103 protein-coding genes and 2 pseudogenes (2 of these 105 running past the window's edge) are annotated in these 111875 nt (G+C 71.8%); 60 read left to right on the top strand and 45 right to left on the bottom strand.

Annotated elements, in window-relative coordinates; all coding sequences use genetic code 11:
- The 8 genes from BJ965_RS02910 to BJ965_RS02875 all read left to right on the top strand — a co-directional run.
- Positions 1–61, top strand: partial view of a DUF190 domain-containing protein gene (locus BJ965_RS02910; RefSeq protein ID WP_184907212.1) — the end only. 320 nt of this gene lie to the left of the window's left edge; only the last 61 of its 381 coding nucleotides appear in the window; its start codon lies off the left edge, out of view; it ends in the stop codon at positions 59–61.
- The gene (crcB, locus tag BJ965_RS02905; RefSeq protein ID WP_184907211.1) at positions 58–405 is read left to right on the top strand and encodes a fluoride efflux transporter CrcB; all 348 of its coding nucleotides are present in this window, start codon (positions 58–60) and stop codon (positions 403–405) included. The genes BJ965_RS02910 and crcB overlap by 4 nt, the downstream gene beginning before the upstream one ends.
- 80 nt (positions 406–485) lie before the next feature.
- On the top strand, positions 486–1322 hold the full coding sequence (locus tag BJ965_RS02900) for an undecaprenyl-diphosphate phosphatase (protein ID WP_184907210.1): 837 nt from the start codon (positions 486–488) through the stop codon (positions 1320–1322).
- A 176-nt stretch (positions 1323–1498) separates the two neighbouring features.
- Positions 1499–2176, top strand: a complete 678-nt coding sequence (locus tag BJ965_RS02895) for a FadR/GntR family transcriptional regulator (RefSeq protein ID WP_184916690.1) — start codon at positions 1499–1501, stop codon at positions 2174–2176.
- The gene (locus BJ965_RS02890; RefSeq protein WP_184907209.1) at positions 2173–3615 is read left to right on the top strand and encodes an amino acid permease; all 1443 of its coding nucleotides are present in this window, start codon (positions 2173–2175) and stop codon (positions 3613–3615) included. The genes BJ965_RS02895 and BJ965_RS02890 overlap by 4 nt, the downstream gene beginning before the upstream one ends.
- Positions 3616–3647: 32 nt before the next feature.
- Complete coding sequence (locus BJ965_RS02885) at positions 3648–4664, top strand: asparaginase (protein ID WP_184907208.1); 1017 nt, start codon at positions 3648–3650, stop codon at positions 4662–4664.
- Between the two features lie 126 nt (positions 4665–4790).
- Positions 4791–6200 (top strand): aspartate ammonia-lyase, encoded by a 1410-nt coding sequence (gene aspA / locus BJ965_RS02880; RefSeq protein WP_184907207.1) that lies wholly within the window; start codon positions 4791–4793, stop codon positions 6198–6200.
- A 34-nt stretch (positions 6201–6234) separates the two neighbouring features.
- Positions 6235–7167 carry a glutaminase gene (locus tag BJ965_RS02875; protein ID WP_184907206.1) on the top strand — a complete coding sequence of 311 codons (933 nt, stop codon included), beginning with the start codon at positions 6235–6237 and terminating at the stop codon, positions 7165–7167.
- A 28-nt stretch (positions 7168–7195) separates the two neighbouring features.
- Here BJ965_RS02875 and BJ965_RS02870 read toward each other — a convergent pair whose 3' ends face one another.
- A complete protein-coding gene (locus BJ965_RS02870) occupies positions 7196–7957 on the bottom strand; it encodes an alpha/beta fold hydrolase (protein ID WP_184907205.1) in 762 nt (253 codons plus the stop codon).
- A gap of 163 nt (positions 7958–8120) precedes the next feature.
- On the opposite strand from BJ965_RS02870, the gene mptB reads away from it, so the two are divergent.
- Positions 8121–9515, top strand: coding sequence for a polyprenol phosphomannose-dependent alpha 1,6 mannosyltransferase MptB (mptB, locus tag BJ965_RS02865; RefSeq protein WP_184907204.1), 1395 nt, complete (start codon positions 8121–8123; stop codon positions 9513–9515).
- Entirely contained in the window at positions 9512–10897 is a 1386-nt protein-coding gene (locus BJ965_RS40055) for a glycosyltransferase 87 family protein (RefSeq protein ID WP_313666688.1), read from the top strand. Before mptB ends, BJ965_RS40055 begins: the two co-directional genes overlap by 4 nt.
- Before the next feature lie 59 nt (positions 10898–10956).
- Here BJ965_RS40055 and BJ965_RS02860 read toward each other — a convergent pair.
- From BJ965_RS02860 to BJ965_RS02845, 4 genes and pseudogenes are all read right to left on the bottom strand, one after another.
- Positions 10957–11721, bottom strand: a pseudogene (locus tag BJ965_RS02860) (D-alanyl-D-alanine carboxypeptidase family protein); the annotation flags it as partial.
- A gap of 161 nt (positions 11722–11882) precedes the next feature.
- A complete protein-coding gene (gene rho, locus BJ965_RS02855) occupies positions 11883–13025 on the bottom strand; it encodes a transcription termination factor Rho (RefSeq protein ID WP_184907202.1) in 1143 nt (380 codons plus the stop codon).
- A 258-nt stretch (positions 13026–13283) separates the two neighbouring features.
- Complete coding sequence (locus BJ965_RS02850; protein WP_184907201.1) at positions 13284–14111, bottom strand: class I SAM-dependent methyltransferase; 828 nt, start codon at positions 14109–14111, stop codon at positions 13284–13286.
- Between the two features lie 70 nt (positions 14112–14181).
- Positions 14182–14580: a nuclear transport factor 2 family protein gene (locus tag BJ965_RS02845; RefSeq protein ID WP_184907200.1), complete on the bottom strand. Its 399-nt coding sequence runs from the start codon at positions 14578–14580 to the stop codon at positions 14182–14184.
- 69 nt (positions 14581–14649) lie between these two features.
- Between BJ965_RS02845 and BJ965_RS02840 the strand changes: the two genes are divergently transcribed.
- Both BJ965_RS02840 and BJ965_RS02835 read left to right on the top strand, forming a co-directional pair.
- Entirely contained in the window at positions 14650–15213 is a 564-nt protein-coding gene (locus tag BJ965_RS02840; protein WP_184907199.1) for a PadR family transcriptional regulator, read from the top strand.
- A gap of 4 nt (positions 15214–15217) precedes the next feature.
- Positions 15218–15943 (top strand): class I SAM-dependent methyltransferase, encoded by a 726-nt coding sequence (locus tag BJ965_RS02835; RefSeq protein WP_184907198.1) that lies wholly within the window; start codon positions 15218–15220, stop codon positions 15941–15943.
- A 22-nt stretch (positions 15944–15965) separates the two neighbouring features.
- On the opposite strand, the gene BJ965_RS02830 is transcribed toward BJ965_RS02835, so the two are convergent.
- The 8 genes from BJ965_RS02830 to BJ965_RS02795 all read right to left on the bottom strand — a co-directional run bounded on the left by BJ965_RS02830 (position 15966) and on the right by BJ965_RS02795 (position 22946).
- Positions 15966–16787, bottom strand: coding sequence for an alpha/beta fold hydrolase (locus tag BJ965_RS02830; protein ID WP_184907197.1), 822 nt, complete (start codon positions 16785–16787; stop codon positions 15966–15968).
- 55 nt (positions 16788–16842) lie between these two features.
- A complete protein-coding gene (locus BJ965_RS02825; protein ID WP_184907196.1) occupies positions 16843–17652 on the bottom strand; it encodes a GntR family transcriptional regulator in 810 nt (269 codons plus the stop codon).
- 130 nt (positions 17653–17782) lie between these two features.
- On the bottom strand, positions 17783–18949 hold the full coding sequence (locus BJ965_RS02820) for a serine hydrolase domain-containing protein (protein WP_184907195.1): 1167 nt from the start codon (positions 18947–18949) through the stop codon (positions 17783–17785).
- Positions 18950–19061: 112 nt separating this feature from the next.
- Positions 19062–20030, bottom strand: coding sequence for an acetylxylan esterase (locus BJ965_RS02815; protein WP_184907194.1), 969 nt, complete (start codon positions 20028–20030; stop codon positions 19062–19064).
- A gap of 239 nt (positions 20031–20269) precedes the next feature.
- Positions 20270–20851: an Rv1733c family protein gene (locus BJ965_RS02810; protein ID WP_184907193.1), complete on the bottom strand. Its 582-nt coding sequence runs from the start codon at positions 20849–20851 to the stop codon at positions 20270–20272.
- Between the two features lie 203 nt (positions 20852–21054).
- Positions 21055–21810, bottom strand: a complete 756-nt coding sequence (locus tag BJ965_RS02805; RefSeq protein WP_184916687.1) for a ferredoxin reductase — start codon at positions 21808–21810, stop codon at positions 21055–21057.
- A 7-nt stretch (positions 21811–21817) separates the two neighbouring features.
- Positions 21818–22423: a sulfite oxidase-like oxidoreductase gene (locus BJ965_RS02800; RefSeq protein WP_184907192.1), complete on the bottom strand. Its 606-nt coding sequence runs from the start codon at positions 22421–22423 to the stop codon at positions 21818–21820.
- 85 nt (positions 22424–22508) lie between these two features.
- Positions 22509–22946, bottom strand: a complete 438-nt coding sequence (locus BJ965_RS02795; RefSeq protein WP_184907191.1) for a MarR family winged helix-turn-helix transcriptional regulator — start codon at positions 22944–22946, stop codon at positions 22509–22511.
- A gap of 272 nt (positions 22947–23218) precedes the next feature.
- Here BJ965_RS02795 and BJ965_RS02790 point away from each other — a divergent pair, with 272 nt between their 5' ends.
- Entirely contained in the window at positions 23219–24022 is an 804-nt protein-coding gene (locus tag BJ965_RS02790; protein WP_184907190.1) for a putative protein N(5)-glutamine methyltransferase, read from the top strand.
- A 12-nt stretch (positions 24023–24034) separates the two neighbouring features.
- Here BJ965_RS02790 and BJ965_RS02785 read toward each other — a convergent pair whose 3' ends face one another.
- Positions 24035–26113, bottom strand: coding sequence for a SpoIIE family protein phosphatase (locus BJ965_RS02785; protein WP_184907189.1), 2079 nt, complete (start codon positions 26111–26113; stop codon positions 24035–24037).
- A 249-nt stretch (positions 26114–26362) separates the two neighbouring features.
- On the opposite strand from BJ965_RS02785, the gene BJ965_RS02780 reads away from it, so the two are divergent.
- The 3 genes from BJ965_RS02780 (at position 26363) to BJ965_RS02770 (ending at position 29915) form a co-directional block, all read left to right on the top strand.
- Complete coding sequence (locus BJ965_RS02780; RefSeq protein WP_184916684.1) at positions 26363–26731, top strand: hypothetical protein; 369 nt, start codon at positions 26363–26365, stop codon at positions 26729–26731.
- Positions 26732–27274: 543 nt separating this feature from the next.
- Positions 27275–29290: an FAD-dependent oxidoreductase gene (locus tag BJ965_RS02775; RefSeq protein WP_184907188.1), complete on the top strand. Its 2016-nt coding sequence runs from the start codon at positions 27275–27277 to the stop codon at positions 29288–29290.
- A gap of 28 nt (positions 29291–29318) precedes the next feature.
- Complete coding sequence (locus BJ965_RS02770) at positions 29319–29915, top strand: PadR family transcriptional regulator (protein WP_184907187.1); 597 nt, start codon at positions 29319–29321, stop codon at positions 29913–29915.
- A gap of 82 nt (positions 29916–29997) precedes the next feature.
- Here BJ965_RS02770 and BJ965_RS02765 read toward each other — a convergent pair whose 3' ends face one another.
- Entirely contained in the window at positions 29998–30543 is a 546-nt protein-coding gene (locus BJ965_RS02765) for a hypothetical protein (RefSeq protein WP_184907186.1), read from the bottom strand.
- Between the two features lie 170 nt (positions 30544–30713).
- On the bottom strand, positions 30714–31700 hold the full coding sequence (locus BJ965_RS02760; protein ID WP_184907185.1) for a fibronectin type III domain-containing protein: 987 nt from the start codon (positions 31698–31700) through the stop codon (positions 30714–30716).
- A gap of 416 nt (positions 31701–32116) precedes the next feature.
- On the opposite strand from BJ965_RS02760, the gene BJ965_RS02755 reads away from it, so the two are divergent.
- Positions 32117–32815 carry a glycoside hydrolase family 75 protein gene (locus BJ965_RS02755; RefSeq protein ID WP_184907184.1) on the top strand — a complete coding sequence of 233 codons (699 nt, stop codon included), beginning with the start codon at positions 32117–32119 and terminating at the stop codon, positions 32813–32815.
- A 73-nt stretch (positions 32816–32888) separates the two neighbouring features.
- Here BJ965_RS02755 and BJ965_RS02750 read toward each other — a convergent pair whose 3' ends face one another.
- From BJ965_RS02750 to dhaK, 3 genes are read right to left on the bottom strand one after another with little or no spacing between them, the layout of a single operon-like run.
- Positions 32889–33299, bottom strand: coding sequence for a PTS-dependent dihydroxyacetone kinase phosphotransferase subunit DhaM (locus BJ965_RS02750; protein ID WP_184907183.1), 411 nt, complete (start codon positions 33297–33299; stop codon positions 32889–32891).
- Positions 33292–33891 (bottom strand): dihydroxyacetone kinase subunit DhaL, encoded by a 600-nt coding sequence (gene dhaL / locus BJ965_RS02745; protein WP_184907182.1) that lies wholly within the window; start codon positions 33889–33891, stop codon positions 33292–33294. Before dhaL ends, BJ965_RS02750 begins: the two co-directional genes overlap by 8 nt.
- A gap of 49 nt (positions 33892–33940) precedes the next feature.
- Complete coding sequence (gene dhaK / locus BJ965_RS02740; RefSeq protein ID WP_184916681.1) at positions 33941–34933, bottom strand: dihydroxyacetone kinase subunit DhaK; 993 nt, start codon at positions 34931–34933, stop codon at positions 33941–33943.
- A 217-nt stretch (positions 34934–35150) separates the two neighbouring features.
- Between dhaK and BJ965_RS02735 the strand changes: the two genes are divergently transcribed.
- The 4 genes from BJ965_RS02735 (at position 35151) to BJ965_RS02720 (ending at position 41871) form a co-directional block, all read left to right on the top strand.
- Positions 35151–38360, top strand: a complete 3210-nt coding sequence (locus BJ965_RS02735) for a glycosyl hydrolase family 95 catalytic domain-containing protein (protein WP_184907181.1) — start codon at positions 35151–35153, stop codon at positions 38358–38360.
- A 232-nt stretch (positions 38361–38592) separates the two neighbouring features.
- Complete coding sequence (locus BJ965_RS02730) at positions 38593–39759, top strand: hypothetical protein (RefSeq protein ID WP_184907180.1); 1167 nt, start codon at positions 38593–38595, stop codon at positions 39757–39759.
- A 114-nt stretch (positions 39760–39873) separates the two neighbouring features.
- Positions 39874–40473 carry a hypothetical protein gene (locus BJ965_RS02725; protein WP_184907179.1) on the top strand — a complete coding sequence of 200 codons (600 nt, stop codon included), beginning with the start codon at positions 39874–39876 and terminating at the stop codon, positions 40471–40473.
- Positions 40474–40776: 303 nt separating this feature from the next.
- A complete protein-coding gene (locus BJ965_RS02720) occupies positions 40777–41871 on the top strand; it encodes a carboxylate-amine ligase (RefSeq protein ID WP_184907178.1) in 1095 nt (364 codons plus the stop codon).
- Between the two features lie 17 nt (positions 41872–41888).
- Here BJ965_RS02720 and BJ965_RS02715 read toward each other — a convergent pair whose 3' ends face one another.
- Complete coding sequence (locus BJ965_RS02715; RefSeq protein ID WP_184916678.1) at positions 41889–42239, bottom strand: hypothetical protein; 351 nt, start codon at positions 42237–42239, stop codon at positions 41889–41891.
- Between the two features lie 187 nt (positions 42240–42426).
- Between BJ965_RS02715 and BJ965_RS02710 the strand changes: the two genes are divergently transcribed.
- A complete protein-coding gene (locus tag BJ965_RS02710) occupies positions 42427–43713 on the top strand; it encodes a PP2C family protein-serine/threonine phosphatase (RefSeq protein WP_184907177.1) in 1287 nt (428 codons plus the stop codon).
- A gap of 25 nt (positions 43714–43738) precedes the next feature.
- On the opposite strand, the gene BJ965_RS02705 is transcribed toward BJ965_RS02710, so the two are convergent.
- The 4 genes from BJ965_RS02705 to BJ965_RS39020 all read right to left on the bottom strand — a co-directional run bounded on the left by BJ965_RS02705 (position 43739) and on the right by BJ965_RS39020 (position 47302).
- Positions 43739–44380 carry a DNA alkylation repair protein gene (locus BJ965_RS02705; RefSeq protein WP_221513399.1) on the bottom strand — a complete coding sequence of 214 codons (642 nt, stop codon included), beginning with the start codon at positions 44378–44380 and terminating at the stop codon, positions 43739–43741.
- A gap of 109 nt (positions 44381–44489) precedes the next feature.
- A complete protein-coding gene (locus BJ965_RS02700) occupies positions 44490–45719 on the bottom strand; it encodes an acyl-CoA dehydrogenase family protein (protein ID WP_184907175.1) in 1230 nt (409 codons plus the stop codon).
- A 259-nt stretch (positions 45720–45978) separates the two neighbouring features.
- Complete coding sequence (locus tag BJ965_RS02695) at positions 45979–46584, bottom strand: dihydrofolate reductase family protein (RefSeq protein ID WP_184907174.1); 606 nt, start codon at positions 46582–46584, stop codon at positions 45979–45981.
- A gap of 76 nt (positions 46585–46660) precedes the next feature.
- Positions 46661–47302: a hypothetical protein gene (locus BJ965_RS39020; RefSeq protein WP_246545823.1), complete on the bottom strand. Its 642-nt coding sequence runs from the start codon at positions 47300–47302 to the stop codon at positions 46661–46663.
- A 273-nt stretch (positions 47303–47575) separates the two neighbouring features.
- On the opposite strand from BJ965_RS39020, the gene BJ965_RS02685 reads away from it, so the two are divergent.
- Complete coding sequence (locus BJ965_RS02685; RefSeq protein WP_184907173.1) at positions 47576–48676, top strand: winged helix DNA-binding domain-containing protein; 1101 nt, start codon at positions 47576–47578, stop codon at positions 48674–48676.
- A 112-nt stretch (positions 48677–48788) separates the two neighbouring features.
- The gene (locus BJ965_RS02680) at positions 48789–49370 is read left to right on the top strand and encodes an Rv1733c family protein (RefSeq protein ID WP_184907172.1); all 582 of its coding nucleotides are present in this window, start codon (positions 48789–48791) and stop codon (positions 49368–49370) included.
- Positions 49371–49465: 95 nt separating this feature from the next.
- Here the strand turns inward: BJ965_RS02680 and BJ965_RS02675 are convergent, their stop codons facing one another.
- The 7 genes from BJ965_RS02675 to BJ965_RS02645 all read right to left on the bottom strand — a co-directional run bounded on the left by BJ965_RS02675 (position 49466) and on the right by BJ965_RS02645 (position 56165).
- Positions 49466–49921 (bottom strand): hypothetical protein, encoded by a 456-nt coding sequence (locus BJ965_RS02675; protein ID WP_184907171.1) that lies wholly within the window; start codon positions 49919–49921, stop codon positions 49466–49468.
- A 169-nt stretch (positions 49922–50090) separates the two neighbouring features.
- Positions 50091–51755 carry a purine-cytosine permease family protein gene (locus tag BJ965_RS02670; protein WP_184907170.1) on the bottom strand — a complete coding sequence of 555 codons (1665 nt, stop codon included), beginning with the start codon at positions 51753–51755 and terminating at the stop codon, positions 50091–50093.
- Between the two features lie 126 nt (positions 51756–51881).
- Positions 51882–53144, bottom strand: a complete 1263-nt coding sequence (locus BJ965_RS02665) for a glycosyltransferase family 39 protein (RefSeq protein ID WP_184907169.1) — start codon at positions 53142–53144, stop codon at positions 51882–51884.
- On the bottom strand, positions 53141–54415 hold the full coding sequence (locus tag BJ965_RS02660; protein WP_184907168.1) for a bifunctional glycosyltransferase family 2/GtrA family protein: 1275 nt from the start codon (positions 54413–54415) through the stop codon (positions 53141–53143). Before BJ965_RS02660 ends, BJ965_RS02665 begins: the two co-directional genes overlap by 4 nt.
- A 153-nt stretch (positions 54416–54568) precedes the next feature.
- Positions 54569–55090, bottom strand: coding sequence for a cellulase (locus tag BJ965_RS02655; protein WP_184907167.1), 522 nt, complete (start codon positions 55088–55090; stop codon positions 54569–54571).
- 11 nt (positions 55091–55101) lie between these two features.
- On the bottom strand, positions 55102–55608 hold the full coding sequence (locus BJ965_RS02650) for a SigE family RNA polymerase sigma factor (protein ID WP_184907166.1): 507 nt from the start codon (positions 55606–55608) through the stop codon (positions 55102–55104).
- A 191-nt stretch (positions 55609–55799) separates the two neighbouring features.
- Positions 55800–56165, bottom strand: a complete 366-nt coding sequence (locus tag BJ965_RS02645; RefSeq protein WP_184907165.1) for a DUF6479 family protein — start codon at positions 56163–56165, stop codon at positions 55800–55802.
- Between the two features lie 189 nt (positions 56166–56354).
- Here BJ965_RS02645 and BJ965_RS02640 point away from each other — a divergent pair, with 189 nt between their 5' ends.
- Both BJ965_RS02640 and BJ965_RS02635 read left to right on the top strand, forming a co-directional pair.
- Positions 56355–56729, top strand: a complete 375-nt coding sequence (locus BJ965_RS02640; protein WP_184907164.1) for a ferredoxin — start codon at positions 56355–56357, stop codon at positions 56727–56729.
- A 76-nt stretch (positions 56730–56805) separates the two neighbouring features.
- A complete protein-coding gene (locus tag BJ965_RS02635) occupies positions 56806–57984 on the top strand; it encodes an acyl-CoA dehydrogenase family protein (RefSeq protein WP_184907163.1) in 1179 nt (392 codons plus the stop codon).
- A 516-nt stretch (positions 57985–58500) separates the two neighbouring features.
- On the opposite strand, the gene BJ965_RS02630 is transcribed toward BJ965_RS02635, so the two are convergent.
- Positions 58501–60273 carry a PucR family transcriptional regulator gene (locus BJ965_RS02630; RefSeq protein WP_184907162.1) on the bottom strand — a complete coding sequence of 591 codons (1773 nt, stop codon included), beginning with the start codon at positions 60271–60273 and terminating at the stop codon, positions 58501–58503.
- A gap of 223 nt (positions 60274–60496) precedes the next feature.
- On the opposite strand from BJ965_RS02630, the gene BJ965_RS02625 reads away from it, so the two are divergent.
- The 13 genes from BJ965_RS02625 to BJ965_RS02565 all read left to right on the top strand — a co-directional run bounded on the left by BJ965_RS02625 (position 60497) and on the right by BJ965_RS02565 (position 72036).
- On the top strand, positions 60497–60985 hold the full coding sequence (locus tag BJ965_RS02625; RefSeq protein WP_184907161.1) for a general stress protein: 489 nt from the start codon (positions 60497–60499) through the stop codon (positions 60983–60985).
- 52 nt (positions 60986–61037) lie between these two features.
- The gene (dnaK, locus tag BJ965_RS02620; protein WP_184907160.1) at positions 61038–62948 is read left to right on the top strand and encodes a molecular chaperone DnaK; all 1911 of its coding nucleotides are present in this window, start codon (positions 61038–61040) and stop codon (positions 62946–62948) included.
- 9 nt (positions 62949–62957) lie between these two features.
- Positions 62958–63575, top strand: a complete 618-nt coding sequence (locus BJ965_RS02615; RefSeq protein WP_184907159.1) for a nucleotide exchange factor GrpE — start codon at positions 62958–62960, stop codon at positions 63573–63575.
- A gap of 6 nt (positions 63576–63581) precedes the next feature.
- Entirely contained in the window at positions 63582–64535 is a 954-nt protein-coding gene (locus BJ965_RS02610) for a DnaJ C-terminal domain-containing protein (protein WP_184907158.1), read from the top strand.
- The gene (locus BJ965_RS02605; protein ID WP_184907157.1) at positions 64535–64942 is read left to right on the top strand and encodes a chaperone modulator CbpM; all 408 of its coding nucleotides are present in this window, start codon (positions 64535–64537) and stop codon (positions 64940–64942) included. Before BJ965_RS02610 ends, BJ965_RS02605 begins: the two co-directional genes overlap by 1 nt.
- The gene (clpB, locus tag BJ965_RS02600; RefSeq protein WP_184907156.1) at positions 64933–67572 is read left to right on the top strand and encodes an ATP-dependent chaperone ClpB; all 2640 of its coding nucleotides are present in this window, start codon (positions 64933–64935) and stop codon (positions 67570–67572) included. The genes BJ965_RS02605 and clpB overlap by 10 nt, the downstream gene beginning before the upstream one ends.
- Positions 67569–68027 (top strand): thioredoxin, encoded by a 459-nt coding sequence (trxA, locus tag BJ965_RS02595; protein WP_184907155.1) that lies wholly within the window; start codon positions 67569–67571, stop codon positions 68025–68027. The genes clpB and trxA overlap by 4 nt, the downstream gene beginning before the upstream one ends.
- A gap of 6 nt (positions 68028–68033) precedes the next feature.
- A complete protein-coding gene (locus tag BJ965_RS02590) occupies positions 68034–68297 on the top strand; it encodes a UBP-type zinc finger domain-containing protein (RefSeq protein ID WP_184907154.1) in 264 nt (87 codons plus the stop codon).
- The gene (locus BJ965_RS02585; protein ID WP_184907153.1) at positions 68297–70078 is read left to right on the top strand and encodes an FAD-dependent oxidoreductase; all 1782 of its coding nucleotides are present in this window, start codon (positions 68297–68299) and stop codon (positions 70076–70078) included. The genes BJ965_RS02590 and BJ965_RS02585 overlap by 1 nt, the downstream gene beginning before the upstream one ends.
- Positions 70079–70161: 83 nt before the next feature.
- On the top strand, positions 70162–70623 hold the full coding sequence (locus BJ965_RS02580) for an Hsp20/alpha crystallin family protein (protein ID WP_246545822.1): 462 nt from the start codon (positions 70162–70164) through the stop codon (positions 70621–70623).
- 244 nt (positions 70624–70867) lie between these two features.
- Entirely contained in the window at positions 70868–71062 is a 195-nt protein-coding gene (locus tag BJ965_RS02575) for a hypothetical protein (protein WP_376777894.1), read from the top strand.
- A 117-nt stretch (positions 71063–71179) separates the two neighbouring features.
- Positions 71180–71572 (top strand): DUF2267 domain-containing protein, encoded by a 393-nt coding sequence (locus BJ965_RS02570; RefSeq protein ID WP_184907151.1) that lies wholly within the window; start codon positions 71180–71182, stop codon positions 71570–71572.
- 35 nt (positions 71573–71607) lie between these two features.
- Positions 71608–72036, top strand: coding sequence for a DUF2267 domain-containing protein (locus BJ965_RS02565; protein ID WP_184907150.1), 429 nt, complete (start codon positions 71608–71610; stop codon positions 72034–72036).
- Here the strand turns inward: BJ965_RS02565 and BJ965_RS39015 are convergent.
- The 3 genes from BJ965_RS39015 to BJ965_RS02555 form a co-directional block, all read right to left on the bottom strand.
- Positions 71993–72280, bottom strand: a complete 288-nt coding sequence (locus BJ965_RS39015) for a PP2C family protein-serine/threonine phosphatase (protein WP_246545821.1) — start codon at positions 72278–72280, stop codon at positions 71993–71995. The genes BJ965_RS02565 and BJ965_RS39015 overlap by 44 nt on opposite strands.
- Positions 72180–72587, bottom strand: a complete 408-nt coding sequence (locus BJ965_RS02560) for a hypothetical protein (protein WP_246548637.1) — start codon at positions 72585–72587, stop codon at positions 72180–72182. Before BJ965_RS02560 ends, BJ965_RS39015 begins: the two co-directional genes overlap by 101 nt.
- A gap of 224 nt (positions 72588–72811) precedes the next feature.
- Entirely contained in the window at positions 72812–73261 is a 450-nt protein-coding gene (locus BJ965_RS02555) for a DUF1931 family protein (RefSeq protein ID WP_184916673.1), read from the bottom strand.
- A 616-nt stretch (positions 73262–73877) separates the two neighbouring features.
- On the opposite strand from BJ965_RS02555, the gene BJ965_RS02550 reads away from it, so the two are divergent.
- The 4 genes from BJ965_RS02550 (at position 73878) to BJ965_RS02535 (ending at position 80178) form a co-directional block, all read left to right on the top strand.
- On the top strand, positions 73878–74969 hold the full coding sequence (locus BJ965_RS02550; protein WP_313666687.1) for a hypothetical protein: 1092 nt from the start codon (positions 73878–73880) through the stop codon (positions 74967–74969).
- Positions 74970–75291: 322 nt separating this feature from the next.
- Positions 75292–76467: a glutathione-independent formaldehyde dehydrogenase gene (locus BJ965_RS02545; RefSeq protein ID WP_184907148.1), complete on the top strand. Its 1176-nt coding sequence runs from the start codon at positions 75292–75294 to the stop codon at positions 76465–76467.
- 324 nt (positions 76468–76791) lie between these two features.
- A complete protein-coding gene (locus BJ965_RS02540; RefSeq protein WP_184907147.1) occupies positions 76792–78969 on the top strand; it encodes an FUSC family protein in 2178 nt (725 codons plus the stop codon).
- A gap of 51 nt (positions 78970–79020) precedes the next feature.
- Entirely contained in the window at positions 79021–80178 is a 1158-nt protein-coding gene (locus tag BJ965_RS02535) for an acetate/propionate family kinase (RefSeq protein WP_184907146.1), read from the top strand.
- A gap of 295 nt (positions 80179–80473) precedes the next feature.
- Here the strand turns inward: BJ965_RS02535 and BJ965_RS02530 are convergent, their stop codons facing one another.
- On the bottom strand, positions 80474–80623 hold the full coding sequence (locus BJ965_RS02530) for a hypothetical protein (protein WP_184907145.1): 150 nt from the start codon (positions 80621–80623) through the stop codon (positions 80474–80476).
- Between the two features lie 501 nt (positions 80624–81124).
- Between BJ965_RS02530 and BJ965_RS02525 the strand changes: the two genes are divergently transcribed.
- From BJ965_RS02525 to BJ965_RS02510, 4 genes are all read left to right on the top strand, one after another.
- Entirely contained in the window at positions 81125–81574 is a 450-nt protein-coding gene (locus tag BJ965_RS02525; RefSeq protein ID WP_246545819.1) for a winged helix-turn-helix transcriptional regulator, read from the top strand.
- A 115-nt stretch (positions 81575–81689) separates the two neighbouring features.
- The gene (locus tag BJ965_RS02520; protein ID WP_184907143.1) at positions 81690–82214 is read left to right on the top strand and encodes an SRPBCC family protein; all 525 of its coding nucleotides are present in this window, start codon (positions 81690–81692) and stop codon (positions 82212–82214) included.
- A complete protein-coding gene (locus BJ965_RS02515) occupies positions 82214–83272 on the top strand; it encodes an LLM class flavin-dependent oxidoreductase (RefSeq protein WP_184907142.1) in 1059 nt (352 codons plus the stop codon). Before BJ965_RS02520 ends, BJ965_RS02515 begins: the two co-directional genes overlap by 1 nt.
- A gap of 424 nt (positions 83273–83696) precedes the next feature.
- A complete protein-coding gene (locus BJ965_RS02510) occupies positions 83697–85427 on the top strand; it encodes a GAF domain-containing sensor histidine kinase (protein WP_184907141.1) in 1731 nt (576 codons plus the stop codon).
- A 23-nt stretch (positions 85428–85450) separates the two neighbouring features.
- Here BJ965_RS02510 and BJ965_RS02505 read toward each other — a convergent pair.
- Positions 85451–86151, bottom strand: a pseudogene (locus BJ965_RS02505) (response regulator).
- 285 nt (positions 86152–86436) lie between these two features.
- Between BJ965_RS02505 and BJ965_RS40325 the strand changes: the two are divergent.
- From BJ965_RS40325 to BJ965_RS02490, 3 genes are read left to right on the top strand one after another with little or no spacing between them, the layout of a single operon-like run.
- On the top strand, positions 86437–87000 hold the full coding sequence (locus BJ965_RS40325; protein ID WP_184907140.1) for a universal stress protein: 564 nt from the start codon (positions 86437–86439) through the stop codon (positions 86998–87000).
- A complete protein-coding gene (locus BJ965_RS02495) occupies positions 86997–87731 on the top strand; it encodes a CBS domain-containing protein (protein ID WP_184907139.1) in 735 nt (244 codons plus the stop codon). Before BJ965_RS40325 ends, BJ965_RS02495 begins: the two co-directional genes overlap by 4 nt.
- Before the next feature lie 16 nt (positions 87732–87747).
- Positions 87748–88245: a flavodoxin domain-containing protein gene (locus tag BJ965_RS02490; RefSeq protein WP_184907138.1), complete on the top strand. Its 498-nt coding sequence runs from the start codon at positions 87748–87750 to the stop codon at positions 88243–88245.
- 91 nt (positions 88246–88336) lie between these two features.
- Here the strand turns inward: BJ965_RS02490 and BJ965_RS02485 are convergent, their stop codons facing one another.
- On the bottom strand, positions 88337–88720 hold the full coding sequence (locus BJ965_RS02485; RefSeq protein ID WP_184907137.1) for an STAS domain-containing protein: 384 nt from the start codon (positions 88718–88720) through the stop codon (positions 88337–88339).
- A 176-nt stretch (positions 88721–88896) separates the two neighbouring features.
- Between BJ965_RS02485 and BJ965_RS02480 the strand changes: the two genes are divergently transcribed.
- Positions 88897–89574 carry a helix-turn-helix domain-containing protein gene (locus tag BJ965_RS02480; protein ID WP_184907136.1) on the top strand — a complete coding sequence of 226 codons (678 nt, stop codon included), beginning with the start codon at positions 88897–88899 and terminating at the stop codon, positions 89572–89574.
- 54 nt (positions 89575–89628) lie between these two features.
- Here BJ965_RS02480 and BJ965_RS02475 read toward each other — a convergent pair whose 3' ends face one another.
- Positions 89629–90087, bottom strand: coding sequence for a cyclic nucleotide-binding domain-containing protein (locus BJ965_RS02475; protein ID WP_184907135.1), 459 nt, complete (start codon positions 90085–90087; stop codon positions 89629–89631).
- Between the two features lie 504 nt (positions 90088–90591).
- Here BJ965_RS02475 and BJ965_RS02470 point away from each other — a divergent pair.
- Positions 90592–90759 (top strand): hypothetical protein, encoded by a 168-nt coding sequence (locus tag BJ965_RS02470; protein ID WP_246545818.1) that lies wholly within the window; start codon positions 90592–90594, stop codon positions 90757–90759.
- A 51-nt stretch (positions 90760–90810) separates the two neighbouring features.
- On the opposite strand, the gene BJ965_RS02465 is transcribed toward BJ965_RS02470, so the two are convergent.
- Together BJ965_RS02465 and BJ965_RS02460 are read right to left on the bottom strand one after the other, a co-directional pair.
- Positions 90811–92565, bottom strand: a complete 1755-nt coding sequence (locus BJ965_RS02465) for an ABC transporter permease subunit (RefSeq protein WP_184907134.1) — start codon at positions 92563–92565, stop codon at positions 90811–90813.
- A gap of 3 nt (positions 92566–92568) precedes the next feature.
- Entirely contained in the window at positions 92569–94083 is a 1515-nt protein-coding gene (locus BJ965_RS02460; protein WP_184907133.1) for an ABC transporter substrate-binding protein, read from the bottom strand.
- A gap of 204 nt (positions 94084–94287) precedes the next feature.
- Between BJ965_RS02460 and BJ965_RS02455 the strand changes: the two genes are divergently transcribed.
- From BJ965_RS02455 to BJ965_RS02445, 3 genes are all read left to right on the top strand, one after another.
- The gene (locus BJ965_RS02455; RefSeq protein WP_184907132.1) at positions 94288–95136 is read left to right on the top strand and encodes an oxygenase MpaB family protein; all 849 of its coding nucleotides are present in this window, start codon (positions 94288–94290) and stop codon (positions 95134–95136) included.
- A 60-nt stretch (positions 95137–95196) separates the two neighbouring features.
- The gene (locus BJ965_RS02450; protein WP_184907131.1) at positions 95197–97419 is read left to right on the top strand and encodes a serine/threonine-protein kinase; all 2223 of its coding nucleotides are present in this window, start codon (positions 95197–95199) and stop codon (positions 97417–97419) included.
- Between the two features lie 62 nt (positions 97420–97481).
- On the top strand, positions 97482–99059 hold the full coding sequence (locus BJ965_RS02445; protein WP_184907130.1) for a phytoene desaturase family protein: 1578 nt from the start codon (positions 97482–97484) through the stop codon (positions 99057–99059).
- A gap of 47 nt (positions 99060–99106) precedes the next feature.
- On the opposite strand, the gene BJ965_RS02440 is transcribed toward BJ965_RS02445, so the two are convergent.
- The gene (locus BJ965_RS02440; protein WP_184907129.1) at positions 99107–100888 is read right to left on the bottom strand and encodes a serine hydrolase; all 1782 of its coding nucleotides are present in this window, start codon (positions 100886–100888) and stop codon (positions 99107–99109) included.
- Positions 100889–101047: 159 nt separating this feature from the next.
- Between BJ965_RS02440 and BJ965_RS02435 the strand changes: the two genes are divergently transcribed.
- Entirely contained in the window at positions 101048–102160 is a 1113-nt protein-coding gene (locus BJ965_RS02435; RefSeq protein ID WP_184907128.1) for an NAD(P)H-dependent flavin oxidoreductase, read from the top strand.
- Positions 102157–103707 carry an acyl-CoA synthetase gene (locus BJ965_RS02430; protein WP_184907127.1) on the top strand — a complete coding sequence of 517 codons (1551 nt, stop codon included), beginning with the start codon at positions 102157–102159 and terminating at the stop codon, positions 103705–103707. Before BJ965_RS02435 ends, BJ965_RS02430 begins: the two co-directional genes overlap by 4 nt.
- Positions 103708–103842: 135 nt before the next feature.
- Here the strand turns inward: BJ965_RS02430 and BJ965_RS02425 are convergent, their stop codons facing one another.
- Positions 103843–106269 (bottom strand): penicillin acylase family protein, encoded by a 2427-nt coding sequence (locus BJ965_RS02425; RefSeq protein WP_184907126.1) that lies wholly within the window; start codon positions 106267–106269, stop codon positions 103843–103845.
- 189 nt (positions 106270–106458) lie between these two features.
- Here BJ965_RS02425 and BJ965_RS02420 point away from each other — a divergent pair, with 189 nt between their 5' ends.
- The 3 genes from BJ965_RS02420 to BJ965_RS02410 are packed head-to-tail and all read left to right on the top strand — an operon-like array spanning position 106459 to position 109649.
- Positions 106459–107961 carry an acyl-CoA synthetase gene (locus tag BJ965_RS02420; RefSeq protein ID WP_184907125.1) on the top strand — a complete coding sequence of 501 codons (1503 nt, stop codon included), beginning with the start codon at positions 106459–106461 and terminating at the stop codon, positions 107959–107961.
- A 60-nt stretch (positions 107962–108021) separates the two neighbouring features.
- The gene (locus BJ965_RS02415) at positions 108022–108855 is read left to right on the top strand and encodes an alpha/beta fold hydrolase (protein ID WP_184907124.1); all 834 of its coding nucleotides are present in this window, start codon (positions 108022–108024) and stop codon (positions 108853–108855) included.
- The gene (locus BJ965_RS02410) at positions 108801–109649 is read left to right on the top strand and encodes an alpha/beta fold hydrolase (RefSeq protein WP_376777893.1); all 849 of its coding nucleotides are present in this window, start codon (positions 108801–108803) and stop codon (positions 109647–109649) included. Before BJ965_RS02415 ends, BJ965_RS02410 begins: the two co-directional genes overlap by 55 nt.
- Here the strand turns inward: BJ965_RS02410 and BJ965_RS02405 are convergent.
- Entirely contained in the window at positions 109621–111519 is a 1899-nt protein-coding gene (locus BJ965_RS02405) for a sulfatase (protein WP_184907123.1), read from the bottom strand. The two genes, BJ965_RS02410 and BJ965_RS02405, sit on opposite strands and share 29 nt — an antisense overlap.
- 115 nt (positions 111520–111634) lie before the next feature.
- Positions 111635–111875 carry the 3' end of an acyl-CoA synthetase gene (locus BJ965_RS02400; RefSeq protein WP_184907122.1) on the bottom strand. Its footprint extends 1379 nt past the window's final position, so 241 of the gene's 1620 nt are visible here — the last part of the coding sequence; its start codon lies off the right edge, out of view; its stop codon occupies positions 111635–111637.

The raw sequence follows: 111875 nt of genomic DNA, 5'->3' as shown, positions 1-111875 counted from the left end.
GTACACCGGCCGGGACGACTTGCCCGGCACCACGGACACGAAGGGTAAGAAGTCGTTGTGAACTGGCTGCTGGTCGTCGGCGGCGCCATGGTCGGCGCCCCGCTGCGCTACCTGACCGACCGGGCGGTCCAGGCGCGGCACGACTCGGTCTTCCCCTGGGGCACCTTCACGGTGAACGTCACCGGCTCCCTGATCCTCGGCCTGCTCACCGGAGCCGCCACCCACCTCCAGATCCTGCTCGGCACCGGTCTGTGCGGGGCCCTGACGACCTACTCGACGTTCTCCTACGAGACGCTGCGGCTGGCGGAGACCGGGGCGCGTCTGCAGGCCGTCCTCAATGTCGCGGTCAGCGTGACGGCCGGTGTCGCCGCGGCCTTCGCCGGGGCGGCACTGGCGCGTCTGTAGGCGCGTCCATGAGATCCGTTCTCGTCCGGGTGTAGTAAGACGGTCCCCTCCGCTCCCGCCCCCGAGCAGAACTGGATCCCATGAGCGTCATCAGCGTCGGTCAGGCCGTCGTCCTCGGAGCCGTCGAGGGGGTGACCGAGTTCCTGCCCGTCTCCTCCACCGGACATCTGAAGATCGTCGAGGGACTGATGGGCATCCCCGTCGACGACGACGCGGTGGTCGGGTTCTCGGCCGTCATCCAGGTCGGTGCGATCGCCGCGGTGCTCGTGTACTTCTTCAAGGACATCGTGCGGATCGTCTCCGCCTGGGGGAGGGGCCTGCGCGACCGCGAGGAGCGGTACCACCACGACTACAAGTTCGCCTGGTGGGTCATCTGCGCGACCCTCCCGATCGTCGCCGTGGGACTCGCCGCCAAGCCGCTCATCGAGGGCCCGCTCGCCTCGCTGTGGGTGGTCGCCGGCTCGCTGATCGTCGGCAGCGGCGTGATGTGGGCGGCGGACCAGATGGGCCGGCACAAGCGCGGCGAGGACGACACCTCCTTCAAGGACGCGATGCTGGTCGGCAGCTCCCAGATCCTCGCACTGCTCTTCCCCGGCTTCTCCCGCTCCGGCGCCACCATGTCCACCGCGCTCATCCTCGACCTGGACCGCGTCGCCGCCACCCGCCTCTCCTTCTTCCTCGGCATCCCCGCCCTCACCGGTGCTGGCCTCTACGAGCTCAAGGACGCGCTGGGCACCGGGGTGGGCGCCGCCCCGCTCGCCATGGGCACGGTCGTCTCGTTCGTCGTGGCGTACGCCTCCATCGCCTGGCTGCTGAAGTTCGTCGCCAAACACTCCTTCAACGCGTTCGTGATCTACCGGATCGTGGTGGGCGTGCTGTTGTTCGGGCTGCTCGGAGCGGGTGTGCTGCACAGTTGAGTGGTCTGCCGGGGGGCGCCGTCGGCTGTCTGCGGCGCCATCGTGGCTCGTCGCGCAGTTCCCCGCGCCCCTTCGGGAGACACCCCTTGACAGCACAAGCGGTCGCGCGGAGTATCTCTCCCGTGAACCTGTCAGACAGCCGGACAGCCGGACAGCCCGTGCGACGCGTCAGTGCCATGGAAGCGGTGCTGGCGTACCTGCGCGGCGCCATCGAGCGGGGCGAGTACGCCATCGGCGACAAGCTCCCCTCCGAGGCGGAACTGTGCCGGACCCTCGAGGTCTCCCGGCCGGTGCTGCGCGAGGCGCTGCGGGCGCTGCAGACCATGGGTCTGACCGTGTCCCGGACCGGCAAGGGCACCTTCGTCGTCGCCAGCACCGTCGAGGACCCGACCTTCGGCGACTACGCGGCCAGCGACCTGCTGGAGGTGCGCCGCCACGTCGAGATCCCGGTCGCCGGGTACGCGGCCCGGCGCCGCACTCCGGAGAACCTCGACCACCTGGCCCATCTGCTGGACCGGATGGAGCGGGAGACGGACACCACCGCGTGGGTCGCCATGGACACGCTGTTCCATCTCGCCGTCGCCGAGGCCGCGCAGAACCCGGTCTTCCGCCGGGTCATCGAGGAGATCCGGGACGCGCTGGCCCGCCAGTCGGCCTTCCTCAACGAGCTGGGCGGACGCCGCGAGCAGTCCAACCGAGAGCACCGGGCGATCATCGAGGCGCTGATCGACGGTTCCGAGAACGACGCGGTGGAGGCCATGGCCCACCACCTCGACCGCGTCGAGACGACCCTCACCGACATCGTGCGTTCATCGCGCACGGACACCCCCACGGAAGGCGGACCCGAGGCGTGAGCGAGCAGTCCCTGCACAACGAGGTGCAGAAACGTTCCGTCCATGTCGATGCCGGAGACGAGGGCTACAGCAAGTCCCTGAAGTCCCGGCACGTCAACATGATCGCCATCGGCGGAGCGATCGGCACCGGCCTCTTCCTCGGCGCGGGCGGACGCCTCGCCGACGCCGGCCCCTCCCTCTTCATCGCCTACGCGGTCTGCGGCCTCTTCGCCTTCCTCGTCGTGCGCGCCCTGGGCGAACTCGTGCTGTACCGGCCCTCCTCCGGTGCCTTCGTCTCCTACGCACGCGAGTTCATGGGGGAGAAGGGCGCCTACACCGCCGGCTGGATGTACTTCCTCAACTGGGCGACCACCGGCATCGCCGACATCACCGCAGTCGCCACCTACACCCACTACTGGGGCATGTTCTCCGACGTCCCGCAGTGGGTCATCGCGTTGATCGCGCTGGCCGTGGTGCTCACCGTGAACCTCATATCGGTGAAGATCTTCGGCGAGCTGGAGTTCTGGTTCGCGATCGTCAAGGTCGGCGCGCTGGTCGTCTTCATGTGCATCGGCATCTTCCTGCTGGTCACCCAGCACCCCGTCGACGGCCACACCCCCGGCCCGTCCCTGATCGGCGACAGCGGCGGCATCTTCCCGCACGGCCTGCTGCCCATGCTGCTGATCATCCAGGGCGTCGTCTTCGCCTACGCCTCCGTCGAGCTGGTCGGTGTCGCCGCCGGTGAGACCGAGAGCCCCGAGAAGATCATGCCCAAGGCGATCAACTCGATCATGTGGCGGGTCGGCGTCTTCTACGTCGGTTCGGTCGTCCTGCTGTCGATGCTGCTGCCGTGGAACAAGTACACCGCCGGCGAGAGCCCCTTCGTGACGGTGCTGTCCAACATCGGCGTCCCGGCGGCGGGCGGCGTGATGAACCTCGTCGTCCTCACGGCCGCGATGTCCTCCCTCAACTCCGGCCTGTACTCCACCGGCCGCATCCTGCGCTCCATGGCCATGGCCGGATCCGCGCCCAAGTTCACATCGGTGATGAGCCGCAGCCAGGTCCCCTACGGCGGCATCCTGCTCACCAGCGGCATCTGCGTCCTGGGCGTCGGCCTCAACTTCGTCGTGCCCGCCGAGGCGTTCGAGATCGTGCTGAACTTCGCCGCGATCGGCATCCTCGCCACCTGGGGCATGATCATGGTCTGTCACCTCCTCTTCTGGCAGAAGACCCAGAAGGGCGAGCTGACCCGCCCGGGCTACCGGCTCCCGGGCTCCCCCTGGACCGAGATCGTGACGCTGGCGTTCCTCGCCTCCGTCCTGGTCCTCATGTACGCCGACGGCGGCGCGGGACGCACCACCGTGCTCTGCCTGCCGCTGATCGTCGGAGCCCTGGTCGTCGGATGGTTCGGCATCCGCGGCCGTGTCGCGCGCAAGTCCACCACCGGAGCCGACGCGTGACAAACGCGCCGCTCCACGAAAAGCAGGCAGTGATGTTCAGCAGTTCTCTCGCGGACGCACCCCTTGTCCGTGAACCCGTCCACGCCCCCGTCGCCCACCTCATCCGCGGCGGAATCGTCGAAGGCATCCACTACGGCTCCGTCGTCGTCCTCGACGCCGACGGAGAGGTCCGGCTCCAGATCGGAGACATCGAGGCCGCCTTCTACCCGCGCTCGGCGATCAAGCCCGTCCAGGCCGTGGCCATGGCCCGGGCCGGGCTGCCGCTCGACGGCGAGCTGCTGTCACTGACGGCGGCCAGCCACTCCGGCGAGGAACGCCACCTCGCCGGGGCCCGGCGCATCCTCGAACTCGCCGGACTGACCGAGGACCACCTGCGCAACGTCCCGGACCTGCCGTTCGACCCGGTCGTCCGGGACGCCTGGGTGCGCGAGGGCCGGCTGCCCTCGCGGCTCGCCCAGAACTGCTCCGGCAAGCACGCGGCGATGCTCTACACCTGCACCCTCAACGGCTGGCCCCTGGAGAACTACCTCGACCCCGGCCACCCCCTCCAGCAGGCCGTCGCCGAGATCATCGAGGATCTCACCGGGCAGCGCATCGCCGGGGTCACCGTCGACGGCTGCGGCGCACCCCTGTTCTCCCTCTCCCTGCACGGCCTCGCCCGGGCCACCGCCCGGATCGTCAACGCCGCGCCGGGCACCCCCGAGGCCCGCGTCGCCGACGCCATGCGCGAACACGCGGAGATGGCCTCCGGCTCCGGGCGGGACGTCGCCGCGCTGATGCGGGCCGTGCCGGGGCTGCTCTCCAAGGACGGTTTCGAAGGCGTTCAGGTCGCCGCGCTGCCCGACGGGCGGGCCGTCGCCGTGAAGATCGCCGACGGGGCGAACCGGGCGCGGGTGCCGGTGGCAGCCGCCGCGTTGGCCTGGGCCGGTGTCGACCCGGGGCTGCTCACTGAGTTCCAGGGAGAGCCGTTGCTCGGAGGCGGGCGGGAGGTCGGGCGGGTGCGGCCCGTTCGCTCGCTGGAGCCGGTCGCCGCTTCGGCCCGCCCCTGACGCCGTGCCCGCTCTCCCCACCGGCGGCCGCGGGCCGCATGGGGCCGGTCGCGCCGTACCCCGCGCCCCTGAGGGGCGCGCACCCACCCACCCTCACGTTCCCTCAGAAAGAGGACCCTCACCGTCATGACCGCCGCCACCCGCTCCGAGCACGATCTGCTCGGCGACCGTGACGTTCCCGCCGAGGCGTACTGGGGTGTGCACACCCTGCGGGCCACGGAGAACTTCCCCATCACGGGTATGACCATCTCCGCCTACCCGCACCTGATCGACGCCCTCGCCGCCGTCAAGGAGGCCGCCGCCCTCGCCAACGAGGAACTCGGGCTGCTGGACCCGAAGAAGGCCGCCGCCATCGTCGAGGCCTGCCGGGAGATCCGCGACGGCAAGCTGCACGACCAGTTCGTCGTGGACGTCGTCCAGGGCGGCGCCGGCACCTCCACCAACATGAACGCCAACGAGGTCGTGGCGAACCGGGCGCTGGAACTGCTGGGCCACGCCAAGGGCGCATACGGGTTCCTGCACCCCAACGAGGACGTCAACCTCGGCCAGTCCACCAACGACGTCTACCCGACCGCCGTCAAGATCGCGACGGTGTTCGCGGTGCGCGGGCTGCTCGACGCGATGTCCGTCCTCCAGGACACGTTCGCCCACAAGGCCGTCGAGTTCCGCGACGTGCTCAAGATGGGCCGCACCCAGCTGCAGGACGCGGTGCCCATGACACTGGGCCAGGAGTTCTCCGCGTACGCCGTCATGCTGGACGAGGACCGGGCCCGGCTCGCCGAGGCCGTCCAGCTGATCCATGAGATCAACCTCGGCGCGACCGCGATCGGCACCGGCCTCAACGCCCCCGCCGGATACGCCGAGGCGGCCCGCCGCCACCTCGCGGACATCACCGGACTGCCCCTGGTGACCGCGGCCAACCTCGTCGAGGCGACCCAGGACTGCGGCGCCTTCGTGCAGATGTCCGGCGTGCTCAAGCGCATCGCGGTCAAGCTCTCCAAGAGCTGCAACGACCTGCGGCTGCTGTCCTCCGGCCCGCGGGCCGGCCTGGGCGAGATCAACCTGCCGCCCGTGCAGGCCGGTTCGTCCATCATGCCCGGCAAGGTCAACCCGGTGATACCCGAGGTCGTCAACCAGGTCGCCTTCGAGGTCATCGGCAACGACGTCACCATCACCATGGCCGCCGAGGCCGGACAGCTCCAGCTCAACGCCTTCGAACCGATCATCCTGCACTCCCTGTCGGAATCCATCACGCATCTGCGGAGCGCGTGCCTGACCCTGGCCGAACGCTGCGTCTCCGGCATCACCGCCAACACCGAGGCGCTGCGCGCGAGCGTCGAGAACTCCATCGGCCTGGTCACCGCCCTCAACCCGCACATCGGCTACACGGCCGCCACCGACATCGCCAAGGAGGCCCTCGCCAGTGGCCGGGGCGTGGCCGAACTGGTCCTGGAGAAGGGTCTGCTCCCCGCCGATACCCTCGCCGGCCTGCTGCGTCCCGAGGTCCTGGCAGGCAGCGGCCAGGCCCCGGCCTGACCCGCGGGAGCGCACCGGGACCGGCGGAGGGAGAATGGCGATCATGACGTCGACGACGACCTTCCAGCCGGTCCTGGAGCGCATCGCCGAGGAGATCGAGCGGACCCCCGGCAGCGGCAGGCCCGCCGACTACATCCCGGCGCTCGCCGCCTGCGACCCGCGCCGCTTCGGCATGGCCGTCGCCGACCTCGACGGCACGGTGTACGGGGTGGGGGACTGGCGGCAGCCGTTCTCCGCACAGTCCCTCACCAAGGTCTTCACCCTCGCCCTCGACCTGTCCCGAGAGGGCGACGCCCTGTGGGAGCACGTGGGCCGCGAGCCCTCCGGCAACCCCTTCAACTCCCTCGTCCAGCTGGAGTACGAGAACGGCATCCCCCGCAACCCTTTCATCAACGCGGGCGCCCTCGTCGTCACCGACCGGCTGCACACCCGTACCGGCGACGCCTCGGGCGAACTGCTGGCGTTCCTGCGGGCGGAGAGCGGCAACCCCGACCTGACCTTCGACCAGGAGGTCGCCGCGTCCGAGTCCGCGCACGGCGACCGCAACGCCGCACTCGGCCACTTCATGGCGGCGTACGGCAACATCGACAACCCGGTCCCGACGCTCCTGGAGCAGTACTTCCGGCAGTGCTCGGTCGCCGCGTCCTGCGCCGATCTCGCCCTCGCCACGAGTTTCCTGGCCCGGCACGGCATCCGCGCCGACGGCACCCGCCTGCTCACCCGCAGCCAGGCCAAGCAGATCAACGCGATCATGCTGACCTGCGGCACCTACGACGCGGCGGGCGACTTCGCCTACCGCGTGGGCCTGCCCGGCAAGAGCGGCGTCGGCGGCGGCATCATCGCGGTCGTACCCGGCCGCTGCACCCTGTGCGTGTGGAGCCCGGGACTGGACGAGCGGGGCAACTCGGTGGCGGGCGTGGCGGCGCTCGACCGCTTCACGACCCTGACGGGTCTGTCGGTGTTCTGACCACCGGTGTCATTTCGCCCCGGAACGCTCAGCCGAGGAACTCCTCCAGCATCGGCAGCAGCAGATCCGTGCGCCGCATGAGCGCCATGTGCGTGGTGTCCGGCAGCACCGCCAGCCGGGCGTCGGGGATCAGGTCCCGCATCTCGGCCGCGTGCTCGACGCGCAGGAAGTCCGTGTCGCCGAGCACCAGGAGCGTGGGCGCCGCGAGGCCGCGCAGGTCGTCCGCGGTCCAGGGCAGCGGGGCGTGCGCCGCGGCCCCGCACTTGGCCATGAAGGCCTCGAAGTGGCCGGGGTCCGGCGCGACGGCCGCGTAGGCCTCGGTCATCTCCCGGAAGTCCGCCCGGCTCGGCAGCCGCGGTGAGGAGTACTGCGGGTCCCGGACCTCCTCGTGGTAGCCGTCCTGCCGGTAGTGCGTGGCGGCGAGGACCAGCCGCCCCACGCGCTCGGGGTGGCGCACCCCCACTTCCAGGGCGGTCAGGCCGCCGAGGCTGAAGCCGAGGAAGTCCGCCCGGCCGATGCCCAGCTCGTCCAGAAGGCCGACCACGTCCGAGGCGAGGTCCGGCACGCTCATGTCCCGCTCGATGTCGGCGGTGTGCCCGTGGCCCTGCAACTCGGGAGCCACGACCCGGCGCGTGGCCGCGAGGGCCGGCAGGACGGCCCCGAAGGACAGGCCGATCGTGAGCACACCGCCGTGCAGCAGCACCAGAGGTCGCCGCCCGCTGTCGGAGCCGTGCAGCTCGTAGTACATCTCCAGGCCGTTGACCTTGGCGTATGCGGAGCCGGTGGTCATGGGATCACGTCCGTTCGTCGGTGCGCTGATGCCGGTTGGACTCCCGCCATGGCGGGAACTCATCGGCCGGTGATCACCGGCCGGTCACGAGCAGGCCGCCCTCCGGAGAGGAACGCGTCCCGTTTCGGCCATCCGCCGTTGCCAAGCTGCCCGAGTGTTGGCCATGGCTTTCCCCGTCGATCTCCGCCGCTGCCAGGTACTCGGCCTGGCCGGTACCGGCTGCCTCGCCCTGGGCGGTGAGACGGCCGGCGCCCTGCCCGTGGCGGACCTTCTCCACCCGGACTCCGCCCGCGCCGCCCTCGGACTGGTCGGCGTGTACTTCGGCGTCGTCCTGCTGATCGCGGCCTGGCTGCTGCTGGGCCGGCTGGTCCGCGGGCCGAGACCACCGGAGCCCCGCTCCCTGCTGCTCGTCCTCGCCGCTTGGGCGGCCCCGCTGCTCCTCGCCCCACCGCTGTTCAGCCGGGACGTCTACAGCTACCTCGCCCAGGGGGCGATGGTCGAGGCGCACCTGGACGTCTACGCGCACGGCACGGCCCGGCTCGGCGGTCCGCTCGCCGACGAGGTCGCCCCGCTCTGGCGGCACACCGGGGCCCCGTACGGCCCGGTGTTCCTCGTCGTCGCGGCGGCGCTGTCGGGTCTGACCCGGGGTGAACTGCCCGCCGGGCTGTTCGGGATGCGGCTCGTCGCTCTCGCCGGCGTGGCCCTGATGGCGACGGCGCTGCCCCGCCTCGCCCGGCACAGCGGCGCCGACCCGTCCGCCGCGTTGTGGCTGGGCGCCCTCAACCCGCTCGTCCTGCTGCACCTGGTGGCGGGCGCCCACAACGACGCCGTCATGCTCGGCCTGCTCGGCGCCGGCCTGGTGGCCGCGCTCGGCCGGTGGCCGGTCCTCGGCGCGGTACTCGTCACTCTTGCCGCTTTGGTGAAGGCGCCCGCGGTGCTGGGTCTCGCGGCTGTGGTCGCCCTCCAGGTGCGCGCGGGCCGCGGCCTGGCGAAGGCCCTCGTGACGACCACCGTCGCGGCGGCGGGGACCACCGTCGCCGCGACGGCCGTGGCCGGTACCGGATACGGCTGGGTCGGCGCCCTGAACACCCCCGCCTCCCCCCAGAATTGGGCCCTGACCACCCTCCTCGGCCGCGTCACCCGGGCCCTGCTGAAGCACCTCGGCAGCGATCTCGCACCCCTGGCGATCCCCGCCTGGCACGCGCTGGGCATCGTGGCCGCCGTGACCGCGATCGCGCTGATCTGGCTGCGGCTGCGCCGCCGGCCGGTGTACGCGCTCGGCCTGTCCCTGGCGGCGGTGGCCGCGCTCGGGCCGGCGATCCGCCCCTGGTACGCCTTGTGGGGCCTGTTCCTCATCGCCGCCGCCGCGCCCAGTACCTCCGTACGCCACCGCACGGCGGCCGTCACCGGCGTGCTCGCGCTGAGCGTGCTGCCCAGCGGCGGCCCGGCGGACACGGGCCAACTCGTGCTGGCCGTCTCCGGCGGCGCACTCGCGGTCGTCGTGCTGTGGCAGGCCCACCAGGCCGAACTCGCCCCGGCACTGGGACGCGCGGCATGACCCCGGCCCTGCCCCGCACCGACCGGGGCCGACTGCTGCTGGTGCTCGCTCTCGCCACGCTGGTGACGGTCTTCACCGCGACCGTGCCGCTGCTGCGCGACTGGTTCGACCTGCGCGTCTACTACGGCAGCATCGAGACCTGGATCCACCACGGCGGCCGCATCTACGACTACCGGGTGCCCGGCACGGCGTACGGCTTCACCTACCCGCCGTTCGCCGCGGTCGCCATGCTTCCGATGGCCCTGGTGGGGCTGCACACCGCCATCGCCGCGGCCCTGCTGCTCAACCTGGCCGCCCTGGCCGTGATCTTGCGGCTGCTCGACGGACCGGAGCGGCGGCGTCACGGCTGGTTCGGCTGGGCGCTGACCGCCTGTCTGCTCGCCCTGTTCGAACCGCTCCGCGACACCGTCAGCTTCGGCCAGGTCAACCTGTTGCTGCTGGCGCTCGTCCTCACCGACGCGACGCTGCTGGCCACCGGGCGCGGACGCCTGGCGGGCGTCGGCATCGGTCTCGCGGCGGCGGTCAAACTCACGCCCGCGCTGTTCATCGGTCTGCTGCTGGTGGCCGGACGCCGACGGGCGGCTGCGGTCGCCACGGCCGTGGCCCTCGGCGCCACGGCTCTCGCGGCCTGGGTGGACCCGGACGCCTCGCGCTTCTACTGGACGGAGGCGCTGTGGGACACCGACCGCGTGGGACGCCTCGGTTACGTCTCGAACCAGTCGGTGCAGGGCATCCTGGCCCGGCTCGGCGAACCGGACCGCGCGGTGTGGGCCATGGCGGTGCTGCTGATCCTCGGCGTGTGGGCGGTGCGGGCCCGCCGGGCGGTCGCGGCGGGGGACTGGACGGCGGCGTTCGCCCTGACCGGCCTCGCCGCCTGTCTCGTCAGCCCGGTCACCTGGGTGCACCATCTCGTGTGGCTGCTGCCCTCCTTCGCCGTGCTGGTCCGCGCCGGGCGCCTCCGGGTGGCGGGCGCCCTGTACGCCGTGCTGTGCACGAGCGTGGTGTGGCTGTGGTTCGACGACGCGTCCGGCGTCGACGGGTTCCTGGGCGGCAACACCTACGCCTGGATCACCCTGGGGCTGCTGCTCCGGCTGCCGGTGGGTCAGCCGCGCCGGGGTCTGCGGACCGGAAGCCGCAGCACCAGCACCACGACCGCCGCGCCCGTACCGGCGGCGCCCGCGATCATCCCCGCCTCCGTCCAGACGGACCCGTGCTCTTCGGGCACTGCCGCCGCGACCGCGGGCGGCGTCGTCGCGGCCGGCTGCGCGGACGTGCCCGGCGCGCCGAGCGAGCCCACCGCCTCGACCCTCCCGGCCGACCCGAAGCCCCAGTCGAGCAGCGAACGGGCCTCCTCGTACACGGCGGACCCGCCGCCCTCCTGAGGGTTCATCACCGTCACGACCAGGGTGCGCCCGTCCCGGCGCGCCGCGGCGACGAGCGTGCTGCCCGCCTTGCTGGTGTAGCCGTTCTTGATGCCGATCAGCCCCCGGTACGGCTTCACCCCCTTGGCGCCGCTCAGCAGCCGGTTGGTGTTGAGGATCGGGTACGACCAGGTGCCGCCGCCGGGGAACCTGGCCTCGACGGTGGCGCAGTACCGGGCGAAGTCGGGGTTGCGCAGCCCCACCCGGCCGAACACCGCCAGGTCGTACGCCGACGAGACCTGGCCCGGTGCGTCGTAGCCGTCGGGCGACACCACGTGGGTGTCGCGGGCGCCGAGGGACCGGGCCTTGGCCTGCATCCGCTCGGCCGTGACCCGCCAGCCGCCGTTGAGCTCGGCCAGGACGTGCACGGCGTCGTTGCCCGAGTTGAGGAAAACACCGCGCCACAGATCGGCGATCCGGTATGTGCGGCCCTGGGCGACCCCGACCAGGCTGCTGCCGGCACCGATGTCCCGGAGCTCCCGCTCGCGGACGGTGTGGCGGACGCCCGCAGGCAGGCCGGGCAGCACGGTGAGGGCGAACAGGGTCTTCAGGGTGCTGGCCGGAGGCAGCTTGCGGTGCGCGTTGTGGGCGGCGAGCACCTCTCCGCTGCGGGCGTCGGCCACCAGCCAGGACAGCGCGGAGACCTTGGGGAGGCGACTGACTCCGGTACGCGGGCGGACCTGGGTGCCGGGCCGGTACAGCAGCGAGGGGTGCGGGGCCGCGGCCTTCGGCCCGCCCGGCGGAGTGGGCTCCGCCCCGCCGGGGTCGGCCGCAGCCGTGGGCATCAGCGCCAGCAGCCCCGCCGCGCAGAGCGCACCGGCCGACACGGCCACCCGGGAAGAGAATCCGATGATCATACGATCAACGTAGAAAACGGACACGGTCCTCAGGGCGACGACGGGGCCGCGCGCCGCGTGCCGGCACCCGGATGGCTGAGCTCCTCGCGTCAGTCCGCGGGCAGCGTCGGCCGGATGCGCCGCAGGAACGTCGCGTTGTCCGGCGTTTCGCGCATCCGCTCCAGCAGAGTTTCCAGGCCGCCCTGCCCGTCCCGGCCCTGCAGCACCCGCCGCAGGCCGTGGACGGCCGCCAACTCGGCCGGCTGCAACAGGAGTTCCTCGCGGCGGGTGCCGGAGGGGGTGATGTCGACGGCCGGGAACACGCGGCGCGACGCCGGGTCCCGGCTCAGGCGGAGTTCCATGTTGCCGGTGCTCTTCAGCTCCTCGAAGTAGAAGTCGTCGGCACGGGAGCCGGTCTCCACCAGCGCGGTCGCGAGGATCGTGAGGGAGCCGCCCTCCTCGGCCGTCCGGGCGGCGCCGAAGAACCGCTTGGGGCCGGTCAGCGCGGACGCGTCGACACCCCCGGTGAGGACGCGGCCACCGGAGGCGGCCGCGTTGTTGTGCGCCCGGCACAGCCGGGTCAGCGAGTCGAGGAGGACGACGACGTCCTCACCGGCCTCGACGAGTCGCTTGGCGCGCTCGATCACCAGGTCGGCGAGCGCGATGTGCTGCTTGGCGCTGCGGTCGAAGGTCGATGCGTACACCTCGCCCCGCACAGAGCGCCGCATGTCCGTGACCTCCTCGGGCCGCTCGTCGAGCAGCAGCGTCATCAGCCGGCACTCGGGATGGTTGCCGGTGACGGCGGCGGCGATCTGCTGGAGGAGGACGGTCTTGCCCGTCTTGGGCGGGGCCACGAGGAGGCCGCGCTGCCCCTTGCCGACCGGGGCGATCAGGTCGACGACGCGTCCGGCCAGTCCGGCGGCGGGGTGTTCGAGCCGCAGCCGCTCGTGCGGGTGCAGCGGCGTCAGGTCCCGGAAGTGGCGCCGGCCGCGCGGGTCCCCGGGCGCACGGCCGTCGACCCGTGCGACACCGGTCAGGCCGCGCCGGTCGCCGGTCACGCCCTCGACGAGGTCGCCCTTGCGCAGGCCGTACCGGCGGATCAGCGCGGGGGGCACCACGGCGTCAGTGGGCGTGGGCAGGCAGTTCTCGCCGCGCAGGTGCCCCTTCCCGCTCGCGTCGATGTCGAGGACGCCGGACACCGTCCGGGCCGGGGACTGCTGCTGTACGGGTGGGTTTTCGAGTGTGGTGGTCATGGTGATGGGAGTCCTTTCACGGACGGCAGGCAGGGGACGTGCGAAGGGGAGGGGGAATGCCGCGAAGGGAGGGCCTGTGGCGCGCGTCCGGGCGGCGGGATAACAGCACCTCGGATACGACGAGCACGTCGTGGTGCTGGAAATGAAGGAGAGAGGAAGAAACGGCACCGGCGCCCGTAAAGAGGGGCGTGCACGAATGCTCTTGGCAATGTACCACCGAAAGCGGCGGATGTGGGCCGGATACCTCGAAGGGCTAGGTCAGCGCATGGCCAGCAGCCCGTACAGCAACGGGATCCGCGGCTCGGGCAGACGCCACCAGCCGGACTCCGTACGGACCATCTGAGGCCAGCGCGGCCAGGGAAGTTCGTCGCCTTCCCGCAACCGCCGTACGGAGAGTCCCGCATCCGTCAACGCGTTGACGACCTCACCCATTCCGTGCATCCACTCGTAACTGTCCGTGGCGCCGACGACGGCCGGGCCGTCCGTGTAGGTGTGGGTCCCGTCGCGGTGCACCGGTCCGGCGCCACCCAGGTAGTCGTGGCGCAGGAGCAGCTCGGGTCCCTCGCCCGGTGCGGGCTTCGGACCGAGCGCGTTGAGCAGGGGATGGAACTCGACGACGTACAACCGGCCGCCGGGACGCAGGAGCCGGCCGACGGTCTCCGCCCACCGGTCCAGGTCGGGGAGGTAACACAGGGCGCCCTTGCCGGTGTAGACGACGTCGAACCGCCGTCCGTCCAGGGCCTCGGCGGCGTCGTACACGTTCGCCCGGACGTAGGTCACGTCCGCGCCGGCCTTCGCCGCGATGTCCCGGGCGCCCGCCACGGACGCCGCGGAGAAGTCGAGGCCGACGGCCCGGGCGCCGCGCCGTGCGAAGGCGACCGTCTCCGTGCCGAGATGGCACTGCAGGTGCAGCACGTCACGCCCGGCCAGCTCGCCGAGGTCCTCCCACTCGAACGGGGCGAACCAGCGCTCGGGGTCGAGGTCCTGGTCGAGGCCGTAGAAGCGGCTGGCGAGATGGACGGGCGTGCGGGCGTCCCAGTTCGCCTGGTTGGCCCGCATCAGCCGGTCGTGCTCGGCGGACGTCATGGGGACATCCAACCCCGAACCGGCCGCGGGCACCGGGAGAACGCCGGAAACGGATCTCCGGAGGTGTCGCTCAGTTCGAGTGGGTGCGCGCCTCCTCGGCGATCCGCTCGAACTGCGCGCCCATGGCCGCCGCGAGGGCCTGGGCCCCCGACAACGGGCGCACCATCACCGTGAATTCGTCGATGAGACCGTGCTCGTCGAGATGGATGAAGTCGCAGCCGTTGATCTCCCGGTCGCCCATGCGCGCGGTGAAGACCAGGGCGTGGTCGCGGCCGTTCACGTCGTTGATCTCGCGCACGTAGCGGAAGTCCTGGAAGACCTCGGAGACGGCGCGCAGGATCGCCGCGGTGATCGCCTTCCCGGCGTACGGCTTGAACACGACCGGGCTGGTGAAGACGACGTCCGGCGCCAGCAGCGCCACGGCGGCGTCGAGGTCGAGCTTCTCGACCGCCTCACGGAATGCACGCATCGAAACCGCCTTGGTCAATTTGTTGAATAGGTGTGGAGTAGATTAGTCAACCGTTGATACGGTGTCCACATGTCTCTCAAGTACGCCGTTCTCGCGGCGCTCCTGGAGGGCGAGGCCTCGGGCTACGAGCTGTCGAAGGTCTTCGACGTGTCGCTGGCCAACTTCTGGGCCTCGACCCCGCAGCAGCTCTACCGCGAACTGGAGCGCCTCGCGCAGGACGGCCTGATCGAGGCCAGGGTGGTGCGCCAGGAGCGGCGTCCCGACAAGCGCATGTTCACGCTGACCGAGGCGGGCCGCGAGGACCTGCGCTCGTTCGCCGACACGCCGCCCCGGCGGCCCACCGCCATCCGCGACGAACTCCTCATCAAGATCCAGGCCATGGACGGCGTGGACCCGGACGCGACCCGTGCGCTGGTCGAGGAACGCGAGGCGTGGGCCCGCGGCAAGCTCGCCCGCTACCGGCGGCTGCGCGAGCGCCTCCTGGCCGGCCGCAGCGAGGAGGAGTACCTCCGGGAGACCGACCGCGTCGGCCCGTACCTCACCCTGATGGGAGGCATCGGCTTCGAGGAGGAGAACCTCCGCTGGTGCGAGCGCGTACTCACCGTCCTGAAGCAGCGGACTCCCCTAGGCTGAGCCGATGTTCAGCCCCGAAGGTCCCAGCCTGCGTGAACTCGCCGTCCAGGCGCTGTCGTCCGTCGAACGCGGCTACGACCTCCTCGCGCCGAAGTTCGACCACACGCCCTTCAGGACACCCGACGCGGTCCTCGACGCCGTCGGGTCGGCGCTGCGGCGGACGGGGCCCTTCGACGCCGGGCTCGACCTGTGCTGCGGCACCGGCGCGGGCGTCGGGGTACTGGAGCGGGTCTGCCGGGAGCGGGTCACCGGCGTCGACTTCAGCGCGGGCATGCTCGACGTCGCCCGGGAGCGCGTGCGGACGCGGGGCCCGCGGATCTCCTGGGTCCGGGCCGACGCCCGGGCCCTGCCCTTCGCCCCCGCCTTCGACCTGGTGGTGAGCTTCGGGGCCTTCGGTCACTTCCTGCCCCGCGAACTGCCCGGGCTGTTCGCACAGGTCCGGTCCGTCCTGCGGCCAGGCGGCTGTTTCGCGTTCCCGCTGGTCGCACCGCCCCGCCCGGGCTCCCTCGGCTACTGGACGCTGCTCGGCTTCGACACCGTGATGCGGGTGCGCAACACGCTCTGGCGGCCTGAGTTCGTCATGTACTACCGCGCGTTCCGTCTCGGGGACGTACAGCGCGAACTCGCGGAAGCCGGTTTCGGGGTGGAGCTCCAGCCGCTCCCGGAGTTCGGGCGGCGGCCGGACGGCGGCCCCCGGGTGCGGCTCGTCATGGCCCGGCTGCCGGGTTAGGCCCTGGTGCCGAGGGTGCTCGTCAGCCGCGCAGGAAGTTCAGCAGATCGTCGTTGAACGCCTTCTCGAAGTCGCCGACCAGGCCGTGCGGGGCGCCCGGATACACCTTCAGCGTCGCGTCCTTGACGAGCTGGGAGGTGCGGTGGGCCGAGGCGGCGATCGGCACGATCTGGTCGTCGTCCCCGTGTGCGACGAGCGTCGGCACGTCGATGCGCCGCAGGTCCTCCGTGAAGTCGGTCTCCGAGAACTGCGCGACACAGTCGTAGGCGCCCTTCAGGCCGGCCTGCATGCTCCACATCCAGAACGCCCGCCGCACGCCCTCCGACACGGCGGCGCCGGGCCGGTTGAAGCCGTAGAAGGCCTCGCTCAGCTCCCAGTAGAACTGCGAGCGGTCCGCCGCGACCCCGGCGCGGATCCCGTCGAAGGCGTCCTTCGGTGTGCCCTCCGGGTTGGCCTCCGTCCGCAGCATCAGCGGCGGCACCGCACCGAGCAGCACGACCTTGGCCACCCGCGCGGTCCCGTGCCGCCCGATGTAGCGGGCCACCTCGCCGCCGCCGGTCGAATGGCCCACCAGGACCGCGTCGGTGAGGTCCAGTGCCTCGATCAGCTCGGCCAGGTCGTCGGCGTACCGGTCCATGTGGTTGCCTTGCCACGGCTGGTCCGAGCGGCCGTGTCCGCGGCGGTCGTGCGCGATCGCCCGGAAGCCGTGCTCGGCGACCAGCCGGGCCTGCCCGTCCCACGCGTCCGCGTTGAGGGGCCAGCCGTGGCTGAAGACCACGGGCTGCCCCGTGCCCCAGTCCTTGTAGTAGAGCTCGGTTCCGTCGGAGGTCGTGAAGGTGGTCATGGGGATCCTCTCGGGGGTCGCCTGGGGGAGCCGTGCCGTGTCTCGATGATCTCCGTCATCTCCGGGAACCCGCGTCGGCAGCCCGCCGAACGGGTGATGGGCCACGGTCGGCCGCGGTTGCCGCGGCGCGGCCCGGCAGAGTGAACTCGTAGACCAGCGCGTCCTGTTGGGTGTCCACCACGAGATCGGTGATCTCCAGCGGGCGGGCGTACTGGTCGTGCACCTGCCGGGTGACCCGTACCGACGGGGCGCTCGCGGGTCGCGTGATGGTGTCACGGTGGTGCAGGGTCAGCCCGGCCCGGCGCATCCAGTCGTAGGCCCGGCGCAGCTGCGCGGCGGCGGTGCCGTCGGCGCGGTCGCGGTAGCGTGCCAGCTCCTCCACCTCCGCCAGTGCCACGGCGGAGAACGATGTCACCGCGGTCCGCCGGCCCTGTCCGTCGGCGGTCGCGTAGCGGTAGCGGTGGATCAGGGTCGGGCGGCCGGGGGCCAGCCCCAGGGCGTCGGCGTGGTGCGGCGGGGGAGCCTCCCAGGTGACGGTGGCGCGGGCGACACTGCCCGGGGCCGCGGACCCGGCGCCGACCGGGAAGGCGAGCGACGCCGGGGTCTCGACCGGAAGGCCGGGCAGGGTGGCGTGGCTGCCGCGCCGGTCGGTGGTGACCAGGCCGTCGCGGCGAAGCAGCTCCAGCGACTGCCGTACGGTCTCCCGGCTGACCCCCAGGTGACCGGCCAGTCGCCTTTCGCTCGGCAGGCGTTCACCGGGCGGGATGGTGCCGTCGCGCAGCTCGCCGAGCAACTCCGTCGCGATCCGGCGGTACAGGGGCTCTCCGTCGGCCGGCGGGGGGTCGTGCGGGGTGGTGCGGGCCATGCCGCCCCTCCAGTGGGTGACGTTCGGTAGCCGTTCGGGCTCGGTGCGCCACCAGATCTAGCATTGGTCTAAACCAGCTGGGAAGGGCGGCCGGGCGGTTCGGCCGAAACCGGCCCGCCCGCGCCCGCCCTCACAGTGCGCCGTACAGGGCGTCGACCAGGGTCGTGTTCCGCGGGTCGTTGGCGATGTGAGGCCCCATCCGGTTCATCACATAGCCCAGGGACACCCCCGCCTCCGGGTCGGCGAGCCCGCAGGAGCCGCCGAAGCCGTCGTGTCCGAAAGCGCGCGGGTTGGGCCCGTACGAGCCGTCGGGGCCGCTGAGCCACAGCCCGAGCCCCACCTCGGTCTCGTGCTCGAACCCTGCGCCGAGCACCAGATCCCGGCAGCCGCCCTGCCCCTCGCGCACCCGCTCGGCCGCCTCGGGGGACAGCACGCGATGCCCCCCGTACGCCCCGCGCCCCGCGAAGACGCCGTACAGGGCGGCGACCGCACGCGCGGTGCCGTGCCCGTTCGCCGCGGGAATCTCGGCGGCCCGCCACCCGGGAGTGCAGGCCCCGGCGGCGGACACCGCCGGGTTCGTCAGCGCGGCGATGGCCGCGGGCGCCAACCGGGCGAAGACAGCAGCCTGTTCGCTGCTCGCCGTGACCGCCGGCTGGACCAGCTCGGCCGCCCTGCCGTAGTCCCGCTCCGGCAGGCCGATGTGGAAGTCGATGCCGAGCGGCCCGGTCACCTCCCGCGCCAGGAAGGCCCCCGGCCGCAGCCCCGAGACCCGCCGTACGACCTCGCCGACCAGATGGCCGTAGGTCAGCGCGTGGTAGCCGGACCGGGTGCCCGGTTCCCACCAGGGCTCGGTCGCGGCGAGCCGCTGCGTGGTCAGCTCCCAGTCGAAGAGCTGCTCCAGCGAGTGCGGCTCCCGCAGGCCGGCCAGACCGGCGCGGTGGGACAGCAGATGCCGTACGAGGACCTTCTCCTTGCCCGCCGCGGCGAACTCTGGCCAGTACGCGGCCACCGGCGCGTCCAGGTCCAGCAGCCCCCGGTCGGCGAGGATGTGCGCGCACAGCGCCACCGGCCCCTTGGTCGTGGACCACACGTTGACCAGCGTGTCCCGCTCCCAGGGCCGCGAGCGCGCCGCGTCCGCCCAGCCGCCCCACAGATCCACCACGGTCTCGCCGCCGACGGTGACGGCCACCGCGGCGCCCAGCTCGCCCCGCTCCCTGAAGTTCTCCTCGAACGCCTTGCGTACCGCGGTGAACCGCGGATCGCAGTGACCGTGCACCTGTGTCTCGTTTCCGGACATGAGCCCCCTCCGCCGACGGTCTTCGGCCCGGGCCGCTGTGCCGCGGTCCGGGCGCGATGAACGTACCGACTGGTCGGACCGGGAGGAAGCCCGCCGGGTGTGAACGGCCGGATCAGATGTACGAGCGCATCCAGCGCAGCTTGGCCGCCTGCTGGAAGGGGCCGCCGCCCTCGTGGTCGTTGAAGTCGTAGACCTCGATCGACTTGTCCTCGTGGTCCCAGGCGTTGAAGGCCGCGAAGACGGTCGACGGCGGGCAGGTCTGGTCCTCCAGGGCGGCCGAGAAGAGCGCGGGGGCGCGCCCACGGGCGGCGAAGTGGACGCCGTCGAAGTAGGACACCGTGCGCAGGGCGTCCTCGGTGCGGCCGCGGTGCGTCTTGAGGTAGAGGCCGATCTCGCGGTACGGGTGCCGGTCGGTGATCGTCGCCGCGCGCGGGAAGTCGCACAGGAACGGCACGTCCGGCGCGATGCCCGCCAGGTCCGGAACCAGTCCGCCCACCGCGATGGTGATGCCGCCGCCCTGGCTGGAACCGACGGCCACCGTGCGCGCCGGGTCGGTGAGGGGGTGCGAGCGGGCCGCCTCGACGGCACGCACCGCGTCCGTGTAGACCCGGCGGTAGTAGTAGTTCTCCGGGGCGTCGATGCCGCGGGTCATGAAACCGGGGTACGCGGGCGCCCCGCCCACCGGGTCCGCGGTGCCGCCGCCTCCGCCCCAGGCGCAGCCCTGTCCGCGGGTGTCCATCACGAAGTGCGCCCGGCCCGAGGACGCCCACAGCAGGTGTTCGTGGGGCAGTCCGCGCCCGCCGCCGTAGCCGATGAACTCCACGACCAGCGGCAGCGGGCCCTCGGCCCCGGCCGGGAGGGTCAGCCAGCCCTTGACCGGATGCCCGCCGAAGCCGGCGTACGTCACGTCGAACACCTGGACGGTGGTCAGGCCCGTGTCGACCGGTTCGAAGCGGGCGTCCAGATCGTGCCGACGGGCCTCCTGCAGAGTCTCGGACCAGAAGGCGTCGAAGTCGTCGGGCTCTGTGGCCGCGCTGCGGTATTCGCGGAGTTCGTCGAGAGGAAGGTCGAACAGGGCCATGCAGGACCGCCTTGGGTCAGGAGCAGCTACGGGGGAAAGCGGATGATCACACTACGTGGGTGGTCGGAGGACTGGCCAGGTCCTGTTCGGCTCTGCCTCCGGTCCGCTGCCCCTCGGGGCGGGCGAAGTGCTGGTCACAGCCGTGGAAGGGTGATCACGGAGGAGGGCGGAGGGCGCAGGTGGTCGGGTCACCTGGCGTTCACCGGTCTGCGCCGTCCCCGGGGCACCGGCCCCGGACCTCATGCGCGGCGGTGCGTCCACTCCGGCTCGGTACGGGCCCACGCCCGGTCCCACTCCGCCATCCGGCGCCGCAGTGCCACCCGGCGTACCAAGGAGTGGCCGAAGAGCACCACGAGCACCGCACCGCCCGTGGCGCAGGTCCCGATGGCGAGGGTGTGCTGCCAGACCGCCGACCCGTCCACGGGCGGCAGCACACTCCGTCCCTGGTCGTCCAACCAGACGTCCACGACCTCACCCCGGCGGGTGTCCGCGGGGACCCGCGTCGTCGTGGTGCGCGTGGCGCCGCCCGGCTCGGTCCAGTGCACCGTCGCCCGGTACGCGCGCTGCCCGCCGGCCTGCACCGACGGCAACGAGTCGGTGGTGGCGACCACCTCCGCCCGGACGCGATGCCGCTCGGCCCGCTGCTCCGCGGAGACCGACCGTGCCTCGTCATGGGCCCACCAGGCGGCGGCCGCCCCGGCCAGCGGCGCCCCCACGAGGACGAGGACGGCGACCACCAGCACCGTCCACGCTTCGACGACATCCGACCGGCGTCGCAGCGGACTGCGCCGCCAACGCCAGCCACGCACCCGGGTACGCATGTCCACCTCCTCGCCGTCACCGCGGCCGGAGGGCCGGACCGGCCGTGCGGTGCGCCACCGCTCCCTCCGCATCACGCCACGCGTGCGAGTGCCTCCCTGGAGGGGGTACCCCCTCCGGCGCACATCGATCGCTCCAGGGTCGTATGCACGGCAGGAGCCCGCCCCGCGGCTGGGTGCCCGGGGCGACCGCGACGAAACCGGGGTCAGCCGAAACGTTCGATGCGGATCCGGTGCACCGGCTGACCGGCCGTCACGAGCAGCCTGGAGGCGTGCTCGGCGAAGGAGTTGGAACCGCACACATAGGCCTCCCACCCACCCGAGGGCTGCTCGGCCAGGAGCGGCGCCACATGTGCGGCCGCCATACGTCCGACCGTCGCCCCCGCAGGCGCGCTCCGTGTGAAGACAGGCGTCGTCTCCGCGCCCAACTCCCGCGCGTAGATGAGCTCCTGGGGGCTGCGCGCGGACACCACCAGCCGCAGCGGCACGGCCAGGTTCCGAGCCCGGTGGTGCCGGATCATCGACATCAGCGGTACGACTCCGGAACCGGCGCCGACGAGCAGCGCGGGCCGGTCGCCCGGCCAGGCGAAGAAGCCGCTCACCGGGCCCCGCACCTCGACCCGGTCGCCGGGCCGGGCGACGGTGTGGAACCAGCCCGAGACCTCGCCGCCCTCGACGTGGTCCAGGGTCAGCTCGACATGGCCGGAGTCGTCGGGCGCGGACGCGATCGAGTAGTGCCGCTGGGCCGCGTAGCCGTCCTCGGCGGTCAGCCGCACCATCAGGTGCTGGCCGGGCAGGTGGCCCGGCCAGCCGGGCACTGCGAGCCGGAAGGTGGCGGCGCGGGGAGTCTCGCGGCGGATCTCGGTGACCGTGGCGGTCTGCCACTCGGAGGCGGCCTGCTCGTTCACGGCGATGCGCCCGGGCACGGCGAACCGTGTCGGAGGCACGAAGGCCTGTGTCAGTGCGGTCTCAGTCACCGGAGTACCTCTGCTCCTCCCACGGGTTGCCCCGCTCGTGATAGCCGTTCTGCTCCCAGAAGCCCGGCTCGTCGTGGTCGAGGATCCGCAGGCCGGCGATCCACTTGGCGCTCTTCCAGAAGTACAGGTGCGGCACCACCAGCCGCGCCGGGCCGCCGTGCTCGGGGGCGAGGGGCCTGCCGTCGTACTCCCATGCGATCCAGGCGCGCCCGCCGGTCAGGTCGGACAAGGGGAGGCTCGTGGTGTAGCCGGTGTGGGAGTAGGCGACGGCATGGGTGGCCGACCCATGGGGCCGGACCACGTCCAGGAACGCGTCCAGGGACACGCCGGTGAACCGCACCCCGAACTTCGACCAGCTCGTCACACAGTGGATGGCGCCCTCGTACGCCGACGGGGGCAGCCGGTGTGCCTCGTCCCAGTCCCAGGTGCGGGGCTCGGCCACCAGCCCGTCGACGCGGAAGGTCCAGTCGGCGGGTGCCAGCTCGGGGGTGACCTCGGCGGACAGGACGGGCCAGTCGTCGCCCGCGTCGTACTGGCCGGGTGGCAGACCGGGGCCGGCGACGCGCGGGCGGCCGGTGAAGCCTCGGGTGATGTGCATGCGGTGGTGCCTCCGGGCCGGTCCGACGGTGCCCGCCGGGCCGGGTGATCAGTGATTGCCTATTCAACCGTACGGGGAGTGCGGCCTACTCCTCCCGGCCGGGGCCGCGCCAGGCGTTGTAGCGCACGAGGTACTCGGCGAACCGGCTCAGGTCCTCCGCCGGCCAGTCGGCGAGGCGCTCCCGGAAGGCCGCCCGCCGGCTCTCGGTGACCTGGGCCAGGATGTGCCGCCCGGCCCGCGTCAGGTGCAGCACCTGGACGCGCTGGTCCGTGGTGTCGGGGCGTCGCTCGATGAGGCCGGCGCGCTCCAGGGCGGCCACCTGGCGGCTGACGGTGGACTTGTCCAGGGCGTAGTGGGTGGCCAGGTCGGTGGCGCGGCAGCCGCCGACCTCCTCCAGATGCCCGAGCAGCGTGTACGACACCAGCGACAGCTCGGGGTGCATCCGGCCCGCGGCGGCCCGGGCGCGACGGGCGAAGACCGTCATCTCCCGCTGGATGGTCTCGACGGCGTCGGCGGTGTGCACGGGACCTCCCTCACCACGGTGCTGCTCTCTCCCTCCATGGTTGCATGCCCCAACCACCCGCCCGGACGGTGTCACCGTCGCCGTGCCCGTCGGCCGACCCGTCGGGGTAGGGTTGTCGTCCGGCCGGGCAGGGGCCCGGTCACCGGAAGCCGAGGAGGTGAGACCCATTACCGCTGTGTCAGTTCGGGTGCTCTCCTCTCGACGTCGCGCGGATCGCCGGTCGTAGGCGATCGCCGGAGCGCCCTTCGGTTCCCGAAAGGCTCTGGGCTTCCATGCCGTCTGTGTCCGCCGTCCCCCCTTCCACACCGTCCTCCCGTGACTCCGTCGTCGCCGCCCTGCGCACCGCGGGATGCGTCTTCGCCGAGGACGAGGCCGAGTTGATCCTCGCCACCGCGCGCACCCCGGCCGAGACCGCCGCCATGGTCGAGCGCCGCGTCGCCGGCCTGCCTCTCGAACACGTCGTCGGCTGGGCCGAGTTCCGGGGCCTGCGCATCGCCGTCGCGCCGGGCGTCTTCGTGCCCCGCCGGCGCACCGAGTTCCTGGTGGAACAGGCCCTCGAGCGGGCGCCCGGGACCGGGGCCGTCGTGGACCTGTGCTGCGGTTCGGGCGCCGTGGGAGCGGCGCTGGCCGCCGCGCTCGGCCCCGTCGAACTGCACGCCGCCGACATCGATCCCGTCGCCGTGCGGTGCGCCCGCGGCAACATCGCCGCCGTCGGCGGTCAGGCACACCAGGGCGATCTGTTCGAGGCGCTGCCCCCCGCGCTGCGCGGCCGCGTCGGCATCCTCGCGGCCAACGTGCCCTACGTGCCGAGCGACGAGATCGGCCTGCTGCCGCAGGAGGCCAGGGACCACGAGCCGCTCGTCGCGCTCGACGGCGGCACGGACGGCCTCGACGTCCTGCGCCGGGTCGCGGCCGAGGCGCCCCGCTGGCTCGCCCCCGGCGGCAGCGTCCTGATGGAGACGAGCCGGCACCAGGCCCCGACCGCGGTGGCCGCCCTCGAACGCCATGGCCTGGAGACACGGCTGGCCGTGTCGGAGGAGCTGTACGCCCACGTGGTGACCGGCGTGAGGCCATAGGCCCTCGGGCCCTCACTCCGGTGTGGTCACCCGTGCGATGAGCAGGGCCACGTCGTCGAAGTTGTCCGGCTCGTGCAGCGTGCGCAGCAGCAGGTCGCAGACGTCCTCCAGCGGCCGGTCGGGCCCTTCGAGCAGCGACAGCAGCGTGTCGAGCCGTTCGTCGAGGGGGTCGCGCCGGGTCTCGACGAGGCCGTCGGTGTAGAACACCAGCCGGTCGCCTGGCTCCAGGTCGACGGTGGTCGTCGAGAAGGCGACACCGCCCACGCCGAGCGGCACCCCGGTCGGCAGATCGAGCAGCTCCGGCGCCCGGCCGGGCCGGACTCGCACCGGCGGCAGGTGGCCGGCGTTGGCGATCCGGCACTGCCGCAGATGCGGGTCGTGAACGGCGTAGACGCAGGTGGCGATGGCCTGCTCCAGCCCTGCGGTGATCCTGTCGAGGTGCTCCAGGAGCACATGCGGATCGAGGTCGAGGGAGGCGAGGGTGTTGGTCGCCGTCCGCAGCCGCCCCATGGCCGCCGCCGCGGGAATGCCGCTGCCCATCACATCGCCCACGACGAGCGCCGTCTTGCCGCCGTCCAGCGGGATCACGTCGAACCAGTCGCCCCCGACCTCGCTCGTGGCCCCGGCCGGCTGGTAGCGGGAGGCGACCTCCAGACCGCCCGTCACCGGCGGATGGCTGGGCAGCAGACTGCGCTGGAGCGTGAGCGCGGTCTCGCGGGCGCTCTGGTACCAGCGGGCGTTGTCGATCTGTACGGCGGCCCGGGCGGCCAGCTCGCGCGCCAGCAGCAGGTCGTCGTCGCTGAACGGCAGCGGATTGCGGGTGCGCTTGAGGTCCAGGGCCCCCAGCACCTCGCCCCGCGCGATCAGCGGCACCGCCAGATACGAGTGCACCCCGGCCCGCCCCAGCAGCTCGGCCGCCTCGGAGGAACGGGCGATGCGGTCCAGGTCCTCGTCCTTGACCTCCGGCAGCATCACGGGGCTCGCGGTGCGCACGCACTGGGTGACGAGCCGGTCGGAGGCGTACCGGGCGACCTGCCCGGGAGGGTCGGCCGCCTCCAGGGCTTCTGCGGAGTCGTACCCCTGCACCGCCAGTGCGCGGATCACGGCTGACTCGGCGGGGCCCAGGCTGGTGCGGCGGCCCTGCACCACCGCGTCCAGCAGGTCGACGGCAGCGATGTCGGCCAGCTCCGGCACGGCCACCTCGGCCAGCTCACGGGCCGTGCGGTCCAGGTCCAGCGTGGTGCCGATCCGGCCCGAGGCATCGGCGATCAGGGCCAGCCGCCGGCGCGCGGCCTCGGCCTCGATGCCGGCCCGGTACTGCTCGGTGACGTCGACGATCGAGACGGCCACGCCCAGTACGGTCCCGAAGGCGTTCTCCAGCCGGTACAGCGAGACCGACCAGGCATGGTCCTGGTGCGGGTCGGCCGGGGTGCGGCCGATCGTGGACTGGTCGACGACCGGTGTGCCCGTCTGCAGCACCCGGCGCGTGGCGGTCTCCAGGGCGTCGACGTCCATCCGCGGCACCACCTCGCGGACTGTGCGGCCCAGGTGCTCATCGGCCGGGACGCCGTTGATCTCCTCCAGCGCCTTGTTGACGGAGACGTACCGCAGCTCGGTGTCCAGCACGGCCAGCCCGATGGGGGACTGCGCGATCATCCGCGTCGACAGCGCCACCTCGCGCTCCAGCCGGTGCACGGTGCCCTGGTCGGCGCACAGCCCCAGCGCGTAGACGTCGCCCTGGTCGTCCAGCAGCCGCATGTTGCGGAACTCCACCAGCCGGGTGCTGCCGTCCTTGCGGCGGATCGGGAACGCCCCGGCCCAGCTCTGCCCGGTGCCCATGACGTCGGCGAACAGCTTGACCACGAGGTCGACGTGCTGCTCGTGGACCATGATGCGGGCGGCGTACTGCCCGAGCGCCTCCCGTGCCTCGTACCCGAACAGCTCCTCCGCCTGCGGGCTCCACAGCACGATGCGGCCCTCGGCGTCCAGGACCACCGAGGCCACGCGCAGCACGTCGAGCAGACCGCTCGGGCGCGCCGACCCGCGCACCGGACCGTCGCCCGCGGACTCGGGAGACCCGGCTGCACTCATCCCACGCCCCGCCTTCGCCGTCCTCGCGGCACGCCGTCGTGTGCCGACACCCCATGTTCTACCGCGCGGAGCCGTTCCCGAAGGCCCCTTCCGTCACCTTCCACCATCTCCCAACACGGCGTGGGCCGCCCCGCAAAACCGCCGCCGGGAGAAGGGCGCCGCCGGTAGTGCTCGCCGGAAGGTGGTGCTTTGCTGGGGTAGGGGCGGATACGGCATCCGGTGGTCTCGAGAGGAGCGATCACGATGGCGATGAACCACGAGCGACCGCACCCCCACTCCGTCTCGGTGGAGATCAGCGGGTGCAGCAAGCAGGACGCCCGGATCGTGTTCGACGCGCTGTGCTCCTGCTTCGAGTCCGACCGGTGTGCCGACGACGTGCCCGAGGAACTGCACGAGACCCGCCCGACCGTATGGCTCGGCACCTTCGACGTCGCCGACGAGCACGAGGGCTCGCGACCGGTGCATCTGGCGTCCTCCGTCGACGCCGACCTGCACGGCGGCTACTGGGCGATCGAACGGTTCCGCACGACCCTGGACTCCCTGTTCGACGTGCACGACCTGAGTACCGTCTCCGGAGACCAGGAGAAGGAGCTGCACGTCCGGCTGCAGAGCCGGTGAGCGCTCGTCACCTCGTCAGCGGGTCGAGGACGGCCGGTACGGCGCCCGGCTCGCTCATCGCGCGCGGACAGGGCCCGGGCGGCGGTGAGCGAGCCGCCGAAGCACGGCGTGGGGCGGATGTCCCCGCCGGTCTCGCACCCGCCCGGGAGGGCGGAGAACCCCGCACGACCGTGGCGATAGGCCGTCGTGAGTTCGGCGACAGTGGGAATCCCCGGCTCGCCCCGGACAGTGGGCCCGCTCCCGGCAGTCCTACGAGGTGCGCGGCCCGCTGACACCGGGCCGACCAGAGCACGGCGCGCGACCCGGAGTGCCCCGACGTCCCGTGCACGGCGATCCCGGCCCGCCTCAGCCCGTGCCCACCGACCACGACCTCGTCGAGCCCCGGTGGCCGATCAGCCGGCCCGCGAGGTCCACCCCGAGGTCGGCGGCCCAAGGCCGCTGGTCCTGGCCCTCCTGTGCCCTCCATCACCTTGTGCAACTAGTTGCATAAACGGTCGGTCGTCCTCTACAACTACAGGCACGACACCGCGCACGGAGGGCCCGATGAGCCGATACCCGCACCTGCTGACCCCCCTCGACCTGGGCTTCACGACCCTGCCCAACCGGGTCCTCATGGGCTCCATGCACGTCGGCCTGGAGGAGGCCGAGGGCGGCTTCGCGCGCATGGCCGCCTTCTACGCCGCCCGCGCCCGCGGGGGAGTGGGCCTGATCGTCACCGGCGGCATCGCCCCCAACGACGAGGGGCGGCCCTACGAGGGCGGCGCCAAGCTCACCACCGAGGAAGAGGCCGAGCAGCACCGGGTCATCACCGACGCCGTGCACCGCGAAGGCGGGCGGATCGCGATGCAGATCCTGCACTTCGGCCGGTACGCCTACCACAAGGACCTCGTCGCGCCGAGCCCGGTCCAGGCGCCGATCAGCCCCTTCCCGCCCCGCGAACTCACCGACGCCGACATCGAGCGGACGATCGACGACTACGCCCGTGCCGCCCGCCTCGCCCGGCAGGCCGGCTACGACGGCGTCGAGATCATGGGCTCCGAGGGCTACCTCATCAACGAGTTCATCGCCTTGCAGACCAACCACCGCACGGACGGATGGGGCGGCTCCTACGAGAACCGCACGCGCTTCCCGCTGGAGATCGTGCGCCGGGTGCGCGAGGCGGTCGGCGAGGACTTCATCGTCATCTACCGGCTGTCCATGCTCGACCTCGTCCCGGGCGGCTCGACCCTCGACGAGGTCGTCACCCTCGCCAAGGCCGTCGAGGCCGCCGGAGCGACGATCATCAACACCGGCATCGGCTGGCACGAGGCCCGCATCCCCACCATCGCGACCTCCGTGCCGCGCGGCGCGTACACCTGGGTGACCAAGCGGCTCATGGGCGAGGTGTCCGTGCCCCTCGTCACCACCAACCGCATCAACACCCCCGAACTCGCCGAGGAACTGCTCGCCGAGGGCGTCGCCGACATGGTGTCGATGGCCCGCCCGATGCTCGCCGACCCGGACTTCGTCACCAAGGCCGCAGCCGGCCGCCCCGAGGCGATCAACACCTGCATCGGCTGCAACCAGGCCTGCCTCGACCACACCTTCAGCGGCCTGATCACCTCCTGCCTGGTCAACCCGCGCGCCTGCCACGAGACCGAGCTCGTGCTCTCCCCGACCCGGCTGCGCAAGCGCGTCGCGGTCGTCGGCGCCGGCCCGGCCGGCCTCGCCTGCGCGGTCTCCGCCGCCGAGCGCGGGCACGAGGTGACCCTGTTCGACGCGGCGAGCGAGATCGGCGGCCAGCTCAACGTCGCCCGCAAGGTCCCGGGCAAGCAGGAATTCGACGAGACGCTGCGCTACTTCCGCACCCAGCTCGACTGGCACGGCGTCGACATCCGCTTGAACACCCTGGTCACGGCGGCGGACGTCGACGGTTTCGACGAGGTCGTCGTCGCCACCGGCGTCACCCCGCGCATTCCCGAGATCCCCGGCGTCGACCACCCGAGCGTCGTCGGCTACCTCGACGTCCTGCGCGACGGCGCCCCCGTCGGCGACCGGGTCGCGATCCTCGGCGCGGGTGGCATCGGCTTCGACGTCGCCGAGTTCCTCACCGACGGCGGAGACAAGGCCCACGAGGACCCGGCGACGTACTTCCGCCAGTGGGGCGTCGACATGGACTACACCGGCCCCGGAGGCCTCGCCGCGCCCGAGCGGCCCGCCCCGCCGCGCACCGTCCACCTGCTCCAGCGCAAGACGTCCAAGGTCGGCGCCGGCCTCGGCAAGACCACCGGCTGGATCCACCGCACCGAGCTCAAGCACCGCGGCGTCACCATGGTCCCGGGCGCGAGCTACGACCGGATCGACGACGCCGGACTCCACATCACCGTCGGCGAGGAGAGCACGGTCCTCGAGGTCGACACGATCGTGCTGTGCACGGGCCAGGAGCCGCGCCGCGGCCTGTACGAGGAGCTGCTCGCCGCCGGGCGCAGCACACACCTCATCGGCGGTGCCGACGTGGCCGCCGAGCTGGACGCCAAGCGCGCCATCAAGCAGGGCACGGAGCTGGCGGCCGCGCTGTAGTGCGGTGACGCGTCCCTAGGATGAGGCCATGTCACTCCCGCACGCGATCCTCACCGCCCTGCTCGAGAAGAAGTCCTCGGGCCTGGAGCTGACCCGCCGGTTCGACCGGTCGATCGGCTACTTCTGGTCGGCGACGCACCAGCAGATCTACCGCGAGCTGGGGAAACTGGAGGCCGACGGCCTCATCCGGGCACTGCCGTCCGAACAGCCGGCCCGGGGGCAGAAGAAGAGCTACGAGGTCCTGCCGGCGGGCCGCGCCGAACTGGCCCGCTGGACCTCCGCCTCCCAGGACCCCAAGCCGCACCGCGACGCGCTGCTGCTGCGGCTCAGGGCGGCGGCCGTGGTCGGCACGGCGGGCCTGGAGGCGGATCTGCGGCGCCATCTGGAGCTGCACGAACGGCAGCTGGCGGAGTACGAGGAGATCGAGAAGCGCGACTTCCCGCCCGGCCGGGACGGCGCCGAGGTCCGGCTGCGGCACCTCGTGCTGCGGGCCGGCATCGACCTGGAGACCTTCTGGACCCAGTGGCTCCGGCGCGCCCTCGCGGACTTCGCCGAACTCCCGGACGCCGGACGGGCCGAGCCGGCCGGGCCGGTGGCGGGCCCGTCCGGACCTGTCACGGATTGAGTGCGGTCCGGCGCGGTCACGGCATGACGGCGGCCCGTCCGCCCGGAGCGCTTCGGGGGAACGGGCCGCCGTCCGTACCGGGTCAGAGCCGGTACGGCTTGGTGCGCCGGCGCAGGTACCAGGCCGCTCCGAGGACGCCGGCGCCGACCAGCGTGCCGCCCGCGACGAGCGTGACGGTTCCGTAGTCCGTCGTGCTGCCGCCGACCCCGCCCATGACGCCGCGGGACGGCGACGCCGAGGGGGACACCGACCGCGAGGGGGAGGGGGAGGGGGCGGTGGAGACCACGACGGACTGCGTGCCCGCGGTGGTGCCGTCCGAGCAGACGACGATGACGGTGTAGGTGCCCGGGGAGACACTCGACCAGGCGGCCGACTGACTCGTGGACGTCCCCGACAGCGTCACCTGGCGGCCCTGGGCGAAACTGCCCTGACTGCTGGTGAGAAGCGAGGCGGTGCCCCAGCTGCCGTTGATCTGGGTGCATGAGCTGGTCGTGACCGACACCGTGGACCCCGTGGTGCTCACGGAGATGCCCGGGCCCGCGACGGCGGGCACCGCGGCCAGGGCGAGGGGCAGCGCGGCGACTGCCACGGTCAGGCCGGAGCGGAGAACTGACGATGAGTTGCGCATGTGGACTGCCCTCCGGCGGCACGGTTGGCGGTACATCCCTTGCGCCGCCGAGGGTCGGGGAACGCCCGTGCTGCCTCGAGGTCAGCCAAAGCTCCCCGGGCCCCGGCCGCACGTCGAGCGCCCCCGTGCAGGTGACGGGTTGCCTCTCCCGGCCGAAGCGGCGGAGTGCGTCAGCGCCCCGAGCCCGTCGTCACCGCACGCTCCGCCGAGAAGCCTCCCCAGGTGCCGTCGGGCAGCATCGCCCGGACGCGGACCCGGTGGGTGACACCGGGGCGCCGCCCGGCGTAGAAGCTGTAGGTGGCCCGCTCGCGCGGGGCGGCGCCGCCGTACACCAGGGATGTGGCGGGCCTGCCGTCCAGAGGGATCTGGTACTCGGTGACCTCGCCGTCCACGCGGGGCGGCACCCAGCTCAGATCGAGCTGGTAGGCCCCGTCCTCGCGGTGGCTCGTCGCCCGGAAGCCCGTGGGGGCGGTGGCCCGGCCGTCGCCCCTGCCCGGTGTGGTGAGGCGGACCGCGGGACCGGCGGGGGAGACGTTGCCGGCCGCGTCCCGGGCCCGGACGGTGAACGTGTAGTCCGTGCCGGGCCGCAGCCCTGTGAGCACGGTCGCGGTCTGGCCCCCGCCCACACTGTGGATCTTCGTGCCTCCCTGGTGGATGTCGTACGACACCACACCCCGGTCGTCCGTCGAGGCGGACCAGGACAGCTGGACCGCGCGGCTTCCGGCCGCCCGACCGCGGGGCGCCGACGGGCGGGTCGGCGCGGAGCGGTCGTCCACGGCGGCCGCGGGTGTCCTCGCGGGCACCCGGCGGCTCGGCGGCCCGAGCAGGCCGTCGACGTCCCGCGCCCGTACGGAGAAGAGGTACCGCGTGGAGGGCCGGAGCCTGGTGACATCCACCATGTGCTGTGAACCCGGCACTTCTCTGACCTTCGTGGTGCCGCGATACACCTCGTAGCGATCGGCCCGGGCGGTCGCGTTCCACATGACGTGCACGCTCGTCGCGCTGCCCGCCGCAGCGGTGACACCCGTCGGCGCCCCGGGCACCCCCACGCCGTCCCGTTCCTCCGCTCCGGCCCAGCCGCAGGAGGCGAGCAGGAGGAGGGCCCCGCAGAGGGCCAGGCGGCGCGGGAGGGATGGGGGAGCGGAACGTCCTCGCACGGCACTGCCTCCGGGGGTGGGCGGCCAGCAGGTTCACGGGAATGGTCCGGACCAATATGACGCTGTTGGCGCGATCACATCAAGAGGCTGGCCGCCGGTCATGGAAGTCGCCTCGTGGGGGCGTCACCCCCGGCCGTGCGTGACCACCCGCAGGAGTTACGTATGCTGAAGCCCTCACGGCCGAACTCCGCGCGTGCAGCGGGGAGTTCAGGCCTGTCGCGCGGAACCGCTGTCGTCGCAGATCCCGCGCCGGCGCGGGCGGCCGGGCGGCCGGAGCCTTACGCGGACTCAGGCGCCCGGCCCCTGTCGGAGGTTGGGGACGTGCACCGTCCGGCCCCCCAGCGGTGGCCGGGTGATCGCCTCGGGACCACATTGGGCTGAGTGCCCGTCAGGTCCCCCACGAGAGGCTTCGTATCGTGCGTGTCCAGTCGCTCACTCTGGCCGTGGCCAGCGCCGCCCTGCTCGCCCCTACGACACCCCCCACCGCCCACGCCCGGCCCGCCGTGTGGCGCGAAGGCACCGTGAGCACCGCCGATCTGCTCGCCAAGGTGCGGGACTGCGCTCCCGTCTCCCGCGGCCGGTACCGCAGTGACAACGGCGCACCCGCGAACATCCCGGTCTGCGGCACCCGCGACGCCGTGTTCTGGAAGGCCGACATGGACATCGACTGCGACGGCACCCCCGGCCCTCGCTGCAACCGCCGCACCGACCCGTACTTCGCCGCGAGCACGGCCTACGCCGGCTCCGACGGCCGCCCGTTGAGCGCCGAGCGTCTGCCCTTCATCGTCGTACCCGCGCCGAGCGCCCTCTGGGACTACCGGGACCACGGCATCGGCGGCGGTTCGGTGGTGGCCGTCATGTACCGCGACCGGGTCCAGTACGCGGTCGTCGGTGACACGGGCCCGCAGGGCATCATCGGGGAGGCGTCCTACGCGACCGCCGAGGCCCTCGGCATCCGCGCCGACCCGCACGGCGGCGGTGCACCCTCCGGTGTCACCTACATCGTCTTCAAGAACACCAAGGTGTCGCCCATCGAGGACCACGCCGCGGCCGTGACCGAGGGGGAGCGGATGGCGAAGCGGTTCGTCGAAGGGGACGCGGCGGACGGGGGCTGAGCGGCTGACACCACGTCACCGGCACGGCTGCGGCCGGGCACCGCCTTCGGGCGTGCCCGGCCGCAGCCGTCCCTCACACCTTCCGGTACGTGTACGCCTCCGTGGCCGCCGCCTCCACCGCTGCCAGGTCCGCCCCGGTGGACGCGGTGACGACCGCGGCCACGGCCCCCTCCACGAAGGGGGCGTCCACCAGGCGTGTCGGCTCCGGGAGTTCGTCACCCTCCGCGAGCAGCGCCTTCACCGTGAGCACGGCGCTGCCCAGATCGGTCAGGACGGCGACTCCGGCGCCGCGGTCGACGGACGCGGCCGCGGCGGCGATCAGTTCGGAGCTGGTGCCGAGCCCGCCACCCTCGGTGCCGCCCGCCGGAGCGACGGGCACCACCGGGCCGCCGCCCGCGAGGCCCTTCGCCAGCTCGGCGACGGACGCGGCCACCGCCGCGCTGTGCGACACCAGAACGATCCCCACCAGCTGCTCGTCACTCACCTGCGGCCTCCGTGAGTCCGGCGATCAGCAGCGCCGCCGACGTGGCACCCGGGTCCTGGTGGCCGATGCTGCGCTCGCCCAGATAGCTGGCCCTGCCCTTGCGTGCCTGCAGGGGCGTCGTCGCCACGGCGCCCTCCTCCGCCGCGGTCCGGGCCGCCGTGAACGACTCGCCGAGCGCGTCCACGGCGGGCACCAGCGCGTCGATCATGGTCTTGTCGCCCGGGGCGGCACCACCGAGGGTCATGACCGCGTCCACGCCGGCCCGCAGGGCCTCGGCCAGCTGTTCCGCACTGACCTCACCGGCGTCGCCGAGGGCCTTGCCGGTACGGCGCAGCAGCGTGCCGTACAACGGCCCCGAGGCGCCGCCGACCGTCGAGATCAGCTGGCGTCCGGCGAGGGTGAGCACCCCGCCGGGCGTGCCGGGGGGCTCTTTCTCCAGGGCGGCCACGACGGCCGTGAATCCGCGGTGGAGGTTGCTGCCGTGGTCGGCGTCCCCGATGGGGGAGTCGAGGGCGGTGAGCCGTTCCGCCTCGCGGTCGACGGACGCTGCGGTCGCCGTCATCCAGCGGCGGAAGAATTCGGCGTCGAGCACTGGGTCTCCTTGCCTGGTAGGTACGTGGTGATCCTCTACCCCCTTCGGGTCACATGCCCCAGCGCAGACCCGGGGTACTCACCGGCGCGTCGTACAGCCGCAGCAGTTCCTCGTCGACCTGGCACAGGGTGAGCGAGGCGCCCGCCATGTCCAGAGAGGTGACGTAGTTGCCCACGAGGACACGGGCGACGGGGACGCCGCGCTGGGCGAGCACCCGGTGCACCTCGGCGTTGAAGCCGTACAACTCGAGCAGCGGCGTCGCGCCCATGCCGTTGACCAGGACCAGCACCGGATTGCGCGGCTGGAGGTCCTCCACCACCGCCTCGACGGCGGCCTCGGCGATCTCGCCGGAGGTCATCATGGAGCGCCGCTCCCGGCCGGGCTCACCGTGGATGCCGATGCCCAACTCCAGTTCGCCGGGCGGCAGATCGAAGGTGGGGCTGCCCTTCGCGGGTGTGCTGCAGGCGCTGAGCGCGATCCCGAAGCTGCGGGAGCTCTCGTTCACCTGCCGCGCGATGGCCTGGACCCGCTCCAGCGGCATGCCCTCGGCGGCCGCGGCACCCGCGATCTTCTCCACGAACAGGGTCGCGCCCGTACCGCGCCGTCCCGCCGTGTACAGGCTGTCGGTCACGGCCACGTCGTCGTTGACCAGCACCTTCGCGACCTGGATGCCCTCGTCCTCGGCCAACTCGGCGGCCATGTCGAAGTTGAGCACGTCACCGGTGTAGTTCTTCACGATGAACAGCACGCCGGCGCCGCTGTCCACGGCGGCGGCCGCGCGCAGCATCTGGTCGGGCACGGGGGAGGTGAACACCTCGCCCGGGCAGGCCGCCGACAGCATGCCGGGACCCACGAAGCCGCCGTGCAACGGCTCGTGGCCCGATCCTCCGCCCGAGACCAGTCCCACCTGCCCGGCGACGGGAGCGTCCCGCCGCACGATCACCCGGTTCTCCACGTCCACGGTCAGCTCCGGGTGGGCAGCTGCCAGGCCGCGCAGTGCGTCCGCGACCACGGTCTCCGGGACGTTGATGAGCATCTTCACGGGTACCTCCAGGTGAGACTGGTCCATGTGCCTCTGGCCTTCATTTTTGCAGTCCGGGATGGGCCGGGCCAGTTGCCGACCTTGGCGGTCATCGTGTGCTGCACGCCCCTAGACATCCGATCTATATCGCGGCCACGATGTTCGGGCCGCTGGTGGATGTCGATGCGGCGTCAATTCCTCCACGAAAGAGCCGATGAATGGGCCGGGAGATCACACCGTGGGCAAAGAATCCCAACCGCAGCGACGCAGCCTTCTCAAGTTCGGCGGTGGCCTCGCCGTCGCCCCGCTGCTCTCCCGGGTGACCGGCGCCTCTCCCGGAGGACAGGCTGTCGCCGCGGAGGCCGGGGAACCGAGGGCTTTCCGGTGGCCCACCCTGACGCGCGAGGCGCTGACCTACTCCGTACCCGCCGCGGACTGGCAGTCCCAGGCACTGCCCATCGGTAACGGCCGGCTCGGCGCCATGCTCTTCGCCGATCCCCACGAGGAGCGCATCCAGTTCAACGAGCAGAGCCTCTGGGGCGGGGTCAACGACTACGACAACGCCCTGGCGGGCAAGCCGGACAGCGAGTTCGACACCGGCATGACCGGCTTCGGCTCGTACCGGAACTTCGGTGACGTCGTCGTCACCTTCGCTCCCCGTACGAGCCCGGAGGTCACGGCTCCCGGAGGTCCGTACAGCAGCTCCTCGTCGGAGGGTGTCGACAAGACGTACGACGGTCGGCCGACTACCAAGTGGTGCGTCGAGGGGCCGGGTGCGAAGGTGCAGTGGCAGGTCGAGCTCCCCACACCCACGGCGGTCGCGTCCTACCGGCTGACGAGCGCCGACGACGTACCGCGGCGCGACCCGCAGGAGTGGACGTTCTCCGGTTCCGCGGACGGCACCACCTGGAACACGCTCGACAGACGCACTCTCGACGCGCCCTTCGAAAACCGCTTCCAGACCAAGGAGTTCACCTGCGCGGAGAGCGCGGCCCACCGCTTCTACCGCTTCGACTTCACACCGAAAGCAGGCGTCAGCCACTTCCAGGTGAGCGAGATCGGCCTGACCGGCGTCGACCTCGGCGCGGACGGTGTGATGTACCTGTCGTCGCCGAGCGGGCACTCCAGAGGATCCGGCGCCGGGGCACGGTCGCGGGCCACGGGCATCTCGAGTTCGGTGGACCGCGATCCCGTCACGGTCTGGCGGGTCGACGCAGCCACACCGGAGGTCGTGTGGCAGGCCCACCTGCCCCGCCCGGTCGCCCTCACCTCTTACACCCTGACGGCGGCCCCGGACCGCCCGAGGGACGATCCCGGACGATGGCGGCTGGAGGCGTCGCAGGACGGGCAGGCCTGGACGACCCTCGACACACAGAACCCCGCAGTGCCCTTCGACGGGCGCGGCGAGACCCGGACCTTCCGGATCACCGACGACACCGCCTACCGCACCTACCGGCTCACCCTGACGCCCCGAGCGTCGTCCGGAGGCGTCCAGATCGCGGAGATCGCGCTTGCGGGCCAGGGCTTCGACACGCGCACCCTGCGGACGGTCGTCGACTACCAGCGCTCCCTCGACTTCGTGAACGGCCTCCACGTCACCCGTTTCGGCGCGCCGGGAAGGCGCGTGCTGCGCGAGGCCTTCGCCGCCCGGTCCGCGGACGTCATGGTCTTCCGGTACACGGCGGAGCGCGCCCGCGACCTCTCCGGAGCGATAGCGCTGACATCCGCACAGGACGAGGCCCCCACGACCGTCGACGCCGCCGCCGGGCGGATCGCCTTCAGCGGCGTCATGGGCAACGGCCTCAAGCACGCGTGCACCGTCCAGGCCGTGCACACCGACGGCGATCTCCGGGCCGACGGTCCGGTGCTCCGGTTCAGCGGATGCACGACCCTGACCCTGTTCCTCGACGCCCGCACCGACTACAAGCCGGACGCCGCCGCGGGATGGCGCGGAGCCGATCCGGCACCGGTCGTCGCCAGGACGCTCGGCAAGGCAGCCGCCCGGCCCTACGACTCACTGCGCGACGAGCACACCGCCGAAGTACGCGCCCTGACGAAACGCGTCGCGGTCGACTGGGGCACCTCCGTCGCCGCCGTCACGGCTCTGCCGACCGACGCCCGGCTGGCCCGCTACGCGGCTGGCGGGGCGGACCCGACACTCGAGCAGACGATGTTCGACTACGGCCGCTACCTGCTCGTCAGTTCCTCCCGCCCGAACGGCCTGCCCGCCAACCTCCAGGGCCTGTGGAACGACAGCAACCAGCCCGCATGGGCCTCCGACTACCACACCAACATCAATGTGCAGATGAACTACTGGGGAGCCGAGACGACGAACCTGCCGGAGTGTCACGAGGCGCTCGTCCGGTTCGTCGAGCAGGTGGCGGTGCCCAGCCGTGTGGCGACCCGCAATGCCTTCGGCAGGGACACGCGCGGCTGGACCGCCCGCACCAGCCAGAGCGTCTTCGGCGGCAACGCGTGGGAATGGAACACCGTCGCGAGTGCCTGGTACGCGCAACACCTCTACGAGCACTGGGCGTTCACCCAGGACATGGACTACCTCCGCACCGTCGCCCACCCGATGATCAAGGAGATCTGCCAGTTCTGGGAGGACCACCTCAAGGAACGCGAGGACGGACTCCTCGTCGCCCCCGACGGCTGGTCGCCCGAGCACGGGCCGCGCGAGGACGGCGTCATGTACGACCAGCAGATCATCTGGGACCTGTTCCAGAACTACCTCGACTGCGAGTCGGTGCTCGAGGCGGACCCCGCCTACCGGGCCAGGGTCGCGGACCTGCAGGCACGCCTCGCACCGAACAAGATCGGCAAGTGGGGCCAACTGCAGGAGTGGCAGGAGGACATCGACAGCCCCACCGACATCCACCGCCACACCTCGCACCTCTTCGCCGTCTACCCGGGCCGTCAGATCACCCCCGGGACACCGGACTTCGCGGCCGCCGCCCTCGTATCGCTCAAGGCGCGCTGCGGCGAGAAGGAAGGCGTCCCGTTCACGGCCGGGACGGTGTCGGGCGACAGCCGCCGTTCATGGACCTGGCCCTGGCGCGCGGCTCTCTTCGCCCGCCTGGGCGACGGCCACCGCGCCCGGATCATGCTGCGCGGACTGCTGACCTACAACACGTTGCCCAACCTGTTCTGCAACCACCCGCCCTTCCAGATGGACGGCAACTTCGGCATCTCCGGTGCCGTGGCGGAGATGCTCCTGCAGAGCCACGGCGGCGTCATCCACCTGCTGCCCGCCCTGCCGGACGACTGGAAGGCGAAGGGTTCCTTCACCGGACTCCGCGCACGGGGCGGCTACGAGGTCGGCTGCACCTGGCGGAACGGGAAGGTCACCTCGTACACCGTCACGGCCGACCGGGCCCGGAACCGGAACAAGGTCACCGTGCGGGTGAACGGCACCGACAGGAAGGTGACGCCGGCCAAGCCCTGAGCACCGGGCCCGGAGGGGACCAGCCGTCCCTGCGCACAGGGGAACATCCGGTTCTACGACTTCCCCCGCCCTCCCTGGCGCCGCCGGCTGCGAGGATTGCGGCGAACGGGCCTCTCCGCCCCCTGCACGAGTTCCCGGAGGACCGGCGATCCACCACTCCACCGCACCGGCCCGCCCCACGGGCGGCCGGCACACGACGACACCACCGAGCCCGGCCACGGCGGGGCCGGGGATGCCGAATCCCACCGTCCGGTTCGTGGCCGCCGTGAGCGCGGCGCTGGTGCTGGCTCTGGCCGCCTGCGCCCCGAGCGGCTCCGACGACCGGGGGCCCGGTGACCGCGACCGCGAGGCCAGGTACCGGCGTGTCATCGAAGACCCCCACCCGCTCCCCGCCGACGTCATCGAGGCGGCCGGGGCCCCCACGGGCGTGGCCCGCGCGGACGACGGCTCGCTCCTCCTGACCTTCGACGCCGGCAACGTCGAGGACGACGAGGGGCCGGCCGCCTCCGCCTGGCGCATCGTCGGCCCCGACGGCCGTACGGTCGCCGAGCACGCGGAACACGGGGACGCGGAGGCGGTCCGCGCCGAGTTCAAGGGGGTACCCGGGGGCTTCGTGCGGGTGCCGGCCGGGGAGAGCGCCGACGGAGCGTACGCCCTCGACGTACGGGGCAGACGGCACGCGGTCGACATCACCGGTACCCCGTTGCGCACCCGCCCCGGCGACATCCTGCTCGCCGAACCGGAGCCGACCCTCGTCTACCGCCCCGCCACCCGCACCGTGGCGCCCCCGGCCGGGGTGCCGGACGACACCGTCCGCCTTGCCGTCGACGAGCGGGGTACCGCCTGGAGCCTGGACCAGTCCCTGACCGAGGCCCCCGACCGCGTCGTACGGCAGCGCGACGGCCGCACCCTCGGTTCCACGGCCGTCCCGAGGCCGTACGCGGGCGGCGCCCTCACCGCGCGGGGCGGCACCGCCGCACTGTCCCTCCTCCAAGGCGACGACGTGCGCGGCCTGTTGGTGACGACGGACGCCGGCGCGCACTGGCGGACGGTGCTCGGCGGCGGTGTTCCCTGGAGGGAACTGAAGCGTGGCCCGGAGTTCCTGGTCCTGGAACTGCTCGCGGACGGGCGGCTGCTCGTCGGCGAGGAGGGCGGCCGCTACTGGCTCGCGGACGACCGCGGCAACAGCGCCTTCCACGAGCTGCGGACCCCTGCGGCGTTCACGTCGTTCGCCGTCTCCGGCACGACCCTCTACGGCATCGCCGACGCGACGACGGCGACGTACGACCTGGTGAAAGGCGAAGGCCTGTGGATCTCCCGCGACGGCGGCGGCGAGTGGCGGCGCCATGAGCGGCACGGGCGCCGGAGTCCCGCCGCGGTGGCGAAACCCCCGATGTGATCTCCGGCCGCCTCAGCCTCGGGCGCACGAGCATCCTCGCGGAGTGTGGTCGGCGCGATGGCGCCGGTGCCCGCCCACGAGACGGGGAGTGGCGGCGATGAGAAGGTGGGCCTCATGTCCACCTCAACGCCCGCCCGCCGCGCCCTCCTTGGGCCGGCCGCGGCACTCGCCCTGGCGGCGGCCCTCACCGCCTGCGGCGACCTGCACGCCTCGGAGGCGGCGGGAACCGCTCCGAGCCCGTCCGCCCCGTCCTCACCTCCTGCCTCCGGTGCCTCGCCGTACGTGGAACCCGGCGCCGGCGACGGCGCCCCGCACTACAACGACAACAACGCCTACCGCCGCGAGGGCGAGATGGCTCCGGCCCACGAGAAGGACGCCCGGCGGGAGGCCGACCGCATCCGGCCGGTGCTGGAGCGCCTGTGGAAGCAACGCGAGTGGGATCCCGAGCACGTCCGGGCGGCTCTGCTCCGGCTCGGCTACGAGGAGGAGCGCGTCACGCAGAGCGGCAGACGCCTCGGCGGCACGCTCACCGTCACGGAGATGTCCGCGCGCTGGAAGGACGACCACTACGTCACGCCCGCGGGGGCGCGGGTCGCCCTGCGCGTCCACGCCGACGCCTGCGTGTCGGCGTTCGTGCAGAAGTCGAACTTCGAGGTGCGGACCAACGGCCCCTACCCGGAGACCGGCTGCTTCGAGCCCCCCTACGGTCACTGAGGGGCGCGCGGCGCCCATGCCGTAGTCCGGCCGTGCCACCGGGTACCGAACAGGGTTCAGCAGTGGATCTTCTCCGGGCGGTCGTCGAACAGCGTGCCGGTCAGGGGGGGGCGAGAGTCCAAGCGTTTTCTCTGCCTGTGTCGTGTTTTGTCCCGCCGCGAGCGCGGCACTCGGTAACCCACGAGCGTGCCCCCTGAGAGGTGACCATCGCTGCGTGAGGCGCGCCAGCAGCGCCTGCGTGAGGTGTGCCCGAAGCGCGCCGGAATCCGGCCCGGCTCCGCCGGGTGGAACAGAGGGTGGTCGATGACGACGATCGGCGTGGAAGAGGAGTACCTGCTGCTCGACCCGGTCACGGGCCTGCCGGTACCTCAGGCGGACAAAGTGCGCGCAGCGGCGGGCGTGGGGCATCTGGTGACCGACCAAGAAGTGCAGTACGAACTGCTCCAGGCGCAGGTCGAGGTGGCCACACCGGTCTGCCACACCCTGGAGGAGGTCGGCGGCCATCTGCTCCGGCTGCGGCACGCCGTCGGTGTGGCCGCCGAACAGCACGGCTGCCGGATCGGGGTGTGCGGCACCCCACCGCTGCGGCACGGCCGCCCCATCGCCGTCACCGACCAGGCCCGCTACCGGGCCATGGTCACCCAGGCACCGCAGCTGGTGGCGGAGCAGCTCGTCAACGGCACCCATGTGCATGTGGCCGTGCCCGACCGGGAAGCGGGTGTACAGGTCCTCAACCGGATCCGGCACCGGCTGCCGACGCTAACGGCCATGGCGGCGAACTCACCCCTCTGGGACGGCCACGACACGGGCTTCGCGAGCTGGCGCACGGTGATCTTCAGCCGGTGGCCGGTCAGCGGCGTGCCCCCGCACTTCGACGACGCCGCGGACTACGACCGGCGCGTGGAACGCCTGCTGGAGTCCGGCCTGATCTCCGACGTCGGCCAGCTCTACTGGCAGGCCCGCCTCTCGGCCACGTATCCGACCATCGAAGTGCGGTGCCCGGACGTCCAGCTGCGCGCGGACGAGGCGGTCATGCTCGCCGCGATCGTCCGGGCCCTCGTGGAGACCGCCCTGGCGGAAGCGGCCGCCGACTCACCCCTGCCCGACAGCGCGCCGGAACTGCTCCAGGCCACCATGTGGCACGCCGCCCGGCACGGCCTCGGCGACACCCTGGTCGACCCGGGCGGCACGCCGCACCGTGCCGGCGACGTGCTCTACGAATTCCTGCGGCACGTGGCTCCCGCCCTCGAGGCGTCCGGCGACTCACGGCAGGTCACGTCCCTGATCCACCGGCTGCTGCAGGACGGGACCGGCGCCGACCGGCAGCGCGCCGCCCTCGCCAGGGGCGGTCTGCGGGCGGTCACCGAACTCATCAGCGCCCAGAGCACGATGCCGTGACGCCGCTGAACCGCTCCTCAGGCCGCCGCCGCGAACGCGGCCGAGACGGCCGTGTCCACACGCGCGTGGACGACCAGTCGCGTGCCGCCCGTGTCGGCGCCCACCTCGAGCGCTCGACGGGTGGGCGCGCTGTGCGTGGCCACCGACATCAGCGTGCCCAGCCCCCTGCACAGGCGGTGCACCCGGAGGACCACGCTGACCACCGCGCCCCGGGCGGCCGAATCGTCGAGGACGATGACGACGGGCGCCGGCCGGTAGGCCCGGACGAGGTCACTGATCTGCGCGAGGAGCACGGCGCGCCCGCCGACCCCGGGGTCCTCATGGACCGTGACGACGAGAACTCCGTGATCGAGCGAATGGGACAGCAACACGGCCTTCGTGCCTCCGTTTCCTTCCCCGGCGGGTCGTTTCGCCATGGAAGTACCCGGAGCGGGCCCGTCGAAGCCTGGCCGAGCCGTTGCCGTCCCCGGCGGCGCCCCGCCGGGGGCCGCGGGCCCGTCTCCGGGACGCCGCTTCTCGGGTGGCCGTCCAGTGCGGCGAACGGAGGCGAGACCGATGGAGCGCAGCGGTGAGGGTGCCCGGCGGATGCTCGCCGAGCTGTTGGACGCCAGCCATCTCATGCCGATCGAGCTGCTTCCGGCCAAGGCGACCGCGTGCGCACGCGCGGCCTCCTTCCACCAGGTGCTGATCTACGTGGCCGATCTGCAGCGCACCACCCTGCGCCTGGTCCCGGGGGGCGAGGCGGCTCCCCAGGGGCACGACACGGAGCTGCACGTCGAGGGGACGGTCGCCGGGCGGGCCTATCAGTACGGCGACGTCCTGCCCGCCGCACCCCCGGGCGGTGAGCTGTTCCAGTGGTGGGTGCCGCTGCTGGACGGGACGGAACGCATCGGGCTGCTGCGGGTGAGCACCGAGCGCGACGACGCCGAGGCCCGCGTGGACATGGAGGCGCTGGCGGCGCTCATCTCCCTGATCATCGTCAGCAAGAGGGGCACCAGCGACGCACTGGCCAAGCTGGTGCGCGCACGGCCGATGAGCGTGACCGCGGAGATGCAGTGGAACCTGCTGCCCCCGCGCACCTACGCCGACGGCAGGGTGGCGATCTCCGCGTCCCTGGAACCGGCCTACGACATCAGCGGCGACGTCTTCGAATACGCCGTCGACGGGCCCCTGGTCCACCTGACGATCTTCGACGCGATGGGCCACGACACGGCGGCCGGCCTGTCCGGAGCCCTCGCCCTCGGCGCCTGCCGCAATGCCCGCCGCCAGGGGGCGGGCCTCGTGGAGAAGGCCGACGCCGTCGAAGCCGCCCTTCTGGAGCAGTACGACCACCGGCGCTACGTCACCGGAGTCCTGGCCACCCTCGACACCCGCACCGGTGTCCTGCGGTGGGTCAACCGCGGCCACCATCCGCCGATCATCATTCGCGACAACCGCTGGACCAGTCATCTGGCCTGCCCGCCGGCCCACCCGATGGGCACCGACCTGGGGCTGCGCACGCTCGTGTGCGAGGAGCACCTCCAGCCGGGCGACCGTATCGTCTTCTACACCGACGGCATCACCGAGGCGCGCCGCTCCGGTGGCCGGGAGTTCGGCCTGGCACGCTTCACCGACTTCCTCATCCGCCACCACGCCGACGGCCTGCCCGTCCCCGAGACGCTGCGCCGCCTCATCCAGGCGGTCCTCGAATACCACGACGGCCGTCTCCAGGACGATGCCACGGTCCTGCTGTGCGAGTGGATCGGCCCGCACCTGCAGCCGGCCGACACCGCGGCCGGTCTCACGGGCCTGTCGTCGACCGGCCTCCGCGGCGAAGGTGGCGCCGCGGGGAACCCCCGCTGAGCACCGGCCGCCCAGGGGCACGCGCCTACGACTGCTGCCGCCGGACCATCTCGTCGATCCAGACGGGCGCGTACGGCGATGTGCAGCCCGGGGACGTCGGGTAGTCCTTGAGCACCTCCAGGCGCTCACCGATGCCGATCGCCCGGCCCCGGAGCTCGGGACGCTCGATGCCGATCCGGGCCAGGCAGTGGTTCATCGCCCACTGCAGACGGTCCGGGCCGTCCTTCATCTCCGCCTCGATGACGTCGAGCAGCCCCGCCAGGTCCAGGCCCTCGGGCCTCTTCGCCACCCGCTCGGTGGTGAGCGCCCAGCCGGCACTCGCGACGACGGGGTCCGGATCGGCGGTCCAGGCCAGACGCAGTTCCTCACAGTGCGGGCTCTTCTTCACCACGTAGTTCACGAGCCAGTCGTGGACCTTGGGGGCGCGCGCCCCGCGCAGCATGACGTCCAGCTCGTCCCGCCCGAACGCCTTCGGACGGCAGATCAGAAGCGCCAGCAGCCGCGCGGCGGTGTCGTCCGTCTCCCAGAGGCCGCGGGCGAGTTCATGCTGTGTCTTCAGTCGCTTCGCGAGCGCGCGCAGCTTGCCGAGGTTCACCCCGTGGTCGTCGCCGTGCCGCTCGTTCACCGCCCGCGCCTTCGGGTCCTCGAGCGCGGCCAGCTCGGCCATCACCTCGGCGACCGTCGTCCCCGTCCGTGTCGTCCCGGCCACCTCGGCCTCCTGTCCTGCTCGTGGGGGATTCACCCTACGGCGGAGCGGACGGCATGTCCCCGCGCGGTCAGACGGGGAGGACGAACGGAGGGTACGCGCCGTTGAGGAAGTAGTCCCCGACGTCCCGGAGGCGCTGGCCCACGGGCTCGTACAGGGTGTGGGTCCGGGCGTTGCGCCAGAACCGGTCGAACCCCAGCCGCGCGGACGCGGAGCGGGCACCGATGATGTCGAGGGCACGGGCGGTGGTCTCCTGGGCGGCCCTGGACGCGGCGGCTTCGGCCATGGCCACGAGGACGGAGACCTCCGCGTACTCCTCGTAGGTGAGGTCCTCGCCGTCGGCCAGCCCGCCCCGCACGGCCTGGCACGCCTGGTCGGCCAGGGCGGACGCCGAGCGGGTGAGCACGGTGAGCTCCCCGTACGCCGTGAGCACCTGCGGGTCCTGCGGGGCGCCGGCCGGCCGGTCCGGCAGCCAGGGCGAGTGGCCGGTCCTGCTGTACTCGCGGGCCTCGGCGAGCACGCCCTCCGCCATGCCGAGCCGGAGCTGCACCGACAGGAGGCGACCGACCGGTGACACCAGGGCCGTCAGGGGCGACAGGACTTCCTCGTCCGCCGACAGGGAACCCAGTACGTCGTCGGCGGCGACCGGCACGGCGTCGAACTCCGCGCTGCCGCCTGCCGCCAGCCGCTGGCCGAAGGGGTCGGCGTCACCGTCGACGGCCACGCCCGCGAGGGCCGGATCGACCACGAGCACGAGGGGTTCGCCGGTGTCGGCCCGCACCGCCCGTACGGCGAGCCGGTCTGCGACCAGGACACCGGCGGCGTAGCTCTGGCGGCCGTTCAGCACGTACCCCCGCGTGTCCTCGGTGAGTATCAGCGCCGGTTCCTGGCGGGCCAGGCCGCCGCCCCAGCACCACTGTTCGGTCGCGGACCGCCGCTGGAGCCGGGAGGCGAGGGCGGGGTCGGCGAAGAACCGGGCGCTCCAGGACATGAAGTAGTGACAGCCGAGAAGCTGGCCGATGGCGCCGTCCGCCGCCGCGATCTCCCGGACCACGGCATACGCTTCGGCCCAGTCCCCGCCGCCTCCTCCGAGCTGCGCCGGGACGAGCAGCGACAGCAGCCCCGACTCGCGCAGCCGCGACACCTCGTCGAACGGGGGCTTGCCGGCCTGTTCCCGGGTCACGGCGTCCGTGGCCAGGTCGTCCGCCGTCTCGCGGGCCACCCGCAGCCAGTGCGCTCGGCCGGGCCCGCGCTCGTCGGACTCCATGGCGGGGCCGGACGGCGCCGGGGCAACGCCCATCGCGTGACTCTCCTCAAGTTCGCTTGCAGAGCGGGGTGTTGAGCCTCACGGGCGGGAAAGACATGTGGGCCATGCGCATCATCCTGCGCAGCCGCGCAAGTCTCCGTCAATACTTTCCTAGTAAGTCGATAGGAAACATAGGGAATGGCCGGCGGCCTGGTCTCACGATGTGACAACTCGCCGACGCCCGCCAGGCCGCACTCCACCTCACCGCCGTCCTCGTCCCGGCACGGCAGGGCACTGAGCGAGGGGCCAGAACCTAGTAGCTGTCGTAGCCGGGCCTGCCGGTCGGCCGGTAGACGCCGACGACGGTGCCGCTCTTCGTCGTCGAGACACCGACCGGCTCCAGCGCGGTGGGGACCGCTCCGTCGGCGAACAGCCGCTTGCCGGTGCCGATGATCACCGGATGGATGGTCAGCCGGTACTCGTCGACCAGGTCGTGCCGCATGAGCGTCTGGGCGAGGTCGCCGCTGCCGACGACGTTGATGTCGCCGCCGTCGGAGGCCTTCAGTTCGCGCACGGCGTCGGCGACGTCGCCCTCCAGCAGCGTGGAGTTCTCCCACTCCAGGGACGTCAGGGTCCGGGACGCCACGTACTTGCGCATGCTGTTCATCCGCTCGGTGAACGGGTTGCCGGGATCGGCGGTCGGCCAGTACGCCGCGAAGATGTCGTACGTCTTGCGGCCGAGCAGCATCGCGTCTGAGGGCTCGTACCAGCCGGCGATGGCCGCGCCGACCTCGTCGTCGGACACCGGCTTCTGCCAGCCGCCGTGCTCGAAGCCGCTCTCGGCGTCCTCGTCCGGACCGCCCGGAGCCTGCATGACGCCGTCCAGGGACAGGAACGTGCAAACGATGATCTTGCGCATGGTGCGCTCCCTTCGTGTCGACGGGTGGACTGCGCGACCATCGGAAACTCATCGGCCGGGGCCTGGCGGCGCGGCGTCACCGACTCCGTTGCCCCGTCACGAACGGGCCGGTGGCGGAGGCCACGCACAGGTCCACGACCGTCCTGGCACCGGCCGCGGAGCCGGCCGTGCAGAGCCGTCCGCCGCGGTCGCGCAGGTCGAGGGAGAACCGCGTGGCCGCGCCCGACTGCCGGAGGCCGTGGATGCGCTCGTCGATGTAGCCGAGATCCTTCAGGACCGCCCTGACGTCGGTGGGCGTGGGCTTCTTCAGGCCCCTGAGGGCTCGGGCCACGCGCTCCGCATGGAGGTGTCCGGCGCACCAGTCCCGGGCGTTGAGCTCCACCTCCGGCCCGGCCGTGGGGGCGATCGGCACGACCGCGCCGCTCGGCGGTGTCTCCTCCGCACCGGACGGCATGGGGTTGGCAGGCCCGGACGGGGGTGCCTGCGGCGGGCCGTCGGCGGGGCAGGTCTCCGCGACCTCGTCCAGCATCTTCGAGAAGGCCGTACCGGGCCGGTCCTCGGCGCCGCCCGCGGGACTGGTCAGGCCGGCGTCGGTGCCGGCGCTCTCGGTGCCGCATGCGACGAGTCCAACGGTGGCGACGAGCGCCGTCACGAGTGTGATGTGCGAGCGCCGCAGCGTGTGGGCGGCCGTGCCGACCAGCTCGGAAAGTCTTCTCATGCGCCCAGTGTTCGAGCGGACCACGACGGGGACATGAGTGTGCCTACTCAGATGAGCAGGAGGAGTCACTCAGCTCCGGCAGCATCGTCGCGCCCCGCCTGGTGACACCCGCGTGGCCGCGCCGACATTGAGCGCGGCGACGGACGCCCGGAGAGCCCCACCGGCACGGGACGCGGTCACGGCCTGACCGCATCCCGTGCGAGCGTGAGCACGCGCGCCGCCCCGACACCCTGCCCACGGGTCGGCACACGACCCGAGAACCGAGGTGCTCCGATGACCGTGCTCGACGCCCGGGCGCTCAACCGCGCCACCCTCGCCCGGCAGTTGCTCCTCGAGCGCGCCGGCCTGCCGGCGCTCGACGCCGTCGCGCACCTGTGCGGTCTGCAGGCGCAGGAACCGCAGGAGCCGTTCCTCGGGCTCTGGTCGCGGCTGCGGGTGTTCGACCCGGCGGAGCTGTCGGACCTGCTGACCGGGCGACGTGTCGTGCGCACCCACCTCATGCGCCGCACCGTCCACCTCGTGACCACCGACGATGTCGTGGCCTGGCGTGCCCGCCACGACGGCATGCTGCGTCAGCGGGTCCTCGGGGTCTACCGGCGCGAGCTCGACGGGGTCGACCCCGATGAACTCGCCGCGGCGGGCCGGGAGGTCCTGGCCGACGGCGAACCCCGCTCCATGCCCGAACTCGCGAGAGCCGTGGCCGGCCGCTGGCCCGCGGCGGGGCCCCGGCCCCTGGGCGAGATGCTGGTCGCCGCCCTGCTGCCCACGGTCCAGCTGCCGCCGCGCGGTCTGTGGCGCACGAAAGCGGGAGCGCGTTACGCGCTGATCTCCTCCTGGCTGGGACGCGAGATCGACCCGCCCGCCCCGGACGGCTCCGACCCCGTGGGCCAGGCGCTGGTGCGGCGCTACCTGACGGCCTACGGCCCTGCCGCCTCGGCCGACCTGCGTGCCTGGTGCGGCCTCGCCGGACTGCCCGGCGCGGTCTCCGCCCTGCGCGAGGAACTCGTCGCCTTCCGCGACGAGCGCGGCCGCGAACTGCTCGACCTCCCCGACGCGCCCCGCCCCGACCCCGACACCCCGGCACCCGTCCGGTTCCTGCCGGCGTTCGACAACGCGATCCTCGGCTACCACGACCGCAGCCGGATCATCGACGACGCGCACCGCCACCTGTCCGTGGCCGGCGAACGCGTCGTCCTGGTCGACGGCAGGGTCGCCGCGACCTGGACCGTGGAGGCGGACACGGTACTCGTCACCCCGCTGCGCCGCTTCTCCCGGACCGACCGCACCGGCGTCACCGAGGAAGGACGGGCGATGGCCTCCTTCCTGTCCGGCGACGAGAGCGACCGGGTACGGATCGCGGCCTCTCCCGGCTGAACCACGCCCCACGCCCCCCGGAAGGAACCGACGGCGTTGATCGGCGAGCGTTCACGGCTGTCAGGCGCACACTGGAAGGGTGCTGCCGGTGCTCACGAGGGGGTGTCGGCCTATGACAACGTCAGTGCGTACGACCGTGCGGTGGTGGCGGTGGCGACGCAACGTGCTCAAACGGCGCGTCGATGTCGTCGAAGCCTGGGTCGTGCTGGCCGGCTGGGTGCTCGCCCTGCTGGGCGGGGTGGTCGCCGGGTTGGTGGCGGCGGGCACGGTCGAGCAGGCCGTCGAACGGCAGCGGGCCGAGAGCCGCCAGGTCCCGGCGGTGGTCGTCAAGGACGCGCCCGGCCCGTCATCGGCCGGCGGAGCGAGCGACCACCGGGTGTGGGGCAAGGTGCGGTGGACCGCGCCGGACGGCTCGATCCACCGGGACGAGGCCCGGGTACCGCCCAGGGCCCCCGCCGGGAGCACCCACTCCGTGTGGGTGAACCGGAGCGGTGACCTCACGACGCCGCCGGTGACCGGCGGCGAGGCCTGGCTGCACACCGTCATGGGTGGTGCGCTCGCCGGGGTGTTCGCGGGCAGTGCGGTACTGGGAGCCGCGTGGCTGACCCGCCTGTTCCTCGACCGGCGGCGCATGGCCCAGTGGGAGGCCGAGTGGGAGCGGATCGACACGAGAAGGGGCTGGAAGACGGGCTGAGACCTCGGCTCCGTGTCAGAGGACGGGGCTGGGTGTTTTGCCCCCTGCCCCGTCCCTGCTCGAGTTCGGCATGGCCCCCACCCGCTCTGCGCGCGCTACCGCGACGGCGGCGGGACGGAGGGCGTGGACGGCACGGGCGTCGCGGTGGACAGCCGCGCCGTGGCGCCCTCGACCTGCCGCACCGTGCTCCCCTCGGGCCGGTGGCCCGTGCCCGCGCCGGTGGACAGCTGGGACCAGGCACCCAGCGCCAGGGCGACGGCGGCCGCGGTGGCGACGACCCGCCCCGCCCGCCGGACCTTGGACCGGCGGTCCAGGTCCCGCCACGCCCCACGGACCCACAGGTCCTCCGGCTGCCACAGGTCACCGACGGCGTGCGGGGGCTGGAGCTGCCGCCCCGCCGCCCGCTCCCTCGCGGAGGGTTCCCTGGGCGCGGAGAGCCGTATGGCGGACTCGCTGTCCGTGAGGAACCTCAGCCAGACCTCGTCGGAGACGGGGGGAACGCCGTTCGGCTCGCGGGGAGTTCCCCGCCCGTCCGGCTCTTCGGTGGCCACGTCCCGTCATCCCCTCTCCGACCGTCGGTCCTGATCCGTGCGCAGCGCAAGATCAGTATGCCGCCCGGGTCCCGGAGCCGCCTCCTCATCCGGTCCCGCACAGCGCGCCGAGACCGACTTGGAACGTGCCGTACGGCGGGAGCACCCGACCGCGCTCCCGCCGTACGGGTCAGACCGCCGCGGGCAGGACGTGGTCGCCGACCTTGTCGGTGCTCAGGCACAAGGAGCAGACGACCGCGTCGTGTGTTCGGCAGGCCGCCACGTCCGGCCGCTCGAACTGCTGCCGGCACACATGGCATTCGTAGGTGACGGCGCTGGGGTTGCCGTCCTCGTCCAGCAGGGGCTCGGCGATGCCGTCGTCGGTGCGGCGCAGGTAGTACCGGCCCTTGGTGACCACGGCCATCAGCGGCGTGAGGACGAAGGCGATGACGGCCGCGGCGACGGGGGAGTACGGCTGGAGCATGTCGCCGAGGGCATGGAAGTACAGGGCGATGGACAGCCCCGAGGCGGCGACGAAGGCGACGACCCCGACCGGGTTGACGGCGTAGAGCATGCCGCGGCGGAACTCGGGGGCGTGCGGGGACAGCTTCAGCACGTACTTGTTGATGCCGATGTCGGTGGCCACCGTGACCACCCAGGCGATCGCGCAGTTCGAGTAGAAACCCAGGATGCCGTTGAGGAAGCTGAACATGTCGGCCTCCATCAGGGCCAGCGCGAAGCCCAGGTTGACCAGCACGAAGACCATCCGGCCGGGGTAGCGCCGGGTGACCCGGGTGAAGGAGTTGGTCCAGGCGAGCGAGCCCGAGTACGCGTTCGTCACGTTGATCTTGATCTGGCTGATGACGACCAGCACCACCGCCAGCGGAACCACGAGCCAGGACGGCATCATCGCGTCGAAGGCACCCTTGAACTGCTGGATCGGCTCGGGCGCGGCGGAGGCTCCGACCTCGGCGATGATGTACACCGCGAGGAACACGCCGATGGCCTGCTTCAGCGCCCCCAGCACGACCCAGCCCGGTCCGGCCATCACCACGGCCGTCCACCAACTGCGCTTGTTCGCCTCGGTCTTGGGCGGCATGAAGCGCAGGTAGTCGATCTGCTCGCCGATCTGCGCGATCAGCGACAGGCACACGCCCGCGCCGAGCAGCACGGACGCGGTGTTGATGCCGCCGTCCCCGTCGGTGCCCGCGTAGGCGAGGAAGCGGTCGACGGTGCCCGGGTCGGTGGCGACCAGGTAGACCAGCGGGCCGACCATCAGCAGCAGCCAGATCGGGGTGGTCCACACCTGGAGCTTGCTCAGCGCCGTCATGCCGTAGATCACCAGGGGGATCACCATCAGCGTGGAGACCAAGTAGCCGAGCCAGAGCGGCAGTCCGAGGCCCAGCTTCAGGCCCTGGGCCATGATCGAGCCTTCGAGGGCGAAGAAGATGAAGGTGAAGCTGGCGAAGATGACACTGGTGAGGACCGAGCCGAAGTAGCCGAAGCCGGAGCCGCGGGTGATCAGGTCCAGGTCGATGTTGTAGCGGGCCCCGTAGTAGGCCAGCGGGAATCCGGTCACGAAGATCACGACGGCGGCGACGGCGATCGCGAGCAGCGCGTTGCCGGTGCCGTGGGCAAGGCCGATGCCGGCCCCGATGGAGAAGTCGGCCATGTAGGCGATGCCGCCGAGCGCGGTCGTCGCCACCACCATCGGGGTCCAGCGCCGGTAACTGCGTGGCGCGAAACGGAGCGTGTAGTCCTCGAGGGTCTCCTTGACGGCCTGGTCCGTGCCCGGCGCTGCCTGCTGTGCGGGTTCCGGCTCGGCGACCTCGGCCAGTCGTGGCTCGGCACTCATGCCACGCCTCCTTGCTGCGGGTTGGGGACTGACAAGGCAGGCACGGTAGGCAGCGGTCGTTACCCCTAAATACTTCCTGGGTGAAGGGAATGTTTCGGTGCCATCTCACCGGTCGCCGGCGTCGGTCTACGGCACCCCCAGCACGAAGAGCACGTATCCCGCGTACGACCCGGAAGCCAGCGCGGCCATCCCGAGGACCGTCGTCAGGGACGGCCACCTGAGCCGCCGCATCGCGAGGGCGAGCGGGACGAACAGCGGGAAGAGCGGGAGCAGATAGCGCGAGACGTTGCCGAAGTACTGCTGGGTCGTCATCACCATGAGGTACGACAGGACGGTGTAGACGACGAGTACGCCAGGCGGTCGCAGGCGTATCAGCAGCACGGTCAGCACCGGCACCATCAGCACCACGCAGACGCCGATGACGTCCTCGAAGGGCATCGCGAAGAGGTAGTCGAAGTGACCGACGGGGATGGACGTCAGCACGTTGAACGAGTGGACTCCCCAGTCGAACTTGTGGCCCCAGGCGCCGTCCTGGAGCTTGGAGTAGCCGTTGAGGTCGCCCATGCGGTAGTTGACCCAGGCGAGGTAGCCGAACAGGCCCAGGGGCGCGATCGCCACGGCGGCCAGGGGGCGGCGAATCCCGTCCTCACGCCGGCGCAGTGCCATGACCGCGGCGAAGGCCAGGGCGGCCACCAGCGCGACCGCGGTGGGCCGGCAGAGCCCGGCCGCGAAGGTCAGCAGGCCCGCGGTCAGCCAGCGACGGGTCATGACGGCGTGACAGGCCCATGCGGCGAGGGCCGTGTAGAGGGACTCCGAGTAGCCCGACCACTCCGTGCCCGAGCCGGGCCAGACCGCCCACAGCCCGGCCGCGACCAGACCGGCCCGGTGGCCGCCGAGGCGTTTCGACACGGCGTAGATGCCGAGCGCGGCGGCGAACGAGGCGACGACGGAGACCACCATGCCGGCGCCGTACAGGCCGAGCCCGGTGCACTCCGACACCAGCCGCATCAGCGTCGGGTACAGCGGGAAGAACGCCGCAGAATTGCCCTCCAGCGTGATCATGCCCGTCGCGCCCGGGACCGGCTTCAGAGCGGGGTCGTACCCGTGCTCGGCGACCTGCTGGTACCACCAGCCGTCCCAGCTTGCCAGGACGTCCCAGGCGTGTTCGCCGCCGCCGAAGCGCGGGTTCTTCTTCCGGAAGTCACCCGCGGAGTCCAGCAGGTACATGAAGACGGCGAAGCCGGCCAGCTTCAGGACGCCGTAGGTCAGCAGTACGGGCCCGTGGCGGACGGCGGCGGTGCGCAGTCGCGGCCCCAACCCCCGTGATGTCGGGTGCAGTTCGGGGTGGCCGGTGCCTGCGGGCGGGCGGCGCAACTGGACGGTGCTCATGGGGCGGTGGTTCCTGTCGTGCGGCGGGCCGGGAACACCCAGGCCCGGAAGAGGAGGAAGCGCAGCAGCGTCGCGGCCAGGTTGGCGGCGATCAGCGTCAGCAGCTCGACCCGGTGGCCGGTCCCGGGTGCGATGTGGTGCAAGGCGGCCAGCGAACCGCTGGTCAGGGCCAGCCCGATCAGGAAGGCGGCGAGGCCCTTGAGGTGGTGGCGGAGCGCGCCGCCGCGACCCCGTACGCCGAAGGTGAGCCGCCGGTTGGCCGCCGTGTTGGCGATCGCGCTGGCGAACAGGGCCAGCGCGTTGGCGGCCTGCGCTCCCGTCGCCGGTCTGAGCACGGTGTACAGCAGCAGGTAGCACAGGGTGCTGGCGGCGCCGACGGCGGCGAAGCGCACCACCTGCCGGGCCAGACCCGCGGGCAGCTCCCCGTCGAGGTCACCGCCGCTGCGCCGCAGCGCGGACAGCGGCAGTCTCCCGCAGGCCAGGGCCCGCCCCAGCCTGGCCATGCCCCGCAGATCGGCCAGCGCCGTGGAGACGATGTGGACCCGGCTGTCGGGGTCGTCCACCCAGTCCACCGGCACCTCGTGGATCCGCAGCCCCGCGCGCTCGGCGATGACCAGCAACTCGGTGTCGAAGAACCACTCCCGGTCCTCCACCAGCGGCAGCAGCCGCTCGGCGACGTCCCGCCGCACCGCCTTGAACCCGCACTGCGCGTCGGAGAAGCCCACGGCGAGCGTGCCGCGCAGCAGCCCGTTGTAGCAGCGGGAGATGAACTCCCGTTTCGGTCCGCGCACCACCCGCGAGCCACGGGCCAGCCGGGTGCCGATGGCGATGTCCGAGTGGCCCGAGATCAGCGGCGCGACCAGCGGCAGCAGCGCGGCGAGATCGGTGGACAGATCCACGTCCAGATAGGCGAGCACCGGGGCGCGGGAACGGGACCACGCGGCGTGCAGCGCACGGCCCCGCCCCTTCTCCGCCAGCCGGATGAAGTCCGTGCCGGGCAGTTCCGCGGCCAGCCGTGCGGCGATCCGCGAGGTCCCGTCGGTGCTGGCGTTGTCGGCGATGGTGATGCGGAACGCGTAGGGGAAGGTCTCGCCGAGGTGCGCGTGCAGCCGCCGGACGCAGGGCTCCAGGTCGTGTTCCTCGTTGTACACGGGAACGACCACGTCCAGCACGGGATCCGGGTGGTGCGCGGGCAGCGGCGCCCGGCGTGGCAGCGCGGACGGCTCGGGTATCGGGCGGTCGATCAGGGCCGACCGCCGTACGGTTCGCATGGCTGTCTCACGGTCTCTTTCTGGCGCGGGGCAGGCCCGAGCGCCGGTTCCGGGCAGGCCGAAGGCGCCCATGGCGGTGGTGCGGTGAGGAAATCCGGGGCGAGACGCCCCTGACGTGTGAGGAGTCCCTGACGTGCAGGGCCGCTCAGGCGGCTACTCGATGGAGGCCGATGCGGAGGGTTCCTCGGAGTCCAGCGCGGACGGAGGGGCCGTCGTCGGTGTCGGGGCGGGCGGTGGTGCGGGCGGCGTCGTGCCGGTCCGGCTCTCGGAGGCCGTGGCCGTCGGGGTGGGGTCGACCGGCTCGTCCGCCGTCCCGGACGGAGTGATGGTGCCGGTCGTGGTGGCAGGCAGGGTCGTCTCGGGCTGCCGGCTCGGAGTCGGGCTCGTCGCCGACGGCTCGGTCGTCGGCGTGCCGTCCGGAGAGGTCGTCGGGCTCGTCGCCGGCTGCGGCCGGGGATCGGCGGGCTGGGCCCGGGTGAGCATGCCGGGCAGCAGGGCCAGTCCGACACTGAGCCCCGCCACGGCCACGGCGGACCCGCCCGCCTTCCACAGCAACCGCGACCTGCGGCGGGTCCTGATGCCCGCGTGCAGCCGCTGCCGGTGCTCGGGCTCGTAGGGGGCGTGCTGCTGGGTGTCGCGCATCAGCCGCGACAGGTCCCGCTCGAAGTCGTCCATCGGTTCTCCTTTCATGTCACGGGCCTGACGGCGTCGGACAGGATCTGACGGAGCCGTGCGACTCCGCGTGACGCATGGGACCTGGCGGTGCCCACCGGACAGCCCAGGGCCTGTGCGACCTGGGCTTCGGGCAGGTCCTCGTAGTAGCGCAGCACCACCGCCGCCCGCTGCTTGGGCGACAGCTGGGCCAGCGCCGCCTCCAGCCGCGAACGCTCCGCGACGGCGGACGACACGTCGACCGGGCCGGCCCGGTCGGGCAGCTGCTCCACCGGACGCTCCCCCCACCAGCGCCGCCGCGCCGAGCGTGCCGCCAGCCGTACCAGCACCGTGCGGACATACGCCTCCGGAGCCTGATCGGCGATCTTCGGCCAGGCGAACCACAGCTTGACCAACGCCTCCTGCACCAGATCCTCGGCACGCTGCCGGTCGCCCCCCGTGAGCAGACGCGCGACATGGAGCAGCGTCGACCAACGGGCGGCCGCGAACTCGTCGAAGCCGTCCGCCCGAACCTGCTCCATCCTCACCGTCCTGCGTCTCAGTGGCCCCCTACACCTCTCAAAAGACGCAGGCCCCCGCTCCACGATGCACTTGGAACCTGTGATCCACCTCACACCTGTGCCGCCGGCTCCGGACATGGAGAAGGGCCCGTGCACAGGCACGGGCCCTTCTGCCAGGTTTTCGCGGCCACGCCGGCCGCAGGCTCCCGGGTTCAGCCGCCGCCCGGGCCGCCGCTGCCGAACGAACCGCTGCTGCCCTCGTTCCAGCGAGGGCGCTCCTGCGACGCGCTCGTGCGGTCGCTCATGGTGCCCTGACCCTTCAGCTGGTGCGGGGTCAGGCGCTCGTCGCTCCGGGGGACCTCCTCGGGCTCCCGGCGCTCACTCGTCTCGCGGACCGGGCCCCCGTCGGGCAGCCGCGGCTGCTCGTCCGGGCGGGGTGTGGGCAGCTCCCTGCGCTTGACGCGCACGCCGAGGACGAAGGCCCCCAGCAGCAGGGCCACGACCACCACACCCGCCACGACCAGCCCGATGCCGACGGCGCCACTGCCCGCGGCCATCTCCATCCATGCGCTATTCATGGCACGCGGGTACCCCTGGTCCCCTCCGTGAACCTGCTGGTCTCCTCGGTGAACCTGCTGGGCGCGTCCGTGAACCCGCTGGTCTCCTCCGATCCCGCTGGGCCCGGGCGACCGCCGCACCGGACGGAACATCGGGGAACACCGGGTATCACGGGTTTGACCGGCACCGACCGGGGCTACCCGCGCGGTGTGACTTCGACGACATCCCAGCAGGAGCTGTTCCGGTTCCTGGAGGACCGTTTCGCCTGTGCGCAGGCGTGCACTGAGTGCGCGCGGGCGTGCGCGCTGCGCGCGAGCCTCGTGGATCCCGACGGCACCGAGAACCAGGAACTCGTACGACGCAAGGGCATCATGTGCGCGGAGGTCTGCGACGCGACCTGCCGTGTGCTGTCCGAGCAGAACCAGGTGGACGAGAGCACCATCCGAGTCCAGGTGGAGTGGTGCCGGACCGTGTGCCTGGAAGCCGCCCACGTCTTCGACAGGCAAGCGGGAGCGGAGGACTCGGCGGCGGCGTGCCGCGCCTGCGCAAGGGCGTGCACGGACTTCCTCGCCACCCTGAACTGACAATGCCATTCCCAATTTCTGAAACACGTTCTACGGTGTGCGCCGACAGGACCGGTCTTGGGAGCCTGGAGGCGCCGTGCACCTCGAATACACGCCCGAGCAGCAGCGGCTGCGCACCGAACTGCGGTCCTACTTCGCCGAACTCGTCCCGGACCACACCTACGCCCGGCACGGCGACCCGGCCGCCCAGAAGCGGTTCTACCGCGAGACCATCCGGCGGCTCGGTACGGACGGCTGGCTCGGGGTGGGCTGGCCGAAGGAGTACGGCGGGCGCGGCCTGACGGCCATGGAGCAGTTCATCTTCTTCGACGAGGCCGCCCAGGCCGGCGTCCCGCTGCCGCTCATGGCGCTGAACACCGTCGGACCGACGATCATGCGGTACGGCACCGACGAGCAGAAGGCGTACTTCCTGCCGAAGATCCTCTCGGGCGAGATCGACTTCGCCATCGGCTACAGCGAGCCCGGCGCGGGCACCGACCTGGCGTCCCTGCGCACCCGGGGGGTCCTGGAGGGCGACGAGTACGTCGTCGACGGCCAGAAGATCTGGACGACCAACGGCGACACGGCCGACTGGGTGTGGCTGGCGGTCCGCACCGACCCCGACGCCCCGCCGCACAGGGGCATCACCATGCTCCTGGTGCCGACCACCGACCCGGGCTACTCCTGCACCCTGATCAATACCCTCGCCTCGCACGACACCACCGCCAGCTACTACGAGAACGTCCGTGTCCCCGTCTCCCGCCGGGTCGGCGCCGAGAACCAGGGCTGGCGGCTGATCACCAACCAGCTCAACCACGAACGCGTGACCCTGGCAGCGCACGGCACCATGGCGATCCGCGCCCTGCACGACGTGCAGCGCTGGGCGATGGAGACCAAGCTCGCGGACGGCCGCCGCGTCGCCGACCTGCCGTGGGTACGCCGCCTCCTGGCCCGCACCCACGCCCGGCTGGACGCGCTGAAGCTGCTCAACTGGCAGATGGTCGGCGCCGTCCAGGACGGCACCCTCACCCCCCAGGACGCCTCCGCCGTCAAGGTCTACGGCTCGGAGGCCCGGCGCGACGCCTACGCCTGGCTCATGGAGATCGTCGCGGCCCCCGGCGCCCTCAAGGAGGGCTCGACCGGAGCGGTCCTGCACGGCGAACTCGAACGCGGCTACCGCTCGGCGGTCATCTTCACCTTCGGCGGCGGCAACAACGAGATCCAGCGGGAGATCATCTCGTGGATCGGGTTGGGGATGCCGAGGGTGCGACGGTGACGGGGCGTGACGAGGATTTTTAGTTGGCACAAAAGAGGGGTAGTTGGCACCAAGATCACGAGCCTTTCAGAGGTGTTGGCGCATCACCTCGGTGCATGTGGCTCGGGCCGCGTTCGATCGGTCCCGGGGGTAGGGGAGCCGGACCTCAGACCAGACGATGACGCTTTCCTGGAGCTGGGACAGCGGGCCTCTAGTGGCGACCGACGGAGCCGGCCATGCTCAAGCCCGCTACGATCGCAATCCCCGCAACTACCTGGTCTTTTCTCGGGCTCGGCCGCCGCCCTGTGCTGCTACAAGCGCCTCCTCCGCCTCACGACATAGGCCACAGTCCAAGGTTCGAGTTCCGCGCGCGGAGGAACCGCTCGGAGCAGGACGCTTGCGGTGTGTATGCCGCAGGCCATCGCCTTCCAACCGCCGCCGACCGTCTGAGTGATACCCGACGAGCCAATTCGGCGGAGGGGAAGCCTGCTCCCACGGCGACGGGGACACCGGAGCCGGCCGCAGTGCGTGGTCGCCTCAACCGGGTCCGCCCAGCATGATCTTCCACACCCGGGTCGCGACCTGCAGGTTGAGGCGGTCCTCCACGTTCGTGAGGTCATGGGTGCTGATCTCGCGGATGCGCTGGAGTCGGTAGCGAAGCGTGCTGCGGTGGATCGCGAGGGATTCGGCGGTCTCGGCGTAGTTGCCGCCGCAGTCGAAGTACCGGGACAGGGTCTCCACGAGCGCCGTACGGTGCTGGCCGTCGTAGTCGACGAGCTGTCCGAGCCATTCCCGGACGAACGCCTCCAGCTCCTGGTATTCGTTCCCAGGTCCCAGGATGCGGTAGAGGCCCAGATTGTCGAAGAAGGTCGTGCCGTATCGGCTCCGGGACCGTCGGCGTACCTCCAGAGCACGCAGCGCTTCCTGGTAGCGGCCGGGGATACCGTCCGGGGTGTCGCAGCGGGCGCTGATCCCGATTGTCCCGTCCGGTGTTCCGATCTCCCGGGCGAGCGTCTCGTACAAGGCGTGGTCGTGCGGCCTGCCCTCGGCGACCAGGACCACGTGGTCGGAGCGGCGAGCCACAAGCGACGGCATGCCCACGGCCGATGCCGCCCGGCCCACGGTCCGCGCGAAGGCGTCGTCCGCTGCCTGGCTCCTCCACTGCACGACGACCACGTACTGGATGCGGTGCAGGTCGTGTCCGAACGCCTCGGACCGGGCGTAGGCGCTCGCCTCGTCCGTGCCCGCCAGAAGATCGTCGACCAGTTCGCGGCGCAGTCGCAGCTCGACCTCCGCCAGGTGGCGCAGGTGCGACAGTTCCAGGGCGAGTGACGTGGCGGCGTGCTCCAGCGCGAACACGGTGTACTCGTCGGCGTCGTCCTGGGGATCGACCAGGGCCAGCACTCCGAGGACCTCACCGCGGGGGCGTACCAGGGAGATCAGCCGGTCCTTGATCCGCACGGGCCCGACCCTCCGGGCGACCCCCTGGAGCATCTCCTCATGGCGTGCGGGGTCCGGTTCCGGATAGGGGGCGGGCCGACCGGGACCGGACCAGGACCGCAGTCGGCCGAAGCGGTCCTCCACCAGCGCGGGAAATCCGGTGAGCTCGTGCAGTGCGCCGGTGATGGCCTCCTCGCCGCCGCCCGAGGCCGCGACCTCGGCGAGGACCTCGTGCACGGCCCGCCGATACCCCAGCTCGACCGCGAGGGAGATCAGCCGCCGCTGGAGGGTTGCCCGTTCCCCTCGCAGTCGGTGCAGCTCCAGGGCGTCTTCCCGCTGGCGGCGGTGCGCGACGGCGACAGACAGGGCCGCGGCGGTGAGGCGTACGAACGTGGCGAGCAGGAAGCGCTGGGCCTCGGTGGGCCGGGAGCGAGACGTCACCACAAGGTAGCCGTGCGGTCCACCGGGTCCGCGCAGGGCCAGGGCCCGGCCCCTGGACCGGCCGGGAACGGTTACGGGGACGTCCCGTCCGGTCAGCTCTCGCACCGTCCGGTCGACGGATGACGCATGACCCGGCCCGACCTGCGGGCTCGGGACCATATGGCCGTCCACCCAGAGGTATCCGGCCTCCGCTCTGTACGGGCCGACAGCCGACACGTAATCCATGGCCAGGCGCAGGATCTCGCTTTCGTCCCGAGTGTCGAACAGGGCGCGAGAGGCTGGCGGCAGTTTGTGGGAGGCCAGAGTGGAAAGGGACCGGCGGGACCCTCTCCGCGAGATCGTGGGGTGCTGCCCCAGACGGCCCGGCGGAAGACTGCCTTCCCGGTCGGGAGAGCGTCGGTGCACACCCCGGCCTCGGCAGCGGGCCATGGGATTACTCCCTTCCCTGAGCCCCCGGAGAGGTGACAGCGTCCCTATCACCTACGCAGTCCCCGACAACGTACCCGAGATGTCCGGAGTCATTCGCCTCGTGCTCGCGGGGGGACGGGCTCCGTTGTTCTTTGACCTGCCGGGTGCAGGCGCAGAACTGCTCCGTTCGCGAATCTGGGGCGTGCCGGGGGCCGCCGTGCACACCGGCAGGGAGGACTGGGCGATGAACGAGCAGCCTCGCAGGCCCGTTGCCACGTACGAGACGTACCAGGAAGCAGAACGCGCCGTCGACCACCTCTCGGACCAGGGGTTTCCCGTGGAGAGGGTGGCCATCATCGGCCAGGACGTCCGCCTCGTCGAGCAGGTCGTCGGCCGCATGGACTATGGCAGGGCCGCCCTGCACGGAGCGGCGAGCGGGGCCCTTCCCGGAGCGCTGATCGGCTGGCTCTTCGGCTTGGTCGACTGGGTGGACCCGCTCGTCTCGGCCCTGCTCGTCGCCCTCTACGGCCTGATTTTCGGAGCGATCGTGGGCGCGCTGTTCGGTCTGCTGCTGTACGCCCTGCAGGGCGGCCGCCGGGACTTCGCCTCCGTCCGCTCGATGCAGCCCAGCCGGTACGACGACGTCGTGGACGAAGAGGTGGCCGACGAGGCCGTACGGCTGCTCGGCGGGTTGCAGTCCACCGGCGCCGGTGGACGTCCCGTCCGTACATGAACGATCGAATCTGCATTGCCGGCGCATGCCGCCGCACCGGGAGGAGTTCCTCATGGCCAAGGCAGTGGGCATCGACCTGGGCACCACGAACTCGGTGATCGCCGTGTGGGAGGGCGGCGAGCCGTCCGTCGTGCCCAACACCGAGGGCAACCGTACGACACCGTCCGTGGTGGCCTTCACCGACACCGGGGAACGGCTGGTGGGCCAGTTGGCCCGGCGCCAGGCGATCCTCAATCCCAAGGGCACCATCTACTCGGCGAAGCGGTTCATCGGCCGGCACTTCGACGAGATCTCGGACGAGGCCAGGGCGGTGGCATACGACGTCGTCGAGGGTCCGGGCGGCGTCGCCCGCTTCAAGGTGCGCGACAAGCTCCATGCGCCCGAGGAGATCAGCGCCCAGGTGCTGCGCAAACTCGCCGACGACGCGTCCAAGCAGCTCGGGGAACGGGTCACGGAGGCGGTCATCACCGTGCCCGCCTACTTCAACGACGCCCAGCGCACCGCCACCAAGGACGCCGGGCGGATCGCGGGACTGGAAGTGCTGCGGATCATCAACGAGCCGACCGCGGCCGCACTCGCGTACGGCATGGACAAGAAGCAGCACGAGACGGTGCTGGTCTTCGACCTCGGCGGCGGCACGTTCGATGTGAGCATCCTCGACGTCGGCGACGGCGTGGTGGAGGTGCGTTCCACGGCAGGTGACAGTCACCTGGGCGGTGACGACTTCGACCGGCGTCTGGTGGATTACCTCGCGGACGACTTCCAGAAGGAGAACGGCATCGATCTGCGCAAGGATCCGCAGGCCCTGCAGCGCCTGTTCGAGGCTGCGGAGAAAGCCAAGACCGAGCTGAGCTCGGTGACGCAGACGCAGGTCAGCCTGCCGTTCATCACCGCCGATGCCTCGGGCCCCAAGCACCTCACCGACTCGGTCATGCGGTCCACGTTCGAGCAGATCACCAGCGACCTGGTGGAGCGGTGCCTGGGGCCGGTCCAGCAGGCCATGGCCGACGCCAAGGTCGGCGACAGCGACATCGACGAGGTCATCCTCGTCGGCGGCTCCACCCGCATCCCCGCCGTCCAGGCCCTCGTGCGCCGGCTGACCGGCGGCAAGGAACCCAACATGAGCGTCAACCCCGACGAGGTCGTGGCCCTGGGCGCCGCGATCCAGGCCGGGGTGCTCAAGGGTGAGGTCAAGGACGTCCTGCTGCTCGACGTCACGCCCCTGTCACTGGGTGTCGAGACACGCGGCGGCGTGATGACGAAGATCATCGAGCGGAACACCACCATCCCCGTGCGCCGCACCGAGACCTTCTCCACCGCCGAGGACAACCAGCCCGCCGTCGACATCGTCGTCCTCCAGGGCGAGCGCGAACGGGCCGCCGACAACCGGGTGCTCGGCCGCTTCCAGCTCACCGACATCCGCCCGGCGCCGCGCGGCGAACCGCAGATCGAGGTCACCTTCGACGTCGACGCCAACGGCATTCTCAACGTCAAGGCCCGAGACCAGGACACCGGCAAGGAACAGGGCATCACCATCACCGAGAGCTCCAACCTCGACCGCGGCGAAGTCGAACGCATGGTCCAGGAGGCCGAGCGCAACCAGGGTGAGGACCAGGCCCTGCGCGAGGCCGTCGACGCCCGCAACGAGCTCGACGCCGTCGCCTATCAGGTCGACAAGCGCCTTGCCGAGCTGGGCGACGCCGCACCCGCGCACGAGAAGGCACGCGCCGAGATGCTGGTGTCGGATGCCCGGGCGGCGGTCAAGGAGGAGGCGGGTGTGGAGCGGGTGCGGCCCCTGACCTCCGAACTCCAGCAGGTGCTGTCAGCACTGTCGGCGCATCAGGGCGGCGCCGCCACGGGCGGTCCCGACCAGGACACCACCGGGGACGGTGCGTCCGGCGGTGGCCCGAGCGACGGTGGCGGTGACGACGACGTCATCGATGCCGAGTTCGACAAGGACTGAGGAACCGCCATGCCGATCCACCCCAGGGAATCCGACCCGGCCGTGCCGGACCCGGCAGACCCGGCTCCGGAGGGCGCCGTACGCCCTCCCCGAGGGGACCTTCCGCGCTCGGGCCCGCCGACCGGGCCGGGGCCCGGCCCGGACGAGGAACCCGGCCCCGACGCGGCCGGCGGCCCCGCACCGTCCGAGGACGAGCACACGGCCGAGCTCAAGGAACTCGAGGACCGCTGGCGGCGCGCGCTCGCCGACCTCGACAACCTCCGCAAGCGCCACGCCAGGGAACTGGAGCGGGAGCGGACGGCCGAGCGGTCCCGCACGGCCGCCGCCTTCCTGCCCGTCCTGGACAACCTCGAACTCGCCCTGGCCCATGCCGGATCCGACCCCGACGCGATCGTGGAGGGCGTCCGGGCGGTCCGCGACCAGGCGGTGAACGTCCTCGAACTGCTCGGCTACCCGCGGCACGCGGAGACCGGCGTCGCCTTCGACCCAGCCCGACACGAGGTGGTCGGCGTCGTCCAGGACCCCGACGCCCCACCGGGCACGGTCGTCGAGGTGCTCCGCCCGGGCTACGGGGACGGTGAACGGCAGCTCAGGCCCGCCGCCGTGACTGTCGCGAAGCGGGAGTGACCGGTCATGGCACGGGACTTCTACGAGGTGCTGGGCGTGTCACGGACCGCGAGCCAGGACGAGATCCAGCAGGCATATCGCCAACTCGCCCGCAAGTACCACCCCGACGTCAACAAGGACCCGGGGGCGGAGGAACGCTTCAAGGACCTCAACGAGGCGTACAGCGTCCTGTCGGACCCCAAGACACGGGCCCGTTACGACCGCTTCGGCGAGGACTACCGGAAGGTCCCCGAGGACTGGGAGGAGCGGGTCGGTGCCGGCGCGGGACCCGGCGGCGGCTTCCGCGCTCGGAGGACCGCGGGTGCGGGCGGCCCCCGTGCCCGGTACACCGGCTTCGGCGACGACTTCGCAACGGGGGGCGTCGACATCGAGGACCTGCTCGGCTCGCTCTTCGGAGCAGGCGCCGCCCCCGGCGGTGTACCGGGGGCCGATCAGGAGGCCGAGCTGCCGCTCACCGTCGAGGAGGCGTACAGGGGCGGCCGCCGCACCGTCACGCTCGCCGGCCCCACCGGGCAGCCGCGGCGGTACGAGGTCGACGTACCGCCCGGCGTCACCGATGGGCAGCGCATCCGCCTGGCGGGCGAGGGCGGACGGGGCAGTGGTGACGCCGCCGCGGGGGATCTGTATCTGCGGGTGCGTATCCAACCGCACCCCCGGTTCCGGCTGGACGGCCGGGACGTGTACGTGCAGCTTCCGGTCACCCCCTGGGAGGCCGCGCTGGGCGCGACGGTTCCGGTGCCCACCCCCGGCGGCGGCACGGCCAAGGTCACGGTGCCCGCGGGCTCGTCCAGTGGCCGGCGGCTGCGGCTGCGCGGCGAGGGCATGCCGAACCCGCGCGGTGCCGACGGCAACCTCTACGCCGAACTCCGCGTCATGGTGCCGCCCAAGCTCAGCGATCGGGAGCGCGAGCTGTTCGAGGAGCTCGCCGCCACCTCTTCGTACGACCCCAGGAGGACGTGATGAGCGACCGACCCTCATGGGCGGCGACCGGCGGCCGGACCGCCCGGGCCGACGCCGGCGGGCGTCCCGTACGGACGAGCGCCGGCTCCACGGCCGTGCGGTACGCGCTCGTCCCCGTGCCCAGGCTTTCCCTGGACACCGTGGCCCGCCGCGCTGGCGTCCATCCCGACCTGGTCCGCCGGTTCGTCGCCCTGGGCCTGGTCGACGCCGAGCGCGACGCCGCGGGGCGCCTAGTGTTCGACTCCGCGGCCCCGGCGGTTCTCGCCCGCGTCCAGCGGCTGCGGTCCGGTCTGTGTCTCAACTACGCATCCATCGGTCTGGTGCTCGATCTGCTGGACCGCATCAGCCTGCTCGAAGCCGCACTGCGCCGCGCCGGTACGAGGAGTGACATACCGCCATGGACATGAACCGTCTCACCCAGAAGTCACAGGAAGCCCTCCAGGAGGCGCAGAGCGCCGCCGTCAGCATGGGCCAGACCGAGGTCGACGGTGAGCATCTGCTGTTCGCGCTCCTCGACCAGGAGGACGGCCTGATCCCGCGGCTGCTGCAGCAGGCGGGCAGGGGGCCCGACGAGCTCCGTGCGGCTGTGCGTGGGGAGCTCTCCCGTCGGCCCAAGGTGACCGGCCCGGGTGCGGCGCCGGGCCAGGTGTTCGTCACCCAGCGCCTGTCCCGGCTGCTGGACGCGGCCGAGCGGGAGGCCAAGCGCCTCAAGGACGAGTACGTGTCCGTGGAGCACCTCCTGCTGGCCCTGGCCGAGGAGGGCTCGTCCACCGCCGCCGGACGGCTGCTCAAGGAGCACGGCATCACCCGGGACTCGTTCCTGAGCGCACTGACCCAGATCCGCGGCAACCAGCGCGTGACCTCGGCCAACCCCGAAGTGGCCTACGAGGCCCTGGAGAAGTACGGCCGCGACTTGGTCGCCGAGGCCAGGGACGGCAAACTCGACCCGGTCATCGGCCGGGACGCCGAGATCCGCCGCGTCACCCAGATCCTCAGCCGCAAGACCAAGAACAACCCGGTCCTCATCGGCGACCCCGGCGTCGGCAAGACCGCCATCGTCGAGGGCCTCGCCCAGCGCATCGTCCGCGGCGACGTGCCCGAAGGGCTGCGCGACAAGACCGTGTTCGCACTCGACATGGGCTCCCTGGTGGCCGGGGCGAAGTACCGGGGCGAGTTCGAGGAACGCCTCAAGGCCGTGCTGTCCGAGGTGAAGGCAGCCCAGGGGCGCATCCTGCTGTTCGTCGACGAACTCCACACCGTCGTCGGCGCGGGCGCCGCCGAAGGGGCCATGGACGCGGGCAACATGCTCAAGCCGATGCTCGCCCGCGGCGAGTTGCACATGATCGGTGCCACCACCCTCGACGAGTACCGCAAGCACATCGAGAAGGACGCCGCCCTCGAACGCCGCTTCCAGCAGGTCCTGGTCGACGAGCCGAGCGTGGAGGACACCATCTCCATCCTGCGCGGACTGCGCGAACGCCTGGAAATCTTCCACGGCGTGAAGATCCAGGACACCGCGCTGGTATCCGCGGCCACCCTCTCCCACCGCTACATCACCGACCGGTTCCTGCCCGACAAGGCCATCGACCTCGTCGACGAGGCGTGCGCCCGGCTGCGTACCGAGATCGACTCGATGCCCGCCGAACTCGACGAGATCACTCGCCGCGTCACCCGCCTGGAGATCGAGGAGGCCGCCCTCTCCAAGGAGACCGATCCGGCCAGCAAAACCCGCCTGGAGGAGCTGCGCAGGGAACTGGCCGACCTGCGCGGCGAGGCCGACGCCAAGCACGCCCAGTGGGAGGCCGAACGGCAGGCCATCCGCCGCGTGCAGGAACTGCGCCAGGAACTGGAGCAGGTTCGCCACGAGGCGGAGGAGGCAGAACGCGCCTACGACCTCAACCGCGCCGCCGAACTCCGCTACGGCCACCTCCAGGACCTGGAGCGCCGACTCCCCGCGGAGGAGGAGCAACTCGCCGCGAAGCAAGGGGAGAACCGGCTGCTGCGCGAGGTCGTCACGGAGGAGGAGATCGCCGAGATCGTCGCCGCCTGGACCGGCGTTCCCGTCGCCCGCCTCCAGGAGGGCGAACGCGAGAAGCTGCTGCGCCTGGACGAGATCCTGCGCGAGCGCGTCATCGGCCAGGACGAGGCCGTCAAGCTGGTGGCCGACGCCATCATCCGCGCCCGTTCCGGCATCCGGGATCCGCGCCGCCCCATCGGCTCGTTCATCTTCCTCGGCCCGACCGGCGTCGGGAAGACCGAGCTGGCCAAGACCCTCGCCCGGGCCCTGTTCGACTCCGAGGAGAACATGGTCCGCCTCGACATGAGCGAGTACCAGGAGCGGCACACCGTCAGCCGGCTCATGGGCGCCCCGCCCGGATACATCGGCTACGAGGAAGGCGGCCAGCTCACCGAGGCCGTGCGCCGCAAGCCGTACTCCGTTGTGCTGTTCGACGAGATCGAGAAGGCGCACACCGACGTCTTCAACACCCTGCTGCAGGTCCTCGACGACGGCCGCATCACCGACGCCCAGGGCCGCACCGTCGACTTCCGCAACACCGTGATCATCATGACCTCCAACATCGGCTCCGAGCACCTCCTCGACGGCGCCACCGCCGAGGGTGAGATCAAGCCGGACGCCCGCGCCCTGGTGATGGGCGAGCTGCGCGGGCACTTCCGCCCGGAGTTCCTCAACCGCGTCGACGACATCGTGCTGTTCAAGCCGCTCGGTGAGCGGCAGATCGAGCGGATCGTGGAGCTGCAGTTCGACGAACTGCGCCGCCGCCTCGCCGAACGCCGCATCACCGTCGAACTCACCGAAGCCGCCCGGGAGTTGATCGCTCACCAGGGCTACGACCCGGTGTACGGCGCCCGGCCGCTGCGGCGTTACATCTCCCACGAGGTCGAGACGCTCGTCGGCCGTGCCCTGCTGCGCGGCGACGTCCAGGACGGCGCCACGGTCCGCGTCGATGCCCAGGCCGGAGAGCTGGTGGTCACCTACGACCAGCCCGAGGACGTGAAGGGAGCGCAGGCGGCATGAGCACTGTTCAGGCCACGAACGTCACTTGCCCGCACTGCGGGCGCAAGAACCGGGTGCCCGTGTCCGCCGAGGGCCACCCCAGGTGTGGCAACTGCAAGCAGCCTCTGCCGTGGATGGCCGACGCCGGCGACGACGACTTCACCGAGGTCGTCGAGCAGGCCACCGTGCCCGTCGTCGTCGACCTGTGGGCCACCTGGTGCGGCCCCTGCCGCATGGTGAGCCCCGCGCTGGAGAAGGTCGCCGCCGATCTCGCGGGAAAGATCAAGCTGGTCAAGGTCGACATCGACAAGAACCCGCGTCTGGCGCAGCGTTTCGAGGTCCAGGCGGTGCCGACGCTGTTGGTCCTCGACAAGGGACAGACCATCGCCCGGCAGGCGGGTGCCGCACCTGCCCCTGTCCTGCGGCGGTGGGTGGAGCAGTCGATCGCGGGCCGTGAGCCGGCCGGGAAAGGGTGATCATCCATGACCGTACGAACCGACCCCCACCTCGCGCTGGTCCGGCCGGTCCAGCCGCTGACCCCCGAAGGGTGTCAAGAGTGTCTGCTGCTCGGCTCCCCGTGGGTCCACCTGAGGCTCTGCCTGACCTGCGGCCACGTCGGATGCTGCGATTCCTCGCCGAACCGGCACGCGCGCCGTCACGCCGCCGCCGACGGCCATCCGATCGCGGCGTCACTGGAGCCCGGCGAGGACTGGCGGTGGTGCTTCGTCCACGAGGCGTTCGTGTGATGCCCGGCGACGAGACACGGCCGAGCGCGGCGCCGGCGCCGGACGAGACGGAGGAGAGCGTCCCCTTCGAGACCCCCGACATCTACGGCGCCTACCCCCGCCTGCCGGACGACCAGATGGACCGCCTGGCGCAGCATGGCCGGCGGCGCGCGGTCGACGCCGGTGAGGTGCTGATCCGGGAGGGGGAGCGGTGCGAGACGTTCTACGTCGTCCTCAGTGGCTCCGTCGCCATCGTGGAGGGCTACGGCACGCCCGACGAACGACTGCTGCGTGTGCACGGCCCCGGCCGCTTCATCGGCGAACTCGGTCTCCTGAACGGGCAGGTGGCCTTCTACACCGCCCTGGTCAGGGACCCCGGCGAGGTCCTCGCCCTGTCCATGGATCAGCTGCGTGACCTGGTGACCCGGGACTCCGTCCTCGGCGATGTGGTGCTGCGCGCCTGCCTGGGCCGCCGTGCTTTGCTCGTCGGGCAGGGCGCCGGTTTCCGCATCATCGGCTCGCGCTATTCGCCCGACACCCGGCGGCTGCGCGAGTTCGCCGCCCGCAACCGGCTGCCGCACCGCTGGATCGATCTGGAGACCGACGAGGAGGCCGAGGAGCTGCTGCGCCGCTTCGGCGTCGGCCCGGAGGAGACACCGCTCGTCATCTGGCGGGACACCACTCTGTTGCGCAACCCCAGCAACGCGGAACTGGCCCGGCTCATGGGCCTGCCGTCGCTGCCTGCCGGAAACCATCACGGCGATCTCCTGATCGTCGGCTCCGGACCCGCCGGCCTCGCCGCCGCGGTGAACGCCGCCTCGGAGGGCCTGGGCACCACCGTGGTCGAGGCCATGGCCAGCGGCGGCCGGGCCGCCACGTCGTCCCGCATCGAGAATCTGCTCGGTTTCCCCTCCGGCATCTCCGGCGCCGAACTCACCGAACGCGCTGTGCTCCAGGCCGACAAGTTCAGCGCCAGGATCAGCGTCCCGGCGGAGGCGGCTCGGCTCGAACCGCGGGACGGGTACTACGCCGTCGGGTTCGCCGACGGCAGCGAGATCACCGCCCGTACCGTCGTCCTGGCCACCGGCGCTCGCTACCGCCGCCTCCGGGCGCCCGGCATCGAACGCCTGGAGGGAACGAGCGTCCACTACTCGGCGACCGTCTACGAGGCCCAGCAGTGCCGCACCGACCCGGTGGCCGTCGTCGGCGGAGGCAACTCCGCGGGCCAGGCCGTGCTCTTCCTGGCCGGGTACGCACCGCAGGTGTATCTGCTCGTCCGCGGGCCGAGCCTCGAGGCACACATGTCCCGCTACCTGATCGATCAGGTCGAGCGCCATCCGCGGGTGCGCGTGCTGCTGCACACCGAGATGACCGAGGCACTCGGCGACAAGGTGCTGGAGGCGGTCACCGTGGTCGACCACCGTACGGGCGAGCATCGGCACCTCGCGGTGCGCGCCCTGTTCGTCTTCACCGGCGCCGAGCCCCACACCGAGTGGCTGTCCAACGCGCTCGCCCTCGACGCGCGCGGCTTCGTGCTCACCGGGGCGGAGGCGCAGGCCTGCTCCGTCCCCGGACTGTGGCGGAGCCAGGGCCGCGACTGCCTGACGTTGGAGACCAGCCTGCCTGGCGTCTTCGCCGCCGGCGACGTCCGCAGCGGCTCGGTGAAACGCGTGGCCTCCGCGGTCGGCGAAGGCGCGATGAGCATCCACTTCGTGCACCGCTACCTGGGCCACACGGCCGCGCCCGGCGGCACCGACAGCTCACCGCACACCCGTCCGAAGGAGTCCGCTTGGCTCGCATGACACCCAGCGGGCGACGAGATCACGAGAAGGAGAAGGAGGCGATGGGAATGACCACGCCCGTCCGGCGCCACCGAGGTGGCGCAATGCAGGACAGGCCCGTTGGCTGGGCACGCAATCCGTTGACGGAGTTCGACCAACTGCTCAGCGAGATGAGCGGACTGATCGAATCCACGGTGGGAGGCGCGGCGCCCGCAGTCGTGTGGACACCCCTGGCGGATGTCACGGAGTCCGACGACGCCTTCCACGTCGAGATCGAACTCCCCGGCGTCAAGAGCAAGGACATCGACGTCGAAGCGAACGGTCAGGAGCTGGTGGTCACCGGAGAGATCAAGGAGAAGGAACGCAAAGGCGTCCTGCGCCGGAGCACCCGCCGCACCGGAGCCTTCGAGTACCGGCTGCGACTGCCCGGAGAGGTCGACACCGAAAAGATCAATGCACAGATGTCCGACGGGGTGCTCACCATCACCGTCCCCAAGGCCGAGGTCGCAAAGCCCCGGCACGTCGAGATCAGCGAGACGAGTGAAAGCACCGGGAGCAGCGGCTGAGATGCGACCGCGGTTCCGGACACACGTCCGGCACCGCGGCCGGGCCGGCGAGGCTCGACATCCGGGGTGACTCATGAACGACGTCCCGTATCACAACCCCCTCACGGCGGCGGAGACTCGGCATGTGGCTCGCCACCGGCTTCCTTTCGGCGCCGCAGGCGCCAGGCGCGCAGCAGCCGAAGGGGGAGCAGGCCCAGTGGTGCTCGCCGGCCCATGTCCGCCTGGTCCTCGCGGTCGAATGCCCATGCGTAACGCTCGGCGTCCCGGGCCGTCGGGCGGTGTTGCTCTACGGCGGTACCCGCGTCGCGCCGTTCTCGGGCTGGCGCTCTTCGTCGGACAGGCGTTCCTGTACTACGCGATCGTCTTCGACCTGGGCACGATCCTGAACGGCTTCTTCGACATCGGCTCCGGCTCGATCCCCTACTTCCTGGCCCTCTAGTCCAGGGCCAAGAGCCTCGCCAACGGCAGTTACGCGCCGACGGACGGACGCGGCCGGCCCGACAGGGCACCGGACGACCTCCGTGACCAGCGGTGACCGGGGAAGAAGGAGGCAGCGATGAAATACGACGGATTCCTCGCCCAAGTACGCGAGCGAGGCGAGTACAAGGACCAGAACGAAGCCGCGGACGTCACCAACGCCGTGCTGGAAGTGCTGTCCCAACGGGTCAGCCCGGGAGAGGTCAAGGACCTCGCATCGCAGCTGCCCGGCCCGCTGGGACAGGTTCTGAACCATGCAACGCCCCAGCGGGCGCAGAGCTTCGGGATCGAAGAGTTCTACCGCCGGGTCGCCGAGCGCACCGGTGCCCGGCCGCGCACGGCGCAGTGGGACGCCAGCGCGGTCCTGACCACCGTCGCCGACGCTGTGACTGGCGGAGAACTGAATCAGATCATCAGCCAACTCCCCTCCAGTTACGCGGCCCTGTTCGGAAAAGCCGACCTCGCGGACTGAGCTCGTGAGGCGCTCAGAACGAAAGGCCCACGCAAATGGTTGATACGGGTTTTTCCTCGTTCGACACCATGGTGGACAAGGCCAATCGGCTCCTCAAAGACGTCGAGGAGGCTTTCGAGTGGCCCAGAGAGCGGCGTAAGCAGTCGTATGCGGCACTGCGGGCCGTGCTGCACCCGCTTCGGGATCGTCTCCCGGTCGAGACGGCCGTACAGTTCGGCGCCCAACTGCCGACCATCGTCAGAGGCGTCTACTACGACGGCTGGAAGCCGGCCGACACGCCCGTAAAGATGAGCAATGAGGAGTTCTTCGCCCGGGTTCGGAGCGAGTTCCCCTACGCGGTCGAAGGCGGCGATGAGAAGCTGGTGCGCACCGTACTGAAAACTCTGGAGCGCCATGTGAGCGCCGGCGAGTGGGAGCACCTCAAATCCAGGGTGCCGAACTCGTTTGCCGCGCTCCTGCCGTGACCCAAGACGCTCTCTCGCCTGTCTCGTCGCGTGATTCCACGACGCCGTCTGAGTAGAGCAGTATTCGGTCACCGGGTTCGAGGCTGACGTCGTGCACCTGACGGATGGTCCCGGCGAGACTGGCGGGCAGACCCAAAGGAGGCTCAGGCGGCCGCTCCAAGGCCTTGTGGAGCAGGCAGTGGCGACGGATGAGCAACGGAGGCGGGTGGCCGCAGTTGCACCAGCGCAGCACACCGGTGGGCATGTCCGTCGGCCAGGGGGAGCCATACGTTCAGTCCTCCGGAAGGGGTTTCTTCCACTCGGAGAGAGCCGGTGCGGTAGGCCCATCCGGCCGGCGAAGCGTCGAGCTCCAGTTCCGGCTCACCTTCGACAAAAGGCACCAGCAGTCTCTGCTGGATGTCGACCAGATAGATGACGGCCCTGCCCAAGCCCATGGCCTCGGCATACCGGTTGAAAACCACGGGCAGTTCCGCAGGTGATGCCAGTTGGGCCGCCCTGACCAGTTCATCCAGCAGCCGCTCCCCGGACCCGACGGACACGTTCCTGTCCATGCCTTCGGTGATCCCTTCGAGGACGAGCCCGCCACAATCTGAGCTCTCGGCACCCAGTGGGTACCTGCCGGGTCTCGGCCGGCTCGCCAACCAGAACCTTTCGGCAACACCCTGGACGTGGACGAGGCCCTACGGCGGGCCAGCAGGATCGTTGCGGCAGCCGAGGAAGCGGAGCGCGCTGACGCTGTTCGGCCGTGGCCTGCACCGCCTGTTCCGGTCGCCACTCACAGCAGGAGGTCGAAGACGGCTCGGGCCTCGTCCCAGTGCTGGGTCTGGGGGTTCTTCAGATCGGGGTGGAGGATCTTGAAGCTCTGGGCGAGGGCCAGGCTGAGTCCGCCGACGATGTCCGGATAGGCCGCCTCGGTCTCCTCATCGGGCGTGCGGTCCAGAGCGGGATGGGTGGCGAGCTGTTCCAGGATCGGCTTGAGTTCTACATCGTGGTCGATCTTCCGGAAGTGGTGAATGCTCTCCTGCAGGCCTTTCGTGATCGGCAGGTCAGGTGTCCGGATGATGTCGCGCCCGTTTGCCTTGGCGGTGGCCTGGGCGACGGTCAGCAGATCGTAGAGCTTGGAATCGACGAAGTCGCTATAGCGCTTGAGATCGTTTTTGTCGACGTTCAGTCCTGCGGCCGCGCGAAAGAACCTCTCGAATCTGGCGATGGACATCACGGTCATGACGGCAACCTCCAGTTGCGGGAGCCGGGCGGCTCCCGGCCCCTGGGCTTCGCAGCCAGCCTGGCCGACGGGGGCGCGCGAACGCTTGCGCATGTCGGGCCCAATTAGCCTCCCGGTCTTGCCCTGCCAGGCCCATGCGTCCGACAGCCCGGGCTGTCGGCGGGCGTGCGGACCGACGGCGGGGCCAGAGAGCGCTCGGGAGAGGCTGATGGGCAGCAGCCAGGGCCGGTTGACGCGTCCCACCCCCCCCGCCAGCCGTCCCGGTAGCGCTGTGCCTCGCAGGCGTTCTGGATTTCCCGCGTAGCAGGGCTTTGTCACCCTCGGCTCCCGGGCGGACACTGAAGCGGCCTGGTCGGTGGCGCGGCGTGCGGTGCGTGCCGGGGTGACGCCGGAGTGGGTCTTCGCGGTGGCGGACGCGATCGTGCCCCGGTGGCGGGAGTAGGCGGTGTGCTGGGAAGACGAGGAGATCTGGCCGTACCGCCCACACCTGCCGCGAGAGGCCGGCGCGCACCGCGGCGTCGACGTTACCTCGGCGGCGTCCGTGGGCACTCGGGGTCGCGTGGCAGCCGATGAGGAGGGTCCAGTCATGCGGGTGTCGTCTCAGGGCGCTACGGTCGTGGCTCTCCTGGCGGATCCGGACGCGCCGACGGAGATCGCGCAGCGCATGGCCCGGACACTTTCTGCTCGGCTCGCTGACAAGTCGGGCCAGGGGCGACGGTTCGACGTCAAGGTGGTCAGTGAGGCCTTCACCTCGGGGACGGAAGACCCGCCCACCTTGATGCGCCGGATCATGGACCGTGGGAGTGCGGAGAACTGGGACATCATCGTGGCCCTCACCGACCTTCCGCTGCACTCACACGGGCGCAGGCTCGCTGTGAATCTGAATCACGAACACGGCTTGGCGCTGCTCTCTCTTCCTTCACTGGGAGGGCTGCGGCTGCAGACGAGGGCCCGGCGGGCCGTCGAAGAAGCCGTGCTTGGCTTGGCGAGTCCGCAAACCACTGGGGCTGAAGGACCTCCGCGAAGTCAGCCGCTTCTGGGGCCCTTCATCAATCGTCTCGCGCCTATTCATCCGGGCCAAACCCGTGAGAAGGGGACCGACGATCTCCGGTACGTCGTCAGCGGGCCGCGCGGTTACCTGCGGGTGCTCGTCGGTATGGTCCGCGCCAACCGGCCATGGCGGTTGGTGCCGGGCTTGTCGAAAGCCCTGGCGGCCGCACTCGCCACGGGAGCAGTCGCCACCGTGAACTCCACCGTCTGGAGTCTGGCCGTGTCCCTCAGCACCCCACGCCTCGTGATCGCCACGGTCGGATCTGTCGCGCTCATGATCGGCTGGCTGATCATAGACGCGGAACTGTGGCATCGATCCGCAGAGAGCTCGCCGGAGGCGAGGCAGAGGGCGCGGCTCTACAACGCCTCGACGGTCGTGACCGTGGGTATCGGGGTACTTGTCTGCTATGTGGGTTTGGTGGTCATCAACTGGGTGTGGGCACTGTTCATCCTCAACGACCAGGCGTTCGCTTCCGTGACACGAACCCCGTTGGACGCCGAGGAGTACTTGACGCTGTCCTGGTTCGTCGCTTCGGTCGCCACCGTGGGCGGCGCGCTGGGATCAGGCTTGGAGAGCGACGACGCGATCCGGGCAGCCGCTTACTCCAAGCGCGAACAGGAACGTCGCCACAGGCTCCAGGACGACCACGATGACTAGCCGGGGTCCGAGTCGGAGCTACGTCGGTGGTCGATGGTCGTCCGGGTGAGAAGATTTCGCTGATCCTTGCCCGCGTGTTCGTTTCGCGTCGAGGGCCGACGGGGACCCGGACGGCACGCCGCCGGAGCGCCGGTGCTCCGCGTCGCAAGCCCCCGGCGGCGCCGTTGCACCTGATCCGGGTGAACGACCCGCAGAGGCATGCCGGAGTCACGGACCGCGTCCCACCAACCCCTACGCGTTCAACTCCCGCGAGTGAGGGTCTTCGCGCCCTCTCCATCGCCGCCGTGGTGCGGTCATGCCGCGACATCAAGGGATCGCAGTCATGAAAGCAGCGGTATACGAAGGCCCGCGAACGGTCACGGTGAAGGACGTACCGGACGCGAGGATCGAGCACCCCTGCGACATCATCGTCAAGATCACCACCACCAACATCTGTGGTTCTGACCTGCACATGTATGAGGGCCGTACCTCGTTCGAGTCCGGCCGCACCCTGGGACACGAGAACCTGGGCCAGGTGGTGGAGGTCGGCTCGGCCGTCCGCAAGGTCCAGGTTGGCGAGTACGTGGTCCTGCCCTTCAACATCGCCTGCGGCTTCTGCAAGCAGTGTGAGCAGGGTCTGACCAACTACTGCCTCACCATGCAGCCGGAACCGGCCCTCGCCGGAGCCGCCTACGGATTCGCCGACATGGGGCCCTACCAGGGCGGCCAGGCGGAACTACTGCGCGTGCCCTACGGCGACTTCAACGCGCTGCGTCTGGGTGAGGACGCCGCCGAGCGGCAGACCGACTATGTGATGCTCGCCGACATCTTCCCCACCGGCTATCACGCCACCGAGATGGCCGGCGTCAAACCGGGCGACCAGACGATCGTCTTCGGGGCCGGTCCCGTCGGGCTGATGGCGGCCTACTCCGCCCTCCTCAAGGGTGCCGGACGCGCATGGGTGGCCGACCACCAGCCCGACCGGCTGCGCAAGGCGGAGGAGATCGGGGCCATCCCGATCAACACCGCCGAACAGAACCCCGCTGAGGTCGTCAAGGAAGCCACTCTCGGCCTGGGTGCCGACAACGGCTGTGAGTGCGTCGGCTACCAGGCACACGACCCCGAAGGACACGAGGACGCCAGCCTCACGCTCAACGGCCTGATCGACTCGGTCAGGTTCACGGGCCACATCGGCGTGGTGGGCGTGTTCCTGCCCCAGGACCCCGGCGGTGACGAGGCCCAAGGCGAGCTGGAGGCACAGGGCAAGGTCCCGATTGACTTCGGCATGATGTGGTTCAAGGGCCAGCGCATGGGCACCGGGCAGGCGCCGGTGAAGAAGTACAACCGGGCGCTGCGGGACCTGATCGCCGGCGAGAAGGCAAAGCCGAGCTTCGTCGTCTCCCACGAACTCAGCCTGAACGAAGCCCCCGCCGCTTATGAGCACTTCGACGCCCGCGATGAGGGCTGGACCAAGGTGGTCCTGCATCCCAACGGACACGAGAACGGCCACAAGCGATAGGAACTCAACGGCCGCCACCCGTCCGTCTCCTCGGACCAGTCCGGGTGGCGGGTGGCGATCACCCTGATTTCGGCAGGGCTGAACCACCTGAGTCCCGCCCGGTAGGACAGACCGCAGCCACCCGCATGCTCGCCATGCCGGTGGCGAAAAACCCACCGGACATTCAGTGCGAGGCAAACTCTGGGACTGGTGAGGCCGCATGTTGACGTATGGCCTATTCACCGCTGCTCAGTTCTTGGGCCCTGCGGGAGGCTTCCTCGCCCGGCGGCCGCACCTCGACCAAGCCGTCGCGACCCGGCAGGGCGTCCCGACAGGGCTCACACCGTGACGTGGCTGCGGACCTTCGGGGAGGTCGTGCGATCCGGGCTCACGGTCGAGGAGACGCGGCTGGAGCCGCTGCTCGCGCTTCGCACGGCTGCTGGGGTGGCGCTCGTCATCGGGCCGGCGCTGTGGCTGGTCTCCCCTGCGTATGCCGCGTCCGCCGCCCTCGGTGCCTACTCCGCGGGTGCGGCCACCTTCCAGCGCACCTGGCGTCCGCGCAAGGTGATCGCGCTCGGCGCGGGCGCAGGGCTGGCGCTCAGTACCTTCGTGGGCTACCTGGCGGCGGGGCGACTCGTGACGTTCCTCCCGCTGCTGGCCGTATGGGCCTTCGCCGCGGGGATGGCGTGGTCCCTCGGATCGACCGCTGGGATCGTCGCAGCGACGACGGTCGGCAGCATGCTGGTGACCATCACCCTGCCCACCAGCGTCGGGCGAGCCCTGGAACACGCCGGTGTCATCGCGCTCGGAGGCGTGGCGCAGGCCGTGCTGATCCTGCTGTTCCCGATCCGCCGCTGGGGGGCGCATCGTGACGCGCTCGCCGACGCGCTGGCCGCCGTGGCGGACTACGCCCGCCGGCTGCGACACGACCCGACCGCGCGGTTCGACCCGGAGCCGCTGATGACGGCCCGGGACGCGGCCGCCGTGACGCCCTCACAGGCCCGCACCCGGCCCCCCGTCCTCCACGGCCCCCGGGGCCTCGCCGAGCGCATTCTGCCGGTCGTCGCCGCGCTCGCCGACCCGGACGTCGGCGCCCCGGCGGAGGGACCCGGGCGGGACCGCGCACGGGAGTTGCTCGGCGCGGCCGCCGATGTCCTGGACGCGGCCGCCCGTTCGATCCGCCGCGGCACTCCCGCCGAGGTGCCGCCCGAAAGCGCGGACGTCCTGCTGCGCGTCGACGAGGCGGGCGAGGTGCTGGAGGGGCCCGCCCGGCATGCGGCCGAACGGCTCGTGAAACTGCTCGTCGAGGCGTTGGAGATCGCCGGGAGCGGCGGGGCGCGCGACAAGACGCCTACGCCGCCCGGCCCCGCGAGCGCCCAGTTCCTGGTGCGCCCGACCATGTTCCGGTTGTTCCCGGTCGTCGTCCGGGCGGTCCGCCGTGAGCTCCGCCGGGACTCGCCCGTGTTCCGGCACGCCGTCCGCTTGGCGGCGGTGGCCACGCTCGGCTATCTGATCGCTTCCCGGCTGCCCCTGGAACACGGCTACTGGGCACCCATCGCCTCGGTGATGGTGATGCGGCCGGACTTCCACCGGACGTACGCGCGTGCGGTGGGCCGTCTCGCCGGGACCCTCGCGGGGGTCGCGCTCGCCACGGGGATGGTGCGGGCCCTGGGCCCGGACGCCCATGTGTTCGGCGCGCTGGCGGTGGTCTCGGCGGCCCTGTCGTACACGCTGCTCCGTACCGGCTACGCCTACTCCCAGTGCTTCACTGCCGCGTACGTCGTCTTCCTGCTCGGCATGGGCGGCCAGGCATGGGAGCAGACGGTCCCGGAGCGGGTCGTGCTCACCCTGCTCGGCGGGGCCCTGGCAATGCTGGCGTACGTGGTGTTCCCCGCATGGGAGACCCCCCGGCTGCCGGGCCGGCTGGCGGACTGGCTCGCCGCCAACGGCCGCTACGCGGCCGCAGTGCTCCGCAGCTACGCCGAACCGACCCAGGAGCATCGCGCCGACATGCGCAGGGCCCTGCTGGCGAGCAGGGAGGCACGTGCCGCCTGGCAGGAGGCCTACGACCAGGCGAAGCAGGAACCGGTCGGCCCCAGAGGCCTGACATCGCGCGAGGCGGAGGAGGCGCAGGAGGCGCTCAAGGGACTTGACCGGGCAGCGATGCTCATGGAGAGCCACGTCCCGCGGGCCGACAGCCGTTTCGCCCCCGAGGCGGAGCGGTTCGCCGAGGCCTTGGAGGCAGACACCGCGCGGGCGGCAGTCGACGTGCGCGAGCACAGGAATCCGGACTGGGGGCGTGTGGAGGAGGTGCTCCACGCGTGGGAGGGCGCCGCCGGGGACCGGAGCCCGGTGCTGCGGCGCGGGGCGGAACTGCAGAAGCGGGCCTTGGAGGACCTCGCGGCAGCAGTGAGCCGCACACCCCTGGAACGGGACGTCAGCTCCGCTCGCGAGGAGCAACGGGTGCGGGCGGCCGTGGATGGGGAAGGTGACGGATCAGGACCCGTGCACCGAGGTGGGTGACGGCTCCGGCGACCGGCGTGTCAGAGGACGCGAGTGCACGGGAGGTGTGTGATGAGCGCTGACCGCTCCCACGAGAGCCGTGATGGTCACGTACTGGTCCTCGACGCCGGCTCTTCGAGCCTTCACATCGCTCTGTTCGCGCCGGACGGTGAACGGGTCGCGGATCGAGACGCCTCGGAGCCCCCGGGGCCTGCTGCGGCGGCGGAACTGCGGAACTTCCTCAGCGAGGTGCCCGCTCCTGCGGCGGTTGGTCACCGCATCGTCCACAGCGGTCCCCACCTGACCGGACATACGCTGATCGACGCACGCGTACGGGCTCTGCTGGCGGACGTCGCCAATCTCGCGCCGCTGCACGTGACCCCTGCCCTGCAGGTGGTCGATGCCGCACGAGAACTTCTGCCCGACGTTCCTCATGTCGCCTGCTTCGACACTGTCTTTCACAAGGATCTGCCGGCACCGGCGCGCACGTACGCCGTGCCGGAGCGATGGCGAGCCGAATACGGGCTGCGCCGGTACGGCTTCCACGGGCTTTCCTACTCGTGGGCGCTGCAGAGGACGGCGCAGGCCCTGGGCCGACCCGTCGACAACCTCCAGGTCGTGCTCGTGCACCTGGGCGGCGGCTGCTCGGCCTGCGCCGTCCGGAACGGACGCAGCGTGGACACCACCATGGGCCTCACTCCGCTGGATGGCCTGGTGATGAGCCGACGCAGCGGCAGCCTCGACCCCGGCGCGCTGCTGTGGCTGCAGCGGCGGCACGGTCTGAGCACGGACGAATTGGATGACACACTCCACCGGCATTCCGGTCTGCTCGGCCTCTCCGGTACCTCGGGAGACACCCGGGAGCTGGTGCGCGCCCGTGCGGAGGGTGATGCCGCGGCCGCGTTGGCGCTGGCGACGTTCACACTCAGTTGCCGCAGGGGCATCGCCTCGATGGCCGCCTCGCTGGACCGGCTGGACGCACTGGTCTTCACCGGGGAGATCGGCGAAGACCAACCCGAGGTACGCGAGGAGATCTGCTCGGCTCTGACTGTTCTCGGTGTACGAGGCGGGCTTCTCGTCCCCGAACTGGAGGATTTGATGCGGGAAGGCCTCCGCCGCATCGATCAGCAGGTGAGAGGTGTCCCGGTCCTCGTGGTCGCTACTGGCGAGACACAGCAGATCGCCGCCGAGACCCGACGGGTGCTCGGCATTGCTGACGGGACGCGGTAGCTGTCACCAGTTGTTTGTTGTCACGTCTGGTGCGTGGCCAGTCGTGTTGTCACCAGATAACGGACGTCGCCTTCGAGGTCGACCACCTGCACGAGGCCCGGAGCAAGGGCTGAAGCGTGCTCGCCGTGGGCTCGCGAGCGTCGTCGCGGAGACGCCCGCGCCACAGAGGCCGCGTGTCAGCAGGTCAGCGTTCCCCCGTTCGCGCAGCCAACGGTCCACTGGAGGGTGCGCGTTGTGCAGCCACGACCGCGGGCCCATACCGGGTCTATGACGCCTGTTCGGACCGCAGCGACTGCTACTCCAGCGGTAGGTCGATGCCGTCGAGCGTGAGGTGGCCGTTGTTCCTTTGCTCTCCGGGTTCACCCTGTCGCCACATCGACCGCCCAGACAGCCGTCGTTCCACCGCAAGGTGCGCGAAGGCGAGCCTCATTCGCTTCGTCTTCATGGCGCACAGCATGCTCCTGCCGGACTCTTGCGAGCCGACGCTGGGTGAGCGTCGTGGTGTCCGCAGCCGCTTGGTCAGGGGGAGGGAAGTGCCTGTCAAAGCCCATCTCATCAGACTCAGCTGGCCGGTCGGGGAAGCACTACTACCGTCGCAAGCCCTGGGCGAACCCTCGCCTAGCATCGAGCAGTCATCGATACCTTATCCTTCCTGCCGCTGAAGGTAATTGGCATCAGTGCAGGTCACGAGCGTTGCCTTTTGCCAACTATCGATCCCGGTCACACGGGGGCGTGACGAGGACTCAGAGGTCACAGTGCATCAGCAGCTCAGCGACGAGGTCAGCGGCCTACCGGCATCTCCAGGTGGTCCTCGACCGCCGTCAGCGTCCACTGCGGCCCTGTCAGGCCCGTGCAACCTGCTGGGTTTCTTTCTGAGACGGACCGTATGCTTGGCACTATGAGGCGTACATCCTTCGCGCATTGGCCCTGCTCGATCGCTCGGACCATGGACCTGCTGGGTGACTGGTGGACGCCCCTGGTGCTGCGGGAGGCCGGATACGGCATCAAGCGCTTTGACGAGTTCCAGGAGTCGCTGGGGATCGCACGCAACACGCTGACCGACCGGCTGCGGCGGCTCGTGGACGAGGGCTTGATGGAGAAGCGGCCCTACCAGACCGAGCCGGTCCGGTACGACTACGTGCTCACTGAGATGGGGCGTGACTTCCACAAGGTGCTGCTGGCCATGAACCGCTGGGGGGATCGCTGGCTGTCCGGTGAGGAAGGCCCGCCGGTGGTGATGTATCACGACGTCTGTGGCCAGGAGAGCCACGCCGAAGTGGTGTGCGCCGCCTGCGGTGAGCCGATGACCGCCGACAATACACACGCCCGCCTGGGGCCGGGCTATCCTCCACGCCTGGCCGAGCGGCCGGATGTGCGGGAGCGGTTCGCCCGCTGAATCAACCCTGCCCGAAGAACGCCGACTCCCTTGACAAGTGAGTCTTTTTAAACAACTTTGGTGGTCAGAGCTGTATCTGCCTGAAGGTTGTCGTACTGATGAGGAGAGCCGCATCGTGGAGTGGACGGGCGCGCGCTATGCGGACAAGCCGAATGTCGAGGTGCCGATCTGGATCGCGGCCCCGCCGGAGCGGGTATGGGAACTGATCTCCGACATCGAACTGATGCCGAGTCTGAGTTCGGAACTGCAGTCGGTGGAGTGGCTGGACGGACGCACAGGACCCGCGCTCGGGGCCCGTTTCGTGGGCCGGAGCAAGCACGAGGCGTTCGGGGAGTGGGCCACCACGTCCCACATCGTCGAGTACGAGCCCCTGAGGGTGTTCGCCTGGGCGGTGGCGGATCCGCAGTTCCCGTCAGCGATCTGGCGGTTCACGCTGGAGCCGCGGGACGGCGGCACGATGCTGAGGCAGTGGATGCAGATGGGGCCGGGCCGCTCGGGCCTGTCCGTCGCCATCGACCGGATGCCGGAGAAGGAGCAGAAGATCGTCTTCGTGCGCATGCGTGAGTTCGAGAGCAGCATCGCCACCACGCTCGAGGCGATCAGGAAGCTGGCCGAAGAGCCTGGAAAGGCGCGTGTGTGATGCGTACGTCGACCACGATCGAGGCGTCCGCGAACTGGCCGGAGACGGTCGACTTCGTCGTGGAGGCGGAGAAGCTCGGCATGGACATCTGCTGGGTCGCGGAGGCCTGGGGTGCTGATGCGCCCTCGCCGCTGGGTTACCTCGCCGCCAAGACCGAGCGGATGCTGCTCGGCTCGGCCATCATTCAACTCGCCACCCGCACACCCATGGCCATTGCCCGGGCCGCGATCACCCTGTCGAACCTCTCCGAGGGGCGCTTTCTGCTGGGGCTGGGTCCGTCCGGGCCGCAGGTGATCGAAGGTCTGCACGGCGTGCCGTTCGCCCGGCCGCTGTCCCGGATGCGCGAGACCGTCGAGATCGTGCGGCAGGCCACCTCGGGGGACAAAGTCTCTTACACGGGGCGCGAGTTCCAACTCCCGCTGCCGGGCGGGGAGGCGAAGCCCATGCGGCTGTCGATGCGCGCCGAGCACGACCTCCCGATCTACCTGGCGACCCTCTCGCCGAAGATGCTGCACCTGACCGGGGAGATCGCGGACGGCTGGCTGGGCACCAGTTTCGTGCCCGAGGGCGCCAAGGAGGCGTACTTCGACCACTTGGACGCGGGGCTCGCCGCATCGGGGCGTTCCCGCACCGACTTGGACATCTGCCAGGGCGCCGAGGTGGCGTTCGCCGAGGACGAGGACGCGCTGAACGCGATGGTGGCCGACCGCAAGAAGGAGCTGGCGTTCAGCCTCGGCGGCATGGGCTCCGCGACGACGAACTTCTACAACAGCGCCTACAGCCGCCAGGGTTGGGCCGAGGTCGCGGCCGAGGTCCGGGAGCGCTGGCAGGCCGGAGACCGCGACGGCGCGGCCGGTCTCGTGACTGACGAGATGGTGCTGGCCACCACGCTGATCGGCACCGAGGACATGGTGCGGGCGAGGCTTCGGGTGTGGCGCGACGCCGGTGTCGACACCGTTCGCTTCTACCCCGCCGGCGAGACCCTGGACGCACGGCTCACCAACCTCGGCCGGGCCATCGGCCTGGTCCGCGACATCGAGGGTGAGATTGCGCGGTAGCCGGCCGCTGCAATGCGCCGGGAGCGAGGCAGGCGGGCATCGTCGTCGATCTGTGCCGCAAGCTGCGGCAGAGCGCCCGAGCGCCCGAGCGGGCGGGCGTCGGGGGGCAGGACTCCGCTGTCTGACGGTCCGCCGCCCCCTCAGGCGGTCCTCGGCAGGGGCCGGCGCGTCGGTGTCGGCCGTCGAGAACAACGGCGACCGGACACAAGCCGTGTCGGATCGCTTTGACCGACAATCCGCCAAACAGCCCACGCGAGGACGCCGAACCCTCCTCCGGCGCCGGAGCCAACGGGCACCGCCTCACCGACCGGGCCCTGGTCCCCGGGCTTCCGCAGCACCTCGGCGCAGAAAGCGCGACCCCGCTATCGTGAGGCGAAGAAGGCGCCCTTCCGGGTGCGTCCGCGGGCACCGGTCGGAGGAGACGATGAGCGGGGAACGGCCCGGGCGTTCCGAGCAGCGGCTGCCCAAGCTGCGGCTGGACGAGCTGCTGGACGAACTCCAGGCGCGGATCGACGCGGCGCGCGGCACCCAGGACCGGGTGCACAGCCTGCTCGAAGCCGTGCTGTCGGTCGGCCGGGAGCTGGACCTGCCACAGGTGCTCCGGCGCATCGTCGAAGCGGCGGTGGTGCTGGTGGACGCCGAGTACGGGGCCCTGGGCGTCATCGGCGACGACCGCATGCTCTCCGAGTTCCACACCGTCGGCATCAGCGGCGAGCAGCGGGCCCACATCGGCGACCTGCCCAGCGGGCACGGCATCCTGGGCGAACTGATCCGGCACCCGGAGCCGCTGCGGCTGGCGGAGATCTCCGAGCACTCGGCGTCGTACGGCTTCCCGCCCCACCATCCGCCGATGCACTCGTTCCTGGGGGCGCCCATCCGGGTGCGCGACCAGGTGTTCGGCAACCTCTACCTCACCGAGAAGCGCGGCGCGGCGGAGTTCGACGCCGAGGACGAGTCGGTGCTCTCCACACTCGCGGTGGCGGCCGGCGTGGCGATCGAGAACGCCCGGCTGTACGAGGAGACGCGGCTGCGCGAGCGCTGGCTGGGAGCGAGCTCCGAGGTCACGCGGGCGCTGCTGTCGGGTGCGCCGAGCGCGGACGTGCTGGAACTGATCGTGGAGCAGGCCCGGCAGATCACCGACGCCGATGTCGGGATGATCGCGGAGCGGGTGCCGGAGGAGAACGCGCTGCGGCCGCTGCTCGCCGTGGGGCTGGACGCGGACCGGCGCAGCGGTCTGGTGATGCCAGGGCAGGACGGGTTCGTGGCCGCCGTCCTGACCACGGCCGAACCGGTGGTGAGCACGGACATCCAGGAGGACCCACGGGCCGTCCGGGACGCCGCCCAGTGGGCCGGGGTCGGGCCCGTGGTCGGTGTGCCGCTTGAGGCCGGCGGCAAGGCGGGAGGCGTGCTGCTGCTGGGGCGTGAGGTGGGCCGTACGCCGTTCACGGACGCCGACACGCGCCCCCTGCTGGGGTTCGCCGGGCAGGCGGCGCTGGCCCTGGAGCTGGCCGAGCGGCGCCGGGACGCCGAGCAGATCGCGCTGCTCCGGGACCGTGACCGGATCGCCAGGGACCTGCACGACCTGGCCATCCAGCGGCTGTTCGCGGCCGGGATGACCTTGCAGAGCGCCCAGCGCTTCATCGACCACCCGGAGGCCGAGGAGAGGCTGTCGCGCACCGTCGACGATCTGGACGAGACCATCAAGATCATCCGCTCCACGATCTTCGGACTGCGGGCACAAGGCGGCACCCGGGAGGGCAGCGGCCTGCGTGCCCGGGTGTCGGACACGGTCACGGCGGCGACGTCCTCTCTCGGCTTCGCTCCCGCCGTGCGGATCGAAGGGCTGGTGGACACGGACGTACCGGGCGACGTCGCCGACCACGCGCTCGCGGTGCTGGGCGAGGTCCTGAGCAACGCGGCCCGGCATGCCGAGGCGCACTCCGTGGACGTCTACCTGCGGTACGCCCAGGGCGAGTTGACGCTCACGGTGACCGACGACGGACGCGGGATCCCCCAGGACGCCGTGCGCAGCGGGCTCAAGAACATGGAGGAGCGGGCCGCCGCGCTCGGCGGAGACCTCCGGCTCGGGGCGGGCCCGGAAGGCGGCGGTACCCGAGTGGAGTGGCGTGTACCGGTGCGGCCGGCGAAGGACTGAGCACCGCTTTCCCGGCGCCCGGCTCAGTGCCCCGGGCGCTCGCCGGGCCCGGGCCGCTCCAGCTGGGACGCGAGGACCGCGGCCTGGACGCGGCGCTGGACGCCGAGCTTGGCTAGCAGCCGGGAGATGTGGTTCTTGACGGTCTTCTCGGACAGGTAGAGCTTCTTGCCGATCTCGCGGTTGGTCAGACCGTCCCCGATCAGGACGAGGATCTCCCGTTCGCGCGGCGACAGACTCGCCGGCTCGGGGGCGACAGCCGGTTCCTCGGAGGGGTCGGCGCGCAGCGAGCGCATCAGCCGTGCCGTGGTCTCCGGTCGAGCATGGACCTCCCGGAGGCGACCGTGCGTACCGCCGAGACCAGGTCGGAGCCCTTGATCTGCTTGAGGACATAGCCGGAGGCCCCGGCCATGATCGCGTCGAGGAGAGCCTCCTCGTCGTCGAACGAGGTCAGCATCAGACAAGCCGGCTCGGGCATGCGGCTGCGCAGTTCGCGGCAGACGCTGATGCCGTCGCCGTCGGGCAGGCGTACGTCGAGCACCGCCACATCGGGGCGCAGGGCCGGGCCCCGGGCCAGCGCGTGCTCTACGTCCCCGGCATCCCCGACCACCGTGATGTCGGGTTCGGCGTCCAGCAGATCGGCCAGACCACGGCGCACGACCTCGTGGTCGTCGAGCAGGAAGACCCGGATCGGGTGCTCCTCGGTGAAGCTGCGCGGCTCGGTCATCAGGACCCCTCGTTTCCCGGAGCGCCGGAGGCACGGATTGCGGATCCGCCCGTGCTCACGATCATCAAGGGTGGGGGCCGGATGTACCAGGGCCGATCGGCCCTGGTCCTACCGATGGCGCGCCCCTGTGCCCCCGGATGAACCGGCAGCCCCGGGCCGCTCCGGACTCCCGCCGTAGGGCCGGTCGGTCCCGGGACGGGACCTGTGGCATCTCCACCGCGTGAGCCTGCCGGGGCGAGACTCGAACCATCGGAGCCACACCGGAGGCGGAGAGGAGGGGGAGCAATGGACCAGCCGATCACCGTGCATGCGGACGGTTGCGAGGCGAGTCCGCGGGCCGTGGACCGGGCGGCCGAGGAGGCCGCGCTCCGCGGGGTGCCGCCGCACGCGGTGTACGCGTCGCCGGAGGGAGCGCTACGAACACGCCGTGTTCCCCACCGGCAGGGAGCCGCCGTCGGAACAACCTCTCACCGGCGTCCTCGCGGTCACCGCGGCCCAGCACGCCCGGGCGCGCGGTCCCGGTCTGGAGGCCACCACCGAGGTCGTGCCCGAGGGGCGGGCCCCGTACTGTGCGGTGCGGCGCGCAAGGCCGCGGTGCTCGTCCTGGGCTCGCGAGGCCGGGGGAGTGCCGCCGAGCCGCCGCTCGGCTCCGTCGGCCTCGCGGTCACCCGGGCGGGCGGACGGTCCGGTGATCGTGGCGCGCGACGACCCCGACGATCCGTCCGGGCCCCGGACATGGAACCGCCCCGTCGTCGGGGCCCCCGCCGGACCGGCGGACTCGGAGGCGCTGCGGGTCGCCGTCCGGGCGGCGACCGGGTCGCGGTCGTTCCCGAGGGAGACACGCCATGAAGCATGACAAGGTCGGCTCCCTGATGACCATGGACGTGGTGCGAGCCCTGTTCAACACGCCGGTCGACGAGGCCGCCCGACTGCTCGCGGGCGATCGGATCGGCGGACTGCCCGTGGTGGACGAGGACGACCGTGTCATCGGCGTCCTCTCCGCGGCCGATCTGGCGGCCCCTCGGGCCGCGACCCCGGACCCGGGCCGCTCACGCCGCTTTCTCGGGCTCCCCGCACCGCCGTCCGCCGCCCGCAGGAGCACCACCCCGGAGACGGCAGCCCGCACGGCGGGTCAGCTGATGAGCGCGCCGCCGGTCACCGCGCACGCCGAGGACACCATCGTCGAGGCCGCACGGACCATGGCGCGGCGGGGCGTGAACAGACTGCCCGTGCTCGACGAGGAGGACCGTCTGGTCGGCATCCTCACCCGGCGGGACCTGCTCCGGGTCTTCCTGCGGCCCGACGCGTCCATCCGTGACGAGGTGACCGACGAGGTGCTGGTGCGCGTGCGGTGGCTGATGCCGCACAGCATCGACGTCGCCGTCGCGGACGGGGTGGTCACGCTCTCCGGACGGCTGGAACGTCGGAGCGAAGCCGAGATCGTCGTCGCCATGACCCGGCAGATCGACGGTGTGGTCGCGGTCGTCGACGAGCTCACCTGGCGCTTGGACGACACGCGTCTGCGATCGGACGAGCAGGTGCTGCACGGCGTGACCGACGACTTTCTGCGAAAACTGTGAGAGGAGGCGGACCGGCATGCCGACGAACGTGCTCGTCGCCTACGGAACGACGAACGGATCGACCGCGGAGATCGCCGAGACCATCGCCGGGGTCCTGCGCAAGGAGGGGCTGACGGCGGAGGCCGTCCCGGCAGGGGCCGTGCCGGACGTGGCGGCGTACGACGCCGTCGTGGTCGGGGGCGGCCTGTACGCCGGCCACTGGCACAAGGCCGCCCGCCGCTTCGTCCGGCACCACGGCAAGGCCCTGGCGGAGCGCCCGCTGTGGTTCTTCAGCAGCGGCCCGCTCGATCCCTCGGCCTCGGAGCGGGACATCCCGCCCGTGCCCGGAGTGAAGAAGGCCATGGACCGGCTCGACGCCGCGGAGCACGTCACCTTCGGCGGCTGCCTCCGAGAAGGCGCGAAGGGCTGGGTCGCCCGGATGATCCTCCGCGACGGAAAGGGCGGGGACTTCCGCGACTTCGAGCGGATCGAGGCATGGGCGGCGAAGATCGGCCACGAGCTCACCCTCGTGTGACGTGCTCAGAGCACCGCGCGGTCGATCTCAGCGCACCGTGCGGTCGACGTCAGTGCACCGCGCGGTCGATCTCAGTGCCGCACCGTCGACCTCAGAGCACCGCACTGTCGACGGTGTCCGTCGCCGGTGGGCCGGCAACGCCCACCGGCATGCGGGGAAGCAGCTCGAAGACCCCCGCCATACCGGCGTGCCGCAGCACGCGCCGCAGAGAGGCGCTGCCGGTGACCAGACGCAACCGGCCGTGCCGCGCCCGCACGCGGTTCCGCACCCGGCACAGGACCCCTAGCCCCGAGCAGTCGACGAACGACACCGGGCGCAGGTCCAGGACCAGGTCGGGACAGGGACCGGCGGTCAGCATGTCGAGGCGGGCCCTGAGGGCCGGCGCCGCGAGCAGGTCGAGTTCGCCGCTCAGGGTCACGACGTGGGTCGTCCCCACCTGGAGTGACTGCGCGGACCTGCCGGGGATGTCGGACATGGTCCGATCAAAGGCCGCCGGCTCGATCCGCGGTAGGGCCGATCGGCCCTAGTCGAAGGACCGGGGTACCCCAAGCGCGGTGGCCCGATCCGCGCCAAGCTGGAACTGCGGCGAGGAGCCGAACGAGGAAGTCGTCCCCTACCGGGCGGCCTGACGAAGGAGAGAGGTGACGGGTCATGACCGAACGGGCCTCGTCTCATGCCGTCGAAGGACGCCCGCAGGGTGACCTCGGACGGCGGATCACCCAACGGCGCACGGAACTCGGCCTCAGCAGGCAGGAGGCGGCGACCCGGGCGGGCATGGCGCCCGCCTACCTCGAGTACCTGGAGGAGCGGCCGACCGCCGACCCCGGCGCGGGCACCCTCCTGCGGCTGGCGGGAGCGCTGAAGACCACGGTGCGGCACCTGACCGGTGGCGACACCGACCTGCCGCCCGGACTCGGCCGGGCGGCCCGTACACCCCGGTTCACGGAGCTGACCGAGGCCGAGTGCCGCTCCCTGCTGTCGACCCACGGGGTCGGACGCATCGCCGTGCCGACGGACTCCGGGCCGGTCGTCGTACCGGTCAACTACAGCGTCGTCGACGGCTCGATCGTCTTCCGCACCGAGCCCGGCACGACCCCGGCACAGGCGGACGGCCACCAGGTGGCCTTCGAAGCCGACCACATCGACGAGGCGTTCAGCGAGGGCTGGAGCGTGCTGGTACGGGGCCCCGCGGCGACGGTGACGGATCCGGACGAGGCCGCCCGCCTCGACGAGCAGGCCTACAGCACCCCCTGGGCAGGAGGCCCGCGTGAACTGTGGCTGCGTATCGAGCCCGTCACCGTCACCGGGCGCCGGATCACGGTGACCTGACCGCGGATGCCCCGCAGGCTGCGGACGGAGCGGGACGGACCGGCGGGCCGTCCCTCACATCCGGCTCCCGCTGCCGTAGGGGGCGTACAGGTCGAGCAACCGGATCCGCGAGGCGTGCAGCCGGTGGGCGACCACCCGGCCGACCCAGTCGGCGATCGCCCGGCCGAGCTCGGGGTCTCCGGCGCACATCGTCCGTACCGCTTCCGCGTCGAACTCGTAGGCCCGTACCGGGCTCATCGCCTCCGCGCCCAGATGCCACACGTGCGGCGGGAAGTGCCACGACCAGCCGATCAGCTCTCCGTGCCCCAGGGACTCCACGACAGCCGCCCGCCGGCCGGGGACACGCAGATCGAGGGCTACCGTCCCGGTCCGCACGATCCAGAACCGGTCGGCGCGCCGTCCTTCCTCGAAGATGCGGGTGCCCGTGTCGAAGGACACCTCGCGGGCCAGGAGCATCAGCCGCTCGCGATGCCCGGCTGTGAGGCCTGCGGACAGGTTGGTGGTGGAGGTCATCGCCCGGCTCCCTTCAGCTCCCGCCCGGTCGGACGGCGAGTCCGTCGCGCAGCGCCGTGCTCCTCGGTGTACCGGGACTTCTCGGGCTGCCGACTTCAGCGTGTGCCCGGTCCACTCGGCGCACCACGGGCCGAACGGCCCCTGCCGAGGGCCGATCGCCCCTCGCGTGCGGCTGCACCGGGTGCAACGGTGAGAGTGGGCCCGCACCATGCCGTGCACGAGGCGACGGGAACGATGACGGTGGAACGTCCCCTGGTCGCGAGGGCCGACGGATCGGACGGCAGCCTGCCCGCGGCCGGCCGGCCGGACCCTGGACGAGGCCGCCCGATCCCCCCTGCGGCTGGTGCACGGCTTCCGCTGGGAGCGGCACGAGGGCCGCACCGCGCCGATCGGCCCGGACCGCCCCGCCGGGCAGGTGCGGTCCGGCCACCTCGACGCCTCCCATGGGCAGCAGCGAGAGCCGCGGCTCGGGCGGCGGCAAGAAGCGGCTCACCCCTGTGGGACATGCCCGGCGTGATGATCTCCCCGCACACGGCGGGCGAGACCACCGGTGAACGGGAGGCGCTCGTCGAGGTGTTCCTCGACAACCTCACGCGTCACATCGAGGGCCGCCCCCTGCGCAACGTCGTGGACAAGCGACGCGGATACGTGAGCGGCACGAACCTCTCCTGAAGGCGGACAGCGGGTGCCTGGCCGGGTGGTCACCACTCGGCCAGGCACCCGTTACGCGCCCTTGCGCCGCCCCAGCACGCTGCCCGTCACCGCCAGCACGGACAGCACCACCAGCGCGGCGGCCGGGCCCAGGACGGTCCAGGGGGCCAGTTCGGCGTACGGCTGGTTCTCCGACAGGAGCCTGCCCCACTCGGGGGTGGGCGGCTGTTCGCCCAGACCGAGGAAGCCGAGCGAGGCCAGGACCAGGACGGCCGTCGGCAGCCGCAGCAGTGCGTTGCGCAGGAGGGCCGGCAGGACCGCGGGGAGCAGGTGGCGGCGCAGCAGGTGCAGCCGTCCCGCGCCGAGCGCGACGGAGGCGGCGATGTGACCGCTCGCGCGTTCCTGTTCGAGCAGGGCGGCGGTCTGGGCGGCGTACGGGCTCCAGCCGACCACGCAGACCGCGATCGCCGCGCCCCACACCGAGGGCCCGGTCACGCCCGCGATCAGCAGCCCGGTGAGGACCGCGGGCAGGGTCGACGCGACCTCCGTCGCACCGGCGCTCGCCCGCGGTGCCATGCCCAGCAGGAGTCCGGTGACCGCGCTGACCGCCGTCACGGCGAGGGCGACACCGGCCGTGCGCAGTGCCCCGTGGCCCAGCCGGGCGAGCAGGTCCCGGCCCAGCGCGTCCGTCCCCAGCGGGTGTTCGAGGGACGGGGCCACCAGCCGCGCCGCCGTGTCGACCTGCAAGGGGTCGCGCAGCAGGCCCGCCGTGACGAGGACGAGCAGGGCCACCGCACAGGCCGCGGTGATCCAGCGCAGGGAGCGCGGCGGGACGAGGCGGGGCCGGTGCAGGGTCGGCAGGGCAGCATCGCGCAGGGGGCGGCCGAGGAGGGCGTGGCGCAGGGCCCGGATCAGGACGCCGGCGCTCACCCCGAGCAGGACCAGCGCGAGGGTCGCCGTCTGCAGCACAGGGAGGTCCTGTGCGACGGCGGCGTCGAGGGCGAGCCGGCCGAGCCCGGGGATGTTGAAGATCTTCTCCACCGCGACCGCACCGCCGACCAGGGCCACGACGGTCGGCAGCAGCTGCGGGAGCATGCCGGGCAGGGTGCGGCGCAGCGCGTTGCGGGCGATGTTGCCGGGCGGGAGCCCGACGGCGTACGCCGTGCGCGCCCAGGGTTCGTGGAAGGCGGCGGGCAGCGCTTGGTCGAGGATCCCGCCGAGCATCGCGCCCGACGGGATGCCGAGGGCGAGCGAGGGCAGCACCATCGACTGCGGACCCTCCCAGCCGCTGGACGGGAACCACCCCCACCACACCCCGCACACGGTGGCCAGGACCGAGGCGAGCAGGAACTTCGGCAGCGCGGCCAGGACGGCGGAGGTGGTGCCGGTCCGGTCCTGCCGCAGCCGGCGGCGGGAGCCGAGGAACACGGTGCGGGCACAGACCAGCGCGGCGACCAGGGCGGTCACCATGAGCGCGCCCAGCATCATCGTCAGCGAGACCGACAGGGCGGTCCCCACCTGCGGCATGACCGGTTCACCGGAGACCCACGAGACGCCCGCGTCGCCGCGGGGCAGCCCGCCCAGCCAGTGCCCGAGATGTGCGAACGGCCCCTCGTCCAGCCGCAACTGCTCGCGTACGGCGGCACGTTCCTCGGCTGTCGGGTTCTGGTCGGCGGAACGGGCGCGCAGCACCGTGCGGGCCGGGTCGGCGCCGGTCAGCCACGGCAGCAGGGCCACCGCACCGAGCAGCACGGTTCCGGCGAGCGCACGGCCGGCCGCCGCCGGCCAGCGGGGCGGGCGGGCGGCGGGGGAGTGAGCGACGCTCATGCGCTATCCGAGGTGCGTGTCGACGTCGACGAGTGAGCGCTCGCGCGGATCGAGGATCACGCCCTCGACACCGGCGGCGATGCCCTGCACCGCCTGCTCGTGGACCAGCGGCACGACGGCGTCGGTGCGCAGGATGGCCGCCTCAGCCCGCATGATCTTCTCCCGGCGGCGCTCCGTGTCGCGCTCCGTGGCGGCGGCCCGGATGGCCTTGTCCACCGCGGCGTCCTTCAGCCCGGCGATGTTGTAGACGCCCTCGCTGGTGAAGTCGCTCGCGAGGTAGTCGACCGCGTCACCGGTGTCGAGGAGCGTCACCCGGGAGAAGACGAGGGCGTCGTACTTCCCGGCGAGCAGGTCGGCCTCCATCTGCGTGTACTCGCGCACGTCCTGCTTCACGGTGAACCCGGCCTTCTCCAGCTGCTGCTGGAGCACGGTCGCGGCCTCGGGGAGCTCGGCCCGGTTGGTGTAGGTGGCCAGCCGCAGCGTCCTGCCCTTGGTCTCGGCCTTCACCTGCGCGGTGGTCGCCGCCTCGGCACGGCCGGTCGCCTCCACGCGCTTGCCGGCGGCCCACGGCACGGCGGGCCCGAACAGGCCCTGCGCCGGGTCGGCGTAGCCGCCGAAGACGGAGCCGACGAGGGCGGAGCCGTCGACGGCCTCGCGGGCGGCCGCGCGCAGGCCGGCGTCGGTGAAGAGGCCGCTGCCGGTGTTGAGGACCAGGCTGTCGGTGCGTACGGAGGGCACCTCGTGCCGTGTGTCCTTGTCGAGCAGCTTCGCCTGGGCGGTGGGGATCCACTCGGCGATGTCGGTCTCGCCGCCGCGCAGCGCGTTGGCGCGGGCGGTGCCGTCCGCGATCCAGCTCACGTCGATGCCGGGGGCTTTCGCCTTGCCGCCCCAGTAGCCGTCGAAGCGGTCGAGTTTCGCCTTGGTCTTGCCGCTGAGCCGGGTGATCTCGAACGGGCCGGTGCCGGTGCCGACCGGGCTGACGGCGCCGTCCTCGCCGTACGCCCTCGCCGACAGGATCGCCAGTGCCGGGCTGGCCAGCCGCAGCGGCAGCACGGGGTCGGGCGACTTCGTGGTGAGGGTGACGGTGTCCGCGTCGTCGGCTTTTGCGGTGAGTGTCACGTCGCTGAGCACTCGGGGCTTCGGTGTGGCGGCGCCCGCATGGTCGAGCGCGTCGACGACGGACTGGGCGGTGAGTTCGGTGCCGTCCTGGAACTCGGCCTTGCGCAGCTCGAAGGTCCAGGTGGAGTCGTCGTCCTGCTTCCAGGACTTCGCCAGCGCGGGCTTGGCCGTGCCGTTCTTGTCGAGAGCGGTGAGGCCCTCTGCGACGGACAGCTTGCTCAGCACGGTGGCGTCGTTGCTGTAGGGGGACAGGGCCTGCACGGGGGGAACGGCCATGGCGATCCGCAGCCGGCCGTCCGATCCCGCCCCGGCACTGTCGCTGTCGCCCGGCGCGAAACAGCCGGTCAGCACAGGGACGAGAGCGAGCGCCGCTATGAGGCCGCGGGAGGTGGTGCGCATGTCGGATCCTGTCGTGCGGGGGTCGGGCAGGCAGCTGAGGCCCGTCCGGGGCTTGATCGGCGGCGTCAGCATATAAGGGGAGCCTTACCAAACCTCAACCGGGTAGGTGAAAGCTCAACGAATGGACGGTCGCGGTTCCCATGAGGGGCTCTCGACCTGTTGTTCGCCCTGTGCCATCGTGTGGGCCGGGCGGAGGTGGGGCGCATGACCGGCGCGGACCCGGGGCTGTTCGGTCCCGAATCGGTGACCTGGCAGGTGCACAGTGACCCCGTGATGTGGATCGCGGGCGTCCGGGCGCTCTACCTCCAGGCCCTGCACCCGCGGGCGGTACGCGGGGTCATGCAGAACTCCGACTTCCGGCGGGACGCCTGGGGCCGGCTGATGCGCACCGCGAGCTTCGTCGGAACGACGACATACGGCACCACCGAGGCCGCCGAGCGCGCCGGTGCCCGGGTCCGGAAGATCCACCGCATGCTGACCGCGACCGACCCGGACACCGGCGAGCACTACGGCGTCGACGAACCCGCCCTGCTGATGTGGGTGCACTGCGCCGAGATCGACTCGTATCTGCAGGTCGCGCGCAGGTCAGGACTCCGGCTCACCGACGCCGAAGCCGACCGGTACGTGGCCGAACACCGGGTGAGCGCACGCCTGGTGGGCCTGGACACCGACGCCGTACCCGCGAACCGGGCCGAGATGGCCGAGTACTTCGAGAAGGTGCGCCCGGACCTGGCCGCCGGCCCCGAGGCACGCGCGGTGGACGACTTCCTGCTCCGCCCGCCGGCCCACCCGCTCCTGGTACCGGCGCGCGAGGTGCTGTGGCGGCGCGTGGCACATCTGGCGTACGCCACTCTGCCGCCGTACGCCCACGAGTTGTACGGCAGACCGGCCCCCGATCCGGCCACCGTCACCCGCCAACTGCGCCTCGCGGGCCTCCTGCTGCGCCGCATCCCCACACGTGTGCGGTGGCAACTCCCGCCCAAACACATTCTGCGGGCGATGGCGAGGCTCGGCCCCGACGCGCGCCCGGCACCGTACAAACTCGGACGATAGGCCGCCATACTGGGTGGGCCAGGGGCGGGCGGACAGCTACCGGGGGGAGCGTCGCGCGACATGGGGGACAGCAGACTCATCCAGGGCCGGTACCGGCTGCTCGATCTGATCGGGCGCGGCGGCATGGGCGAGGTGTGGCGGGCGCAGGACGAGTCCCTGGGCCGGCACGTCGCCGTCAAGTGCCTCAAACCGCTGGGCCCGAACCACGACCACGCCTTCACCCGGGTGCTGCGGGAGCGGTTCCGCCGCGAGGCCCGGGTGGCCGCCGCGCTCCAGCACCGCGGCATCACCGTCGTCCACGACTTCGGTGAGTCCGACGGCGTCCTCTACCTCGTCATGGAGCTGCTGGACGGACGCAACCTCAGCCAGCTCCTGGAGGACAACAAGCAGCACCCGCTGCCGGTCGCGGACGTCGTGGAGGTCGCCGAGCAGGTCGCCGCGGCCCTCGCCTACTGCCATGAACAGGGCATCGTCCACCGGGACCTGAAACCCGCGAACATCATGCGGCTGGGCGACGGCACGGTGAAGATCTGCGACTTCGGCATAGCGCGACTCGGCCACGACATCGGCTTCACCTCACGGCTGACCGGCACGGGCATCGCCATGGGGACCCCGCACTACATGTCCCCGGAGCAGATCAGCGGCACCGAGGTCGACCAGCGCAGCGACCTCTACTCGTTCGGGTGCGTGCTGTACGAGATCGCCACCGGCGTACCGCCGTTCGACCTCGGAGACGCCTGGGCGATCCTCGTCGGCCACCGCGACACCCCGCCCCGGCCGCCGCGCGAGCACCGCGCCGAACTGCCCGAGTACCTGGAGCGGGTCGTCCTCGACCTGCTCGCCAAGGAACCCGGGCAACGGCCCGGCGACGCCCGCGAACTGGCCCGCCGGATCAGCGCCCACCGGGGCGCGCCGGTGTACGTGACCGCCGTCGCGGCGGCCCGCCCGGCTTCCGGCGGACCGGCCCGGCTGCCGTCCTGGACCCGCGGCATGACCACCGGCCACAAGGCGACCGGCACCGCACTGCGCAGCACACCCCCGGACCCGGCGGCCGGACTGTCCGGCGAGTGGATCGCACGACCCGCCACCGGTCCGGTCGTCGCGGAACCCGTCCCCGCGGAGCGGCCCGCCCCGCCCACGGAGGTCCTGACCGCCCTGGCCGGCCGGCACAACGCGGGCCTGAGCCTCGGCCGGCTCGGCCGCTGGACGGAGGCGGGCGAGGTGCACCGGGGGGTCGCAGCCGAACGCGAGCACCTCCTCGGCCCCGACCACCCCGACACCCTCTCCAGTCGCTACGAGGTCGCCTTCACCCTCAGCCGCACCGGCCGCGCCGCGGACGCCCTGCGCGCGTACAAGCACGTCACCGAGGCCAGGATCCGCACCCTCGGCGCCGATCACCCCGACACCCTGGCCGCTCGACAGGAGATGGCCTATGTGCTCGGCCGGCTGGGCCGCGCCTTCGATGCCCACCGCGTCTACACCTCGGTGCTCACCGCCCGCGAGCACCTCATGGGCCCCGACCACCCCGACACCTTGCGCTGCCGCCACAACCTCGCCTTCAACCTCAGCCGCCTCGGCCGCCTGGAGGACTCGTACCGCATGGCCCGCGAGGTGGCCCGGGCCCGCGCCCGCGTGCTCGGCCCGGACCACCCCGACACGCTCGTCACCCGCTACGAAGTCGCCTACGCCCTAGGCCAGTTGGGCCGATGGGCCGAAGCCCTGGAGACCTACCGCGAGGTCGCCGAGGCTCGCGGTCGCGCCCTCGGTCCCGACCACCCCGACACCCTCGCCGCCCGGCACGAGATCGGCATCAGCCTGGGCCGCCTCGGCCGCAGCGCGGAGGCCCTGGACCTCTACGGCGCCCTGGCCGCGGACCGCACCCGCAGCCAGGGCCCCACCCACCCCGAGACCCTGCGCGCCCGCCACGGCCGCTGTGTCAACCTCGGGCGGCTCGGCCGCTGGGAGGAGGCCCTCGCCGAATCCCGTGCGGTGGCCGCCCTCCGCGAGCAGGTCCTCGGCCCCGAGCACCCGGACACCCTCGTCAGCCGCCGCGAGGTCGCCGTCGGTCTCGGCTGGCTGGGCCGCTGGGCCGACGCGCTCACCGAGTACCGGCGGGTGGCCGCCGCCCGCGAACGCGTCCTCGGCGCCGACCACCCCGACACCCTCGCCAGCCGCAACGACGAGGCCCACTGCCTGGAACAGCTCGGCCGCGGCGCCGAGGCCGTGGCCCTGTACCGAAGAGTCGCGGCCCTGCGCGAGCAGCGGGCCGCGGCGGGGCGCTGACCCCCGGCCGAGCAGGCAGGCGCCGTCTGGCCGACCCGGATCACCCCGTGTTACCAAGAACCATGACCGCACCCGAGGGACCCCGCGCACACCGGACCTACGACGCCGTCATCGTGGGCGGCGGCCACAACGGCCTGGTCGCCGCCGCCTATCTGGCCCGGGCCGGCCGCTCCGTGCTCGTCCTGGAGCGGCTGGACCACACGGGCGGCGCGGCGGTGTCCACCCGGCCCTTCGCCGGGGTCGACGCCCGGCTGTCCCGCTACTCGTACCTGGTCAGTCTGCTGCCCAAGAAGATCGTCCGGGACCTCGGCCTGGACTTCCGGGTGCGCACCCGGACCGTCTCCTCCTACACACCCGCCGAGCGCGACGGCCGGCCCACCGGACTCCTCGTCGGCGGCGGCGAACGGCGCACCCGGGAGGCGTTCGCCCGGCTCACCGGCTCCGACCGTGAGTTCCGGGCGTGGCAGGAGTTCTACGGCATGACCGGCCGCGCCGCCCAGCGGATCTTCCCGACCCTCACCGAGCCGCTGCCCACCCGCGACGGGCTGCGCCGCCGCCTCGACGACGATGAGGCCTGGCGGGTGCTCTTCGAGGAACCGATCGGCGTCGCCGTGGAGGAGTGCTTCGCGGACGACCTGGTGCGCGGCGTCGTCCTCACCGACGCCCTGATCGGCACCTTCGCCGACGCGCACGACCCCGCCCTGAAGCAGAACCGCTGCTTCCTCTACCACGTGATCGGCGGCGGCACCGGTGACTGGGACGTGCCCGTCGGCGGCATGGGAGCCCTCACCGACGCCCTCGCCGACACGGCCCGCGCGGCGGGCGCCGTCCTCGCCACCGGCCATGAGGCGCTGCGCATCGCCACGGACGGCCGAACCGCCGAGGTCACCTACCGCACGGCCGACGGCGAAGGCACCGCCGCAGCCCGGCACGTCCTGGTGAACGCCTCACCCCAGGCCCTGGCGGAGCTGACCGGCGACCCTGCCCCGGCATCCGCCGAGGGCGCCCAGCTGAAGGTCAACATGCTGCTCAAGCGGCTGCCGCGGCTGCGTGACAGCTCCGTCGACCCCCGCGAGGCCTTCGCCGGCACCTTCCACATCGCCGAGGGCTACGAGCAGTTGGCCGCCGCCCACGCCCAGGCCGCCGCCGGTCACCTGCCGGCCGCGCCGCCCTCCGAGATCTACTGCCACTCGCTCACCGACCCGACCATCCTCGGACCCGGCCTGGCCGAGGAGGGCTACCAGACGCTCACCCTCTTCGGTCTGCACACCCCGGCCCGGCTGTTCGAGCGGGACAACGACGCCGTGCGCGAGGACCTGCTGAAGTCGACCCTCGCCCAGCTCGACACCCACCTGGCCGAACCCCTCGCCGACTGCCTGGCCACCGACGCCGACGGACGCCCCTGCATCGAGGCCAGGACGCCGCTCGACCTGGAGCGGGACCTCGGCCTGCCCGGCGGCAACATCTTCCACCGCGAGCTGAGCTGGCCCTACGCCCAGGAGAGCACCGGACGCTGGGGCGTGGAGACCGGGCACGCGAACGTGCTGCTGTGCGGGGCGGGAGCGGTGCGCGGGGGCGGGGTGAGCGGGGTGCCGGGGCACAACGCGGCCATGGCGGTGCTGGAGAACACCCCCGAGTGACCCGTCCTCGGCCGGCCGCCTCGACCCATTCCCGGGACCGGCCCTCCTCAGTCGGCCTCTCGCGTCCACCCCACTGCCTTCAGGCGTGCCGCGTCCGCCGGGCGCGCCTCGTCGAACAGGACGCCCCCGGCCGCCTCCACGCGCAGCCCGTCCACGTAGCAGCCGCGTCCGACGTACAGCCGGTCCGTCGCGTAGCGCCAGCGCAGGAAGAGCTCCCCCGCGGCCGGGAGGCCGGCGGTGAGCCGGTGCCAGACGCGGCCGGACCAGCCGGTGACCGAGCCCGCCGGGTGCTGCTCGGGGCCTTGGCCGCGGCGGGACGTCGTGAACGGCACCGGCTCCCAGGTCGTGCCGCCGTCGGTCGTGGCCTCCAGGACCAGGACGTCGGCCGTGGGTTCGGTGTCCCACCACAGCGCGCAGCGCAGCCGTGCGCGGCCGGCCGAGGTGTCGAGCGCGGGGAGCGCGAGGGTCGCCGTCGTGGAGACCGCCATGCCGGAGAACCAGGCCGTACGCCCCCGCGCCGGACGGACCGGCACGGCCCGTGCCATGGTGTTCGCCGCGGCCACCCTGGGCGCCGACCCGGACCGCCAACTCCGCACCGGATGGACCGAGTTGCCGAGGACGACCAGGAACGAGTCCGTCGTCGGGTCGAGCACCAGCGAGGTGCCCGTGAAGCCGGTGTGCCCGGCGGTGCGCGGCGTGGCCATCGCGCCCATGTACCAGTGCTGGTAGAGCTCGAAGCCGAGGCCGTGCTCGTCCCCGGGGAAGGCGGTGTTGAAGTCCGTGAACATCAGCTCCACCGACTCCGGCGCCAGGATCCTGGACCGCCCGTAGACACCGCCGTTGAGCAGCGTACGGCCGAGGACCGCCAGGTCCCACGCGTCGGAGAACACGCCCGCGTGGCCCGCGACGCCGCCCAGGCTGAAGGCGTTCTCGTCGTGCACCTCACCCCACACCAGACCCCGGTCCAGGCCGGACCACGGGGCGCGCGCGTCCTCCGTGGCCGCGATCTTCGGCCGCCACGAGGCGGGCGGGTTGTAGCGGGTGCGGCGCAGGCCGAGCGGCGCGGTGATCTCGTCGCGCAGCAGGACGTCCAGGGCACGGCCCGTGACCCGTTCCAGCACGAGCTGGAGCGAGATCAGGTTCAGGTCCGAGTACAGGTACGCCGTGCCGGGTGCGCTGACCGGCTTCTCGTTCCAGATGAGCTGGAGCTTCTCCTCGTGGGTGGGCGCGCTGTACAGCGGGATCCAGGCGCGGAACCCCGAGGTGTGGGTGAGGAGCTGACGGATCGTGATGTCCTGCTTGCCCGCGCGTGCGAAGTCCGGCAGGTACGAGGCGACCTTCGCCTCCAGCTCCAGCGCGCCCCGCTCGATCTGCTGCACGGCGAGGATCGAGGTGAACAGCTTCGACACCGACGCCAGGTCGAAGACGGTGTCCTCGGCCATCGGGATCTGCTCGCCGGGCGGGAACTCGACGCCGGAGTCGGTCTTCTCGTCGTAGGCCCGGTAGCGCACCGCCATGCCGATGGGCCGGTGCAGGGCGACCGTGCCGCCACGTCCGGCGAGCAGGACGGCGCCCGCGTACCAGGGGTGCTTGGGGGAGGGGCCGAGGAACGCCTCCGCGTCGGTGACCAGTCGGCGCAGGTGGGAGGAGAGCAGTCCGGCGCGTGCGGCGGAACCGTGCCGCAGGGTGGGGCGGTGGCCGGTCGTCGCCGGGGACGCCCCGGCCGGCCCGGCGGGCAACGGGGCGAGTGCGAGCGCACCACCCAGGGCCAGTCCCGCTCTGCCCAGTTGACGCCGGGTCAGTTCGCCGCTCGCCGCTCTGTCGGTCACCGCGTCCCCCTTCGCCTCTGCCGACTCGCCTGTCCCCTGAAGTATGTCCGCCGCCCGCCTCCGCCCATAGACCGCACGCGGGAACCAGCCGGGTCCTGAATCTGACGGAGCATCAGAAAACCCCTTCCGTCCTCCGGAGGACTCCGGCATCCTGCGCCCATGCAGACGGAGCTGAGCCAGACACTGGGAATCGAGCACGCCGTCTTCGGCTTCACGCCGTTCCCCGCCGTCGCCGCGGCCATCAGCCGGGCCGGCGGCTTCGGCGTGCTCGGCGCGGTCCGCTACACCGACCCCGACGAACTCACACGCGACCTGGACTGGATCGAGGCACACGTCGACGGCAGGCCGTACGGCCTGGACGTCGTGATGCCGGCGAAGAAGGTCGAGGGCGTGACGGAAGCCGACGTCGAGGCGATGATCCCCGAAGGGCACCGGCAGTTCGTCCGGGACACCCTCGCCAAGCACGGTGTGCCCGAGCTCGCGGAGGGCGAGGCGGCCGGCTGGCGCATCACCGGCTGGATGGAGCAGGTCGCCCGCAGCCAGCTCGACGTCGCCTTCGACTACCCGATCCGGCTCCTCGCCAACGCCCTCGGTTCCCCGCCCGCCGACGTCATCGCCCGCGCTCACGACCAGGACGTCCTGGTCGCCGCACTCGCGGGCAGCGCCCGGCACGCCCGCAAGCACCGGGACGCCGGGATCGACATCGTCGTGGCGCAGGGCTACGAGGCGGGCGGCCACACCGGCGAGATCGCCTCCATGGTGCTGACCCCCGAAGTCGTCGACGCCGTCGCCCCGATGCCCGTCCTGGCCGCCGGCGGCATCGGCAGCGGACAGCAGGTGGCCGCCGCACTCACCCTCGGCGCCCAAGGCGTGTGGCTCGGCTCCCTCTGGCTGACCACCACGGAAGCGGACCTCCACTCGCCCGCCCTGACCCGCAAACTTCTCGCGGCCGGCTCCGGCGACACCGTCCGATCCCGCGCCCTGACCGGCAAACCGGCACGCCAGTTGCGCACCGAGTGGACCGACGCCTGGGACGACCCGGCCGGGCCCGGCACCCTGCCCATGCCCCTGCAGGGTCTGCTGGTCGCCGAAGCCGTCTCGCGCATCCAGAAATACGAGGTCGACCGGCTGCTCGGCACCCCGGTCGGCCAGATCGTCGGCCGGATGAACAGCGAACGCAGCGTCCAGGCCGTCTTCGACGACCTCACCCGCGGCTTCGAGCAGGCCGTGGACCGCGTCAACCGCATCGCCGGAAGGAGCGGACAGTCGTGAGCACACCCCCCGTGGGCTTCTGGGCCCAGGCCGCACAGCACCCCGACCGGAAGGTGCTCGTCGCACCCGACGGCGAGGAGTGGACCGCCGGACGCCTGCACGCCGCCGCCAACCGGCTCGTGCACGGACTGCGCGCGGCCGGGCTGGAACGCGGCGACACCTTCGCGGTGGTCCTGCCCAACGGCGTCGAGTTCCTCACCGCCTACCTCGCCGCCAGCCAGGCCGGGTTCTACCTCGTCCCCGTCAACCACCACCTGGTCGGCCCGGAGATCGCCTGGATCGTCTCCGACTCCGGCGCCAAGGTGCTCCTCGCCCACCAGCGCTTCGCCGACGCGGCCCGCGCCGCCGCAGACGAGGCCGGCCTGCCGGGCACCCACCGGTACGCCGTCGGCACGGTCGAGGGATTCCGCCCGTACGCCGAACTCCTCGACGACCGGCCCGAGTCGGCGCCCGCGGACCGCACCCTCGGCTGGGTCATGAACTACACCTCGGGCACCACCGGCCGCCCCCGCGGCATCCGCCGCCCGCTGCCCGGCAAACCGCCGGAAGAGGCGTACCTCGGAGGCTTCCTCGGCATCTTCGGCATCCGGCCGTTCGACGACAACGTGCACCTGGTCTGCTCGCCGCTCTACCACACGGCCGTCCTGCAGTTCGCCGGTGCGTCCCTGCACATCGGCCACCGGCTGGTCCTCATGGACAAGTGGACGCCCGAGGAGATGCTCCGCCTCATCGACACCCACGGCTGCACCCACACCCATATGGTCCCCACCCAGTTCCACCGCCTGCTGGCCCTGCCCGGCGAGGTCAAGGACCGCTACGACGTCTCCTCCATGCGGCACGCCATCCACGGGGCCGCGCCCTGCCCCGACCACGTGAAGCGGGCCATGCTCGACTGGTGGGGGCCCTGTGTGGAGGAGTACTACGCCGCCAGCGAGGGCGGCGGCGCCTTCGCCACCGCCGAGGACTGGCTGAAGAGGCCCGGCACCGTCGGCAAGGCCTGGCCCATCAGTGAGCTCGCGATCTTCGACGACGACGGCAACCGGCTGCCGCCCGGTGAACTGGGCACCGTCTACATGAAGATGAACACCGGCGGCTTCTCGTACCACAAGGACGAGGCCAAGACCCGCAAGAACCGCATCGGTGACTTCTTCACCGTCGGCGACCTCGGCCACCTCGACGAGGACGGCTACCTCTTCCTGCGCGACCGCAAGATCGACCTGATCATCTCCGGCGGGGTCAACATCTACCCGGCCGAGATCGAGTCGGCCCTGCTCGCCCACCCGGCCGTCGCGGACGCCGCCGTCTTCGGCATCCCGCACGACGACTGGGGCGAGGAGGTCAAGGCGGTCGTGGAACCGGCCCCCGGACACCGGCCGGGACCCGCCCTCGCGGCCGACCTCCTCGACCACTGCGCCCACAGGCTCGCCGGATACAAGCGGCCCAGGTCCGTCGACTTCATCACAGAGATGCCCCGCGACCCCAACGGCAAGCTGTACAAGCGGCGGCTGCGGGAGCCGTACTGGGAGGGCCGGACGCGACCGGTGTGAGGCGACGTCGCGGCTTTGGCCGCGGGACAGAGGGCCGGCGTCGTCCTCCGATAGGTCCTCGGGCGTCCTCCGGCCGATACCCGGCCGGAGGACGCCTTCCCGGCGTGACGGCATGACGATCGCGACCGAACAGGGTCAGCGGCGCTCGTGCACCCGAACGACCTTCAGCTTCGGGGAGGACAGGATGTCCTTCTCGCAGAAGCGCGACGCCACCCACTTCTCGTCGGAGAGCAGCCGCGTCTGATCGGCGTAGTGCGGCGACTTCGGGTTGGACGACTGCGAATAGGTCAGCAGCGTGCGCGCCACCGGGCAGCGGCTGCCGTCCCACCCGACCGCCTGCAGGTGGCTGCTCCCGAACGGCACCTCCGTGTAGCCGCCGGCGGCCGCGTCCCACGTCGGCTCGATCACGTTCCACACGCCGAGCCGGCCCGCGCCACCCGGCACCGGCAGGCGCTGCCCGTCTCGGACGACGAACTGGTGCGCGCCGAGCGGCGCGTCCAGCGCGATGCCCGCGCCCCGCAGCTCGGCGACCGCGTCGGCGAGGGCGGTGGGGAAGCCGGGAGCCTCGGTGTTGAGGGTGTTCGGGGTGCGGACCGGGTCGGCCGCCGAGAACGGCACCTTCCACAACCGGTCGGTCGGCACCGCCTGTTCGAGCCTGCGCCAGAACCGGTCGAAGAGCAGCGCTCCCCGGCTACCGGTGTCCATGGTGCGGTCCCACGCCTTCAGCACGTCGCAGGCGCCGGACACATCGACGGACGTGCCGTCGCTGCCCGTCGCCGTACCGCCGGGCAGCGCGGCGCACGCCCGGGCCACGTCCCCGGCGGCGAGATCACCCGCCGGCACCCGGTTGGCGAACTGCTGCCGTTGCAGGTCCCGTACGGTCAGGCCGCCGCGGTCCGTCATCGCCGCCACGTCCTCGATCGCGCCGCGGGTGCGCAGGCCGAGCTGGGTGCCCACCGTGCCGAAGACCCGCTCGTATCCGGTGAGCGGCCGGTCGGCGTTGGACATCCACGCGGTGCCGTTGGAGTTCTCCGCGTAGGGGGCGTCCTTCAGCGTCGGCATCCTCGCCGGGCCGAAGATCCCCGGCACGACGGCGCCGGGGTCGCTGCCGAGCGCGCAGTCGCCGCGTGAGCCGTCGAGGATCGCGATCCCGGACGCCGGGTACGTGGTCCTGCCGAGTTCCGTCGAGCAGCGCCCGGCCACGTCGTCGGTGATGCGGGGGAGTACCTGCGACTGGGTGAAGAGGGAGTGCCCCGCGCGGTCGGCGGCGATCGTGTTCACCCAGGGAATGCCCTGGTGCCGGTCGAGGGAGGCGAGGACGTCGCTCGTGCCGCGCGCCTTGCTGAATCCGAGCGAGGTGTCGGCGAAGCGCAGGTTCGCGGCGTTCGGGTCGTTGAGGGCGTACGCCGTCCTCCCGGTCCACGGCAGCGGGACCTGGGAGCTCAGGGAGGTGACGACGGGGCCGTAGCGGGTCCACCACTGGGTGCGGGTGACCGGTGCGCCGTCCTTCACGGCGACCGTCACGGTCCGCTTCTTCATGCGTTCCGGCCTGCCGTCCACCAGGTACGTCGTCGGATCGGCCGGATCGAGCGTCAGCTGGTGGAGGTTGGCCGGGACGCCGGTGGAGACGGTATGGCTCCATGCCACATGTGCGTTGAACCCGATGGAGATCGCCGGGGTGCCGAGCAGGGAGCCGCCCGACACGTTCAGCTCGCCCGGGATCGTCTGCTGCGACTGCCAGAACCGGCGGCCGCCGTCCCACGGGTAGTGCGGGTTGCCCAGCAGCAGGCCGTGGCCGTTCGCCGTCGTGTCACCGCGGAAGGCGACCGCGTTGGAGCCCATGCCGGGGTCGCCCCACAGCTCGTCCGCCGCCTTCGCCACGGCCTTCGCGCCCGGCGGCCGGGCGGATTGCGTGCCGGAGGCGGCAGTGCCCCCGGCCGGTGGTTGCGAGGCCGTGATCGTCTCCACGAACCGCCCCTCGCCGGATATCGAGGCGATGGCCAGGCCGCGGGCCGCCACGTCCAGCTCGGTGACCGGCCGGACCCAGGAGGCGCCCGCACAGGCCGGATCCGTGGCCTTCTTCTGCTTCAGCCACGCGTTGTAACCGGCGGCCCAGCCCCGCATCATGTTCCGCACCTCACGGCTCGGCCCCACGGGCGTCCGCTCGGCCAGCAGCTTCTCCACGGTGCGGCTCTCGCGGACCCCGCGGAAGTACAGGTCGCTGGCGAGGTTCGTCCTGGCCGCCGAGAGGTCGCCGCCGGCGGGCGCGTCGGCGCCGAAGTACCGGGACCGCTCGCCCCGCAGGGTCACGAAGCCGTCGGCGAGCGTGCACACCTCGTCGGCGGCCTGCGCCCAGCCCGTACCGAAGCCCAGGTCCGCGTAGTTCTTCGCGAGGATGTGCGGAATGCCGTACTCGGTGTAGCGGATGACGGCGGACATGCCGTCGCGGGACGGGTGCTGCTCTGCTCGCTGTCCGGTGGTGGCGGCCGCCGCGGGTAACGCGGACGCGGCGGTGAACAGGGCCGTGGCCCCAAGGACAAGTCGTCTCAGACGACCGCGCATCGTGCCCTCCAGCATCGTCGAGGGAAAAGAGTGCCGAGTGTATGAACCTGATTCGAACGTCCGTCGGTGTCATGACAGCGGACGCCGCCGACGGCGGCAGGGTTGCCCGGGCCCCCTTCGCCCGGTCCCGGTTCTCGCCCTGCCCGGGGTCCTTGACCTGATCGGGCGGTGAACCGAGGATCATGTGTCATGACGACGCCCGGACACGGCAGCACGGTCGACGGAGTCCTGCGGCGCAGCGCCCGGCGCACACCGGCGCGCGTCGCGGTGGAGTACGCCGAACGGACCTGGACGTACGACGAACTCGACACCGCCGTCTCCCGCGCGGCGAGCGCCCTCCTCGACCAAGGGCTGACCCGCGGGGACCGGGTCGGCGCCTACGGCCACAACTCCGACGCCTACCTGATCGCCTTCCTCGCCTGCGCCCGCGCGGGGCTGGTGCACGTACCCGTCAACCAGAACCTGACCGGCGACGACCTCGCCTACATCGTCGGCCAGTCGGGCAGCACCCTGGTCCTCACCGACCCGGACCTCGCCGCACAACTGCCTCCCACCGTTCGGACGTTGCCGCTGCGCGACGCGGACGACTCGCTCCTCGCGCGGCTGCCGCAGGCGCCCGTGTACGACGGCCCCGAGCCGCGCACCGAGGACCTCGTGCAACTGCTGTACACGTCCGGGACGACCGCGCTGCCCAAGGGCGCGATGATGACGCACCGGGCCCTGGTGCACGAGTACCTGAGTGCGATCACCGCCCTCGACCTCAGTGCGGGCGACCGACCCGCGCACTCCCTGCCGCTGTACCACTCGGCGCAGATGCACGTCTTCCTGCTGCCCTACCTCGCCGTCGGCGCGACGAACATCATCCTCGACGCACCCGACGGCGACCGGCTCTTCGACCTGATCGAGGCGGGCCGCGCGGACAGCCTGTTCGCGCCGCCCACCGTCTGGATCGCCCTGGCCAACCGCCCCGACTTCGCCACCCGCGACCTGAGCGGCCTGCGCAAGGCGTACTACGGCGCCTCGATCATGCCGGTGCCGGTACTCGAACGGCTGCGGGAGCGCCTGCCGGACCTGGCCTTCTACAACTGCTTCGGGCAGAGCGAGATCGGTCCGCTGGCCACGGTCCTCGCACCCGGCGAACACAAGGGCCGCCTGGACTCCTGCGGTCGGCCCGTCCTGTTCGTCGACGCCCGTGTGGTCGACGAGGACGGCAAGGACGTCCCCGACGGCACCCCCGGCGAGATCGTCTACCGCTCACCCCAACTCTGCGAGGGCTACTGGGACAAGCCCGAGGAGACCGCCGAGGCCTTCCGCGACGGCTGGTTCCGCTCCGGCGACCTCGCCGTACGCGACGCGCACGGCTACTTCACGATCGTCGACCGGGTCAAGGACGTCATCAACTCCGGCGGTGTCGTCATCGCCTCACGCCAGGTCGAGGACGCCCTGTACACCCACCCCGGCGTCGCCGAGGCCGCGGTCGTGGGCCTGCCGGACGAGCGCTGGATCGAGGCGGTGACAGCCGTGGTCGTCCCGCGCGGCGAGGTCTCGGAGACGGAACTGATCGACCACGTCCGCGAACGACTCGCCCCCTTCAAGGCGCCGAAGCGCGTGGTGTTCGTCGACGAACTCCCGCGCAACGCCAGCGGGAAGATCCTCAAGCGGGAGCTGAGGAGCGACCTCGGGAACGAGTAGCGCCCACGGGCCGGAGAACCGGGTTGTGCGGGATCGGCCCCGGACGCCAGGATCGACGGCATGCCGATCTTCAGTGCCCCGGACGGGACCCGACTGGCCTTCCACCTGCGTGGCGAGGGCGAGCCGCTCGTCGTGCTGCCCGGCGGGCCCATGCGGGCCTCCGCCTACCTGGGAGACCTGGGCGGACTGGACGCCCACCGGCAGCTGGTGCTCCTCGACCTGCGCGGCACGGGGGAGTCCGCGAAGCCGGCGGACCCCGGGACGTACCGCTGCGACCGGCTCGTGGACGACGTCGAGGCGCTGCGGCGCCATCTGGGGCTGGAGCGGATGGACGTGCTCGCGCACTCGGCGGGCGGCAGCCTGGCCATGCTGTACGCGGCCCGGTACCCGGAGCGGCTGGGCCGGCTGGCCCTGGTCACCGCCACCCCGTGGGCACTGGGGCTGCCGGCGACGGGCGGGGACCGGCTGGCGGCGGCACGACTGCGGGCGTCGGAACCGTGGTTCCCGGACGCGTTCCCGGCGTTCGAGGCATGGCTGGACGGCACCGGTGACTTCGATCCGGTGTTCCTCCCGTTCTTCTACGGCCGCTGGGACGACACCGCCCGGGCCCACGCCGACCGCGAGGAGACCGAGACCAACGACGACGCGGCGGATGTCTACGGTGGCGACGGCGCCTACGATCCGGCAACGACGCGCGGTGCGCTGGCCCGGGTGAGAACTCCCGTGCTCGTCCTGGCCGGTGAGGTCGACGGTGGTCCGAGCCCCTCGCTCGCGCGGCGTGCCGCGGGCGCCTTCCCGGCGGCCGAGTTCGCGGTGCAGCCGGGAGCGGGGCACTACCCGTGGCTCGACGACCCGCAGGGGTTCACGCGACGCATGGCTGCCTTCTTCTCCTGACCGCGGATACGCGCGCCTCTGCTGCCGGCAGAGCGGCCCCGCTCCGGGGCACTCCTCGCCTACCGTGCCCGGCATGGACACAGCACCGCGCACCGCACAGGCGAACGGCATCACACAGGCCTACCGCGTCTGGGGACCGCAGGACGCGGAGCCTCTCGTCCTGCTGCACGCCCGTGGGGCCGACGGGGCCGACTGGCGCCGATCGCCCCGGTCCTGGCCACCGGGCCCGCCGGGCCTCGCCGTGTGTACGCTCCCGATCTGCGCGGACACGGCCGGAGCGACTGGCCGGGCGGATACGCGTACGAGACCATGCGCGACGACATCCACGCCCTCCTCGGGAGCTCGGCATCGACCGCGCCGACGTCGTGGGCCACTCGCTCGGCGGCGCCGTCGCCTACCTGCTCGCCCAGTGCGGTCCGGGGCTCGTGCGGCGGCTCGTCCTGGAGGACGTGCCAGCGCCCTTCCCGCTGGACCCGCCGCGCCCACCCGCCGAACGGCCCCGCGGGGAGACCCCGTACGACTGGGCGATGATCCTCGCCACCGACGAGCAGCGCAACGCACCGAATCCCCTGTGGTGGGACCACATGGGCCGGATCACCATGCCCACGCTGCTGATCGGTGGCGGGCCGAGCAGCCCGATCCCGCAGGAGCAGATCGCCGTGTTCGCCGAACTGCTGCCCGACGCCCGGCACATCACCCTCGACGCCGGGCATCTCGTGCACGAGACCCGTCCGAAGGAGTTCCTGGCGGCCGTGACGGAGTTCCTCAGCCCCGCGGCCCGTACGCCGTCATGAAGCGGTCGCGGAACGTGTCCATGCCCCATCGGGGCGCGTTACCGGCCGGCTTGAGGCCGTCCGTCCAGCCCCAGTCGGCGACCCGGTCCAGGACCTTCTTGTCGTGGGCGACGATCGTCACCGGCACGTCCTTGCCGGTGTCCCCGGCGGTGACGGTCGGCACCGGCTGGTGGTCGCCGAGGAAGACCAGCACCGTGTCGTCGTCGCCGTAGCGCTCGACCCACTCGGTGAGGCTGCGGATCGAGTACTCGATGGCCTTGCGGTACTCGGCGCGCACCTTCTCCGGGTCCTTCCAGACCTCCGTGGGGTTGGTGCCCTCCTTCTTGATCCGGTGGAACACCGAGCCGTCGCCGAGGTCCTCCCAGTCGATCATGTGGGCGATGGGGGACCAGGGGTTGTGGCTGGAGGCCAGGATGATCTCCGCCATGATCGGCTCGCGGTCCTTCTTGCCGTGCTCCAGCCGCTCGAAGGCCTCCATGCTGAACTGGTCGGGCACGGGCGTCCAGCTGAAGTACGGGCCGTGGTAGCCGAGGTGCTCGGAGTCGTAGATGTGGTCGAGGCCGAAGTACTTGCCCTCCGGCCAGGCCCGCCGCACGCCCGGCACGACGCCGACGGTCCGCCAGGCCCCGGTCTTGCCGAAGTAGTTCGTCAGCGTCATGCGATCGCTCGTGGTCAGACTGCGGTACCGCTGCTGGTTCTTGATCCACAGCCCGGACAGGAACGTCGAGTGGGCCAGCCAGCTGCCCGCGCCCGTCACCGGCGACTGGAGCCAGCCGCTGCGCGACTCGAACCCGGCCGCCTTCAGCCTGCCGGTGCCCTCCTTGAGCACCGCGTCGGTCTGCTGCGCCATCGCCGGGTCGTCGATCGCGACCCTGCCGTAGCTCTCGATGAAGGTGAACAGGACGTCCTTGCCGCGCAGCCCCGTGAGCAGCTGGTCGGGCGGGGTCTTCGCGAAGGCGTCCACCGAGGCCTGCTTCTCGAAGACCCGGGCGTCCGCGAGCCCCGCGCGCACCTGGTCCACCCGGTTGCCCAGGAACTCGGCGTTGCCCTTGGTGGCGACCGGCACGGTACCGATCTGTACGCCCAGGGTCATACAGGTGATCCACGCCGTGCCGAGGATCAGGACCGTGCGGCCGGCGACGGGCCGGTGCCGGACCATCAGGTTCGTCAGCCGCACCACCGCGAGCGTCGTGAGGACGAGCAGCGCGACGAACAGGACGATCACGCCGGTCACGGCCAGCACCTGGCCGGTACGGCCGAACGTCTCCCTCAGGAAGTCCGTGCCGTTCTCGATCAGGATCCAGTCCAGGACCAGGTCGAAGGGCCGGGCCAGGATCTGGTAGAAGCCCATGTCGACGAACTTCAGCACCGTGATCAGGCCCAGGAACACGCCCGTGACGACCGCCGTGACGCGACGGGGCTTCGACGGCAGCGCGAGCAGGAGCCCGGCGAGCAGCACGCCCTCGGCGGGGATGCGCACGAACGACGCGAACTCGATGCGCTCGATCCGGTTCGGCACGAGCAGCGCGAACAGCACGAGCGCACCGGCCAGCACGGTCGTCCCCAGGGAGGCGCCGCGTGCCGTACGGGGGTAGCGGCGCCGCCAGCCGAACCAGCCGGGCTTGGCGGTCGGCGACTGCCCGGAAGGGGTGCGCTGTGCGGGAGTGGCGCTCTGCGCGGAGTCCGTCGCAGCGCCGGCCTGCGGATCCGCCGTGCCGGTGCTGCCCTCCGGATCCGCCGTGCCGGTGTCGTCCTGTGGTTCCGATGTCCCGGTGCTGCCCTCCGGGTCCGCCGTACCGGTGTCGTCATCCGGTTCCGCCCGGCCCTCGGTCGTGTCCGAAAGCTGACGGGAGCGAGTGAAGAGCGACACCCGGTGGTCCTTCCGTGCGGTCTTGCTGGCATGGCGAACGGAGCTCGGGTGAGCGAGCCCGCCACCACCAGTACGTCCGCACGTCACCTTAGGTTCAACGGTCCGGGCCGGAGATTCACCCGTCCGCCGTCGCCGCCACCTCGCGCGCCCACCGGTAGTCCGCCTTGCCGCTCGGCGATCGCCGGATCGACTCGGTGAGCACCAGCTGGCGCGGGACCTTGTATCCGGCGAGCCGGTCGCGGCAGTGGGTCTGTATGTCCTGGAGCGAGGGCGGCGCCGCTCCCGCGCGCAGTTGCACCACGGCCGCCACATGGTGGCCCCACTGGGCGTCCGGCACCCCGGCCACCAGCGCGTCG

The organism is Streptomyces luteogriseus (genome assembly GCF_014205055.1).
GTDB classification, from domain to species: domain Bacteria; phylum Actinomycetota; class Actinomycetes; order Streptomycetales; family Streptomycetaceae; genus Streptomyces; species Streptomyces luteogriseus.
Note: the sequence above shows the minus strand (reverse complement) of the source record. Positions and strands in the feature narration are given on the sequence as shown.

What these genes read in the sequence shown, in the direction of transcription:
- BJ965_RS02415 (WP_184907124.1), top strand. Translation starts at nt 108,022, where the DNA reads ATGCCGATCTTCAGTGCCCCGGACGGGACCCGACTGGCCTTCCACCTG.
- BJ965_RS02710 (WP_184907177.1), top strand. Translation starts at nt 42,427, where the DNA reads ATGGAGCGCAGCGGTGAGGGTGCCCGGCGGATGCTCGCCGAGCTGTTG.
- BJ965_RS02615 (WP_184907159.1), top strand. Translation starts at nt 62,958, where the DNA reads ATGCCGATCCACCCCAGGGAATCCGACCCGGCCGTGCCGGACCCGGCA.
- BJ965_RS02450 (WP_184907131.1), top strand. Translation starts at nt 95,197, where the DNA reads ATGGGGGACAGCAGACTCATCCAGGGCCGGTACCGGCTGCTCGATCTG.
- BJ965_RS02725 (WP_184907179.1), top strand. Translation starts at nt 39,874, where the DNA reads ATGTCCACCTCAACGCCCGCCCGCCGCGCCCTCCTTGGGCCGGCCGCG.
- BJ965_RS02825 (WP_184907196.1), bottom strand. Translation starts at nt 17,652, where the DNA reads ATGGCCCGCACCACCCCGCACGACCCCCCGCCGGCCGACGGAGAGCCC.
- BJ965_RS02800 (WP_184907192.1), bottom strand. Translation starts at nt 22,423, where the DNA reads ATGCACATCACCCGAGGCTTCACCGGCCGCCCGCGCGTCGCCGGCCCC.
- BJ965_RS02580 (WP_246545822.1), top strand. Translation starts at nt 70,162, where the DNA reads ATGCAGGACAGGCCCGTTGGCTGGGCACGCAATCCGTTGACGGAGTTC.
- BJ965_RS02700 (WP_184907175.1), bottom strand. Translation starts at nt 45,719, where the DNA reads ATGGGCGTTGCCCCGGCGCCGTCCGGCCCCGCCATGGAGTCCGACGAG.
- BJ965_RS39020 (WP_246545823.1), bottom strand. Translation starts at nt 47,302, where the DNA reads ATGAGAAGACTTTCCGAGCTGGTCGGCACGGCCGCCCACACGCTGCGG.
- trxA (WP_184907155.1), top strand. Translation starts at nt 67,569, where the DNA reads ATGAGCACTGTTCAGGCCACGAACGTCACTTGCCCGCACTGCGGGCGC.
- BJ965_RS02510 (WP_184907141.1), top strand. Translation starts at nt 83,697, where the DNA reads ATGAGCGGGGAACGGCCCGGGCGTTCCGAGCAGCGGCTGCCCAAGCTG.
- BJ965_RS02475 (WP_184907135.1), bottom strand. Translation starts at nt 90,087, where the DNA reads ATGACCTCCACCACCAACCTGTCCGCAGGCCTCACAGCCGGGCATCGC.
- BJ965_RS02470 (WP_246545818.1), top strand. Translation starts at nt 90,592, where the DNA reads ATGCCCGGCGTGATGATCTCCCCGCACACGGCGGGCGAGACCACCGGT.
- BJ965_RS02480 (WP_184907136.1), top strand. Translation starts at nt 88,897, where the DNA reads ATGACCGAACGGGCCTCGTCTCATGCCGTCGAAGGACGCCCGCAGGGT.
- BJ965_RS02565 (WP_184907150.1), top strand. Translation starts at nt 71,608, where the DNA reads ATGGTTGATACGGGTTTTTCCTCGTTCGACACCATGGTGGACAAGGCC.
- BJ965_RS02460 (WP_184907133.1), bottom strand. Translation starts at nt 94,083, where the DNA reads ATGCGCACCACCTCCCGCGGCCTCATAGCGGCGCTCGCTCTCGTCCCT.
- BJ965_RS02835 (WP_184907198.1), top strand. Translation starts at nt 15,218, where the DNA reads ATGTTCAGCCCCGAAGGTCCCAGCCTGCGTGAACTCGCCGTCCAGGCG.
- BJ965_RS02655 (WP_184907167.1), bottom strand. Translation starts at nt 55,090, where the DNA reads ATGGACGACTTCGAGCGGGACCTGTCGCGGCTGATGCGCGACACCCAG.
- BJ965_RS02515 (WP_184907142.1), top strand. Translation starts at nt 82,214, where the DNA reads ATGCGTACGTCGACCACGATCGAGGCGTCCGCGAACTGGCCGGAGACG.
- BJ965_RS02815 (WP_184907194.1), bottom strand. Translation starts at nt 20,030, where the DNA reads ATGGCCCTGTTCGACCTTCCTCTCGACGAACTCCGCGAATACCGCAGC.
- BJ965_RS02670 (WP_184907170.1), bottom strand. Translation starts at nt 51,755, where the DNA reads ATGAGTGCCGAGCCACGACTGGCCGAGGTCGCCGAGCCGGAACCCGCA.
- BJ965_RS02555 (WP_184916673.1), bottom strand. Translation starts at nt 73,261, where the DNA reads ATGACCGTGATGTCCATCGCCAGATTCGAGAGGTTCTTTCGCGCGGCC.
- BJ965_RS02850 (WP_184907201.1), bottom strand. Translation starts at nt 14,111, where the DNA reads ATGACGTCCGCCGAGCACGACCGGCTGATGCGGGCCAACCAGGCGAAC.
- BJ965_RS02785 (WP_184907189.1), bottom strand. Translation starts at nt 26,113, where the DNA reads ATGAGTGCAGCCGGGTCTCCCGAGTCCGCGGGCGACGGTCCGGTGCGC.
- BJ965_RS02885 (WP_184907208.1), top strand. Translation starts at nt 3,648, where the DNA reads ATGTTCAGCAGTTCTCTCGCGGACGCACCCCTTGTCCGTGAACCCGTC.
- BJ965_RS02545 (WP_184907148.1), top strand. Translation starts at nt 75,292, where the DNA reads ATGAAAGCAGCGGTATACGAAGGCCCGCGAACGGTCACGGTGAAGGAC.
- BJ965_RS02455 (WP_184907132.1), top strand. Translation starts at nt 94,288, where the DNA reads ATGACCGGCGCGGACCCGGGGCTGTTCGGTCCCGAATCGGTGACCTGG.
- BJ965_RS02765 (WP_184907186.1), bottom strand. Translation starts at nt 30,543, where the DNA reads ATGCGCAACTCATCGTCAGTTCTCCGCTCCGGCCTGACCGTGGCAGTC.
- BJ965_RS02420 (WP_184907125.1), top strand. Translation starts at nt 106,459, where the DNA reads ATGACGACGCCCGGACACGGCAGCACGGTCGACGGAGTCCTGCGGCGC.
- BJ965_RS39015 (WP_246545821.1), bottom strand. Translation starts at nt 72,280, where the DNA reads ATGCCCACCGGTGTGCTGCGCTGGTGCAACTGCGGCCACCCGCCTCCG.
- dnaK (WP_184907160.1), top strand. Translation starts at nt 61,038, where the DNA reads ATGGCCAAGGCAGTGGGCATCGACCTGGGCACCACGAACTCGGTGATC.
- BJ965_RS02730 (WP_184907180.1), top strand. Translation starts at nt 38,593, where the DNA reads ATGCCGAATCCCACCGTCCGGTTCGTGGCCGCCGTGAGCGCGGCGCTG.
- BJ965_RS02870 (WP_184907205.1), bottom strand. Translation starts at nt 7,957, where the DNA reads ATGACCACCGGCTCCGCATACGCCAAGGTCAACGGCCTGGAGATGTAC.
- BJ965_RS02625 (WP_184907161.1), top strand. Translation starts at nt 60,497, where the DNA reads ATGAACGAGCAGCCTCGCAGGCCCGTTGCCACGTACGAGACGTACCAG.
- BJ965_RS02465 (WP_184907134.1), bottom strand. Translation starts at nt 92,565, where the DNA reads ATGAGCGTCGCTCACTCCCCCGCCGCCCGCCCGCCCCGCTGGCCGGCG.
- clpB (WP_184907156.1), top strand. Translation starts at nt 64,933, where the DNA reads ATGGACATGAACCGTCTCACCCAGAAGTCACAGGAAGCCCTCCAGGAG.
- BJ965_RS02535 (WP_184907146.1), top strand. Translation starts at nt 79,021, where the DNA reads ATGAGCGCTGACCGCTCCCACGAGAGCCGTGATGGTCACGTACTGGTC.
- BJ965_RS02590 (WP_184907154.1), top strand. Translation starts at nt 68,034, where the DNA reads ATGACCGTACGAACCGACCCCCACCTCGCGCTGGTCCGGCCGGTCCAG.
- BJ965_RS02840 (WP_184907199.1), top strand. Translation starts at nt 14,650, where the DNA reads ATGTCTCTCAAGTACGCCGTTCTCGCGGCGCTCCTGGAGGGCGAGGCC.
- BJ965_RS02845 (WP_184907200.1), bottom strand. Translation starts at nt 14,580, where the DNA reads ATGCGTGCATTCCGTGAGGCGGTCGAGAAGCTCGACCTCGACGCCGCC.
- BJ965_RS02895 (WP_184916690.1), top strand. Translation starts at nt 1,499, where the DNA reads ATGGAAGCGGTGCTGGCGTACCTGCGCGGCGCCATCGAGCGGGGCGAG.
- BJ965_RS02665 (WP_184907169.1), bottom strand. Translation starts at nt 53,144, where the DNA reads ATGAGCACCGTCCAGTTGCGCCGCCCGCCCGCAGGCACCGGCCACCCC.
- BJ965_RS02485 (WP_184907137.1), bottom strand. Translation starts at nt 88,720, where the DNA reads ATGTCCGACATCCCCGGCAGGTCCGCGCAGTCACTCCAGGTGGGGACG.
- BJ965_RS02425 (WP_184907126.1), bottom strand. Translation starts at nt 106,269, where the DNA reads ATGCGCGGTCGTCTGAGACGACTTGTCCTTGGGGCCACGGCCCTGTTC.
- BJ965_RS02780 (WP_184916684.1), top strand. Translation starts at nt 26,363, where the DNA reads ATGAACCACGAGCGACCGCACCCCCACTCCGTCTCGGTGGAGATCAGC.
- BJ965_RS02490 (WP_184907138.1), top strand. Translation starts at nt 87,748, where the DNA reads ATGCCGACGAACGTGCTCGTCGCCTACGGAACGACGAACGGATCGACC.
- BJ965_RS40325 (WP_184907140.1), top strand. Translation starts at nt 86,437, where the DNA reads ATGGACCAGCCGATCACCGTGCATGCGGACGGTTGCGAGGCGAGTCCG.
- BJ965_RS02530 (WP_184907145.1), bottom strand. Translation starts at nt 80,623, where the DNA reads ATGAAGACGAAGCGAATGAGGCTCGCCTTCGCGCACCTTGCGGTGGAA.
- BJ965_RS02630 (WP_184907162.1), bottom strand. Translation starts at nt 60,273, where the DNA reads ATGGCCCGCTGCCGAGGCCGGGGTGTGCACCGACGCTCTCCCGACCGG.
- BJ965_RS02570 (WP_184907151.1), top strand. Translation starts at nt 71,180, where the DNA reads ATGAAATACGACGGATTCCTCGCCCAAGTACGCGAGCGAGGCGAGTAC.
- BJ965_RS02875 (WP_184907206.1), top strand. Translation starts at nt 6,235, where the DNA reads ATGGCGATCATGACGTCGACGACGACCTTCCAGCCGGTCCTGGAGCGC.
- BJ965_RS02775 (WP_184907188.1), top strand. Translation starts at nt 27,275, where the DNA reads ATGAGCCGATACCCGCACCTGCTGACCCCCCTCGACCTGGGCTTCACG.
- mptB (WP_184907204.1), top strand. Translation starts at nt 8,121, where the DNA reads ATGGCTTTCCCCGTCGATCTCCGCCGCTGCCAGGTACTCGGCCTGGCC.
- BJ965_RS02560 (WP_246548637.1), bottom strand. Translation starts at nt 72,587, where the DNA reads ATGGACAGGAACGTGTCCGTCGGGTCCGGGGAGCGGCTGCTGGATGAA.
- BJ965_RS02605 (WP_184907157.1), top strand. Translation starts at nt 64,535, where the DNA reads ATGAGCGACCGACCCTCATGGGCGGCGACCGGCGGCCGGACCGCCCGG.
- BJ965_RS02705 (WP_221513399.1), bottom strand. Translation starts at nt 44,380, where the DNA reads ATGGCCGAGCTGGCCGCGCTCGAGGACCCGAAGGCGCGGGCGGTGAAC.
- BJ965_RS02525 (WP_246545819.1), top strand. Translation starts at nt 81,125, where the DNA reads ATGGACCTGCTGGGTGACTGGTGGACGCCCCTGGTGCTGCGGGAGGCC.
- BJ965_RS02820 (WP_184907195.1), bottom strand. Translation starts at nt 18,949, where the DNA reads ATGTCCGGAAACGAGACACAGGTGCACGGTCACTGCGATCCGCGGTTC.
- BJ965_RS02495 (WP_184907139.1), top strand. Translation starts at nt 86,997, where the DNA reads ATGAAGCATGACAAGGTCGGCTCCCTGATGACCATGGACGTGGTGCGA.
- BJ965_RS02585 (WP_184907153.1), top strand. Translation starts at nt 68,297, where the DNA reads ATGCCCGGCGACGAGACACGGCCGAGCGCGGCGCCGGCGCCGGACGAG.
- BJ965_RS02695 (WP_184907174.1), bottom strand. Translation starts at nt 46,584, where the DNA reads ATGCGCAAGATCATCGTTTGCACGTTCCTGTCCCTGGACGGCGTCATG.
- aspA (WP_184907207.1), top strand. Translation starts at nt 4,791, where the DNA reads ATGACCGCCGCCACCCGCTCCGAGCACGATCTGCTCGGCGACCGTGAC.
- BJ965_RS02445 (WP_184907130.1), top strand. Translation starts at nt 97,482, where the DNA reads ATGACCGCACCCGAGGGACCCCGCGCACACCGGACCTACGACGCCGTC.
- BJ965_RS02575 (WP_376777894.1), top strand. Translation starts at nt 70,868, where the DNA reads ATGCGTAACGCTCGGCGTCCCGGGCCGTCGGGCGGTGTTGCTCTACGG.
- BJ965_RS02810 (WP_184907193.1), bottom strand. Translation starts at nt 20,851, where the DNA reads ATGCGTACCCGGGTGCGTGGCTGGCGTTGGCGGCGCAGTCCGCTGCGA.
- BJ965_RS40055 (WP_313666688.1), top strand. Translation starts at nt 9,512, where the DNA reads ATGACCCCGGCCCTGCCCCGCACCGACCGGGGCCGACTGCTGCTGGTG.
- BJ965_RS02610 (WP_184907158.1), top strand. Translation starts at nt 63,582, where the DNA reads ATGGCACGGGACTTCTACGAGGTGCTGGGCGTGTCACGGACCGCGAGC.
- BJ965_RS02720 (WP_184907178.1), top strand. Translation starts at nt 40,777, where the DNA reads ATGACGACGATCGGCGTGGAAGAGGAGTACCTGCTGCTCGACCCGGTC.
- BJ965_RS02900 (WP_184907210.1), top strand. Translation starts at nt 486, where the DNA reads ATGAGCGTCATCAGCGTCGGTCAGGCCGTCGTCCTCGGAGCCGTCGAG.
- rho (WP_184907202.1), bottom strand. Translation starts at nt 13,025, where the DNA reads ATGACCACCACACTCGAAAACCCACCCGTACAGCAGCAGTCCCCGGCC.
- BJ965_RS02830 (WP_184907197.1), bottom strand. Translation starts at nt 16,787, where the DNA reads ATGACCACCTTCACGACCTCCGACGGAACCGAGCTCTACTACAAGGAC.
- BJ965_RS02790 (WP_184907190.1), top strand. Translation starts at nt 23,219, where the DNA reads ATGCCGTCTGTGTCCGCCGTCCCCCCTTCCACACCGTCCTCCCGTGAC.
- BJ965_RS02685 (WP_184907173.1), top strand. Translation starts at nt 47,576, where the DNA reads ATGACCGTGCTCGACGCCCGGGCGCTCAACCGCGCCACCCTCGCCCGG.
- BJ965_RS02770 (WP_184907187.1), top strand. Translation starts at nt 29,319, where the DNA reads ATGTCACTCCCGCACGCGATCCTCACCGCCCTGCTCGAGAAGAAGTCC.
- BJ965_RS02645 (WP_184907165.1), bottom strand. Translation starts at nt 56,165, where the DNA reads ATGAATAGCGCATGGATGGAGATGGCCGCGGGCAGTGGCGCCGTCGGC.
- BJ965_RS02680 (WP_184907172.1), top strand. Translation starts at nt 48,789, where the DNA reads ATGACAACGTCAGTGCGTACGACCGTGCGGTGGTGGCGGTGGCGACGC.
- BJ965_RS02660 (WP_184907168.1), bottom strand. Translation starts at nt 54,415, where the DNA reads ATGCGAACCGTACGGCGGTCGGCCCTGATCGACCGCCCGATACCCGAG.
- BJ965_RS02650 (WP_184907166.1), bottom strand. Translation starts at nt 55,608, where the DNA reads ATGGAGCAGGTTCGGGCGGACGGCTTCGACGAGTTCGCGGCCGCCCGT.
- BJ965_RS02435 (WP_184907128.1), top strand. Translation starts at nt 101,048, where the DNA reads ATGCAGACGGAGCTGAGCCAGACACTGGGAATCGAGCACGCCGTCTTC.